Source organism: Flavobacterium sp. AK-345, assembly GCF_058310175.1.
This window is the reverse complement of the sequence record NZ_JBZEER010000003.1, coordinates 230,686-346,028: the sequence shown is the minus strand read 5'-3', so window position 1 is coordinate 346,028 and position 115,343 is coordinate 230,686. Positions and strand designations below refer to the sequence as shown.

Genomic DNA, 115,343 nt, shown 5'->3' with positions numbered 1-115,343 from the left:
AACTAGAACCTTTGTATTACTAAAACCATTGGAAAAAATTAATATAATGTTATGATTAATCCTTCAAAACAGAATCTTATTAATCTTTAAATAACATCTAAACTTCAAATAATTGATTTACAACTAAAAACAAATCAACTATTTACATGAGAATTAAATTTTTGGCGTTAAATTTGCCTTATCAATCACAATCAAAAATCATCAATCATGTTAAAACAATTTTTTATCCTTTGTTCCGGAGCCGACAGAGATGTACTCGAAGGCTGCTCCGAAGGCGAGCAAACCAAATATGTTGGTATTGGGGCCACCGTTTTTTTTACCGCAGTTATGGCTTTTCTTGCCAGTGCTTATGCACTTTTTACTGTTTTCGACTCTATTTATCCTGCTTTAATTTTTGGGTTTGTTTGGAGTTTGCTAATCTTTAATTTAGACCGGTTTATTGTTTCGACAATTAAAAAAAGAGATCGCTTTATGGATGAATTCCTGCAGGCGACTCCCAGAATTATACTGGCGATTATTATTGCAATTGTAATTTCTAAACCTTTGGAGATTAAAATTTTCGAAAAAGAAATCAATACGGTTTTATTGAAAGAAAAAAACGAAATGGAATTGGCTAACAAAAAGCAAGTAGGCAATTATTTCAAATCTGATTTAGATAAAAATAAAGCTGAAATTGCTTCTTTAAAAGCCGATATTCTGACGAAAGAGAAAGAAGTAAACTCACTTTATTCAACTTATATTACCGAAGCCGAAGGAACTACAGGAACAAAAAAACTGGGTAAAGGTCCGGTTTATAAGGAAAAACGCGAAAAGCACGATGCATCTTTAAAAGAATTAGCAGCTTTAAAAACAACGAATGAAGCTAAAATTGCCGAGAAAGAAAAAACAGGAAAACAATTGCAAGCCGATTTAGATAAAAAAGTATTGCAAACACAGCCAATTATTGAAGGTTTTGATGGTCTAATGGCCAGAATTAATGCGTTGAATAAATTGCCTTGGCTACCTTCGTTTTTTATTATGCTGCTGTTTTTGGCAATTGAAACTTCTCCGATTATTGCCAAATTACTGGCTCCAAAAGGCGAATTTGATTTTAAACAAGAAGAAGCCGAAACGGCAATGAAAGCTACTTTGGCACAAAATAAATACCAGCGTGAATTATTAGTAAAAACCAGCGCCGAAATGCATGACAAAGTGTATGCTGATATTGCCGGAGATAAAAACCTGTACGATCTGCAACGCAAAAAAGCAACAGAATTATTAGAATTACAAGCACATAATTTTGTAGAAAAACAAAAAGCTACGTTTTAGCTTAACCGCAAAGTTCGCAAAGTCTATAAAAGAAAAAACCATCAGTTTGGCTGATGGTTTTTTTATGCTTTTCTTAGTGTGTTTTGCGTAAATCTTTTGCGAACCTTGCGGTTAGAAATTTTTACATATAACTTAATATTTCTTTTTTGAACGCATCATATTCACCTTGCATGATTAATCCGTTGTCCAATAGTTTTTTATAATTCTGTAATTTATCAAAAAGTTCTTCTTTTGATAATTCACTTAATTTACGATCTCCTGTTGGAGTTTGAGGCTGAATTGGCTCGTAAGTTTCCGTATAAGAAGGTGTTGTTGCCGGCATAATTTCAGCATAATTGGTAACTTCTTCTGTTTCTACTTCCTCAATTGTATCTTCGATTTCAGGTTCTGCAGATGAAGCAGTTTCTATAGTTGGAGCAGAAATAATCACGGGATTTTTAAGTAAATCCAATTGTTCTTTTGCGTAAGTATATATTTTTCGAGCCTGAATTTTCGGAATATAATCAATTGAAATAGACAAGTCTGTATTCGTGTTAAATGAGAATTCAGAACCTAAAATATTTTCTTTTACAAAAGCACCCGCAATATCATCCCAAGTGTAATCTGTAAAATCCATTGAAAGACCTAAATTTTTAGGCTTACAAATAATGATTCGTTTGTTTGTTAATACAATACTATCAGGAAAAACAGTAATTGCCGGTTTTTTTTGAACCGCAATATATCCAACTTCTTCACCTTTCATCAACAAATCGTTGAGTTTTGAAGTGATTTTTTCAATCGCTTTTGGGTCTTGTTCTTCGTTTAGAAATTTTTTAAATTGTTCTTTCATGGGGTGATAAATTGCTAAGTTTTGTTGTCTTACGCTGCAAATGTAATGCCTAATTTTCTAATTCAATAATTTCATTCTGAATTTTCTTCGTCAAACTTTTGAAAACCAATTCATACGAATGATCAATAAGTTCTTTTACAAAAGCAGTCGATAAATTTCCGTTTAAAGCAATTGTATTCCAATGTACCTTGCTCATATGAAAGCCCGGTTTTATCTCGTCATATTCGGCTCGCAATTCCTGAGCACGCTCCGGATCACATTTTAAATTGACTGCCTGCTCATTTTTCTCCCATTGTGACAAGGAAGATAGAGCAAATATTTTTCCGCCAACTTTAAAAACCAAAGTGTCTTCATCAAACGGAAAATGTTCTGTTGTGCCTTTTTTAGAAAGACAATATTCGTAAAACGTTTCTAAATTCATCTTCTATATTATTTACCAATTTCACCTAAATGAGTGTACTTAAAACCTTGTTCATATTTCAATCCATAACCAAAGATTCGATCCATTGCCGAATGCGAAAATAAGATTACACCAACAAGTTGCAATGATGCTAATTTTAGATAGCAGCCTGTTAAATAAATTAAAACTGCAATTCCTCTGTGATGAAATATATTATACATAAAGGCTCCCGTTTTATTATTAAAAGCGTAACCCAGCATCGAAAAATCGGGCGTGAGAAGCAAAACCAAAAACCACCACCATTGATAATTCAGGAGACTAAATAAATAGATTCCGAGAATAAATAAACCAACTTCTTCTAATTTAATAACTGTTTTCATAGTTTCTTTTCCATCATTTTTTCAGGATGTTCTAAAGGTTTAAAGCCAAATTTCTCGTATAAAAAATGAGCATCTGTTGTTGCCAGACGCCAAATTTTAATGTCTTTTAAAATCGGTTCGTTCATCATTTTTTCAATTAAAACAGACGAATAACCTTTACCGCGATGCTCTTCTGTAATGAAAACATCCATTACGTAGCCAAAAACCACATAATCTGTAATGACACGTGCAAAACCAATTTGATTGTCATCTAAATAAATTCCAAAACAAACCGAAGCATCAATTGTAATCTGCACTTCCTGGATAGTTCGGCCGGCAGCCCAATAAATATCTTTTAGAAAGTTTTGTATAAACGGAACATTAAGTTTTGTTTTATCTGTCGAAACGGTAATCTGATTCATAATTTTTGAGAATTATTATGCTTCAAAAATACTTATATAATGTTTAGTTTTGCCACAAATTTCACAAATTTACACTAATTAAATTTGTGATAATTTGTGAAATTCGTGGCAACTTTTTTATCTAATATTTGCGCACCTTTCGTAAAACTTTGCGTACTTAGATTGTGTAAACACAACTTAAAATCTTAGTGAACTCTGCGAAAAACCTTTGTGTCCTCTGCGTTAAAAAACAATTAGGGAGGTTAAAATTTTTAATTTTTCTCCACAATATTTTTTATTACATTTTAATTTTTTCACCAACTTTTTCAATTGGCTTACTCACAAATTCAGGAGCATCAAAACGGTAGCCAAAATACAATAATCCGTAGACTTTACCATTTGTAATTACCGTTGTTTTATCCTGATTATACGAACTGTCATCAAAATTTAAACTTGCACCGCAAAGTATGCGATTGCTGTTATAGCCTATTTTAATACCGCCTTCAATGTTTCGGGTAAAGTATGTATCCTTTTCAATAGTCTCAACTCCCGAATCAATACTTTTGTCATGTAAAAATTTCACACCAATCGAAGGTGATAAATGTGGAGCAATATAAAAGTTTTTGTGAATAATGAAGTTATAATAATACCCTGCGGCTAATCTAACATCGAATTCTTTTTGTTTTCCATTAAGATCATCGAATTTCGAAATAATTCTGTTATAGCTGTAAATCAGCGACGGAATAAAACTTCCGGCACTCTTTTTTTGCCATTCGGTGAACGAAGTTATACTTTTAAGAGAGAATTTTGGATTAAAAAGATACGATGTCGACATTCCGTATTGCACGGTTTTAAAATCCGGAAACTTAAGATACGGATCTTTTCCTTCTACCCAATTTGGGTCAAATTCAGACATGTTTTCTACGTAATATCCTCTTGTTTTGCTAAATGAAGCCGTTTGAAGCCATCTTCCTAAAAAGAAACGAAAATTATAATCTGAGAAAGAAGATTTTCCTTTTAAGTCTTCATCTTTATTTCCACCAAAAAACTTCGGATAAAAACCATAACTAAAACCGATAAATTTATAATCGATACTTAAAAAAAGTTTGTAACTATTATTGGTTTCTAAATCCAGATTTGGACCGTTTTTATTGGTCAGTAAATAAGTATCGTTTTGAGTACTTACATTTGCGCGAACCATTATTTTATCTGGATAATAAATAAAATTGACCGTGTCTTTTTCTGATTTATTCTGGCTTAATAATTTTGCAGAGCTAAAAACAAAAAGCAGAAATGCACATGTAAAAATGGCATTCAGATTCATTCGATTTAAACTTTGTTTCGTGGCAGTTTTCAATGCAGATAATTAAGCATTAGTAATCATAAAACTACTAATTTAAAAATCAATTATCAACTAATTATCAAAAGTTTGCGATCGAATACAAAACAGGTTTACTCGGACTTGCATCATTTTCAAATGAAGCGATTTGAAGATTTAGCAAATAATCTCCATCTTTAATTTCATTCGGCACAAAAATCATTTCTGTAATTGTGGCCTCAAAACGTGCGTCATTATTTAAGTTGTGTGTGTCTTTTACGTTCCAAAAAGCTTTGTGTGCCAATAATTTTCCTTCGTCATGTTCCTTGTCAACACTTGGCAAATCGATTAATAAATGCTGAATTTCGCTTTCGCGGATGAAAATTGCCGCTTCTTCAGATAAATATGGTGGATTTGAATTTGAATATTTTCTTGATTTTTTGTCTTTTTGGTTTGGGAGCGTTCTAATTATTAAAGCCCCGTTTGTCATGCTGAGCGATCCCGAGGCTTCGGGAGAAGCACTTATTGCATTAAGCGCAGTCAAAATTTGTTTTTTTGTGATAACCAAATCATCTCCAATTTTTTCAGGTTCAACTGTAATCAATTTGGCAAAAAAGAAAAATTGTTTTAAAGACTGGTTAATGCTATAAAAATCATTTGTAATATGCCCTAAACATTCCGTGTGCGTGCCATGCCCATGGGGATTGAAGAAAATATTATTGAAGTTGGTTGATGATTTTCCTTCAGAAACTTTCCCAATCCAATCTCCAAAGACAACTGGTTCAATAACCGGTTTTTCGATATACCACGCAATTGGGTTTTCGTTTGTATTTGTTAATGGGATTGAAATATCAATGGGTTTTGATAAGTCGATTTCGAAGTTGTTGATTTTTGCTAACACAAAATTAAGGTTTTATGCCGCAAAGGCGCTAAGTCACAAAGTTTATTTGCGTCTTTGTGTCTTTGTGGCAAATTTTATTCTTCCAAATTTAGATAAAATAAATCTGAAGCAATTCCATCCGTTAAAAATTTTCCTTTTGCGGTTGGTTTTAGAATGTTGCTTTCGATGAAAACCAAATCGTCATTTAAGAATTTCTGAACCTGTTTTTTTAGATAATCCAGATATTCCAAACCAAATTCTTGTTCTATTCTGTGTAAAGAAACGCCCCAGATAGTTCGTAATCCTGTCATAATATATTCATTATAACGATCAGATTTAGATAGAGTTTCGGTTTCGATTGGTAAAATATTTTCCTGAATTGATTTTAGATAAAGCGAATTATTGGCAATATTCCAGCCTCTTTTTTCACCGTCATAACTATGTGCCGAAGGGCCAATACCTATATATTTTTTACCCAGCCAATAAGCCGAATTATTTTTTGAGAAGTAGTTTTCTTTTCCAAAATTCGATAATTCATAATGAATAAAACCATTTTGTTGAAGTGTTTCCACCAAAATCATAAAATGATTCGAAGCTACTTCATCTTGAGGTTCAGCAATTTTTCCGGTATCGATTAGTTTTCTTAAAGCCGTTTTCGGTTCAACCGTCAAAGCATAACTCGAAATATGCGGAATACCAAAACTCAAAGCCGTTTCAATATTCTGTTTCCACATTTCGTCGCTCATTCCGGGAATTCCGTAAATTAAATCAAGCGAAATATTGTCAAAATATTTAGTAGCCTCTTTCAAACAATTTATGGCTTCCGCCGAATTATGCGCACGATTCATCAGCTGCAAATCATCTTCATAAAAAGACTGAATTCCAATACTCAAGCGATTTATCGGACTTTTTGATAATTCGAAAATTCGTTTTGAAGACAAATCATCCGGATTTGCTTCTAGCGTAATTTCCGGATTTTCGACAACATTATAGTTTTTATAAACTTCAGCAATTAAAAAGTTGATTTCTTCATTTGACAAAACAGAAGGCGTTCCACCGCCAAAGTAAATGGTTTCAATTTGATTGTCACTTTGAGCGGAATCAAGAAGATTAAACTCATTTTTGCGCATGCCTATTTCCTTGGCTAAAGCCAAAACCATTTCGTCTTTCTTTTTCATCGAAGTCGAAAAATGAAAGTCGCAATAATGGCAAGCCTGTTTGCAAAAAGGAATATGGATATAGATACCTGACATTTTAATTAGATAATTAGATAATTTGTCAATGAGATAATGTGACTGTTAAGGAATTAGAAAATTAAATCGTAATACGGGAATTATCTAATTTTCTAATTGCCACATTAAATCATTTCCTCACTTTATCCTCATTTTGTTTCACAAAAGCATCCCAACCCGAATAACTTTTCCCTGCAACAATTTTTCCCGAATTAAAAAAGTGACAAACCGCAGCAGCCAAACCATCTGTTGAATCAAGGTTTTTTGGTAATTCTTTCAATCCTAAGAGTTGTTGCAACATTTTGGCAACCTGTTCTTTACTGGCGTTTCCGTTTCCGGTAATCGCCATTTTTATTTTTTTAGGTTCGTATTCTGTAATCGGAATATCTCTCGAAAGTCCCGCTGCCATTGCTACACCTTGTGCGCGCCCCAACTTTAACATCGATTGTACATTTTTACCAAAGAAAGGCGCTTCAATCGCAATTTCATCCGGATGATGCGTTTCGATTAATTCGATGGTACGTTCAAAAATGATTTTTAGTTTCTGATAATGATTATCGTATTTGGATAATTGCAACTCGTTAAGCTGTAAAAATTCCATTTTTTTATTGATTACTTTAATCAATCCAAAACCCATGATTGTAGTTCCCGGGTCGATGCCTAATATGATGCGTTCTTTTGTCAAGTGATTTTGTTTCAGGTTTCAGGTTTCAAGTTCGAAAGTTGCTAGAAAAATGCTATAATTCATTTTCTAATTTTCAAATTGCCACATTTGCAAATTGATTACTTTTGCAGCATGATTTCAATTCCTCACAAAGCTAAGCAATTCCTTGTTCTTCTAGTCAAACTTTTGATTGTAGGTGGCGCATTTTACTTTATTTATAATCAGTTGGCGAATAACGACAAACTCGACTGGCAAAAATTCATTACACTGTTTCGTAAAAATCAGTCGGTTTTAGGAATTGGATTTATATTGCTTTTGAGTGTTTTAAATCGATATTTCGAAATTTTAAAATGGCAGAATCTGGCCAAAGTCATCCATGAAATTTCATTAGGCGAAGCTACAAAACAAGTTCTCGCTGCACTTACAGCCGGGATTTTTACGCCAAACGGAGTAGGAGAGTACGCCGGAAAAGCATTGTATTACCCAAAATCTGAAGCAAAAAGAGTAGTTTTCCTAAACTTAATTTGCAACGGAATCCAGATGATTTTAACAGTTTTATTTGGAACAATTGGCTTGTTATTTCTCGGATATTGGAGGTGGGTTTTGGGAATAATCGCAATATCTTTTTTCTTCATTCTATTTTCTTTACTCTTTAAAAAGATTAAAATTAAAGGATATTCCATTGAAAAACTGATCCATAAAATCAATGAAATTCCCAAACCAATTCATCAAAAAAATATCTTTTTAGGCATATTGCGTTATTTGGTTTTCTCACATCAATATTACTTTTTGTTTTTGGCTTTTGATGTCGATTTGCCTTATTTTACTTTGATTGCAACAGTTGCCGTTGTTTACTTTTTAGCTTCATCATTACCTACTTTTCAATTTTTGGACTTTGCTGTAAAAGGAAGTGTAGCGGTTTATTTCTTCGGAATTTTACATGTAAACGAATGGATTGTTGTTTTTATAAGTACCTTGATGTGGTTCTTAAATGTGGTTTTGCCTGTTGTTTTAGGAAGTTATTATGTGTTGAATTTCAAAACTAAAAGGGTAGAATGAGTTTAATTTTATTTGTCATATTAAAAATTTATATAATAAGTATCAGTTTACTTGTTTATGGTTTTACACGAATAAAAAAATATCAGAAAACAGATTTTAAACCAAAAACCAGTTTTACAATTATAGTTCCTTTCAGGAATGAAGAAAAGAATTTACCCAAACTTTTAGATAGTTTCGCAAAACTCAGTTATCCAAATAATTTGTTTGAAGTCATTTTGGTGGATGATAGTTCTAATGAAAAGTTTCAGGTTTCAGGTTTCAGGTTTCACGTTAGCTTAATTGACAACATAAGAATTTCAAATTCACCTAAAAAAGACGCCATTTCAACAGCTATGCAGCACGTAAAAACCAATTGGGTTATTACGACCGATGCCGATTGTATTGTGCCTGAAAATTGGCTTTTAACTTTTGATAATTATATTCAGGAAAACAATGTTTCCATGTTGGCAGGAGCCGTTTCTTATCAATGCGAAAATTCATTTTTACATCATTTCCAGCAATTGGATTTAACGAGTTTACAAGGAGCTACAATTGGAAGTTTCGGAATAAAAAAAGCATTTATGTGTAATGGAGCCAATCTTGCTTACACAAAATCATTGTTCGAAAAACTAAATGGATTTGATGGAAATAATAAAATTGCAAGTGGCGATGATGTTTTTTTACTGCAGAAAGCCACAGATTTATTTCCTGATGAAGTTCATTATTTAAAAGCTAAAGAAGCGATTGTTTTAACCAAACCAACTGAAAACTGGAAATCCCTGTTTCATCAAAGGGTACGTTGGGCAGCAAAAACAAGTTCGTATCAAAGCATTTTCGGAAAAACTTTAGGATTAATCGTTTTCTTTGGAAATCTAAGTTTTGTTATTGGATTTGTACTCTTGATTTTCGGAATCTGGTCCTGGCAACTTTTAGTTTTATTTGTTTTCCCTAAATTTATTATTGACTTTGTTTTGCTTTGCTTAACAAACCAATTTTTAACAAATAGAAGATTGCGCTATTTATTTTTGAGTAGTTTATTCTATCCTTTTTTCAGCACTAGTGTAGCTTTGTATAGTTTGTTTGGTTCTTACGAATGGAAAGATCGACGGTTTGTGAAATAAAAACTATTTTTTTTCTTCTTTCGCCTTAATAATTATAGGTAAAATCAATTGTGTTTTTACCGGAACTCCGCGTTTTATAGCAGGATTTACTTTTGGAAAATCAACCAAACGAGCCTGTAAAATACTATCAATTTTAATTGTATCGTATGCTACTGAATCCTTAGAAAACTGAGGTTCAAATTTCATTGAAGAGTTAGGAAATATAGTTACTTTCACCTCAATGGTATCAAGTTCAGGATATAGAATAGAAAGCGTATCAATGTCTAGTTTTTCCTGAATAAGCTGTGCCATTACTTCAAAAAAACATTGTTGACGCAGTTTTTTGTCGTTTACTTTTTCACAATCAACAACCGATGGGAATTCGTCAACTTCTTTCCAATTGATAGATTTTAGCTCTTTTTGAAGTAATTCTTTTTCAGACGGAATCTGCTTCTCAAAGTATTGACAAGAACTAATAAATAGTAGGATTATAAAAAATGGGAACTGCTTCAAGATTATGATATTGTATTGAACTAATTATATTTATAAAAATACGATTATTTTTTTTGGTTAGCTTTATAATCTAGATATTCTTCATAGCTTTCAGAAAGCCATTTTTCTTTATTTTGTTCTGCAACTTCTTTTTGGTCAGGATATAACTTCGCCAATCGATCAGAAAAAGTAGCAATTTGAACAGTATAAGTATAGAATTCTGTTTTACTTAAAACTAAGTCGGGATTATTTTTACTGGAAAAATATTCAAAAAAAAGTGAATCAAATTCTTTCATCGAGAAATTTAAAACCTTTTTCTTATTACTTTTATATATACTGTCCTGAAGTAATTGATCGTCAACAGACAGTTTTTTATTTTGCGCATAGGCATTATTATTGATCATAAAGATCAAAGTGCACATAAAAAATAATTTAAAAACACTGTACATTGTCTAATTTTTCTGACGGTTTACGGGCAAATTTACAAAAAAATAAATGGATTTACTATTGTTAATACTCGGTTTTGTATGCGTAATTGTTGGTGTTTTTGGTAGTTTTCTACCTTTTTTACCGGGACTTTCCAGTTGTTGGGTTGGTTTGTTATTATTGTATCTTACAAAAGCTGTCGAAAATAATTATTGGGTTTTAGGGATAACACTTTTAATTACAATAATAATTACTGTTTTAGATTATGTTATTCCGGCACGAGGCACAAAAAAGTTTGGCGGAAGTTCATATGGAGTCTGGGGAACAAACATTGGACTAATTGTTGGAATCATCGCTCCCATACCATTTGGAGTTATCATTGGGCCTTTTGTAGGTGCTTTTGTTGGAGAAATGATATACGATTCTAAAAATCATAACCGTGCAATAAAAGCGGCAACAGGTTCGTTGTTGGGTTTTTTGGCCTCAAGCTTCATTAATTTCCTTTTTTGTGTTATTTTTCTTGGCATTTTTTTAAACATAGTTTGGCAAAACAGATTTTTATTGTTTTAATCATCAAATTTATGTTAATATTTTTCCTATATTTTTAGTATTTTTTAAAAAATAACATTTTTTTAATTTATATTTTTTATTTCTTTTTGATAACGAAAGGGTTATGTTCATTGAGACTTTTAGAATTCCGCTAAAAAAAGCGTTAAAAATAAAGCTTGAGTTTTTAACTTAATTTTTGGAAATGTTAAAATATTTTATATTTTTATCACGATAAACGACAAAAAGCCCCACTTAGTCGATTATTTTGAATGGATTTAAATAATTTTAAAACTAAACATATGACTCCTAACCTACAAATTGAACTTAGACGTTTTATTTCTTCTAATGTTGTTTCTAAATTAAATAAGTTTTATTTCGAAAATGATGCCCTCTTGATAAAGGGAATTGATGTTTCAATCGGAACCGTTCTAATGGGATTATACAATAAAGCCGAGGAGTCGGGTTTTTATAAAAACATAGTCACACTATTAGAAGATAATTCAACATTTTACGGAGAAGTTGACTTTACTTCAGGAAGAATTTTATCAGTAGATGATTGTTACAGAATCGAAGGGAACGAGTTGCTTAAAGAAATTTTCAGCAATAAAAAAGGAAGAATTTCTGAAATGATCTCAAATGAAGTAGGAATTAAAAGTGAAACAGCACGCGAAATCCTTAATTTTTCTGCACTACTAGTTGTTTCTTATCTTAAAAACAATTCACAATTAATTAAAAATCTGAAATTATTGTTAGAAGATCAAAAACGTGATATTCTAAACAGTATTCAGCCGGGAATAAAAATCATACTTGGATTCTCTTGCCACGAAACTGTTGAAGAAAAAAACCAGGCAATGGGACGATCTGTTTTCACACTTTTTGGACATAACTTTTTCTAGAATTTCATCACCTAAATAAAAAAAATCCCATTTTACAAAAGTAAAACAGGATTTATATTGCCTAATTTGAAGCGTTTCTTAGACGTTCTTCAAATTTATAATTTCTTGCTCGGTCAAAAAACGCCAGTTACCTCTTGGTAAATTCTTTTTGGTTAAGCCAGCAAATGATACACGATCGATACGTAAAACATCATAGTCAAAGTTTTCGAAAATAGCTCGAACCACTTTTACATTTGATGAACGCAGTTTTAAGCCAATTTCGCTTTTAGGTTCATTATCAATATAACTAACCTCTTCAACAAACACACGATGTCCGTCAAGAACTAAACCTTTGCTGATTTTTTCTAAATCTTCAAATTTCAAATTTTTGTCTAACGAAACCTGGTAAATTTTAGACGATTTTTGACTCGGTAAAGTAAATTTACGAATCATATCCGTATCGTTTGTAAATAATAATAAACCAGTTGTGTTCTTGTCCATTCTTCCAATCGGAGCAATTTTTGCCGTAGTAGAACCACGTACAAGTTCCAGAACGTTACGATATTCCTGACCTTCATCAAGAGCAGTTGTAAAGTTTTTAGGTTTGTTCAACAAGATATATTCTTTCTTTTCAGGAGTCAAAGTAACGCCGTCAAAATTTACAACATCGTTTAATTTTACTAAATAACCCATTTCAGTAACCGGAACGCCATTTACTTTAACGTTTCCAGACTGGATATATATATCGGCATCACGACGTGAACAAACACCTGAATTAGAGATGTATTTGTTCAAACGAATTTCGTCTGCTGCTTTTTGTCTTTTCGGAGCCTGATTCTGTTTTTTGATTTTTTCTGCCTTTTCTTCTTCAGCAGCCTTAACAGCAGGTTTCACTTTTTTTGGCCCTTGCGCACGTTTCGCCATAGGAGGTTTTGGCTTGCTAGAGTTTGATCTTGAGCTATTTGGTCTCGATCCGCCTCTTTTATTATTGCCTTCCTTATTGTTCATAAATTCTGTAATTTGTGCAAAGATAGTTTATTCTTGCTAAATAATCCTAAGTTCATTGTTCTTAGATTAATAGCTATTTTTATTTGAAGTTATAGAAGCAGCACAATTGGCTTTTTTTCAGGCATGGTTTCCCGCTTTTCACTTCAATCTTTTATTTTTTAAAGGAAAAAATAAAAGGATTTCCGTTGCAATCGGGGCTAGTTTCAAACATTGGGCTTCTTTTAAACATTTTGAGAAACCAAAGAAAATTACATTCTAAAAGTGCATATATCTTTTGATATTATTAGTTAAAAGACTTTTATGGTTTTGTCTTTTAAGGAGTAAATTTTAATTTTATTAGTAAACAATTCTTCCTTAAACTCTTCCAATGTTCTGTAGAACATATTAGCACCACCGACTCCTGATGGAGATATTCTGTTTTCATCTAAAATATAGCCATTATTAAGCGCAATATAAGCTATCTGCGTTTCATCAAATTCGCCGTTTTCTCTATCAACAATATAATAAATATCTTCAATTATACTGTTGTAAATTATCTTTTGGTGCTCAGTTAAAATTGATTTTGTTTTTTTTTCAATTAGTTCATTTTCAAAATATTCATCACCTGAAAATGGAAAACAAATAATGCCATTTTGCTCCAGTTTTATAAAAGTAATATGCGTATCAAGCCAGTTGTTTACTACTCTATATTCAGAAAGATATTTAATCTCTATAATTTTGTCTCCAATTAAAAAATCAATATTTTTTCTTTCAGGTTTAATTTTATAAGTAGATACTTTACTAATGTCGTCTATTTTATTTCTTTTTTTAAATAATGAAAAGATTTGGCTTATCATTTTTAGAGATTAAAAATTAGAAATCAAATTCTTCCCATGCCACAAAACACTCGGATTAATCAAAACAATGCAAAAAACACCCGAAACAATCAGGAGTTTTAAAACATTATGAAGCAGTAAATATTGTTCCTTAGAGTTTGATTTCCATAAATAAATCAGAAAAAACAGCAAGGCAATAAAACAGATATAAAAGTAAATATCCATATAACCCACATCATAAATATTAACCAAAACATAAACCGGAATCACGGTCATAAAAGTTAAAACCGTAATAATTTGTTTTGAAACCGTTTCATTATACAATATCGGAATCGTTTGATAATCGTTTGCCAAATCACCTTTTAGGTTTTCCAGATCCTTGATCATTTCCCTAATCAGCAACAATAAAAACAAAAACATGGCATGTGCCGAAATTACTGCAAAATGACTCATGTGATTTTCGATTTCTTCAAATAAAATCTTGTTATAGAAGTACAATAAAATCGCAAAAAAAGGTACAACAGCCAGCAAAGCCGAAGTTAGATTGCCAATAATCGCGTATTTTTTTATTTTATGAGAGTAAAACCAAATCAGGAAAATGTAAGCCGAAAAAAATAAAAAAGCTCGCCATGAAACAATTAAGGCCATTAATACCGCCAGGAAATTCAAGCTAAAATAAACCGATAATTTTGTTTTCTGGCTCACCAATCTATCCAGCATAGATTTGTTTGGCCTGTTGATTAGATCTTTCTGGCTGTCGTAAAAATTATTAATAATATAGCCGGAAGCAATCGTAACCGCGGATGCAAAAACAATTAAAAACAAATTAAAATCTAGTAAAATATCCAGGGCTCTTTTTTCCGGAGCCAATATAAAGATCGCCGATAAATATTGCGCCAAAACAATAATAGGAATGTTGTAACCTCTTACTACAGAGAACAGACCAACAATTTTCATTACTAAAAGTTTGTGCTGTCTGCTTAACATTTTTTGATTTAAATTTTGGAATTGGGGTCTAATTTAAGATTTTTTAGCGTAGGAAACAGTTGGTCAAAGTTTATTTTTTAATAATTCCTTAGATCCGTAGCCTAATTTTCTAATACAGGCCAAAGCTTGTTTTTGTGAGATTCCAACTTCTTTAATGTCTTTTTTTTCTACAAAAACCACAGAACCACTCCACGGATTTGGAGCATCGGGAATAAATACGACAGAGTTGTTTTCATCTATCTGTTCAATCAAAAATGCAAATTGCAAGCCTGCATCTGTAGGAACTAAAATGACTTTTAAATCCTCGTTGGATTCAAATCCCATTATGTTTTCATTCATTTTTTTCATGAACGAATAACCGGGAACAAAGCTTAAAATTCCGTTTTCTAATCTGTGAATCAATTTTTGTGCGTAGGTAGTTTTAGCAACCAAACCAGCAGCAAAACAAATAATCACAATAATTAAAATCGCGACAATTTCTTCTATTGCCAATCCTAAAACTTTTACTTTTGGAAAATGACTAACAATCGGATTTGTAATTTTTTGAATAATACCAAATCCTTTTTCTAAAAGAATAAGCAATAAAATTAACGGTGCTAAAAATACAATTCCTCCTAAAAAAGTTGCTTTAATAATTTTTAAAATACTTTTCATATTAAATAACTTTTAGAGTGTAACTTAGAAAAGGATATTCAAATAAGCGTAATTTTTTAAAGTGGCTTAATTTTTTTTAAAATTGGTAAACAACTTCTAATTTGTAATCTTTCAAAGATGCTTTAGCACGTTCTAAATCTTCTGTAAAGCCCAGAATATAACCACCGCCGCCAGAACCACAAAGTTTCAGGTAATAGTCGTTTGTATCAATTCCGTTTTGCCAGATTCCGTGAAATTGTTCAGGAATCATTGGTTTAAAATTATTTAAAACGACTTTAGAAAGTTTTTTTGTATTGGTAAACAATGATTTCATGTCGCCATGCAAAAAGTTCTCTACGCAGGCATCGGTATATTTTACAAATTGGTTTTTAAGCATTGTACGGAACCCTTTGTCTTTTAGGTTTTCCATAAAAATGTTTACCATTGGCGCTGTTTCGCCAACAATTCCGGAATCTAATAAAAATACAGCCCCTTTTCCGTCAAAACTTTGAGTAGGAATTCCGGTTGCTTCAATGTTATCTTTAGAATTTATTAAAATTGGGATACTCAAATAGCTGTTTAAAGGATCTAAACCAGAACTTTTTCCGTGAAAAAAGCTCTCCATTTGAGAAAATATATTTTTTAGTTGTAACAGTTTTTCACGAGTTAAATTCTCTAAAACTGTTATTTTGTGAGTAGCATATTTATCATAAATAGCCGCAACAAGAGCGCCGCTACTACCAACTCCGTATCCTTGCGGAATACTTGAGTCGAAATACATACCAGTTTCAACATCATTTTTTAGACTTGCCAAATCAAAAGAAACCAATTCAGGCTGTTCTGTCTGCAAAGTTTCAAGATAAGTTACATAACGTTTTAAACTTGCGTTTGATGCTATTGCTTCTGCCGAAGGATCTTCGATTTTCTTCAACGCACCATTGTAAAAATTATAAGGAATAGAAAGTCCTTTAGAGTCGCGAATAATTCCGTATTCTCCAAAGAGTAATATTTTTGAGTAAAATAATGGTCCTTTCATATTTATTTTATGTCTTTCTTAATTTTATTTGGGTCTTGTCGTGTGTCGAAAATGGAATGAATTCTAATTTCATTTGAACCAAAACTATACAAGAGACTTAATTGTTTTGTTACGACACATTTTCGATATTTTTTATTTATTGATGATTTTGGAAAAACTTCTGGATTCATGCTAATTATTGAAATTGCTTTTTGAAATTTCACAAGAAACATTTCTTTCGATTTTTTAGACCATCTTGCTTCAATAAAATTTAAAATAGCATCTAAATTCTCTTCAGCTGTTTTTGAAATATTTATTTTAAGATTCACTCCTTATATTTTTTCATCACATCTTCAAAGCTTTTAAATTCTCCTCTTTCAAATTCTAATTCACTTTGAGCGACATCTTCTTTCTGGGCTTCTGTCAAATCATCCCACCAATCATTTTTCTCCTGTCTTAGCAATCTTGCAACAGCCATAATAAGTGCAGGATCATTAGTTTCCTTCAACATATTCATTGCATTGAGTTTCTCTAATTGAATGTCCATAACATAAAATTTTAATTAAAGATACAAAAATTATTGCTTCATTGCACCGCTTCCAATTTCGTCGCAAATGTACTGACCATTCTGACAAAATACAACTAATTCGTCCTGAATAAATTGAAGTACTTTTTCGCTAACGTTTTCGGGATATAAAACGTGAACATTTGCTCCTGCATCAAGTGTAAAACAAACCGGAATTTGGGTTTCATTTCTAAATTTCCAAATCGCATTTATGATTTGCAAAGTATTTGGTTTCATCAAAATAAAATACGGCATAGATGTCATCATCATGGCGTGTAAAGTCAAGGCTTCACTTTCAACAACTTTTATGAATTCGTCTAGATTTCCACTTTCAAAAATGGCAATTAACTGATCCAGGTTTTCATGTGCCTGAGCAAAACGTCGTTCAGCATATGGGTGATTGTGCATTAAATCATGTCCAACAGTACTTGAGACTTGTTTTTCGCCTTTATCTACCAATAAAATAGTATCCTGATAATTCTTGAAGTTGTCATGAATTGCATACGGAAATTGAACTCCATATAAATCAGTACTTCCTTGAATGTTAGCCTGATTTCCCCAAACCACAACATTTCCTTTTACGCTTCGGCAGGCACTTCCAGAACCTAAACGGGCTAAAAATGATGCTTTTTGGTAAAAATATTCCTCTGTCATTTCAGGATTTAATTCTTTCTCCAGACTCATAAAATTCATAGCCAACGCGGCCATTCCAGATGCCGAAGAAGCAATTCCTGAACTGTGTGGAAATGTATTTTGTGTGTCAATCGTAAAATGATAGTCTTTCAAAAAAGGCAAATAAACTTCTATTCGTTCTAAAAACTTCTGAATTTTTGGTTTGAAATCTTCTTTTGGTTTTCCTTCAAAAAGTAAATCAAAAGAAAAATTTGTCACATTGAGCGATCCCGAAACTTCGGGAGAAATGTCTCGCTTTTCAAAACCCAATTTTGTAATCGTTTTACAATTATTAAGCGTAAAACTTACTGAAGGGTTTGCCGGAATTTGATTGTCTTTTTTTCCCCAATATTTCACTAACGCAATATTGCTGGGAGCGCTCCATTCAAAATTTCCGTTTTCAATTGTCGAAGTATATTTTTTAGGAATAAAATCAGTTGCTGTAAACATGAATTATAAAATTTTGGCAAAGATAGTTTTTATACTATTTCACCATATAAGTTATATAAGAAAATGTAAGTGGGGTTCAAACTAAAATGAACTATATGGTTTCAAATATCTTTTAACTATTTTTGATGAAAAATAAAATAGAATGAACAAAACTGTCAAAATCGCCATAGCCCTAATCGTTTGTTTATTGGTAGGATATTCTGCAAGTGTGGTTACAAGACCAAGTGTTGAAAGTTGGTATCCAACCTTAATAAAACCAATTTTTAATCCACCAAATTGGATTTTCATGCCAATGTGGACATTACTTTATATTTTAATGGCGGTTGCAGCGGGACTTGTTTGGGACAAAATAAAAGAACAAAACGAAGTGGTTAAAAAAGCTTTAGCTTTCTTTTTGATTCAGTTGACTTTGAATGCTATCTGGTCCTATTTGTTCTTCGGACTTAAAAATCCGATGTTGGCTTTAATCGAAATCGCGCTTTTATGGCTGATGATTTATGAAACTTATTTGAAGTTTATCAAAATAAATAAAACTGCGGGTTATTTATTGATTCCGTATTTGGCCTGGGTTGCTTTTGCAGCAATTTTGAATGCCAGTATTTGGTGGTTGAATAGATAAGATTTAGTTTTTAGATTCTGTTTTTAATTTCTTAAACATTTCATTTTTAGCATACAAAAAATCCATTGTAGTTAGGATATTGTTGTTTTCTATAAGTTTCGCTGATCTTGGGTCGGCGTCACAGAACTCAATAAATAAATCAACTTCTTCGGATTTTAATTTTAGATCTTTGGTAAAATAATCACGAGGAATTGATGCTGCTATAAGTTTTTTGAAAACAGTTTCCTCAGTTTTCTTTTTGAGTTCTTTCTCTTTTTTAAATAAATTTATAAGTCCGGTTCCCATTCTGGTAAAGTCCATTCCATTTGCAATAGTTCCGTCGTAAACACCGGTATATTTTTGCAAAGATTTATTGTCTTTAGCAAATTTTATATCGTCAATATCTTGTTGTGAAGTACTTATTTTATCAAATTTTATATTTGTTACTACAACTTCATTTAATTCCTCCGCTTTTATATTCATATTGACGGTAATATTGTTTTGGTCAATATTTTCCTGTGATATTTTTAACCGTGTAAAAAAGTAATCTTTAGCGAAAAACAATAAACTATCTTTTGCCTGAACAGCAATCGAAAATTCTCCCATTTTATTTGTTCTGGTACTTGTTTTGGCTGTTTTATTTATAACTTCTACTTTATCAAGTGGATAATTGTTGGAAAAGACTCTTCCGTGTAGTAATTTTTCTGTTTGAGAAATGGAAAATTGGTAAGTCAAAAAAGAAATTATAGTAAGTAACTTTACTTTCATCTAATGGTTTTTAGTTGAAGTAAAATTATTAGAATCGTCTTAAGGAAAACTTAGCAAACCTGTAAATTCTTGTTAATTCGGTTTGTATGTGTATTTATAATATCTCAATTAATTCCGACGGTTTATTTATTACTAATTTAGCACCGCTGCCAATTAATTCTTCTTCTGTTCGATAACCCCATGATACGCCAACAGCAAACATATTCGCATTTATTGCAGTCTGCATATCAATATCTGAATCTCCAACGAAAAGAATTTCTTCAGGTTTGAGATTCCAGCTTTTGCTTATTTCTAAAGCTTCAAACGGATTTGGTTTTTTAAGCTCTTCAGAACTTAAACCAACGGCAGCGTCAAAATAATTGGGAAATATTTCTGCGGCTATTTTTTTGGTAAGTTCGTCTGCCTTGTTTGAAAAGACCACTAATTTAATATCACGTGAGACCAAGTCATCTAATAATGCAATAATCCCTTCGTATGGTTTTGTTTTTATAGTACAAACTTCGCGATATTCGTTGATCATACAATCAAAACAAATTTCAATTTGTTCATTAGAATTGTTTGAAGCCGGCAATGCTTTGCTTACCAAATTTCGCAAACCGCTTCCTATGAAATATTGATAAGTATCATAAGTATGAGTGGGATAATTTAAACCTGTAAGTACAGTATTCATGGCATCTGAAATGTCTTCTAATGAATTAACTAAGGTTCCGTCTAAATCAAAAATAATTCCTTTAAATTTCATTCTATTAAATATTATTGGCCAAAATAAACCCACTCGTCCAGGCATTTTGAAAATTAAAACCTCCCGTAATGGCATCTATATTTACAATTTCTCCGGCAAAATATAGATTCTGATGTAATTTGCTTTCCATGGTTTTAAAGTTGATTTCTTTTAAATCAATTCCACCCGCAGTAACGAATTCTTCTTTAAAAGTACTTTTCCCGTTTACCTGAAATTTGGCTTTTGTTAATTGAGAAGCTAAATTCTGCAATTGAATTTTAGATAAATCGGCCCATTTTGTTTCGGTTTCAATTCCCGAAGCTAAAACCAAACTTTCCCACAAGCGATTTGGGAAATCGAAAGGTGATTTTTTAGAAACTGCTTTTTTCGCATGTTCCTGTTTTAAGTCTTTTAGGATTTTTTCGGCATCTTCCGTATCAACATCATTTAACCAATTGACGAAAATCGTGAACTGATAATTTTTATCGAATAAAATACGCGCTCCCCAAGCCGAAAGTTTTAGAATCGCAGGTCCGCTCATTCCCCAATGCGTGATTAATAAAGGTCCGGTCGATTCGAGTTTGGTATCTTTTACGTTAACGGTAACTTGTGCCGCAACGCCAGGCAATTCTTTTATGCGAGGATCTTTGATATTAAAAGTAAATAGGGAAGGAACAGGGCTCACAATGGCGTGTCCTTTTTCTTGTAGCATTTCCCAAATTTTAGGATTGCTTCCTGTGGCAAGAATTAATTTTTCCGTAACGTAATTTGTATCTTGAGTATCGATTTTCCAATGATTTTCTGCTTTATAAATCGATTGTACGCTTTGTCCCGTTAAGACTTTTATACCGAGTTTCCCTGTTGCTTCTAAGAAACAATCTATAATGGTTTGAGAAGAATTAGAAACCGGAAACATTCTCCCGTCATCTTCTATTTTAAGTTCAACACCATGTTTTTCAAACCATTCAATTGTGTCACCAGAACAAAATTGATGAAACGGGCCACGAAGTTCTTTTTCTCCACGCGGATAAAATTTGACTAATTCATTCGGTTCAAAGCATGCGTGCGTAACATTGCAACGTCCACCGCCGGAAACGCGGACTTTAGAAAGTACTTCTTTTCCTCTTTCTAAAATGGCAATTTTTAGTTTTGGATTTTTCTCTGCAATATTAATCGCTGTAAAAAATCCTGCAGCGCCTCCGCCAACAATAATTATGTCGAAATTTTGAATCATATTATTTGGTTTACCACTATTTTTTTGCCACGAATTACACGAATTAGCACAAATTTTTAAGGCGTGGACTTGTTAAATTATTTTTGTCAAAGTTTTAAACTTTGACAAAAATTACAACGATTTTTTATAGTTTATCCGGGAAATCACTAATAATTCCGTCTACATTATAGCTTTTTATTTTTTGAATGTCTTCATCAGAATCTACTGTCCAGGGCAAAACTAAAAATCCTTTCTTTTGTATTTCCTTGGTATTTTCCTGATTCAATAATTGATAATCCGGATGAATGGCACGCGCTTTTATTTTTTCGGCGAAAGCCAAAGCTGTATCGAGATTTTCTTCTGTTAAAACGCCAATAGGAATGTTTGAATTTAAATTTGATGTTTCCTGCAGTAAATTCCAATCAAAACTAGAAACGATGAAATGCTCGTAATTCCAGTTTTTATCCGAAATATATTCTTCAATTAAAGCAACAACTTTATGAGGAGTTCCTATGCCTTTCAATTCAATATTGATGAGGCATTTTTTGTCCATTAAATCAAAAACTTCGTTTAACGTTGGAATTTCAAGTTGATCCGCAATCAAAAACGATTTTAATTCGCTTAAAGATAAAGTATTTACAAAACCTTTTCCATTGGTTGTTCTGTCGATGGTTTCGTCGTGAATTACGATTATATATCCGTCGGAACTTAAATGAACATCGAGTTCTATTCCATCAGCATTTAAGTCTAATGCCTTTTGAAAAGCCTGTAAAGTGTTCTCTGGTTCGTATCCTTTGGCGCCGCGATGTGCTATTTTTAGCATTTTCTTTGTGAGTAAGTTTAACCGCAAAGGTCGCAAAGTTTTACGCAAAGTACGCAAGGATTAGATAAAAAAGTCGCCACGAATTACACAAATTTACACTAATTAAATTTGTGATAATTTGTGTAATTCGTGGCAAAAAAAATTTGCGGTTAAGCAAGTTCTAACAAAACAAGCCCGTATTCAGAATCAATGATTGCTTTTCCGTTTTGGACTTCTGTTTCTTTGCCCGAAAAAGCGTCTTTTAATTTGGTTCCATCTTCAAAAACAGAATCAACCGGAAGTTCTTTTCGACCAGTTCCCAAATCTAAACCAATTACAACTTCATCTTTATAATTAACTTTAGTAAAACTTCTTGAAAAAATATACGGTTTATCTGAAATCATATTGTGTATTCCTGCTCCAACCGCAGGATGATTTCTGCGGAATTGTCCTAGTTTTTGCCAATGCCAAAGTATCCTCTGCGTTTCTTCATTTGACTGAAGATCTTCCCAATTCATGAAAGATCGTAAAGTGGCATCTCCTTCTGTATCTTCAATTACAAGAGAACGACCCGTTTCGTCACCATAATAAACCTGAGAAATTCCGGGAGAAAGCAGAAGTTTTGTTCCAGCTTCGAAAGTTCTGTTTCGATTTCCATCAAAAGGAGTGGGATCGTCGTGCGACGATACGTAATTTAGAACGCTAAAACCTTTTAATTCATTTTGAAGTTTGGCTGAATATTTCGAAAATATAACTTCATAATCATTTTGAGCATCGAGTTTAAATTCAAAATTAATCATGCAGTTAAAACCATTTTCGAAATAGTTTACTTTTCGATCTCCAAAATCATAATCCAGTCCGCCGCTTATTTCATAACCATAAACTTCAGCAATCGTATAAAACGGATTCTGATCTAAAACTTCCAAGGGATGACGTTTTTTCCAGGTTTCAAATGCATAATCGCATTCTTTTCTAAAGTCAACCCAAACATCTTCGTCGGTATGTTTTACGGTATCAGCTCTGTAACCGTCAATTCCGAATTCCAGAATATAATCGGTTAACCATTTTATAATGTAATATTTTGGCGTTCTTGGGTAATTTGTTCTTTTGAAGAATTCATTTAACGAGGTAATTTCTTTTTCATAACGACCTTCATTTTTCCATTTTTCGATTAAAAAAGAAGGCAGTTCCACTTCCTGATTGCTTTCGGTTCTAACATCTGGAAGATTATCGACCAAAGTGCACATCGTTGTGTTTTCGAATGATTTATAATCGCAGACAATTCCGGTTCTCACCCAGTCTTCCGGCCACATCGGGTCTTCTGCAGTTACAGGTCCGGTGTGATTAATAACGCCGTCAAGCATAATTCTGATTCCTTTTTCGTGTGCTTTTTTAACCAGATTGGCTAAATCTTCTTTTGTTCCGAAGTTAGGATCTAACGCCGTCCAGTCTCTCGCCCAATAACCGTGAAAACCATAACTAAGCCCGGTTCCTTCGTCAACGCCGTCGTGAATTTGTTCTACAATCGGCGTAAGCCAAATGGCATTTATTCCCAATTTATCAAAATAACCTTCGTCGATTTTTTTTATAATTCCGATGATATCTCCGCCTTCAAAACCACGTAATTTTCCTGGAGTTTTGATTCTGTTGAAGTTTAAATCGTTCGATGGATTTCCATTGTAAAAACGATCGGTAAGTAAAAAATAAACATTTGCTCCTTCCCAAACGAAAGGCGGTTTAGAAGTATTTTCGTTATTCATTAAAATTAATTTTGAGCGAGAATATTAAAGATAAAGAAAGGAAATCATATAAATGAAAAAACCGCCATGAATTCACGAATTTATAAAAGAATAATTCGTGAATTCGTGGCGGAAATATATTGTGTTAGATTTTACCGTTGTTAGACCTGACAGGTTTTTAAAACCTGTCAGGTCTCTTTGAACATAAAAAAAGACGCACTGCTGTGCGTCTCTACGATATGCGTTGTGTGAAAAAAATCTTTGATGTTTTATTCCAATTCTAAAACTAAAGCCGATTTTGGTTCTAAAGTAATTTCAAAACTTAAATCAAATGTTTTTCCGGTCAAAATATCTTTCCCTGACTTAAAGTTTTTGATGTTTTCTTTGAAACGATTGGTTTTAATAGTTTGGGCTGTAGCATTATTATTAAAAACCACCATCACCGTTTTAGTATCTGTATATCTGAAATAAACGTAATTATTATTTTCAGGAATATAATGTGTCATTTTTCCGAAATGAACGGCTTCGTTAGATTTTCTCCAGTTGAATAATTTAGAGGTAAAATCGAAAAATTTAGCCTGTTCTGCAGTTCTTCCTGCTGCGGTTAGCGCATTGTTTTTGTCGCCTGCCCATCCTCCTGGAAAATCCTGACGAATGTCTGCATCTCCTTTGCTTTTGTCGCCGCCCATTCCAATTTCTGAACCATAATACAATTGTGGAATTCCGCGAACTGTAGCCAATAAAGTCATTGCCAGTTTGTATTTTGCAAAATCGTATTTAAACTTATCATTCATACGATCTGTATCGTGATTTTCGGCAAAAACTAAAATGTTGTTGGTATTTGGATACAGATAATCCATTGCAAAATTATTGTAGAATTTAATCATTCCGTTATCCCAGGTTCCTTCACTTTCACTAAATGCAGAAACCACTTGACTTTGAAGCGTAAAATCCATTACACTTGGCAAATTCGAATTGTAGTTTTCGATTGCGCCAATTTTACTGTCTTTTTGCCAATACGCCAAATTCGCCTGATTGTGCATCCAGATTTCACCCACAATATTAAAATTCGGATATTCAGTTGTAATTGATTTTGCCCAATTTGCCATCGCCGTTGCGTCAGAATAATTATAAGTATCTACTCTAAATCCGTCAAGATTGGCAAATTCGATCCACCAGATTGCATTTTGAGTAAGGTATTTTGAAACCAAAGGATTTCTTAAATTCAAATCCGGCATTGAAGGCACAAACCAGCCATCAACACAAACTTCCTGATCTGTTTTTGAAGCGTGAATATCTGTAATAACTTCACGACGGTGATGTGTTTGAGTATAATTTTCAAATTGATTAATCCATGATTTTGTTGGTAAATCCTGAATCATCCAATGCGTAATTCCCCAGTGATTCGTTACATAATCCATAACCAGTTTCATGTTCTTTTTGTGCATTTCTGCAGATAAACGAGCGTAATCGTCGTTAGTTCCGTAACGCGGATCAATTTTGTAAACATCAGATTGTCCGTAAGTATGATACGAATGTTGTTTGTCATTGTCTTCACACAATGGTGTGCTCCAAATTGTTGTTGCTCCCAAAGAAGAAATATAATCTAAGTTTTTAATAATTCCTTCGATATCACCACCATGACGACCACCTGGTTCTGCGCGATTACCTTTTTCAGTTAAAACTGGATCACTGTCATTTTTTGGATTTCCGTTGGCAAAACGATCCGGCATGATTAAGTAAATCATATCCGATGCATCGTAACTTTTTCTGTCGGCAGAATTTGCTCTTCTTTCTTTAAGAGAATATTTCTGCGTAAATGCAACTTTATTTTTGGTTTTGAAAGAGAAAACCAATTCAGAAGCTTTTACGTTTTGCGTATCAATTGTTACGAAAAGATAGTTTGGGTTTTCTGTTTTCTCTACATTTTTGATCACAACATTATTTGAAACCGAAGTTTCGTATTGTGCAATGTTTTTTCCGTAGAACATAATCTGTAATTCCGGATTTTTCATTCCGGCGTACCAAAACGGCGGTTCTACTTTCTGGATTTGTGCTTTCGCGGAAGCAGAAAACAACAAGACCATTAAGATTAATTTATAGAAATGGTGGTTTATTTTTAGGTTGTTCATAGTTTGTGTTTTTAGTTCGATTTCCTGCAAGGTTTTCAAAACCTTATAGGTATATTGAATAATGCTTAAGTAGACCTGCAAGGTTTTGTCCCGAAGCTTCGGGATTGCAGGACGACTAAATATATCAGATTAAAAAAAAGACAAGCAATCTCGGGGAAAATTGCCTGTCTTTTAGAAAATTATTTGGTTTCGATAATACTAATTGCATAACCTCCGCCCGGAGCAGATAACTGCGATAATTTTGATTTGTTTGTTACAGCAATTTTCTTGATAGTATAAGCCTGCGGATTTGTTTTGTAATGCGCATCTTTTGCATCAGCATAAATGGTTGCAGTGTATTTTTTACCTTTTTCAAGGAAGCTGAAATCGATGTTTGATGTACGTGGAGTTTCTCCGTTTACGTTTCCAACAAACCAGTTGTTTGTTCCTTTTGCCTTACGGGCAACAGTGATAAAATCTCCTGGTTCAGCTTCAATATATTTACTTTCTGACCAGTCTACAGCCACATCTTTAATGAATTGGAATGCATCTAGAAAACGGTTGTAGTTCTCAGGCGTATCAGCTGCCATTTGTAACGGACTGTACATGGTAACATATAATGCCAATTGATTTGCAATTGTACTGTTTACATGCGAAGTATTTTCAGGATTCATTTTGCTGATATCCATTTCGAAGATTCCCGGCGTGTAATCCATAGGGCCTCCAATTAAACGTGTAAATGGTAAAACCGTAACGTGATTTGGTTTAGAACCTCCAAAAGCCTGATATTCTGTTCCTCTTGCTGCTTCGTTTCCAATTAAGTTAGGATATGTTCTTGCAATTCCGGTTGGACGAACGGCTTCGTGAGCATTTACCATAATTTTATAATCAGCTGCTTTTTCTATTGCATATTGATAATGGTTTACAATCCATTGATCGTAATGGTTTTCACCGCGAGGTAAAATATCTCCAACATAACCGCTTTTTACAGCATCATATCCGTTGTCATTCATGAATTTATAAGCAGCATCCATGTGGCGCTCGTAGTTACGAACAGAACCTGAAGTTTCATGGTGCATAATGATTTTTACACCTTTTGATTTTGCGTATTCGTGTAAACCTTTTACATCAAAATCAGGGTAAGGCGTTACGAAATCAAAAACATAATCTTTTGAATGCCCAAACCAGTCTTCCCAGCCTTCGTTCCATCCTTCAACCAAAACAGCGTCGAAACCATTTGCAGCAGCAAAATCAATGTATTTTTTTACGTTAGCATTGTTTGCACCGTGCGTTCCGTTTGGTTTTGCTTTAGAGAAATCTGTAACACCCAATTGTACTGTTGGATAATCGTTTGTGTATGACCAAGAGCTTTTTCCTGTAATCATTTCCCACCAAACACCAATGTATTTTACAGGTTTAATCCAGGAAGTATTGTCAATTTTTGATGGATCGTTTAAGTTATAAGTCATTTTTGAAGCTAAGATTTCTCTCGCATCATCGCTTACCATAATGGTTCTCCAAGGCGAGTGACTCGGCGCTTGCATATATCCTTTATCTCCTTTTGCATCTGGCGTTAACCAAGATGTGAAAGTCATGTTTTTGTCATCCAAATTCAGGTGCATACAAGAATAGTTGATCAAAGCTGCTTCGTGTAAATTGATGTAAATTCCATCGTTTGTTTTCAACATCAAAGAAGTCTGAACTCCTGTTGGAGAAAAGTTTTTTTGTGAAACGTTTGCCGTATATGCTTTTTCAGATAAACCTCTGATTTCAGATAATTTCGATTTTGTATAATCGTATTCCTGAGTATCATAATCTCCCGGAATCCAGAAAGCGGTGTGATCTCCCGTCATCGCAAATTGAGATCTTTCTTCTTTGATTACGAAATAAGTCAGGTTTTTTTGAGCCGGAAATTCATATCTAAATCCTAAACCGTCATCAAATAAACGGAAACGAATTACGATTTGTCTTTCTGTTCCTTTTTGGTTTAAAGTAACAGCCAATTCATTATAATGATTTCTAATATTGTCAACTTCTCCCCAAACCGGTTTCCAGGTTTCATCAAAGGTTGAAGTTTTTGTATCAACAACTGTAAAGTCATTCAATAAAGATTTTTTATCATCTTTAAGTTCAAGACCTAATTTACTGGTTTTTACAACTTCTTTATTTTTATATTTTAAATTATAAGTTGGAGTTCCGTCGTTTTGCAGCGAAAATTCCATTACGAACTTTCCTTCGGGTGATTTTAATTGCTGTGCATTTGCAATCGAGCTAAATGCAAACAAGATTAAACTTGCGAAAAATAAGTTTTTCATGTTTTTTAAGTTTTAAGTGTATTGTAATTTAATTTATTTGTACAAATTTACTTGCAATTACAGGATTTCCGTTAACTACAATTGTTAAATCTTGATCGCCGTCTACAGTAAATGTTGTTTCGTCATGATTCACAGCTACTTTTAAAATTTGGTTTCTGAAGTTAATTTTAAAAGAGTAACCTTTCCATTCTTTTGGAATTTTTGGCGAAAAATGAAGCTTGTCATTTTTAACACGCATTCCGCCAAAACCTTCTACAATGCTCATCCATGTTCCGGCCATTGATGTGATGTGACAACCTTCTTCAACTTCTTTGTTATAATCATCAAGATCAAGACGAGAAGTTCTTAAATAGAACGTATAAGCCATATCCATTTTGTCTAAATGCGCAGCCTGAATCGAGTGTACGCAAGGTGAAAGCGAACTTTCATGAACCGTAAATGACTCGTAGAATTCGAAATTGCGTTTTAATTCTTCTTTAGAAAAATGATCTTCGAAGAAATAAAAACATTGTAAAACGTCGGCTTGTTTGATGTAAGGCGAACGTAAAACGCGATCCCAAGACCATTTTTGGTTGATTGGTCTTTGTGAACGATCTAAATCTTTTACAGGAACTAAATCTTTGTCTAAGAAACCGTCTTGCTGCAGATAAATTCCTAATTCCTTAGAAGTTGGAAAATACATATTATCAGCCACTTTTTTCCATTCCTGAATTTCATCTCCGGAAAGATTTACTTTCTCTAAAATGCGTTTGTGATCTGCAGGATATTCTACAGCGACTTTCGTAATTTGTTCAGCAGCATAATCAATACACCATTTTGCAATATAATTGGTGTAGAAATTATTGTTGATGTTGTTTTCGTATTCATTTGGACCTGTAACGCCAAGAATTACGTATTGATTTTTTTCTTTAGAGAAAGAAGCTCTTTGGTGCCAAAAACGCGCAATTCCGATTAAAACTTCCAGACCTTTTTCAGGAATATAAGAGTAATCTCCCGTGAAACGGTGGTAATTATAAATCGCAAAAGCAATCGCTCCGTTTCTGTGAATTTCTTCGTGTGTGATTTCCCATTCGTTGTGGCATTCTTCACCATTCATGGTCACCATTGGATACAAAGCCGCTCCGTTTTTGAAACCTAAATTATCTTTGGCATTTTCAATCGCTTTATCCAATTGATTGAATCTGTAAGTTAGCAAATTTCTTGCGACCTGCTGATCTTTAGTTGCCATGTAAAACGGAATACAATAAGCCTCAGTATCCCAATAAGTAGATCCACCGTATTTTTCTCCGGTAAAACCTTTTGGTCCAATATTCAAACGAGAATCTTTTCCTAAATAAGTTTGGTTTAATTGAAAGATATTGAAACGAATTCCTTGCTGTGCTTTTACATCGCCATCAATTGTAATGTCCGACATTTCCCAGATTTTTGCCCAGGCATCAATTTGATTTTGAAGTAAAGCATCATATCCTAAATTAAAGGCAGCTTTTATTGTTTTTTCGGCTGCAGCCAAAGTATTTTCGTGGTTTAAAGAAACGGTATATCCTCCAATTTTCTGAATTGCTGAGGTTTGTCCTTTTGCGATAATTGTTCCGTAAGTAAACTGAACTTTATCTGTAGTTGAATCGATTGTAGAAGGTGAAATATTTACATTTTCTCCGTTTGCAAAAATCGTGTTGTGCATGAAAGTCGTAACTTTAAAATGCGTTTTGAATGTCTGAGCGGTTACAAAAGCTTCACTATTTGATTTTTTTACTTCAAGCGGTTCCCAGAATTTTTCTTCCCAATTGGCATCTTCATTCGTAACTCCGGCATCGATATAAGGTTTGTAAACAATTTTGGCATCTTTGTTTAAAGGCGTAATTTCAAATTTGATAATTCCGGCTTCGTCCAAATCCAAAGAAAGAAAACGACGAACGTTTACGGCAATTTCAGTTCCGTTTTTTAATGTTGCTTCAAAAGAACGATTGTACCATCCTTCTTTCATATTCAATTCTCTACGGAAATTTCTAACCTCGGTGCAATTGTTTAAATCAAGATTTTCTTCGTTGATTTGAACATCGATCCCAATCCAGTTTGGCGCGTTTAATACTTTTGCAAAATATTTAGGATATCCGTTTTTCCACCAACCCACTTTGGTTTTATCCGGATAATAAATTCCGGCAATATAACTTCCTTGAAAAGTTTCTCCAGAGTATGTCTCTTCAAAATTAGCGCGTTGTCCCATTGCACCGTTCCCGATACTAAAAAGACTTTCAGACGATTTGACTCTTTCTACATCAAATCCTTCTTCTATGATAGACCAATTGTCTGGTTTTATATAATCTTGATTCATTATTTCTTAATTAGATAATGTGGCAATTAAGGTAATTAGAAATGTGTCAATTAGAAAATGAGATAATTACTTGTCTTTGGCTACTTCTAATTTAATTCTATCCTTAATTGCTTGTTGTTGTACTATTTTACTTTTTAATTGATGATTTTATTTTTAAAATATCAGTTGATGATTTCTATTTGATAATTAAATAATTCAGATTTATGTAAATTATCTAATTATCAAATTGGCACATTTTCTAATTAATTAGTTTCTCGATAAACTGTGAATCGATTTCGGTGAAATCTTTAAAAATATAATCAGCTTCATGTAAAATTGTTTCCTCACCAATTCCTACACTTACCATTTCTGCTATGTTTGCTGCCTGGATTCCGGCAACTGAATCTTCAAATACAATTGAATCTTTTGGGTCAATGTTTAATAATTGAGCCGCTTTTAAGAAAACTTCCGGATCCGGTTTTGCATTGGTAACATCATTTCCGTCAACAATAACGTCGAAATACGAAAGAATTCCTGTTTTTTCAAGAATTGGTCGGGCATTTTTACTCGCAGAACCCAACGCAATTCCCTGATTTTTTTCTTTTAATAGCTGAAGAATTTTAAAAACTCCGGGAAGAATCTCGCTTTCGTCCATGTCAACTAAATAAGATAAATAATCTTCGTTTTTTTGAATTAGCCATTTGTCTTTGTCTTCCTGAGAAGCCTGAACGTTTCCTAATTCAAGAATTATATCCAACGAACGAACACGGCTCACGCCTTTTAAAAGTTCGTTGTTTTCATGTGTAAAATTTATATTTAACGACTGAGCGATTTTCTGCCACGCCAAAAAGTGGTATTTAGCAGTATCGACAATTACGCCATCAAGGTCGAATATGAATGCTTTTTTGTTCATTATATGAAAAATTCTTCTTTATTATTTTTGAATAGTATCGTCTACGTCTTTTACTTTGTAAACTAAAAGAGCAGCAATTAAAAAACTAACTCCACTTGTAATTAAGGCATAAATTGCATCGCCATTGTAAAGATATTTTACAATTGGACCGCCAATTAATGCGTTTACAATTTGAGGAATTACAACAAAGAAGTTGAAGATTCCCATGTAAACCCCCATTTTTTTAGGAGCAATCGATCCTGCAAGAATCGCGTAAGGCATCGCCAGAATACTCGCCCAGGCAACTCCAATTAAAATCATTGGTAATACAACCCAGTCTTCATTTGGCATGAAGTAAATGGAAATTAATCCGATTCCTCCAATGATTAATGAAAGTGCGTGAGTTGATTTTCGTCCGATTTTTTTTGCGATGTATGGCAGGAAAAACAGTGCGATGATAGCAGAAACTAAATTGTAAACTCCAAACAAAATTCCGACCCAGTCTCCGGCATCCTGATATTGCTGACTTGAAGTGTCGCTTAAAGGCAATCCGTAAATATGATGTGCAATGGCGGGAGTTGTAAAAACCCACATGCCAAATAATCCAAACCAGGAGAAAAATTGTACCCAACTTAGCTGACGCATTGTTGTTGGCATTTTTGCAAAGTCTGTAAAAATGTCTGTAAGTTTTGATTTTTCTTCAGAAGGAATATCTACTTCACTTTGTGGATCTTGAAAATTAGCTAGTTCTTCAGGAGTGTATTCTTTTGTGGTAAAGAGTGTTACCAAAATTGAACCAATTAAAACGGCTGCACCAATGATAAATGATAATTTCAGGTTTAATGGAATACTTCCGGGAACGGCATTGTTTGAAATGTCAAAATAGTTGGTTAAAACATAAGGCAAAGCCGAACCAATTACGGCTCCAAAACCAATTAACGAAGTTTGAATACTAAAACCGGCTGTACGCTGATCTGTTCTTAAATTGTCACCAACCAAAGCACGAAACGGCTCCATGGCAATATTGAAAGAAGCATCCATGATCATTAACATTCCGGCCCCAACCCATAAAGCGGGTAAAACAGAAATGAAAATATTGGCTTGTGGCATTAAAATTAATCCAACCGAAGCGAGGATTGCGCCAACGAGAAAAAATGGTTTTCGTCTTCCGAATCTTCCCCAGGTTCTATCGCTGTAATGACCAATAATGGGCTGCACTATTAATCCCATGAGGGGAGCAATAATCCAGAACCATGAAAGTTCATGTACGTCGGCACCAAAAATTTGAAGAATTCTGCTGGCATTTGCATTCTGAAGTGCAAACCCCATTTGTATTCCCAAGAAACCGAAACTCATGTTCCAAATTTCCCAGAAACTTAATTTACGCTTTTCCATTATCGTAATTAAAAAATTAATTAGACGATAAGCGCTTTGCTTATCAAAACTTACTGTTTTTTTCGAAGTAAAAGTAAAAGCCTTGACGGCCGTAAAAGTATAAATTATTTTTAGATATATGCTAACAAAAAAGCCATAAAAATTAATTATGGCTTTGGAATATGTTGATTTTAAGAAATTTAGTCAGTAGATTCTCTTTTTATAAGATGTGTTTCTATAACTTCTGTGGTATAATTTTCGTTTTCTTCTTCGTCATCATTGTGTTCTGCTTCCAGTCTTTCGATCAGCATTTTAGCTGCTTTATTTCCCATTTTTTCACCACTTTGGCTTACAGTTGTAATACTTGGCGTTGAATATTTTGAGATGATTCCGTCTGTAAATGCAATTACAGCTAAATCTTCGGGAACTTTTAATCCCATCTTTGATGCAGTTTTGATAATTGTTACTGCAAAAAGCTCATTTACTGCAAAAACAGCATCAAAAGCTCTTGCATGCAAAAGTTCAGAAATGGTTATTTCGCAGGTATCTACGTCTTCAATTTTAATGATTAAATCTTCGTTGAATGGTAACCCGTTGTCTAATAAGGCTTTTTCGTAACCATCGGTTCTTAATTTTCCAACACTTACATAATCGACGGTTGTAACAAGAGCGATCTTTTTTCTTCCGTTATCAATCAAACTCTGAACGGCTTCATAAGCTGCTGCTTTATCATCAATAATAACCTTATCGCATAAAATATCATTAGTCACGCGATCAAACATTACAACCGGCATTCCTTGATTTATCACTTCTGTAATGTGGTGAAAATCACCTTTGTATTGTGTTTCTTTAGAAAGGGACATGATAAAGCCATCGATACTTCCGTTGGCCAACATCTCCATATTTAGGACTTCTTTATCGAAAGAATCATCAGATAAACAGATGACAACGCTATAGCCATTTTCGTTGGCAACCTGCTCAATTCCGTTGATTACGGTAGAGAAAAAATAGTGTACAATTTCGGGAATAATAATACCAATACTTTTGGTTTTTCGGTTTTTTAAACTAAGGGCAATGTTGTTTGGTTTGTAATTGTAAAACTTTGCAAAAGCCTGCACTTTTAAGCGTGTTTCTTCGCCAATTTCAAGACTGTTTCGTAATGATTTTGAGACAGTTGAAATAGAGACGTCGAGTTCCTTTGCAATCTGTTTTAAGGTGATTTTGCGTTTCATTGTATTATTGAAAAAAATCTAATTATTAATAAAGGTATCTTTTATTTTCTGATTTATCATTTTTTGACTGAAAAGATTACAAAATATAGAAAGTTTTCAACACTACCACGTTTTCGTAACTCAATAAAAATTGCTTCTGGTTGTTCATGTTAATAAATTCCTAATTTTGAAATTCGAAGTAAAATTAAAAACTTAACTAACAATCACAAACTCAAACTAATTTAAACAAAAAGTATGAAAACAATTTATAAAAAGTTGTTATTTTTATTCCTCTTGTTGCCATTTACTGTACTAGCTCAAAGTACTTTAAGCGGAACTGTTGTAGATAAAACTACAGGGCAGCCAATACCGGGAGTAAATGTAAATGTACAAGGTGCTCCAAGCGGTGCATCAACTGGATTTGATGGTAATTACCAATTGTCAAATGTTAAAAGCGGAAGCAAAATTGTGGTATCTTTTATTGGGTACAAAACGCAAACGATTGATTTCACCGGACAAAAAACACTAAACGTTTCTTTAGAGGAAGATACCAACCAACTTAAGGAAGTTGTTGTACAAGTAGGTTACGGTACTGTTAAGAAAAAAGATGCGACAGGATCTGTATCTCAAATTTCTTCTAAAGAATTTAATAAAGGAATCAACGTAACTCCGGAGAGTTTAATTAGCGGTCGTATTTCGGGGGTTAATGTAACCGGTGGAGGAGCGCCTGGAGCAAAAGCGGATATCAGAATTCGTGGAGGATCTTCATTAAATGCTTCAAATGAGCCTTTAATTGTATTAGATGGTCTTCCGTTAAGTAATACTAAACCAGAAGGTTCTACAAGTATTTTATCTACAATTGATCCTAATGATATTGAGTCTTTTACAGTTCTTAAAGATGCTTCTGCTGCTGCAATCTACGGATCGAGAGCTGCAAATGGTGTAATTGTTATTACAACTAAAAAAGGTACAAAAGGCGGTGTAAAAGTTAACTTTAGTTCTCAGGTTGGTATCAATACTGTTGCGAATACTGTTGATGTAATGAATGCAGACCAATATCGTGAATTGGTAAATACAAAAGGTACTCCGGCGCAACAAGCTTTATTGGGTACTGCAAATACAAACTGGCAAGATGAAATTTTTCATACTGCTTTAACAACTAACAATAATATCTCTGTCAGCGGTTCATTATTTAACAAACTTCCTGTGAGATTATCTGTAGGAAATGTTGATAATCCTGGAATCCTAAGAAACACTTCTTTTGAAAGAACTACGACATCGATATCGTTAAATCCTGTTTTATTTGATAATCATTTAAAAATTGACATTAGCGGAAATTTATCTTTCGGTAAAAACCAATTTCAGGATGAAGGTGCTGTTATCGGAAGCGCTATTGGATTTGATCCTACACAGCCGGTTCATTTAGCAGGTTCTCGTTACGGAGGTTATTTTGAATGGTTAGAGCCAACAGGAAACTTACCATTATTGCCTGCAAGAAACCCTGTAGCAAGATTAAACCAGGATAACAGAAGAGCTACTTCTACAAGAAAATGGGGTAATGTTAGATTAGATTATAAACTTCATTTCTTTGAAGATTTAAGAGCTGTTGTAGAAGCTGGTATTGATACATTTGACAGTAGCGGATATACGGAAGTAAGTACACAAAGTGCTTTAGGATATCAGCCAAAGCCATTTAATGGGCCAGATTATGTGAATTTTGGAAACTACTCTAGTTATACAGATGCACTTCAAAATAAAAACTTAAATGCTTATTTTAATTATACTAAAGATTTAGGAAAACTTAAAATTGATGCAACGGCTGGTTATAACTACCAATTGTTTCAAAGGGAAAAATACCAATCGGGAGAAACCAGACAGCCAAATCCTAATGAGGATGTTACTACTGAGCCGGATGTTAATTTACAATCGTTTTTTGGACGTTTGAATTTAGGATATGACAGTAGATATTTATTGACTTTAAATTATAGAAGAGACGGAACTTCTCGTTTTTCTGAAGATAATAGATGGGGTAATTTTGGTGGAGCTGCTTTTGCATGGAATTTATCTGAAGAAGCTTTCTTAAAAGATAACGCTACTTTTTCGACTTTAAAATTAAGAGTTGGTTACGGGACTACTGGTCAACAGGATATCTCTGCTCAATATGATTATTTACGTAGGGTAACTATCGGAACAATCAATTCTCAATATGTTTTTGGTAATACAGTTTATTCTACTGCAAGACCAGAAGGATATAATGAAAATATCAAATGGGAAGAATTGGCTGAAACTAACGTTGGTATTGATTATGGATTCTTTAATGACAGAATTACAGGAACAATTAACTATTTTGATAAAAAATCAACAGATTTATTAGCAGATATTGCAGTTCCTGATGGTGCAAATATTAGAAATCAAGGTTTCTTTAATATTGGTAGTGTAAACACAAGAGGGGTTGAGTTTAGTATTGCGTCTGATATTGTTAAAAATGATAATTTGACTTGGAATGTTGCTTTTAATACTACTTACATTGATCAGGAGATATCAGAACTAGGAATTACTGTTCCAGGTTTTCAGGGATATTTAACCGGAGATAATATTGCTGGTGGAAATGGAAATAAAATCCAGATTAACTCAGTAGGATATGCACCAAATTCATTTTTTGTATACGAACAATTATATGATGCCAACAAAAGACCAATTGCAGGAGCTTATGTGGATAGAAATGCAGATGGAAAAATTGATGCAGGTGACCGCTACAGAGCTGGTAAAACTGCTCCTGATTATACTTTTGGTTTGTTCTCTACTTTAAACTACAAAAAGTTTGATTTTACAATGAACTGGAGAGCAAGTGTTGGAAATAAGATTTTTGACAACGTAAGTTCTAATTTAGGATATTCTGATGCAGGTTTAAGAAGACAAACAGATTTGTCAAACGTGAGTTCAGATTATTTTAATACTGGTTTTACTTATGAAGATAACGGAACACAACGTTACTTGTCTGATTATTTTGTAAAAGATGCTTCTTTTATCAAATTAGATAACGTTACACTTGGATATACTTTTGATAAAACTATTATCAAAGCAGCTTCTTTAAGATTTACAGCTGGTGTTCAAAATGTTTTCATTCTTACGAAATATGATGGATTAGATCCTGAGAAATTCAACGGAATTGATAATAATGTTTACCCAAGAGCAAGAACTTTCTTGTTTGGAGTTAATGCCAATTTCTAAATAGTAGACTGAAATCAAAAATTTAAAAATAAACAAAATGAAAATATCATTTAAATATATATCTTATTTTTTCCTATTCATTTTAGGAATAAGTATGACGCTTACTTCGTGTACGGACGATTTAAACGTGACCCCAAAAGACGATGATGAATTTTTATCAGAAACCTTTTTTCAGGATCCGGCATCGTACAAACAAGTATTAGCAAAATTATACGCAGGTTTGTATGTTGGAGGTAACGATGGAGATGGAGACGCTACAATCCCGGGAAGAACCCCCGATATCGCTGGACTAGGAGGAGATTTTAGCAGTTATTTAAGATTGCTTTTTGTAACTCAGGAATTTTCTACAGATGAAGCTATTATTGCTTGGGCAGATGGTACTTTACCAACAATAAATGCGCAAACATGGGCTCCTGCTAATGAATTTTTAGAAGGAACATTTTCAAGAGCGTTTTACCATATTAGTGTTGCCAATGAGTTTTTAAGACAAACTACTGATGAGAAATTAGCAGCAAGAGGTGTTGACGCAAGTTTAAAAGCTGAAATCGCTACATTTAGAGCAGAAGCTCGTTTTTTAAGAGCTTTTTCATACTATAACTTAATGGACTTGTTCGGAAATGTGCCAATCACGACAGAAAATGATCCTGTTGGATTCTTCTATCCGGTACAAAAATCAAGAGCAGAAGTTTTCGCTTTTGTTGAGTCAGAATTAAAAGACTTAGACAATAGTTTAGCTGCTTCAAAAACAAACGAATATGGTAGAGTAGATAAAACGGCTGCTAAATTTTTATTGGCACAAATTTATTTAAATTCTAAAGTATATACAGGAGTAGACAGAAATAACGAAGCAGCTACAATGTGTAGTGACGTAATTAATTCAGGATATACTTTTGCAAATGTTCCTTACCGTTATTTGTTCTCTGCAGATAATAATAGAAATGGTGCTCAAAGCGAATTTATTTTCCCAATTGTTGGAGATGGTAACGCTATTAGAGCTACTGGTGGAGGAATGAGTTTTATTATGCACGCTTCTATTGGAGGAAGCATGAATGCTGCGTCCAGAGGTATGGATGGTGGATGGCAGGGAATCAGAACTCGTAGAGAGTTTGTGAATCTTTTTCCTGACGAAACTGCAACAGCTGATAATAGAGGAACTTTCTATAGAGATGGTCAATCAAAAGATATTAATAATGTTGGAACTTTTACAGATGGTTATGCTGTAACAAAATACATCAATGTAAATTCAGATGGTTCTGCAGCTCAAAGAAATGATATTCCGGATATCGATTTCCCAATGTTTAGATTAACTGATGCTTATTTGATGTATGCAGAAGCAACACTTAGAGGGGCTACTACAGGAAACATTAATACAGCTTTAGGTTATATCAACCAAATTAGAGCCAGAGCAAATGCTCAGGCAGTTACGGTTCCTCAATTAACTCTTGATTTCATTTTAGATGAAAGAGGAAGAGAATTATTTTGGGAATGTAAAAGAAGAACTGATTTAATTCGTTTTGGAAAATTCACAGGCGGATCTAAAATCTGGCAATGGAAAGGTGGTTCTATCAATGGTAATGCTACAGAGTCGTACAGAGACTTAATGCCAATTCCTGCAAGAAACATTCAGGCAAACCCAACATTAGAGCAAAATACAGGATACTAACATTTTATAAAACATTAAATGAAAAATATATATAAAATATTAATCGCATTTATTGCTGTATTAGCGGTTTCGTGTGATGGCGATGATGTAGAGAAAAGAACAATTGTTGAAGCAGTCTCTACAGCAGAGATAACCGCTCCGGTAACTGGTCTAACATTTGTTTTGGATGTAAACAAGGCTGCAGAAGAAGCAACCAAATTTGAATGGACAGCTGCAAAATATTCTAATAACGTTGTTGTTGAATATACTTTGTTGATTGATAAAAAAGGTGGTGATTTTACAGAAGCCAAAACACTTGCTACTACTAAAAATGCTACAACAGCATCAATCCTGGTTAGAGAATTGAATCAGGCAGCTATTGATTTAGGCGGAAAACCTGAAGAGGAATCATCATTTGATGTAAAGATTAAGGCAACAGTTGCTTCTGGAGGTGTTCCTCAAATTTCCAATACATTCATTACTATTAAGGTAACTCCTTACACAGGAAAAGTTGACTATAATTTTACAGAATGGTATTTAGTTGGAGATGCGACAGTTTCAGGATGGGATAATAATAAAGGAAACCAGATTTTATTCAGAAGTGCTACAAATTCTAACGAATATAAATTTACAGGATTCTTTAAAGCCGGAGCTTTCAAAACCATTAAAAATTTAGGAAGCTGGGCGCCTATGTATGGAGGTTCTGCAGAAACCCTTGCTTATAGAGGAGTTGATTCAGACCCGGATCCGGCTAGTTTTGTAATTCCTGCTGATGGATATTACACCTTTAAAATGGATGTTAAAGAGCTAAAATATACATTAGAAGCTTATAATGCATCTGCAGCCGTAAATTATACAACAGTTGGAATTATCGGAAGCAGTACTGCTAAAGGCTGGGATGCTTCAACTGCAATGGTAAAATCTACTTTCGATCCGCATATCTGGTCTCTTGGAGTGACTTCTTTAAATGATGGAGAAATGAAATTTAGAGCAAATGATGCATGGGATGTTTCATGGGGAGGAAAAACTCCTTTCTCAGGAGGAGGAACCGGTGATAATATTCCGGTAGCAAAATCTAAATATGTAATTTATTTTAATGATTTAGACGGAAGTTATTTAATGATTCCAAATCAGGAATAATGTTTCTTTAAATATTGAAAAAGGGCTATCTCAGGATGGCCCTTTTTTATAAATACTAACTAAACCAAAACCACATTATGAAAAAAATTATATCACTATGTTTATATCTGCTTTTTATCACTGCCAATGCTCAGCAAATAACAGTGTCGCCTGCCATATTTCAGGTAAATGAACCGATAACAATTACGGCTTCGTTTGCATCACCAACTTGTAATGAAATGGGGACCAATCCTTCAAAAGTATATATGCATTCAGGAATTGGAACAGAAGCTAATCCCTGGGCAGTTGCAAAAGGAAATTGGGGAAATGATGACGGAATAGGCTTAATGAACGACAATGGAAATGGCACTTGGAGTATTACCATTACACCAAGTATCTATTTTGGACTGACTGCAACGCAACAAACAGATGCTACAAAAATGGGTCTGGTTTTTAGAAACGCAAATGGTTCTCAGACATTAAAGCAAGCACCATCTTGTTCAGATTTTTTTATTAAAGTTGGTTCTTTTCAGGCAACTTTAACTGCACCATCTGAAAATAGTACTACAATTATAACTTCAGGCGCAAATTTTAATATTACCGCAACCAACACAAACGGAGCAGCAAGCTATACGCTTAAAGCAAACGGAACAACAATCGATACAAATGGAAGTACATCTTCTTATTCATTTAATCATACCAACATATCAAGTAATCAAAGTTATAAGCTGAGTATTGTTCAGGGAGCTACAACAATAGTTAAAAAGTTTGCAGTTGTTGTAAATCCCAATACAATTTCTCAGACAATGCCAATTGGTTTAGTTGATGGAATTAATTACAATTCGGGTGATGCAACAAAAGTGACCTTGGTTCTGGATGCGCCTTTAAAAGATTTTGTTTACGTTGCCGGAAGTTTTAATAACTGGCAGCCTTCATCGGCGTATGCCATGAAAAAAGATCCTGCTTCAGGTAAGTTTTGGTTAGAATTAACGGAATTAATTTCCGGTGAAAATAATACCTACCAGTATTGGGTGGTTGATGCAACACCGCTTGCCAATTCGCCTTCATTAGTAAAAACGGCAGATCCTTATTCAACTTTGGTTTTGTCGCCTTATGATGATCCGTGGATTCCTTCGGCTTCATATCCAAATATGCCGGTTTACCCTGCTGGACAAAATTTTGAAGTTTCTGTTTTAAAAACAGGGCAAACTACATACAATTGGCAGGTTACGAATTTTACAAAACCCGAAAAAGAGAAATTAGTAGTGTATGAAGTTTTGGTTCGTGATTTTGATGCGGCCAGAAATTATCAGAGTTTAATTGATCGAATCGAATATTTTAAAAGCCTAAAAATAAATGCAATCGAATTAATGCCGGTAATGGAGTTTGAAGGCAATGAAAGCTGGGGTTATAATACTTCATTCCATATGGCGTTGGATAAATTCTACGGAACTTCGGATAAATTAAAAGAACTCATTGATTTATATCATCAAAACGGAATTGCGGTTATTCTTGACGTGGCGTTAAATCATGCTTTTGGTAGAAACCCGATGGTAAGAATGTGGATGAATGATCCTGATGGAGATGGTTTTGGTTCGCCAACGGAGGAGAATCCGTATTTTAATACCGTTGCAAAACATGCTTATAATGTGGGTGAAGATTTTAATCATCAATCCTTAAAAACGCAGAATTATGTAAATCGCGTCATCAAACAATGGATTGAGGAATACAAAATTGATGGTTTCCGTTGGGATTTAACCAAAGGATTTACCCAAAATTGCACAGCTTCTGATGGTGGTTGTACAGATAGTTACCAGCAGGACAGGGTAGATGTATTAAAGAAGTATGCTGATTATTCATGGAGTCTTGATCCTACATATTACACGATTTTTGAACATTTAGGAAGTGATTTGGAAGAAAAAGAATGGGCCAATTATAAAATTACCGAAACGCCGAGTAAAGGAGTTATGATGTGGGGAAAAATGACCGGACCTTATAATCAATTGTCTATGGGGTATGCGTCAGAAAGTGATATTTCGAGAATGGCGAGTTCGAGTCACGGTTTTGTGGCAAATAGATTAATGGGTTATGCCGAAAGTCATGATGAAGAACGCCTGATGTATAAAAATGTACAATACGGAGCTTCAAGCGGAACATATAATGTAAAAGATCTGAACACAGCTTTATCAAGAATGTCCGCCATTGGAGCAGTTTCGCTATTAGTTCCCGGGCCAAAAATGATTTGGCATTTTGGAGAATTAGGCTGGGAAAACTCCATTTTTACCTGCAATGATAATTCTGTAAATAATGATTTCGATGCAATTTCCGGAGATTGTAAATTAGATACAAAACCACAACCGCAATGGGCAAATAATTGGTTAGGAAATTCAAATCGGAATAAAATTTACAACGATTGGGCAAAAATGATAACCCTTAAAACGACCGAGCCGGTATTTTTAGGAACACCAACAATAGCAAGCGTAAATTCATTATCTGTAAATATAAAAATTACCAATGGTAATTTACCTTCCACACAATTAAAAGATCTATTGATTTTAGCCAATTTTGATGTAACAGCTCAAAATGTTGCGACAGGTTTTCAATATACAGGAACGTGGTATAATTTAATGGATAACACTGCGATAGAAGTTACAGATGTAAACGCACCGTTAAATTTACCTCCCGGCGAATATAGAATTTATGGAAATAAAGAAGCCAGCCTGGCCATAGAAAATTTTGAAAAAGGAAATGTTGTGAGTTTATATCCAAATCCGGTTTCTAATTATTTCACCTTAAATATTGCTGCAGCAAAAGTTCAGCTTTATGCAATATCCGGGCAATTGGTAAAAAGTTTTGCTTCAAATGGAAATGCTGATTTCCAATTTAACGTAAGCGATTTAAAAGCAGGATTATATGTAGTAAAAGCTTTTGATCAGAATGGTAAAATTCAGGTAATGAAGTTTATTAAAAAATAAATTTCAGAAGAAAATTTTGGTTTTGTTAGTAATGCGAAAGGGTTGTCTGGAAACAGACAACCCTTTTATTTTTCTTTTTATTTCTTTTCGTTGTATTCGCCAATTACAGCAAAATAACCAAAAGTCCCCAGACCTAAAACAATTAAAGGTGTCAGGATAAATAAAATGATGATTCCAAAGACTAAATCGTCTTGTTTGTCTGATAATAGTTTGGGTAAGCCAAATTCAAAGACACAAAAATAAGCTGCAGCCACAGCTAAAATAACCCATAAAACACCTAAAATTTGTTTGATTGCATTCATATTATTATTTATTAAAGGTGATTCGTTTTGTTTTTATTATCTATATATATCATTCCAATTACAAAGCATATTGAAGCAATTATAATAGGGTACCAAAGCCCGTCAAGGTAAAATTCCGGTTTTCCTGCCTCTTTAGAATGCGTTACAAAATAGGTTGAAATTGCCGGAAGCAAACCTCCAAAAATTCCGTTTCCTACATGATAAGGAAGAGACATCGAAGTATACCTGATTTTCGTTGGAAACATTTCTACTAAAAATGCCGCAATTGGCCCATACACCATCGTAACAAATAAAACCTGAACGAAAATTAAAAAAATCAAAGTCCATTCGTCATTTGTATTGATACTAATTGAGGTATTAACCTGAGCTTCTTTTTTGTTTTTAGTATACGTTTTTTTCTCTGTTAAGGTTGTGCCGTCAGTATATTTTTTTTGAGTTGTAACTATAGAATCGTTGATTTTACTAGTTTCAACAACTTGTTTCGTTTCCTGTACAATTTCAGTTTTATTTTTTAAATCGGTTGTTTCGTACATCATTTTATAAATAGGCCTATATAATAAAACAGCGATTAACATTCCGCCCATCATAATATATTTTCGTCCTATTTTATCGCTAAGCCATCCAAAAACAATAAAAAAAGGAGTTCCTAATAATAAGGCAATTCCGAGTAATTCATCAACTTGGGAGGAATCAACATTCATTACCGTTTTCATAAAACTCATCGCATAAAACTGTCCAGTGTACCAAACAACGCCTTGTCCCATTGTGGCGCCAAATAAAGCCAGTAAAACAAATTTTAAATTATATCGGTTTCCAAAACTTTCTTTTAGAGGATTTGTACTGGTTGTGCCTTCTTTTTTAGCTTTTGCAAATACAGGAGATTCGTCCATGTTTTTTCGAATCAAATACGAAACTCCAACCATTACGATCGAAACCCAAAAAGGGACGCGCCATCCCCAAGAATCAAAATCTTCGGATGAAAGCACATTTTTTGTAGCCAGAATTACCATCAATGAAATGAATAAACCAACTGTAGCCGTGGTTTGAATCCATGACGTCCAATATCCTTTTTGTCCGGCAGGAGCATGTTCTGCCACATAAGTTGCAGCACCTCCGTATTCTCCTCCAAGTGCGAGACCCTGTAATAAACGAAGAATTAAAACCAATAAAGGGGCTAGAAAACCAATCGTTTCATAACTTGGAATACAGCCTATTAAAAAAGTAGAACCACCCATCAATAATAAGGTAGCCATAAAAGTATATTTTCTACCAATAATATCACCAAGTCTTCCAAAGAACAATGCTCCAAACGGGCGAACTACAAATCCTGCCGCAAAAGTGGCCAATGTAGATAAAAAAGCTGCAGTTGGATTATCGCTTGGAAAGAATTTTGTTGAAATTACAACAGCTAAACTTCCAAAAATGTAGAAGTCATACCATTCGATCATTGTACCCATTGATGAGGCAGAAATTACTTTCCAAATGCCTTTTGTAGAAGTTTTACCCATAAATAGCTCTTGTGTTCTTATTAGTAAAGAAAAGTATAAAGTATTATTTTACGAATATAAAAGATATTTCTTTATTTAATTGATACTTTTTTAACAAAATCATATAATTGTTTAATTTACACTTTTTGGTAATTGAAAGTTTACAAATTGAGGTGTTTTTTTACCGCGAAGGCGCTAAGATTTACGCAAAGTTCACAAAGATTTTATTAAACTCATATAAAAAGCTAAGGTTCGCAAAGCTTTGATAATTAGCTTTGCGAACCTTTGCGTAAATCTTAGCGTTTCTTTGCGGTAAATTTTATTGGATTTTGGAATTTAAAAAATTGGAATTTCCCCAAAAAGTATTAAAAACAAAAAACCCGAATATTGCTATTCGGGTTTTGGTGGTACCTCCAGGGATCGAACCAGGGACACATGGATTTTCAGTCCATTGCTCTACCATCTGAGCTAAGGTACCGTTGTGCGGTTAATGCGGGTGCAAAGATAGAATCATTTTTCGTTTATCCAAAACATTTTTTTAAAAAAATCAATTCGTACCTTCGCATTGGTAAATAAAAAAATATGGTTTTAACTGTTGATGTTGGAAATACTCGAATTAAAGCGGCTGTCTTTGAGGGAAGTAAAGTTCTTGAAAATTTTGTTTTTGAGAAAAATGAGCTCGAAAAAAAAATTGAAGAAATTTTAAAAAAGTTTCCAAATTGTTCTGATTTGGTTGTTGCATCGGTTGGAAACATCGAAAAACAATCTTTTTTGGCTTTCGAAAAAGAACTCAATATTCATTTTTTAACACATGAGGATGTTTTTCCCTTTATAAATAAATATGCGACACCAAAAACTTTAGGAATCGACAGAATGGTTTTGGCTGCAGGAGCAACTTTACAATTCCCTAAACAAAATAGGTTAGTCGTTGATGCGGGAACTTGCATTACCTACGATTTTGTCGACGAAAACGACAATTATTTGGGTGGGGCTATTTCTCCGGGTCTGCGATTACGTTATGAAGCTTTGCATAATTACACGGCCAAGCTGCCTTTGCTGGCTTTGGAGTTGCCTGATTCATATATAGGAAACTCAACCCAACAAGCCATTCATTCCGGAGTTGTTAATGGTTTCGTCTATGAGATTGACGGTTTTATCGATGAATATCGCACAAACTTTTCAAATTTTATAATAATTTTAACGGGTGGCGATGCAGAATTTTTGGCTAAACGATTAAAAAATACCATATTTGCCAATTCAAATTTCCTTCTGGAAAGTTTGAACCAAACATTTCAATATAAAATCGACAATGATTAAAAAAATTATAATAAGTGCTTGTTTACTTATCTCGTTCGTTTCATTTGCTCAGCAAGGTACTTCGTCACCATATTCTTTTTACGGAATTGGAGAATCAAGATTTAAAGGAACCCTTGAAAACAGATCGATGGCCGGGGTTGCAGTAGAACAGGATAGTATTCACTTGAATATTGAAAATCCGGCAAGTTATGCCAGTCTTGGACAAACGACTTTTACAGTTGGAGGAACTTTTGGAACGAATAATATAAAAAGCAGCACTGAGTCTTCAAAAGCGCAAAGATCAACTTTTGATTATTTAGCATTAGGGATTCCAATGGGTAAATTTGGAGCCGGTTTTGGTTTAGTGCCTTTGTCTTCTGTAGGGTATAAAATTTCAGATCTAAACCCGACACAAGGAGGAGTAAACAGTCAGCTTGAAGGAAAAGGTGGCGTAAACAAAGTTTTCCTTGGTTTAGGTTATAAAATTACACCAAAATGGAATATTGGAGCAGATGTACAATATAACTTTGGTAAAATTTCAACAACTACTATAGAAGCCGTTACCGGAGTTCAAAGTGCTACAAGAGAAACCAATGCTTCTGAATTATCAGGTGTGAATTTTAATATTGGTACAATGTATCAAACTAAAATTGATAAAAAATTAAATCTATATACTAGTTTAAACTACACTTTTGCAAGTACATTAACTTCAGACAGTTCAAGAATTATTGAAGTTGACGGAGATCCGGATGATGTAACCGGTGATCCTGTTGAAAATACGTTGAAATTGCCAAACAAAATAACGTTTGGTGCAGGTGTTGGAGAAGCCAGAAAATGGTTGGTAGGTACAACAATAGCTTTTCAGGGCGATGGAAAACTTAATAATTATTACAACTCAAGTGATAATGTCCGTTACGAAAAGTATTCTAAATATGCAGTTGGAGGATATTATGTGCCAAATTACAGCTCTTTTTCAAGTTATTTTAGCAGAATCACTTATAGAGCAGGTCTTAAATTTGAAAAAACAGGATTAATAGTAAATAATGAATCAATTAATGATGTTGGAATGTCTTTAGGTGCAGGTTTTCCAATTACAGGAACTTTTTCAAACGTAAATTTCGGAATCGAATTTGGTAAAAAAGGGACAACATCTGCAGGTTTAGTTCAGGAAAACTATTTAAATTTTAGCTTAAGTTTCTCTTTTAACGATAAATGGTTCGTGAAAAGTAAATTCAATTAAGCATAAGGTTTTATGTTTTTTTAAGCTCACTACAATTTACTACATTTGGCAAATGAATTTACCAAAGAGATATATAATAAACGCTGTCACAGTTTTTGCTGTGACACTGTTTTTTGGATGCGAAAGTAATTTTAAAGAAGTTCAGAAAATTAACTTTTCAGAGTTTGTTCCGGGAAGTGATGCTGATACTGTCGATATAAAATATACAGATTCAGGACGCATAACCGGAGTTCTAAAAAGTCGAAAAATGCTGGATTATTCTAATCTTGATTTTCCGTTTACAGAATTTCCTGAAGGAATTGACGTTACTTTGTATGATAAAAACCAAAAGCGTACTTTTATAAGATCGAATTATGCTGTTTCATATAAGCAAACCGGGATTATTGATTTGCAGGGAAAAGTAAAAATCACCTCAGAAACAGGTCAGATGTTGGAAACAGAACAGTTGTATTTTGATCAGAAAAACGAATGGTTTTATACCGAGAGAAAGTTTAAATTAACAGATGCAAAAGGAGTTTCGTACGGGCAGGGAATTGACTTCAGCAAAGATTTTAAAGTAATAAACTCACAAAGAGTAACCGGCGAATTAGAAGCCGAAGAATAAAATAAAGATTATGGGCATTTTAAAATACACACAATACCTTTACTTAATAATTGCAGTTGCGTTTATTTATGACGGAATTACAAAGTTAAATGATCCTACCGGAAATCCCTGGTTGAGCTTTTTGATTGCCGCAGTGAGTGTTTTTATGTTTTTCTTCAGAAGAAAATATGCTAAAAGATTTGATGATCATTATAAAAAACAATAAAAAATGGAAATTAGTATTATAATACTATGTTTAATACTATCAGCCTTTTTTTCAGGAATGGAAATAGCTTTTGTTTCCTCCAATAAAATTTATCTTGAAATAGAAAAAAAGCAAGATAATTTTCTTTCTCAAATCTTAACGAAACTTACCCAAAATCCGTCAAAATTTATTGCTGCTATGCTTATTGGCAACAATATAGCTCTTGTAGTTTACGGTTTTTTTATGGGAGATGTAGTCCTGAAATGTATTGCTCATTTAGGATATCAGTTTTCAAATATTACCAGTTTATTGGTTCAGACCGTGATTTCTACTTTTGTAGTTTTGATAACGGCTGAGTTTTTTCCCAAAGTCTTTTTCCAGATTTATGCCAATTCCCTGATTAAGATTTTTGCTATTCCGGCTTATTTGTTTTACAGGTTGTTTTATTATATTTCGACTTTTTTCATCTGGATTTCAGATTTTATTTTAAGAAAGTTTTTTAAAACAGAAGGCGATCAGGTTCAGTTGTATTTTAGCAAAATAGAATTAGGAAATTATATCACCGAACAAATGAGTTCTGTAGAAGAAAATGACGAAGTCGATTCAGAAATTCAGATCTTTCAGAATGCTTTAGAATTTTCGGGTGTTAAAGCGCGCGATATCATGACACCTCGTACGGAAATTGTTGATATTGATATATTTGCAGGTGTTTCAGAGCTTAAGGAATTATTTATTGAAACAGGTTATTCTAAAATTGTAGTAAGCCAAAACTCACTTGATGATATTGTAGGCTACGTGCATTCTTTTGATTTGTTTAAAAAGCCTAAAACAATTAAATCGGTTTTAATGACGGTTGAGTTTGTGCCTGAAACAATTTCAATAAAAGACGCTTTAAATTTGTTAATCAAAAAGCGAAAAAACGTTGCCGTTGTTTTAGACGAACATGGTGGAACTTCGGGAATTATAACAATAGAAGATATTGTAGAAGAGCTTTTTGGCGAAATTGAAGATGAACACGATTTAGACGAAGAATTAATAGAGCAGGAGCTTGGTGACGGTCAATATTTGTTTTCGACACGTTTAGATGTTGAATATTTAAATGAAACATATAAATTAGATATTCCTGAAGAAGATTCTTACGGAACATTAGGTGGTTTTATTGTGAATTCTACAAAAGAAATACCTCAAAAAGGAGAAAAAATCGTGATTGATCACTTCCATTTTGTGGTTGAAGAAGCGTCAAACAAGAAAATTGAATTGGTAAAAATGACGATAAAAGAGTGATTTTTTCATTAATTAAAAAAAAATGTCGAAAATAAAACACTAGTTGTATTGTTATTAACTAGATAATTGTATTTTCGCAAACTGAATATAAAATTAACGATAATAAAAATGGCAGTTTTAGCAAAAATTAGACAGCGTTCCGCTTTATTGATAGGAGTTATTGCACTTGCATTATTTGCATTTATAATACAAGATCTTTTCACAAGAGGAAGCTTCGGTCAGAGTTCAAAAGATGTAGGAAGCATCGATGGAAAAGATATTTCATTTGAAGACTTTAGAGTTAAAGTTAGTAATGTTGAAAAAAGTGGGCAAGGAATTACTTCCACTGAAGCTGCAAACAGAGTTTGGGATCAAGAGGTTTCAATCGCTTTATTGTCATCTCAGTTTGACAAATTAGGATTGAGAGTTGGAGAAAAACACCTTTTGGAAGTTTTAAAAACTGACCCAAATATTGGTAAAAATCCAATGTTTTTAAACGCAGCAGGCGCTTTTGACGTAGCTAAATTTAAAGAGTACTTTAAAACAAATCCTGAAGCAGCACAATATATTTCTGCAAAAGAAAAAGATGCTGAATTAAACGCAAAATTCCAAATCTACAATACATTAGTAAAATCAGGTCTTTACACAACTGCTAGTGAAGGGAAATTGAAATATGAAATGGAAGCTAATAAAGTAAACTTTGCTTATGCTGCCGGATTATATTCTTCAATTAAAGATAGTGATGTAAAAATTTCTGATGATGAAATTGTTGATTATATGAAGAAAAACGAGAAAAAATTCAAAGCGGATGAAACTCGTGAAATTCAATATGTTTTAGTTGAAGACAAAGCTTCAAAAGAAGATGAGGCTGAAATTAAAGCTAAAATTACTGCTTTATTAAACGGAAGAGTAGAATATAACGCAAAAACAGGTAAAAACGATACTTTGCCAGGTTTTAGAAACGCAACAAACATTGCCGAATTTGTAAATGCAAATTCTGATGTTCCTTACGATTCTACATATGTAGCTAAAAATAATTTACCTGCAGTTGATGCTGATAAATTATTCAGCTTGCCTGCCGGAGCGATCTACGGACCTTATGTTTACGGAAGATATTATGCTATATCTAAATCTTTAGGATTTAAATCTGGTGTTAATGCAAAAGCAAGTCATATTTTAATTGGTTACGAAGGATCTCAAACTCCTAACGCAAAAGAAAAAAGAACAAAAGAAGAAGCTAAAGCTAAAGCTGAAGGAATCCTGGCTCAGGTTCAGGCAAATCCTGATAGTTTCATGATGTTGGCTTTTACAAGTTCTGATGATTCATCTGCACAACAAGGTGGTGATTTAGGATATTTTGGTCCAAACCAAATGGTAAAACCTTTCAATGATTTTGTATTCAATAATGGAATTGGAAAAGTTGGTTTAGTTGAAACTCAATTTGGATTTCACATTATCAAAATTACAGATAAACAAGACGGAATTCGTTTAGCTACAATTGCTCAAAAAATTGAGCCTTCTGAAGCTACTTCTGATAAAGTATTTACATTGGCAACTAAATTCGAAATGGACGCTGCTGATAAAGATTTTAACGCAACGGCAAAAGCTTTAGGTTTAAAAGTTGCTGCTCCTGTAACTGCAAAAGCTATGGATGAAGCGTTTGGTCCTTTAGGAAACCAACGTAACATTGTAAGATGGGCATTTGACAAGGAAACAAAAATCGGGGATGTAAAACGTTTTGAATTAGCTAATATTGGTCACGTAATCGCACAATACAAAAGCGAAAACAAATCAGGTTTAGTATCTGTAACTGTTGCAAGACCTTATGTTGAGCCAATCTTGAAAAACAAGAAAAAAGCAGAGATGCTTAAAGCTAAAATGACAGGTTCAAATCTTGAAGCTATTGCTAAAAGTGCCGGAGTTGCTGTTCAACAAGCTGCTGATGTAACTTTGGATAATCCTGTTTTACCTGGTGGAGTTGGGCAAGAGCCTAAAGTTGTTGGAACTGCATTTGCTTTAGGAGCAAATAAAGTTTCTGCTCCAATTGAAGGAAATACTGGGGTGTATGTTGTAAAAAACATTAGTACAGTAAAAGCTCCTGCAATTGCTAACCATGCAGAATATGTTGCAAAAATAAAAACTCAAACTGCATCTGATGCAAGCAGAATTTTACCAGCGTTAAAAAACAATGCTAAAATTGAAGATAACAGATTGCAATTTAATTACTAGTCTATAGTAAGTAAATAAAAAAAATATAAAACCCGAAATGTTCATTTGAATGTTTCGGGTTTTTTTATGCGTTTAAGGTTTTTAAAGTAATTTTTAGTCAAATTTTTAAAACTAAAACGAGCAATTTCTCGTATATCATTCCGAACAAGAACTGTAATTTATAAATTGCTTTAATTAGCAATTAAATGCTTTTTTGTCCCCGTTTATTTAGACAAATTCAGAATAATTTTGTAATAATTACATGTCTATTTTTGATAGTTCTATAGGAATAATCGAAATATAATTTAAAAAATTTGTGATATTCAAAATATTGCAGTTTATTTGTCGAAATTTTCAACACAAAATACCAACTAAAATTCCAAAACAAGAATGAGTAAGTACTTTAATAATCAGGCATTTAATTTTTGTTATGTTTAAGTTTTTGTTTAGAAGAAAAGCTAAAGTATACACCAAAATTGAGAATCATATTTTTGGGATAATTACCGAGCTTTTGAAGGTAAGCAGTACTGACATCAATGTTGATGAATTGGGAGGAAAGTATTATTTAAGTAATGAAGAACAACATTTCAAGGTTACGATATTGAGTAACGATTATGTTATCAGACTTACTAATACTCGTGATTCTGTTGCTGAAAAATACGATAAGTTTTTTGTAGAAGATGTTTTAAAAGCGGTAAAAGAAGAGAAACATCGCAGAATGGAACTAGTTTATGATTCTATTACAAATAGTATAGAAAAAATGGCAGAACGCCTGCATAATACTCTTATAGAATCTAACGAACAAGAAAACCAAAAAGTACGCCGACTTGAAACCTCTAAACAAGTTAGGAACAAGAAAGTAAATTAATAAATTGCAGAGAGATAATTTACACTTGTAAAATCATTTCATCATAAGTCAAAATAGTTTCGTATCCTTTCGTAGTAAAATAAGCTTTTGGATCTTCTTTAGAAATTACCATTACAAAATCGCCGCCCCAAGCCCCAAGACTTTTTATTACGCCATTAAAATCAGAAAAAGCTATTTCTTTGATTGTTCTTGTTTCCAGGATATTACTTAAATGAATTTCATGTTTTTCTACTGCTAGCGCAAATTCTTTTAGAGTCTTGGCATTTAAAATAGCGTCTGTGATTTTATTGTTTTTAGCAACATTCTCTGCTAAATGTTCGTTCCTGTTATTATAGTATGCTTTTATTGCTGATTTGCTATTCTGTTTTTTATTCAAATAAACGAAGTAAATGTTTTCTTTAAAATCTGGATTAAAAACTATTGGTTTCACAGCATTATTTTCAACTTGATATAAAATAGGAGTATTATTTTGTGCGCAGGCAATATCATAACCGCTGCCTCCGAAACTGTTATTAAGTAAAGTAAACGCATTTATTTTGGCCCATTGCGCAATATTATTTATTAAGGTAGAAGAGGTGCCCAATCCCCATTTTCTGGGAAATGTAAGATGCGTACTTGCCTTAAATCCGTTAGAATTATTAATAAAATCAGGATTTAACACATAAGCTTCGTGCAGAATATTGATTAAAGTTGTTTTTACAGTTTCTGATTCCGGATTGGTTTTGTTTATAATTTCAGAAAACGAAATAACATCTTCAAACCAAAGATGATCATCATAGTCATAACTTTTCCATTCTATCTTCTGGTCAGTTCCTTCTTCGATAATTAAATCCTGGCCAAATTTTGTGGGTAATGCAAAAGCATTAGCGCCGTCTAAAACAAGATATTCTCCGGAAATTAAAAGTTTTCCATTACTGTAAAAGGTTGTTTTCATTCTATAATTTTTTCAAGGAAATTCCAATCTTTTAAAATTCCAATTATTGTAGGGGTTGGAATTTGGAATTTATTTAAATTTTAATATTTGGAATTTTTCAATCTGATTATTTTCTTATATTCTCAATAAATTCAACTACCGCACTATGCGAAACGGTATTCTTTTTGAAATGAGCTTTAATTAAATGGCGTTCTTCTTCGTTGGCTTCAAATTGGTTAATGATGTTGTTTAAATGCATTTTCATGTGCCCTTCCTGAATTCCGGTTGTAGTTAAAGAACGTAAAGCGGCGAAGTTTTGCGCCAAACCTGCAACGGCAACAATTTGCATTAATTCTTCTGCAGAAGGTTTTTCGAGCATTTCAAGACATAATTTTACTAAAGGATGTAACGAAGTTAATCCGCCAACGGTTCCTAAAGCAAGTGGAATTTCCAACCAAAAAGTAAATATTCCGTTTTCGATTTTAGCATGTGATAAACTGGCATATTGACCATTACGTGATGCATAAGCGTGTACGCCGGCTTCTACAGCTCTAAAATCGTTTCCTGTTGCCAAAATTACAGCATCAACACCATTCATGATCCCTTTGTTGTGTGTTACGGCTCTAAAGGGCTCAACTTCGGCAATTTGTACTGCCTGAACAAAGCGTTCTGCAAAATCCTGTGGATTTGTAATTTGTTTTTCGGTTAAATCTTCAATTGGGCAGGAAACTTCTGCGCGAACAAGACAATTCGGAACATAATTAGATAAAATGCTCATAATTACGTTGATCGCTTCTTCTTCTAAAAACAAATCAGAATTTTGAAACTCCTCTTTTAAAGTCGTTGCAAATTGTTCTAAACAAGAGTTAATGAAATTTGCGCCCATGCTGTCTTTGGTTTCAAAAGTAGCATGAAGCTGAAAATAATTTTCTAGTAAACTTCTTTTGTCTTTTAATTTAATATCTAAAATTCCACCGCCACGCTGTTGCATGTTTTTGGTAATGCTTTGCGTTTCTGAGAAAAACTTAGGTTTTATTTGGTCAAAGAAAGATTGTAGTTTTTCGGCATCTCCATTAAAAGTAAAATGAACCTGGCCAATTTTTTCGGTGTTAATAACTGTTGCTTTAAAACCACCGCGAGTTGCCCAATATTTTGCTGATTTTGAAGCAGCAGCCACAACTGAACTTTCTTCAATTGCCATTGGAATGGTTTTGTATTTTCCGTTGATTAAAAAATTGGGCGCAACCCCAAGCGGAATATAAAAATTAGTAATCGTGTTTTCTATGAATTCATCATGTAGCTGTTGAAGCTTTTCATCTGAATTCCAGTAATTTCTTATTATATTAAGCGCTTCTTCGGGAGTAGAAAAGTATTCATTGGCGATCCAGTTTATTTTTTCTTTTTTGGATAATTTCGAAAATCCGGCAACAGCATTGTTCATTTTCAGTATTTTAAATAATAATGTTGCGGCAAAGATACCAATTTAAGAGTTTTGTTTATAATCTATTTAAAATTGAAAAATACGCAATCGTTATTTTTTTTAACATTTAACACTTAAAATGTGTATTATGTTTATTTTTTTCACTAAAATTGGGCTCTTTTTTATATTTAAATTAATTCAAATGAATACAAGTAAAATTACTGTTATACTTTTGTTTTTAGTTGCTACCGTTTTTGGGCAACAAAAAATTACTGTTGAGAATATTTATGGTGGAGCATTTCGTGCCAAAGGAATGGATGAATTGCAATCTTTGAAAAATACAGACCAATATACTGTATTGAATGTTGACAACGCCAGCAGAAGTATGCAAATTGATTTATACGATTTTGCAACGCTTAAAAAAGTATCTAATTTAATTGATACCAAAAACCATAAGGAATTAGCAGACGGAATTGACAGTTATACTTTTGATGCATCAGAAAAAAAGATTTTAATTGCTTGTAACACGAATCAAATTTTCCGCCACTCTTTTACGGCAGATTATTTTTTATATGATATTGCTTCTAAATCATTAACGAAGCTTTTTGATTTTCAGGTTCAGGAACCAACTTTTTCTCCTGACGGAACTAAAATCGCTTATGCTAAAGAAAACAATCTTTATGTTTATGATGTAGCTTCAAAAAAATCAACAGCGGTTACTACAGATGGAAAGAAAAATGCAGTGATCAACGGTATTACGGACTGGGTTTATGAAGAGGAATTTGCTTTTGTTCGTGCTTTTGACTGGAGTAAAGACAGTAAAAAATTAGCTTATATTCGTTTTGACGAAAGTGCCGTTCCGGAATTTTCAATGTCAATCTTCAAAAAAGACTTGTATCCAACAGTTGAAACATTCAAATATCCTAAAGCCGGAGAAAAAAATTCTGTAGTTTCATTACATATATATGATGCGGCTGCAAATGCAACGAAAAAAGTTGATTTAGGGAATTATAAAGATTTTTATATTGCAAGATTACAATGGACAAATGATAATAATACATTATGTGCTCAGGTTTTAAACCGTCATCAGGATAATCTTGATTTATTATTTGTAGATGGAACTACGGCTGCTGCAAAAGTGGTTTTAAATGAAAAAGACAAAGCATATGTTGATGTGACAGATAACTTAACTTTCTTAAAAGACAACAGTTTTATCTGGACAAGCGAAAAAGACGGTTTTAATCATATTTATGTGTATGATAAAACCGGAAAACTTAAAAATCAGGTTACAAAAGGAAACTGGGAAGTAGTGTCTTACTACGGTTTCGACGAAAAAAATAAAACTATTTTCTATCAATCTACAGAAAATGGTTCAATCAACAGAGATATTTACAGAATTGGTTTAGACGGAAAAAACAAAGTACGTTTAACTTCAAAAGTTGGAACAAGTGCTGCTACTTTCAGTCCAAATTTCCAATATTTCATTACAACTTTTTCCAGCAATTTAGTGCCAACGACTTATACCTTGAATGAGTCAAAAACTGGAAAAGAAATTCAGGTTATCGAAAACAATCAGGCTCTTGCAGATAAATTGAAAGGATATAATCTTCCTGCTAAAGAATTTTTTGTTTTAAAAACAGCAAAAGGAAACGAACTTAATGCATGGATTTTAAAACCAAAAGATTTTGATCCTTCAAAAAAATATCCGGTTTTCATGTACCAATATTCTGGTCCGGGATCTCAACAAGTAAATAACGACTGGAACAATACAGATGATTACTGGTTCTTATCTCTTACTCAACAAGGTTATATTGTAGCTTGTGTTGATGGTAGAGGTACTGGTTTTAAAGGTGCTGACTTCAAAAAAGTAACACAGAAAGAATTAGGAAAATACGAAGTAGAAGATCAAATTGATGCTGCAAAAGTAATTGGAGCTTATCCTTATGTTGATGCTTCAAGAATTGGAATCTTCGGATGGAGCTATGGAGGTTTTATGGCTTCAAACTGTATTTTTCAAGGAAACGATGTGTTTAAAATGGCAATCGCTGTTGCTCCGGTAACAAACTGGAGATTTTATGACAGTGTTTATACAGAAAGATACATGCAGACTCCACAGGAAAATGCAAGTGGTTATGATCAAAACTCTCCAATAAACCACGTTGACAAATTAAAAGGTAAATTTTTATTGATTCATGGTTCTGGTGATGATAACGTGCATGTGCAAAATTCTATGCAAATGATGGAAGCGTTGATTCAGGCTAATAAACAATTTGATTCTCAGATATATCCAGATAAAAACCACGGTATTTATGGCGGTAAAACGAGAATTCAGCTTTACAACAAAATGACTAATTTTATCAAAGAAAACTTATAGTACAACTTTATTAACCTTAAATAAATAGTGAATAATATGGAAGAAACTCAAGTGAAAACGGCGCATCCAAAGGGACTGTGGGTTTTGTTCGGGACGGAGATGTGGGAGCGGTTCAATTTTTATGGAATGCGGGCTTTATTGACTTTATTTCTTGTAAACTCATTATTAATGAAAGAAGAAGAAGCCTCGCTGATTTATGGAGGTTTTCTTGGGCTTTGTTACCTGACGCCAATGTTAGGTGGATTTGTTGCAGATCGATTTTTAGGTAACAGAAATTGTATTCTTTTAGGTGGATTATTGATGGCAATTGGCCAGATGTTATTATTTACCAGTGGAAGTATTTTTGAGGCGAACCTGCCTTTGGCTAAAATCATTATGTATTCTGCTTTAGGTGTTATTGTTTTTGGTAATGGATTCTTCAAACCAAATATCTCGAGTATGGTGGGAAGTTTGTATCCAAAACAGGAAAAAACAAAACTGGATACTGCCTTTACTATTTTTTACATGGGTATTAATATCGGTGCTTTCTTAGGGCAGTCAATTTGTCCTTTATTGGGAGATGTTAAAGATTCTGGAGGGATTAGAGATATTCACGCTTTTAGATGGGGTTTCATGGCAGCTTCTGGCGCGATGCTTATCGGAACTGTTCTTTTTTACTTCTTAAAAAACAAATATGTGGTTTCTCCTGAAGGAAGACCATTAGGAGGTTTACCATCTAAAAATGTTGCAGAAGATTTTGAAGAAGGAGAAGCACAAAAAGCAAATTTTTCTAATAAAGCTTTAGCTATTGCGGGAATTGCATTTATCGCTTTAGGTTTCTTTTTTCATTATGTTGTAGGTCAAAATTTAATTTATACTTTGATTTATTCAAGTGGTTTGGCTTTGGCCGGATTAATTATTTCGGATACGTCTTTAACAAAAATTGAAAGAGACAGAATTATTGTAATTTACATTGTCTCGTTCTTTATTATTTTCTTCTGGGCCGCTTTTGAACAAGCTGGTTCATCTTTAACTTTTATTGCAGACAATCAAACAGACAGACATTTCTTTGGCTATCTAATGCCTCCATCAATGGTTCAGATTTTCAACGGATTATTTGTGGTTGTTATGGCTGTTCCTTTCAGTATTTTATGGGATACTTTGAGAGCAAATCAAAAAGAACCTATTTCTCCTGTAAAGTTAGCTGCCGGACTAGTGATAATCTGTATTAGTTTCTTTATGATTGCCACTCAGGTTTCTTATATCGGAACTTCAGGACTGTTATTAGTAAAATGGCTTATCTTATTGTATTTCTTAAATACATGTGCTGAGTTGTGCTTATCACCAATTGGTTTATCATTGGTAGGTAAGTTATCTCCAAAACGTTTTGCATCATTATTATACGGAGTATTCTTTTTGTCGAATGCGTCTGGTTATGCTTTAGGAGGGACTTTAGGTTCTATCTTACCTGCAACCGGAGATAAATTTGCAAAGGCAAAAGAATTAGGAATTGATCTTCAGGCGGTTTTAGATAATAAAATTACACCAACTGCAGAGCAGTTAGCCTTGTTGGATCAACACCAAATCAGTGCTCATAATCACTTTTTTGCAGGATTTGAAATCCATAATTTATACGAGTTTTTCATGGTATTTGTTGTTCTTACAGGACTTGCGGCAATAATTTTGTTTGCTTTGACTCCTTTCTTGAAAAAAATGATGCATGGAGTTAGATAAGATGGAAAACAATACAATTACATTAGAACAGATACAGGATTTTAAAGGCAAATATCCAAAGCAATTATGGTATTTGTTTTTGGTTGAAATGTGGGAGCGTTTTTGCTTCTATGGAATGAGAGGGGTTTTAGCTTTTTTTATGGTAGACCAGTTAGGTTTGCTTGAAGGAAAAGCAAATCTTCAATACGGAGCTATTCAGGCTTTTGTTTATGCTTTTACTTTTATTGGAGGAATTTTTGCTGATAAAATTTTAGGTTTTAAAAAATCATTGCTTTTTGGTGGAATCGTAATGATTTTGGGGAATTTGCTAATAGCGGCTTCTCCGCATGATTTCTTTTACTACGGAATTACTTTGTCTATTATTGGTACCGGTTTTTTTAAGCCAAATGTATCTTCAATGGTTGGTGAGTTATATCATGAAAGTGATGGGCGAAGAGATGCAGGTTATGGAATGTTCTATGCAGGTATTAATATCGGTGGAATGTTGGGTGGTGCGATTCCTATTTATTTAGGAAAAAACTATTCATGGAGTCTATGTTTCTTATCTGCAGCAATTGTAATGATTATTGGAGTAATTACTTTTCTTTTAACGAAAAAGCATTTGGCGCCAATTGGAAATTCTCCTCTTGAAAATCATACTCCAAAAAAACGTAATCTTTATGAAATTGCAGTTTATGTAGGTTCTATTGTAGTGATTCCGTTAGTTTACATAATGGTTATCAATTCTGATTTTACAGAATATTTTATGTATACGATTGGAATTGCCGCACTATTGTATTTCTTATATGAATTGTTTCAAATAAAAGACAGAAAACAACAATACAAATTATTGGCCGCTTTCATTTTTATCTTCGGATATTTTATGTTCATGGCTATTTCTGAGCAGTCAGGAGGTTCATTGTCTCTTTTTGCTAAAGATAATTTATCAAGCAAACTATTGTGGTTTAATATTGATCCAAACGTAGTCAATAACAGTATCAACTCATTATACGTTATTATCTTTAGCCCATTAGTGGGATTATTGTGGATCTTTTTATACAAAAGAAAAATTGAGCCGAATACAGTTATTAAATTTGGATTTTCGTTTATACTACTAGCTGTTGGTTTCTTTATATTTTATAGTGCCAGATTTTTTGTTGATGCAAATGGGCTAAGTTCTTTAGACTTATTTGCGTTAGGATATTTGGTTTATACACTTGGAGAACTTTGTATAGGACCAATCGGAATGTCTGTAATTACCAAATTATCGCCAAAAAGATTGTTTGGTATGATGATGGGGCTTTGGTTTTTATCAAGCGCATTCGGGCAATTTGCAGCCGGAAAACTAGGTTCAGAAATGTCAAATGCTAATACAGGAACGACTTTAATGTCTAAACTTATTGCTTATACAGATGGGTATTATCAATTGGCTATATATGCACTTGTTGCAGGTGTTGTTTTAATTGTAACAACGCCTTTAATTAAAAAATTAATGCAAGAAGTAAAATAGACGACATTTACCGATTCTTTTTTTGTTTAAATTTGTAAAAAATTAAAACGCCGACCATGAAAAAAATATTTTTAGTTGCCTTTTTTGTATTAGGAGCATTTACTTCTCAAGCTCAAGAGTTAAAATGGTATACAGATGTAAAAGAAGCCATTACTGTAAGCAATAAGGAGAATAAACCAATGCTAATGTTTTTTACAGGAAGCGATTGGTGCGGATGGTGTATCCGTTTGCAAAATGAGGTTTTAAAAACAACTGAATTTCAGAAATGGGCAAAAGACAATGTTGTTTTAGTAGAGTTGGATTACCCACGAAGAACTCCGCAAACTCCTGAAATAAAAAATCAGAATAATGAGTTGCAGCAAGCTTTTGGTATACAGGGGTTTCCGACTATTTATTTTACCAGCGCAGAAGCTAAGGATGGTAAAGTAAATTTTAAAGGACTTGGACAGACCGGATATGTTGCAGGTGGACCATCAGCCTGGCTGGCAGTTGCGGAAGGAATTGTACATCCGAAAAAATCTTAAGCGAAAATTTTATTCAATAAATAATTTTAAAAAACTCCCTACAGTAATGTAGGGAGTTTTTTTTGTTTAGTAGGAAAAGTTTTGATTTGCATTTTTGGAAATTATTATTTTATTATTTTATTGGTATTAAAAAAACATATAGTGTATTTTTTGTATTAATAAAACTTGTAAAATTAAAATATTATGTTAATTTCGTCATGCTAATCTAACCAAACCTATTACTATGACTAAAAAATTACTTATCCTACTCGTTTTTTTTGGATCATTTATGTTACATTCTCAAAATTTAGTCTGGAGAACAAACATGACTGATGCTATCGCTATAAGCAATGAGCAAAATAAACCAATGCTGATTTTGTTTACTGCCTCTGGTGTGCCGGATAATCTTCAAAATGAAATCTTCAAGACGCCTGATTTTGCGGTATGGTCTCGTGATAATGTTATTCTTGTTAAATTGGATTTATCCGATATTAATGCTTCTGATAGCGATAAAGAACAAAACGTAAGACTTAAAAATGCTTTTGGTGTTGTTGAATTACCCGAAGTTTGTTTTGCAAGTGCTTCTGTTAGAAAAAACAAAACGACTTTTAGTGCGTTAGGAAAACTTGCCTACAAACCCGGCGGTGCAAAATCCTGGATTTCTGAGTCAAATTCGATTTTGCATCCCAGTGAAAGCGAATAATAAAACTTTTTAATTACTTTCTAAATTTAATTTTGTAGTAATCCCTTTTCACGACAGGTGAAAAGGGATATTTTTTTGCCTGTTCCGGCAATTTAGTGTAACGACATTTGCTATTTAAAGCTCGGTTTTTTTTCAAATTGCTATTTTTTTATCAATTTATTAGTGATTTCCTTTTTATTAAGACTTCGTTAGCTTTTTAACTCCGTCAGGATTGTTTTTTAGCGTATTTATGTTAAATTGGTTCAATTATTATAACCAAACCTTATTTTTTATGACCCAAAAATTACTTATCCTACTGTTTTTTTTAGGTTCGTTTTTTATGCGATCACAAGGCCTTGTCTGGAGTACAAATCTGACAGATGCGATTGCAATAAGTAATGAACAAAGAAAACCATTATTGATTTTTTTTACCGCCTCAAATGCACCGGAAAAAATTCAAAATGAAATTTTTAACACGCCTGATTTTCTAAATTGGTCGAATAAAAATGTTGTTTTAGTAAAACTTGATTTGTCTGATGCTTCAGCATCTCAGAGTGTAAGAGACCAAAATGTTTCCTTAAAAAATGCCTTCGGTATAGACGAGTTACCCCAAGCTTGTTTTGCAACCGCAGCGATGAGAACAGGAAAAACCAACTTTAATTCCTTAGGAAAAATTGGTTACAATTCAGGAGGTGTAAAAGCATGGATTGCCGAATCTAATTTGATTTTGAATCCCGAGGAATAGCAAGAATTTTAATTCAAAGTATAGTATCCCTTTTCGCGTGTTGCGTGAAAAGGGATATTTTTTATCAGACAACTTGTTCTCCAGTATTTTTGTATGGAATTTGAATTTGTTGCATCTGCCACTACGACTTTTGGTTTTAATTTTTGTAAAATACGATCCAAATTTATTTTGGGTGATTGTGTTAAAATAATGATATCCGGTTGAATTTTATCTTCATAAATACCGGTACTATCTATTAAAAGGATCTTTTTGCCATTAAAAAACAAAAGATTCCTAACGTTTTTTATTTCTTTTAAACAGGCAAAATTTCCAACTAAATAAGGATCGGTAATGTTATTTTTTGTTTCTTTTTTTAGAAGGCTGTCATTTGTAAAAATAGAAACATTTTGTCCGGTTCTTTTTGTAATAATTGTTTTTTTTGCTGTATTAAAAACAATTAATTCTCTTTGGTTTTCGGTTTCTTTTTTAGTGTAAACAAATGAAATTTGCAGTAAAATAAAAGTAAAAAGAAACGCAATTAATTTACCGAAACTTGGTTTTTTGAACCATATTATCACTGTTATAGTTACTAAGGAAAATGTAAGCAGATAATAAGAATTGAAACAGATATTTCTAATTACAAAAGAATCAAAAGATGCTACATAATGAATGATAAGATTTAAGAAATAGATGCTTTTTTCGAAAATTTGAACAATAAATAATGGACAACTTTGAAATACAGAAATCACCATAACAATAATTCCTGCAATCATTATAAAGGATAAAACAGGTAAAATGAGAATGTTGGTCACAAAGAAAAGCCCCGGAAACTGATGAAAATAATACAAGCAAATAGGGAAAGTGCCTATTTGTGCTGCGAATGAAACGGTTAAGGCTTCCCAAAGATAATTGATGATTTTATTTTTAGGAGTCCATATATTTTTGAATAAAGGCTGAATCCATACAATAGAAAATAATGCAATGTAACTTAACTGGAACCCAACATCAAATAGGAAATAAGGTTCAAAAAGTAAAATCAATAAAACGGAAACAAGTAAAGTATGATAGGTATTCGTACTTCTATGTAAATGATTGCCAATGGCAATAAAAGAAAACATAACAACTGAACGTAAAACGGGAGGTGAAAGTCCTGATACAATACCAAAAAGTGCGAGTGAAATTATAATGACAACTAGTTTTGTAAAAGAACCTTTTTTTGTGTTGGGAATTGGTTTTAAAATAAATAGAATGAATATCATTATAAAGCCTACATGTAGCCCTGAAACTGATAAAGCATGTGTAGCTCCTGAATATTGATAATCCTTAATAATATCGGCTGAAATTTCTTGTTGCTGTCCTAAAATTAATGCCATTGCAACATCCATTTCGACTTTATTGAAATTTGCTTTTTCAAGATTACGAATTATTCTTGTGTTTAATCGTGAAGCATAAAACCAAATATCTTTTTTGATTTTTTTGTTAATGTTAATCGCTGTTTTTGATGTATAGATTTGTGCGTAAATTTGCTTGTTAGCCAAATACTTACTATAATCAAACTGATTTGGATTTTTGGATGGACTATTGTGGTGTAAAATTGTTTTTACCTTTATTTTGTTTCCAATTATAAGAAGATTTGGCAAACTGTCTTTTTGTACGTTAATAATAATCCTCCCCGAATAATTTTTTTGGTTAATGCTGCTTACAATCGCAATATATCGATCACTATAATCATTGCTTTTGATTTTTTCTCGAAGTGTCAGAGTTATATAATGCTCACCTTTAAAAGCTTTTTCATAATGTGTATAATTAGATTGCTGAAGAGAATCGGTATTGATCAGGAGAGTCGTAATTCCAACACAAAATGAAAGGTAAGTAATGCTTATTCCAAAAAGAGTATTTGCTTTTTTGCTCTTTTTTGAGAGGAAATATAAGATTGAAATTAAAGATATGCCGATACTAAGAGCTATTGTAGCTATTGCAATTGAAGGTTGCCAAAAATAGCAAACCAAAATCCCTAAAATAAAGCTGATGGTAATTTTAACCAAAGGAAAATCTAATACTTTCATGATCTAAAAGTATTAAAAATTTGTAAGAAAAATAATATTTTTTTATCGCATAATATTAATCGATAATTCGATTAATCTGTGTAAAAGATTTTTGATAATAAGCTTCTTTGGTTGATGAAATTATTACACCTTTTGAGGTTGAAGAATGCACAAATTTTATTTCATCAGAATGGACTTCGGTAATCAAGCCAACATGATTTATTTGGCTGCTTTTATTGGTTTTGAAAAAAATTAAATCACCTTTTTGTGCATCATTCAATCTAATTATTTTTCCAATTTTAGATTGCTCATACGAGCTTCTTGGTAGTTTAATGTTCTGAGAATCAAAAGTGGTGAAAACCAAGCCAGAGCAATCAAAACCATTTTTGGTTGTTCCTCCGGCTTTATAGCGTACGCCAATATTGTCTGTTGCAGTTTCGATTAAATTATTTACAATATATTTATTTTCTCGTTTTGATTCAGTTTTGTTTACTGTAGGTGATGTCGATTTACACGAAATAAACATCAAAGACAACAAAGATAAAACGAGTATTTTTTTCAAAATAAAAAGGTTAAGATTTTAAATCGGCAACAATAAGTTTTGCAGTTTTTTTACTTGCGCCAATTCCGCCTAGTTTTTGCTCCAGAATATCATAATTTTTCAGCAGATTTTGACGATAATTTGGGTTTAGTAATTTTTGTAACTCTTCTTTAATACGTTTTGGATTGCATTCGTTCTGAATCAATTCTGTTACAACTTCCTGATCCATAATTAAATTAACAAGCGAAATGTATTTTAAGGTAATAATGCGTTTTGCAATTTGGTAAGAAGCCCAGCTTCCTTTATAACAAACCACTTCGGGTACTTTAAAAAGGGCAGTTTCTAAAGTTGCTGTTCCGGATGTTACCAATGCAGCTGTTGAAGAACGCAGCAAATCATAAGTTTTATTAGAAATAAATTTGATGTTTTTATTGGTAATAAATTGCTGGTAAAATTCATAATCCTGACTTGGTGCGCCGGCAATTACAAATTGATAATCCTGAAAATCATCAACAACACTTAACATCAAACTTAGCATTTTGGTGATTTCCTGCTTGCGGCTTCCGGGCAAAACAGCAATAATCGGCTTTTCACTCAATTGATTTTCTTTTCTAAAAATAACTTCATCAAAAGGCGGCTGATTTTGAATAGCATCAATTAAAGGATGACCAACAAAATCTACCGGGAAATGATGTTTGTCTTCATAAAAACTTTTTTCGAAAGGTAAAATCACAAACATCTTGTCGACATCCTGTTTGATGGCTTTGATTCTGTTTTCTTTCCAGGCCCAAATTTGAGGAGAAATATAGTAGTGCGTTTTGTAATTTAATGCTTTTGCCCATTTTGCAATACGCATATTAAAACCAGGATAATCTATAAAAATAATGACATCTGGCTGGAAATACGTAATATCTTTTTTGCAAAAAGCAATATTGCTAAAAATGGTTTTTAAGTTAAAAATAACTTCAACAAAACCCATAAAGGCCAGTTCACGATAATGTTTTACCAGAGTTCCTCCGGCTTTTTGCATTAAATCACCTCCCCAGAATCTAATTTCAGCCTGAGGATCTTCCTCATATAATGCCTTCATTAAATTTGAACCGTGTAAATCTCCAGAGGCTTCGCCAGCTATTATGTAGTATTTCATAAAAGTATTTTTGAGATGTGTTTTATTTTAAAAACACAACAAAATTTTGCAATGCAAAGATAGAATTTAAATAAACAAAGTAGAAATCGCCAAAACAATTACAGCAAAAATGACTCCTCTTGCCATAAATTCTTTATTGATTTTTAAAAGAATTGTAAAAACCACTAAATTTAAAGTAGCTCCTAAAGCAATCACCTTTCCCAAATAGCCATATTGTTTTATTGTCTTAATTCCGGTTGAAATTTCAAAATCAGTAAAGATTTTTATAAACAAAAAACTTCCCAGTAAGGCAACAAAAATTCCAATTAAGAAACCAATAATAATATCCTTTTTATTCATTTAAATTCCATGTATTAAGTTGTTGCATAGTGTGATGTGCCGTTAAATCAAATTGAACGGGAACTACTGAAATATAACCGTTTTCCAGAGCCCATTCATCAGTATCTTCTCCTTGATCTTCGTTTGTAAACTTGCCCGTTAGCCAGTAATAATCTTTGCCAAAAGGTGTTTGGCGCTTGTCGAATTTCTGAGCATAGTAAGCTTTCGCCTGACGACAAATTTTTACTCCCATAATTTCATTTTCTTTTAATTTCGGAAAATTGACATTTAAAACTACACCTTTTGGTAGTCCGTTCGCAATTGTTTCCAGAGTAATTCTTTTGACAAAAGATTTTACAGGTTCAAAATCGGCATTCCAGTCAAAATCTAATAAAGAGAAACCAATTGCCGGGATCCCCTCAATTCCTGCTTCAACCGCGGCACTCATAGTTCCGGAATAAATAACATTTATAGAAGAATTTGATCCGTGGTTAATTCCTGAAACACACAAATCAGGTTTTCTTTTCATGATTTCATTTACTGCCAGCTTGACGCAATCAACGGGAGTTCCGGAGCAGCTATATTCAGCAATTTCGTCGCCTTCTTTCGAAATTTTATCAAGATAAAGAGTATTATTGATAGTAATGGCATGTCCCATGGCGCTTTGTGGCTTGTCTGGCGCTACAACTATTACCTCGCCAATAGTTTCCATAACACTTATTAAAGCTCTGATACCGGGAGCCAGAATTCCGTCATCATTGGTAACTAATATAAGGGGCTTTTCTTGTTTCATAATTTAAATAAGTGTTGTTATACAGCTAAAAATGCTGCATTATATAACAAATGTAGTGACAGATTTTGTAGAAAAGTAACAATTAAAATAAAATTTGTCAACTAAAGTAAAGATGGCTTTGGTACTTCAAACATTTTTATATCTTTAACAAAAAATTATAGTGAGCTTGGCTTTGTTGGCACAGTTTTTACCGTAACTTAGATTAAAAAATTTGATGAATGCTATTATTATGTTTATGAAAAGAAATTATAAAATACTTATAGCCGTATTATGCTTGTCTTTAACCTTATTTGCTTTTAAAATTAATGCAGATAAGCAAGATGATCCGGATCCAAACAGAGATAAAACGCTTTTAGAATTACTTGCTTTTGTTATTGAAAAAGGACATTACAGTCCTGCTGAAATAAATGATGAGTTTTCTAAAGGAATTTTCAAGGATTATATTGATGCGCTTGACCCCTCAAAAAGATTCTTTTTGCAGTCTGATATTGATGAATTTAAGCAATATGAATTGATGCTTGACGATCAGTTTTTAAACAAGGATCTTACCTTTTTCAATCTTACATATACAAGATTGATGAAACGTATGGAAGAAAGCAAAAAACGCTATAAAACTATTTTGGCTCAACCTTTTAATTATAATGTTGATGAGACTTTTAATGCAGATTATGAGACGCTGCCTTATGCCAAAAATCTAACAGAAATTAATGAAAGATGGAGAAAGCAAATTAAATTATCTACACTTTCATCACTTGTTACAAAACAAAAGTTAGAAGAAGATAAGAAAAAAACAGATCCTGCTTATAAAGTAAAATCGTTTGAAGCTTTAGAAAAAGAAACGCGTGAAAGTTCACTAAAATCATTAGACGATAACTTTAGTCTTATTAAAGATTTAAATAAAGAAGATTGGTTTTCTGTGTACGTAAATTCTATTATGACACGTTTTGACCCTCATACAAGTTATTTTGCACCAGAGGAAAAAGATCGTTTTGATGTGAATATCAGTGGAAAATTAGAAGGAATTGGTGCAAGATTAACCAAGAAAAATGATTTTACTCAAATCGATGAATTAATTTCAGGAGGTCCGGCATGGAAAGGAAAACAACTTGAAGCGGGAGATTTAATTTTGAAAGTAGCACAAGGAAACGAAGAGCCTGTAGATGTTGTGGGAATGCGTTTGGATGATGTTGTGAAAAAAATTAAAGGACACAAAGGAACTGAAGTAAAACTTACCGTTAAAAAAGTTGACGGAAGTATCAAAGTTATTTCTATTATAAGAGATGTTGTTGAAATCGAAGAAACATACGCAAAATCAAGTATTGTAGAAAAGAATGGATTGAAATATGGGGTGATTTATTTACCTAAATTTTATATCGACTTTGAAAATAAAGATGGTCGCGATGCAGGAAAAGATATCGCTCTTGAAGTAGAGAGATTGAAGAAAGAAGATATTAACGGAATCGTACTTGATGTTCGTGATGATGGTGGTGGATCTTTGTCTACAGTTGTAGATATTGCAGGTTTATTTATTGAAGAAGGACCAATTGTTCAGGTAAAATCTGCTGGAAAAAAGAAAGAAGTTTTATACGATAAAGATAAAAAGATAGAGTGGGACGGACCGTTGGTAATTATGGTTAACAGTTTCTCAGCTTCGGCTTCAGAAATTTTGGCTGCTGCAATTCAGGATTACAAGCGTGGTATTATCATTGGAAGTAAACAAACTTACGGAAAAGGTACGGTACAAAACGTTCTTGATTTAAATCAGTTTGTTCGTAATGCAAGTTATGGAGATTTGGGTGCACTGAAAATTACAGGACAAAAATTCTACAGAATTAATGGAGGTTCAACTCAATTAGAAGGTGTTCATAGTGATGTTGTTATGCCAGATCGTTATGCGTATTTAAAAATGGGAGAACGCGATATTGATAATGCAATGCCTTGGGATAAAATTGATCAGGCTGATTATAATACATGGACAGAAAACCAAAAATTTAATCAGGCAATTGCGAATAGTACAACTAGAATTGCTCAAAGTCCTCAATTTAAATTAATTGAAGATAATGCAAAATGGATTGATGTTAAAAACAAAGAGAACACTTATAGTTTAAATATCAACAGTTTTAAAGCTACGCAAGAACAAGTTGAAAACGAGGGTAAAAAATATAAACCAATTTCAGAATACAAAAACAATTTGGTTTTTAAATCACTGCCTTATGAAGAGCTTGAAATTAAAAACGATGCAACTTTAAAAGAAAAGAGAGAAGCCTGGCACCAGGCATTATCAAAAGATGTTTATGTAGAAGAAGCATTAAATGTTTTGGATGATTTGCAAAGTAAAGGTAATGTTGTAAAAGGTACTTCATCTAAAATGAAAAAAGATAAATTAGTAAAATCTTAATTTCTTAGAAAATTAATTTGTTATGAAAACGCTCCGAAAGTTTATATTTACGGAGCGTTTTTTTATGAACTTTAATTAAAATTAGTATGATAAAAAGTCTTGTGTTTAGTTTGATTGGCTTGGCATTGTTTTCTTGTAAAAGTGATGTGAAAGAGAAAAATGAAATTATAATTGAAGAATCTGAAAAAGATAATTCACCATATTTTGTTTCAAGTCAAAGCAGTACAGATTCGTTATATAATGTTTCTTATTTGCCAACATCTACGACAAACCAAATTGTAAAGCATAAGTATTACACACTATCATATAATGAAAAATTTGAGCAGGCAGAATGGGTTGCTTATGAATTAAAGAAAGAATATTTAAAAAATAATGATTTTAAAAGACCTTATTTTGTTGAAGATCCAAATGTAACAACGGGTTCTGCTGATTGGAGAAATTATAAAAAATCAGGATATGACAAAGGGCATCTATGTCCGGCTGGAGATATGGAGTTTAATAAAGATGCATATAACGATACTTTTTATACTTCAAATATTTCGCCTCAAAGACATGATTTTAATAGCGGGATCTGGAATAGATTAGAACAGAAAACGCGTTATTGGGCAGGTAAGTATAATGATGTGTATGTGGTTACAGGTGGAATCCTGAAAGATTCGGATAAAAAAATAGGAACAGAAAAAGTATCTGTTCCTAAATATTTTTATAAAATCATTTTGGCTAAATCAGGGAAAGAACATAAAGCAATTGCTTTTTTAGTTCCAAATGAAGATAGCGATAAGTCACTTTATGATTTTGTAGTTTCTATTGAAACTTTAGAAAAAATGACCGGTATTGATTTCTTTCCGAATTTGAAAAATTTAAAAAGTAGTAAGGACTTTTAAGTCAGCAATAGTTTGCGTTGGATTTTCAGCTTTAAAAACAAAGCTTCCTGCAACTAAAATATCAGCTCCGGCCTCTACTAATTGTTTTGCATTTTTGTTGGTTACACCGCCGTCAATTTCGATAATTGTCGAAGCACCTTTTCTTGCAATTAAATCTTTTAGTTTTTTAACTTTAGCATAAGTATTTTCGATGAAAGATTGTCCTCCAAAACCAGGATTAACGCTCATAATACAAACTAAATCAATGTCATTAATTACGTCTTCTAATAAATCAATATTAGTATGAGGGTTGATGGCAACTCCTGCTTTCATTCCTTCGGCTTTAATAGCCTGAAGTGTTCTGTGTAAATGTGTACAGACTTCGTAATGTACGCTTAAAATATTGGCACCTAAATCAGCAAAAGTTTTGATGTATCTGTCAGGATCAATAATCATCAAATGTACGTCGATTGTTTTTTTTGCATGTTTAGAAATTGCTTCCAAAACTGGCATTCCAAAAGAAATATTTGGAACAAAAACTCCATCCATAATATCAATATGAAACCAATCAGCCTCGCTGTTATTGATCATCTCGATATCACGTTGTAAATTGGCAAAATCAGCTGCAAGAACAGAAGGAGCAATAAGTGTATTCTTCATTGTGTAGTTGTGTGTTATTTTTTGCAAAGGTAGATTTTAGTTTGTTTAAATAAAATTTTATTTTTCTAACCATTAAGAGATTAAGAAAATAAAGTAGCAGTTGATAATCCTTTTTTAGTTTTATAAACTGAATGATCTTCCTTAATTTAACTTAATATCTTAATGGTTAAAAAAAAGCAATAAAAAACTCCGGTAATCAGCCGGAGTTTCAATCATCAATCAAAAAACGAACAGTCAATCAAACTGTTGTTTGCGTTAAAAAGGTTTCAAGTTTCAAGTTTCAGGTTACTCATAGCAACTTGAAACTTGAAACCTGAAACAAAAATATTATCTATCCTAAATATGTTTTTAAGATTTTACTTCTAGAAGTGTGTTTTAATCTGCGGATTGCTTTTTCTTTAATCTGACGAACACGCTCACGAGTTAGGTCGAAAGTTTCTCCAATTTCTTCTAAAGTCATTGGGTGCTGGTCTCCAAGACCAAAATATAAACGAACAACATCTGCCTCTCTAGGAGTTAATGTTTCTAATGAACGTTCAATTTCAGTACGTAATGATTCGTGAATTAATTCTCTGTCCGGGTTTGGAGATTCTCCAGAACGTAAAACGTCGTAAAGGTTAGAATCTTCTCCTTCAACAAGAGGCGCATCCATAGATAAGTGACGACCAGAGTTTTTCATAGACTCTTTTACGTCGTTTACAGTCATGTCAAGTTCTTTTGCAATTTCTTCAGCAGAAGGCGGACGCTCGTTAGATTGCTCTAATAACGCATACATTTTGTTGATTTTATTGATAGAACCAATTTTGTTTAATGGTAAACGAACAATACGTGATTGTTCTGCCAAGGCCTGAAGGATCGATTGACGAATCCACCAAACTGCATAAGAGATAAATTTGAAACCACGAGTTTCATCAAAACGTTGAGCGGCTTTAATTAAACCTAAGTTTCCTTCGTTAATTAAATCAGGAAGTGTTAATCCTTGATTTTGATATTGTTTAGCTACCGATACTACGAAACGTAGGTTGGCTTTTGTAAGTTTTTCTAAAGCTCTTTGATCACCAGCCTTTATTCTTTGTGCTAATTCTACCTCTTCATCAGCGGTAATTAGGTCAACTTTTCCGATTTCTTGTAGATATTTATCTAACGATGCAGTTTCACGATTGGTTACCTGCTTGGTGATTTTAAGTTGTCTCATTGTATTGTCTCCTTATTTTTAAAGTGTACAATTAGTTATACGTAATAAGTTATGAAAAAGTTACAAATATTTTTGAAAAAAAAATAAAAATTCCCGTTTCTAAACTTTAGAAACGGGAATTTTTATTTAATAATTTGATCTTTTAGTTTGATGTTGAGTCTTTTATCTCGATAATTTCTTTTAAAGAAACCGGTGATCCATTTTTTGCAAAACCTTCAAGTCTTACCTCAAAAGTTCCTGAAATATCTGATGTGTAAAAAGAATTATTATTCTTACTGTTTAAAGCTACTTCAGGATTCCAGAACAATTGATTTCTGAAATCTGGAATTCTTGCGTTATCACTAGAATTAGTATACTCTATTTTGTTGTATAATTTCTTCGGTTGTGGTCTTAGTATAGTAGGTTTTGCGATAAAGTTTCCTTTTTGTGTGCTTTTAAAATCTTTATCAAAAGTGGTGAAACTAACCAAACCGTTAAAAGATTTTGAACCCACATAGTATCTTCCAATAATTACATCAATTTTATAAACGTTTTTCATGTTGTAAATCATCAAATCATTTTGATTTTCTAAATATAATCCATCAACCAAAACTAATGCAGCATCAGGTAATTGAGGAAAAACACTTGGATCGTTTACGTGTAAATAAGTTTTATCGCCAACCTGTTTATGGTAAACTTCTGTAGCAACCTCGGTCATCGTTTCTTTTAATGTTTTAAATCGGGTAAAATCATCCAGAACATATTCTTTTCCAAGAGGATAATAAAACGTTTCCAAAGTTGGTGTTTTTTCAATGTTATCAACTTTTTTATGATAATAAGCATTTTCAACCTGGCTTGAAACAGATCTGTCTAAAAGGCTTTCTTTGATCACATAAGATAAATTAGCATTTTGCTCATAAGATAATTTCGAGTAATCTATTTCCGGAGCGTTATTTATAGTCAGATTATAATTAATTGCTTTTTCATCAATTATCTGAACAATAATATCCGGAGTGTAATACGTTTTATTTATGTTGAAAATAAAATTTCCTTCAGCATCAGTTTTTACTACTTTAAATGCAAAAGATTTCCCCGGAAGTGATAAACCAATGCTTATGTCTGCGATTTTAGCACTGCCATTTTGTGCTGTGATTTTTCCGGAAATAGTTTCTCCTCTTAATTCAGGCAGAATTATTTTCTGATCTTTATTTTGTAAATCAAGCAATGCAGGATAGGATGATTTTGTTGCAAAGTCTGTAGCAGAGATTTGACTTTTGGTTGGTATGTTGTCTAGCTTTCTAACAGATAAAGAATAATTTCCATCTGCAAAAACTGCATTTGAAGATTCAATTTTCAGATCAACTAATTCACGATTTGAAAATGTTTTTTTATTCAAATTAAGTTTGACATTTTCGTTTGTGATACTGCTTTGATTTGATGCTGTTTCTGAACTATTGGAAGAACTAACGGCACTTGAAGTTAAAGCATTTTCAGAAGTGCCTTTTTCAGTTGTTTTATAAGGATTAACGATATTGATATCTAATTGAAATAACTCAGAAACAGGTTTGTTTAACATCCAGTTTGTATAACCAATCAGTTTGTAATTTCCGGTTTTTAAAGTTGTAGCAATAAAATAATCGCCCTGTCCAACTGAGTTTTCCAGCGAAATTTTGGTTTTAAATACCGATTTTTTATTATTGTCTACAAGTTCAACATAGGCTACTTTGCTAATATTGCTGGGTGTTTTATCTGTAGATTTTAAACAATAAATTTTATACAATAAGGTTTCACCCGAAACAAATGTGGTGGCATTTGAATGAATGAAAACAGTCTCATCCAAAGAGATAGTTTGCTGTGCGCCGACGAATTGTGTACTCATGAGTACAAACAATGCAATAAGGTGTTTTATTCTGTCCAAAATGAAGGTATTATGTTAGATGAAAATGATGTGCAATCTCCGCATTCTACGTCTACTAGTCTATAGTTTAGTGCGCTGTTACCAATATATGTCATGAGGTCTCTATTGATGTTGTAAATCATAGTTTCTCCATCGCAGTCTTCTCCTCCAAAACAAAAACGAAAAGGAATATCTTCACATGTATTAAAGTAGGGTGCTGGCTTAGCAGGAAAAAAATCATTGTAATTAAAAAATATCCTTACTTCAGAGTAAGAAGCGACATCAAAAAAGCCAATGACTTTGGTGTTAGAATCACTAATACATTTTATATTTCCTGAGAGTAAACCAGGCTGTTTTGGAGATAAAATACTTGATGATCCTGCTATATCTTTTAATATTCTATGGAAAGTATAAGCTTCTAAGTTTTCTATATATTGTTTAACCAGTATGCTGTATCGATGGCCAATGATATAATTGTCTTCTTGTATAAAACGAATTGGTAAGTTTACCCTGTCTTCTGTCTGAGTGTTAGTATTCGCTAAAATAATATCGCTCGATTTTTGAGTTGAATAACAGATTCTCGTACTTGGATCATTGTTAATAAGCGCAACTGTTTGTGGTCCAGTTGTTATGATTTTTAAAGAGTTCCATCTTGGTGCAACAATTTTGTAGGTTTCTTCATATTCATAACGATAGTATTTTGAACTGTTGTTTTCGTCATAACTGTTTACATTAATCTGAATTCCGGTTTCGTTATCTTTATTTGTTGCAAGTGAAGGCACAACGCTTTCAATTGGATTTACAGCTGTTAAGGTTTGTGGTGTTGATTGGTAAATTTTCCTGTCTTTTGTGGTAATTTCCAATGTGTATTTTCTATCCGGAGCTGCGGCAAAAGCAGTTTGAGATTTGTAAGTTCCTGCACTTTCTTCAAACAAATATTCATTGTTCTGATCATCTTTAACGACAACTTTTGCACCAGTTTCGGGTTCAATACCATCATCTTCAAATCTTGAAGTTTTGGTAATTTTTATTTCCTGGTTTTTAAGTTCGTTAGTTAAAGTGGCTTCAACAACAATTATTTCTTCATATGTGTTAGTCAAAAGCGGATACGTTTCTGTACATCCATTTAAAAGGATAGCAAGAAAAGCAAAAAGGATTATATTTTTTATTTTATGGATTTTCATTACTTAAATTTTGCACTTTTTGATTTAGAAACTTTTCATTTTTTTATTAGAATTGAAAATGTTAATCTGTCCAGAAAGTTGGTTTTATATTCGATGCAAAAGTGGTGCAATCTCCACAAGGAGCATTAACCCAATAACTAAATGAACCTCCGCCATCTATACCTGAAAAATAGCTTATAATATTACGTCCTAAATCTTCTGTAAAAGGTGCTACATGCGTGCATGGTTCAGGAACAGTTCCAGCTTCAGGATTGCCATAACAATATTCTTGACAATCAGCAACATATGGGGGTGCGGCTTTACCGGGGAATAAATCAGCATAATTAAAATATATTCTTTCTGTTGATACTGAAGCAACATCGAAATATCCCACTATTTTATTATTTAGATTGTTGACAGATTTTATGTTTCCCTGTAAAAGTCCAGGTTGAGTTGGAGATAAAATGCTTTCAGGACCTGATAATTTTTTCAAGGTTGTATAGTAATTAAAGGCAGCTAAACTTTCTATATATTGTTTTACCAGAATACTATATCTGTTTGTCATTATATAATCCTGATCACTAATGAATCGTGCGAGAAAATCAACACGATCTTCACTCAAATCATTTGTATTGGCTAAAAGAATCTCAGCACTTTTTTTGTTGCCATAGCAAACTTTTGTGTCAGGTGAATTTGTAAGGAAAATGAGAGAACCAGTATTGCTTAATGCTGCTTTTGTTGGTCTCCATTTTGGAGTGACAATCTTATAGGTTTCCTCATATTCATATCGATAATAGGTTGATGCGTGTGAAGCATCATAACTTTTTATCCTAATACTTACTCCATTCACATTATCTTTAGCTTCAACTGCTGCAGTTACCTCTTGCATCGGGTTTATAGTAGTTAAAGTTTCAGGAGACGATTCGAACGATCTTCCATCTTTGGTATTAATATGTAATTGATATTTTCTTTCTGGTACAGCTTGAAATTCTACTGTAGAAATATATTTTTCAGCGTCTTCTTTAAAGTTATACTGATTACCCGAATCATCTGTTATAAAAACCTCTGCGCCACTTTCAGGAAGATAACTTTCATCCTCAAACTTGCCTGTTTTAGTGAGTTTTATTTCCTGTATTTTCAATTCATTAGTTATTGTAGCTTCAACTACTAATGCCTCTTCATAACTATTAGTTAGCAACGGATATGCTTCTGTACAGCCATTACAGAGAATAACTAATAGAATGAAAACCAGAATATTATTTAGGTTATAATTTTTCATTTAAATTAAAATTTAAAATTATAAGTAATACTTGGTACAGGTATTGAGAAAATTGATGTTTTATAGCCTTTTACTTTTCCACTTTGGTCAGTGACAAAATAAATTGAGTACGGATTATTTCTTCCTAAAACATTATAAACGGATATGTTCCAGAAGCTATGAGCCAGTTTTTTTATTTTATGGTTTCCTTCAATGTTAATTCCGATATCCAGACGAATATAGTCAGGAATTCTATAAGCATTTCTGTCGCTATACAAGGTATATTGGGCATTCCCATATTGATAAGTTCCAATAGGATAAGTAATAGGTCTTCCGGTTTGATATAAGAAATTGGTTGATAAACTGTAACGTCTTGTAAATTTATAATTTAAAATCGCACTTAAATCATGAGGTTTATCAAAATTTGCAGGGAAATAATTTCCGTTATTTACTTTTTCTGAACTAAACTGACTGTCAAGTTTAATAAGTGTGCGCGAATACGTATAGCCAATCCATCCGTTTAATCTTCCGGTTGTTTTCTTCAATAAAAGTTCAACTCCATAGGCTTTTCCTTCACCTTGCAATAATTCTGTTTCTACATTTTCATTTAAAACAAGCTGCGCTCCAACTTTGTAATCAAGAATGTTTTTAGATCTTTTGTAATATCCTTCAAGACTAATTTCATATTCTTCATCTTTTAGATTTTTAAACAAACCTAAAGAAACTTGTTGTGCGGTTTGTGGCGCAACATTCGAATCTGATAATTTCCAGGTATCTGTAGGTGATTGTGTTACATTGCTTGATAAAAGATGAATGTACTGTCTGGTCATGTCATATCCGGCTTTTATCGAGAAATCTTCGGTAATAAAATAACGTGCCGCCAAACGAGGTTCGAGGCCGCCATATGTTTTTATAACTTCATTTTTTTTATAATGTGTAGTTCCGGTTACAGTTTCGTCACTTAAAGGCAAACCTTCCTGATAAGAATTTATATTGGCTTCTCCCAGAGCTGCATAATAAGAATATCGCAAACCTAAATCAAGCAATAATTTATCGCTTAATTTGTAGCTGTCGGCTAAATAAATGGCAGATTCTAGTGCCCTTTCTTTTTCAATGTCGGTAGAAATTAAAAGAGATTCAGGATTTTTAGGATGTTGGTATCCTGGAGCAATATTGTATAATTTACTTGCAATACCGTATGATAAATTATGTTTTGGAGTTAATTGATAATTAAATTTTAACTGTACTTGCGACTCGTTTACTTTATATCCAAAATCAAATGAATCAACATTATCTGAATCATAATCAATATTGAACTTGTATTCACTGTTTGTGAAAATCAAAGCCGCTTTGCTTTTTTTGTTAAAAGTATGATCCCATTTTAATGAAGCAAGTCTGTTGCTGTATTTATAAATAGAATCTGTATCCAAACTAAAACGGTCATGGCTATAATAAGCCGTAGCTTCAAGATTGTTATTGCTGTTAATTGCGTTATTGTATTTAAGGATTCCGTCATAAAAACCAGCCTGACTATTTTTAAGGTTTTCATCATCCAATGATTTTAAAATCCAATCTGAATAGGTTGCACGACCTCCAAAAATAATACTGGATTTGTTTTTTTCTATTGGCAGACTAAGTGTAAGGTTTGATGTAATTGGACCAATTGCACCTTCACCGGAAAATTTTTCAGGATTTCCGTTTTTTGTACTAATATCAAATACAGATGATAATCTTCCACCAAAATCAGCAGGAATACTTCCTTTATAGATGTCGGCTTTTTTAGCAGTATAAGGATTTATAGCAGAGAAAAAACCTAAAAAGTGTTGTGGATTATAAAGCACTGCATTATCTAAAAGAATTAAGTTTTGATCGTCTTTTCCTCCTCTAACATTGAATCCCGCCGATCCTTCTCCCGTAGTTTTAATACCTGGAAAAGTAGTTGCAACTTTTAAAATGTCTCTTTCACCAAGAATTAAAGGAACATTTTTTATTCCTTCAATATCAATAGAAACCAAGCCCGAAACAGCGGTTTCAGTTTGTTTTCTTCCTTTTTTATTAATTACAACCTCGTCTAATTGATTTGATTTGTCGTTAACATTAATGTCAAAAGTACCATCATCATAAACCATTAAAGTTTTGGATACATCCTTGTGGCTTAATGATTTTATTTCAATAACATTGATTCCTCTCGGAAGTTGCAGCGTATAATTTCCATCAGGATCACTTGAAGCACTGATGTTTTTATTTTTTACTTTAATATATATGTTAGCTTCAGGTTTACCGGTTTCGGCATTTTTTATAGAACCAGAAACAGTATAGTTTTTCTTGGTTATATCTTTATTTTCCTTTCCAATAAAAACAATAGATGCTTTTTTTGTAACGCTGTAACTGTTTAATGAGTCATATTGCTGATAAAAAACAGGATTGTCACTATTATTATCGTTGCTCGGAGTTTCAATCGGAGCGTCAGAAAAATAATTAGCAGGCAAATCATCGTGAATTGTGCTATTTAGTGTTAGAATGATTTTGTTTTTTAGAATGATAAAATTTAAATCGGTTTTATTTAAAATTTTATCCAGTATCTCATCAATTTTAACGTCGGTGTAAGTTCCGTTTATCAACTCTTTATTAGCGCCAACCCATGTAGGATCAAAATAAATCTTGTAAGATGTTTTTGTTTCAATTGCTTTTAATGCACTTTCCAGAGTTTCATCTTTAAAAGTAATAGATATTTTCTCATTCGTATTTTGAGCAACAGATAATTGAAATGAGAATAAAATAATTAAGGCGAGTAGAAATTTTTTCATTTGTCTTATTTGGTTTGAATGGAAAGAGAATTACTAATATATTTCATCAAATTTCTCATAAATTGATTTTCGTCAGATTTTCTAAGTTCTCTATTCATTAAATAAAACCCATTGATTTGTTTTTTTTGATCTGGAAACAGTTTGATGATATCGTTTTTGCTTTTTATAGAATAAATTTTACCTTTTAAATCAAGAAAGTATGAGGTATTTTCTTTAAAAGTATAAAGTAAGACACCTTCATTTATCGATTTTATTTGGTTTTTATGATGCTTAATGTAAAATACAAAATCAGGCGAAATCTTATTTTCTTCATAGTAACCTGCTGTAAATTCAGGAACCGCCGGATCTTTTTTATCGATATTCACAAAGTTTTTATCTTTAATAGAAAAAGATCCAACTTTGGTAGTGATAACATTTATACCAACACTTTCTGATTCTCCAAAAGGATTTAAAACCAAAATATCTCTATAAATATCATATTTTAGTTTTACGTTGTAATATAATTGTCCTTCATAATTAAGGGTTCCTAATTCGTATTGGTCAATATAATACAAATGACTATCTCCGGTTGTTCTGTAAGGATTGGTGTGCGGAATGCCGTTAATGATGTCCAGATTCTCTTTCCCTATTGTTTTGTCAAACCAATTGTAAATAGCAACATCATTGCTGGTTTGACTGTGAATAATGGAAATGTTTAAGAATAATCCAAATAAAATAAGGAATGCAGATTTTTTTTGATAATTTTTCAAAGGATTGTGTGGTTTTAATGTTTGGTTTTGGCGATTCCAAAAGTATCAAAAAAATGTTACAAATTTCACGGATAAGTGTTAAAATGTCATTTAATGTTTGTTTTTTTATAAGGAAAATCCCAATTCAAATAAATGAATTAGGATTTTATGTGAATAAATTACGTATTTAATATCTGCTTTTAAAATAATAGATCTACCTGCGAATTTATTTTCTCCAGATAATACTCTATCTTTCTAATGGCTCGATTAAAAAATAAATTTTGCTCTTTTATTCCAGATTGCCCTAAGGGTTTTGAATTTGTGATTTGTTGTTTGAAAAACTGATGTACATTTTTGCAGCCATCTTCATTATCAGTTATAAAATAACCTAGTAGCGTATAAGGTACAAACATCGTTAACTTTTGATCGGTTTCTATGAGCATGTTATTATTCAGTAAAATCAACTCATTATAATAAATTGCAAAATTGGTATTAGGTTCATTGCATTTTTCCTTTATTAAATTAATGATTCTCTTTAAATCTTTACACAGAGCATTTGCGTTTTTTAGAGTAAGTAATCCTGCTTCATAAAAATACAGAATTTGTTGTAGACTGCTGTTGATGGTAGTATCATTCCATATTTCATTTACACGGACATTTTCGTATACAGTTTTTAGTTTTTGCATGTATTCTGTAAAGGATTCTTCAATGACAAAATTTTCAAAGGAAACTTTTTTTGGATTTGTATTTAAAAGATTAAGCCAGACAAAAGCTTTAAATTTTGATAATATGGTTCCGTCCATGAAATAAAATAGGGGAATGTCTTTTGCAGAATAAAATAATACGGTATTAGAATCTTTCGTTAATATTTCAATTTGCTCTGCCGATCTTTTGAAATACTGAAGCATATCTTTTAATGTTTCTATTTCAATTGTTTTCTCAACAATAATATTTTCCTTTTTCGCATATAAATTATCCAGTGAAATATTAAAATGATTGGCTAGTTTAATAGTTTCATCCAATGAAAATTTACTTTTTCCGGATATTCTTCGGTGTGATGCATCGTAACTGATTTCTAAAACGGTAGCAATCTCATCTATTAGAGAAGTAGATTTTGAAATTTTGTTTCGAATTGATTTTAAAAAGGATTCCTGATGTCTCATAATTTGCGATAATCACAAATGTACAAATTGTTATTATTGTTTTGCACAAATCAAAATGCGATAATTGCAATAGGTTTGTTGGGAATTATTAAAATTATAGAAATGAAAAAAGTTCCTTTATTGCTTATTCTTATTAGATTATTGTTAGGTTTCATAATGATTCTAATTGCGAGCACTAATTTTGTGCATGTTAGAATGATTTTAGTGTCATTAATGATCTTCGGATTGTTAACGGATATTTTTGATGGTATTATTGCCAGAAGAGTAGGTGTGTCATCAGAAAAATTACGTCGAATGGATAGTCAGGTCGATTTAGTTTTTTGGATTTGTGTAGGTTGGTGCACGTGGTTATTAAATCCAGAAATTATTATTGAACATAAATATGCGATTATTTCAATTTTTGTAATGGAAGGTCTGACATATGTTTTTAGTATTCTGAAATTTGGAAAAGAAACATGTACACATGCTCTTTTATCTAAATTGTGGGGTATAACATTGTTGCTCGCATTTGTTTCTATGATTGGATTTGGTCACGCCGGAATTCCTTTTTTTCTTGCAGTATTTTTTGGAATAGTGGGGCATATTGATGTTTATCTGATAATTTATTTTTTACCTAAATGGACACATGATGTTCCAAGCTCTTATCATGCTTATTTAATTAGAGAAGGAAAATCAATAAAAAGACACAAATTGTTTAATGGATAGTTTTTGAAAAGTTGATTTGTTATGAATTGAAAAAAGATAAAAACGAAAAACCCCAAGTCAAATAAATGAATTGGGGTTTTCTATGAATAAACCTTTAGTAAACTAAGATCTGATTACTCTTTTTTCTCCTCACGTGGAGGTCTTTGTAAAAGTGCTTTTCTTGACACTTTTTCTTTTTTAGTTTTAGGATCAACACCTAGGTATTTTACTTCAAATACATCACCCATGTTTACAACATCAGTTACATTTTCAGTACGTTCCCAAGCTAATTCAGAAACGTGTAATAAAACTTCATTTCCTGGTGCAGAAGTATATTCTACTACAGCTCCAAAATCTAACATTTTAATTACTTTTACTTCGTAAGCTTCTCCCATTTGTGGTTTAAAAGTGATTGACTTAATTTTAGCCAATACTGCTTCGATTCCGGCAGGATCTGTACCTAAGATTTCAATAACACCTTGCTCATCAACTTCGTTGATCACAATAGTTGTTCCTGTAGCTTTTTGTAATTCCTGAATTACTTTTCCACCAGGTCCAATTAAGGCTCCAATAAAGTTTCCAGGGATAGTTCTGGTAATGATTTTTGGTGCATGAGCTTTTACATCAGCTCTTGGTGCAGCGATAGTTTCAGTAAGTTTACCTAAAATGTGTAAACGACCTTCACGTGCCTGACCTAAAGCCTGCTCCATAATATCATAACGTAATCCATCAATTTTGATATCCATTTGACAAGCTGTAATACCGTCAGCAGTTCCGGTTACTTTAAAGTCCATATCTCCTAAGTGATCTTCATCACCTAAAATGTCTGACAATACAGCAAATTTCTCACCGTCGGTAATTAATCCCATAGCAATTCCAGAAACTGGTTTTACCATTTGAACTCCGGCATCCATCAAAGCCATTGTTCCGGCACAAACTGTCGCCATAGAAGAAGAACCATTAGATTCTAAAACTTCAGAAACAATACGAATTGTGTAAGGACAATCAACAGGAATCATATTTTTTAAAGCTCTTTGAGCTAAGTTACCATGACCAACTTCTCTTCTTGAAGTTCCTCTTAATGGTTTTGCTTCACCAGTTGAGAAAGGAGGGAAGTTATAGTGTAAGTAGAATTTTTCTTCTCCTTGTTCAGATGGAGAGTCAATTTGGTTAGCTTCTCTGGAAGTTCCTAAAGTTACAGTAGCCAAAGCCTGAGTTTCTCCACGTGTAAATAAAGAAGAACCGTGAACTCTTGGTAAATAATCAATTTCACACCAGATTGGTCTGATATCAGTAGTTTTTCTACCATCTAAACGAACACCTAATTCTAATACTACATTACGAACAGCTTCTTTGTTTGTTTTGTAGAAATATTTAGAAACTAAATCTCCATCAGCAGCTAATTCTTCTTCAGTAAATAAAGCTTTTACTTCTTCTTTTACTTCAGCAAATGCAGCGCTTCTTTCATGTTTAGCTGAACCAACTTTTGCAATAGCGTATATTTTATCGTATGCAGCAGCTTTTACTTTTTTGTAAATTTCTTCGTTTTCTTTCTCACCTTCGTAAGTACGAATTTCTTTTTTACCAAAAGCAGCCTGCAAACGCAATTGTGCCTGAATTTGAACTTTAATAGCTTCGTGAGCAAATTTAATTGCTTCAACCATTTCAGCTTCTGAAATTTCTTTCATCTCTCCTTCAACCATTGCTACAGAATCCAAAGAAGCTCCAATCATCATGTCGATGTCTGATTTTTCTAATTCTGTTCTGCTTGGGTTGATTACAAATTTCCCGTCGATACGTGCAACACGAACTTCAGAAATTAAGTTATAAAATGGAATATCTGAAACTGCTAATGCTGCAGATGCAGCTAAACCAGCTAAAGCGTCTGGCATAACTTCTTCGTCATGAGACATTAACTGAATCATAACTTGTGTTTCAGCATGGTAATCATCTGGAAAAAGCGGACGTAAAACACGGTCAACTAATCTCATTGTTAATACTTCGCTATCGCTAGGGCGAGCTTCTCTTTTAAAGAAACCTCCTGGAAAACGACCTGCTGCTGCAAATTTTTCGCGGTAATCTACCGTTAATGGTAAAAAATCAACCGCTGGGTTAGCGCTACGTGCAGATACTGCTGTTGCAAGTATCATCGTGTCGCCCATTCTTACTACTACCGAACCATCAGCTTGTTTTGCTAAACGACCCGTCTCGATTGTGATGCTTCTGCCATCACCTAAATCGATCTTTTCTACAAATAATTGTGGAATCATAATTTTTCCTTATTGGTTATACAATGGGTTTTAGTTGTGTTGTAGTTGTTGTGTGTAGTTGTTGTTTCTAAAACCCAATGAAAAACCAAACTTTTTTTCTTATAAAATGCTTGTAATCTAAAAACAAAAAGAGGCACTTTCGCACCTCTTTTCTATATTGATTATTTTCTGATATTCAATACTTTGATAATCTCACGATATCTGTTGATCTCTTTCTTTTTCAAGTAATCCAACAAAGATCTTCTTTTACCTACTAATAGTACAAGAGAACGCTCTGTGTTGTAATCGTGACGATTTTTTTTCAAGTGCTCAGTTAAGTGTGAAATTCTGTAAGTGAACAATGCAATCTGACCTTCTGCGCTTCCAGTGTTTGTTGCACCACCGTGTTGTGCGAAAATCTCTTCTTTCTTTTCTTTAGTTAAATACATTCCAATATTATTTAATGATTTTTATGTATGTCATACATCTTTTGTAAGACGGGTGCAAAAATAAGGTAAAAAAACAAAAGAATCAAACAAAAATAAGAGAATCTTAAAATAGAATACCAAATTTTGTTTTTTGAGCAATATTCGATCTTTTTTTAGATTGTTAATTGGTACTGTAATAGGTATTACATATAATGATCTAACTATTACGATTATAATTATTTTCTGCCTGCTTGTTTCTTATCTAAAGAAGAATACAAAGATTTCACATTGTTTTCATCGATACTAACGCCCGAAATTAAAACGCCCCGATCATAATTATCAATAAAGGTAATCTTGCGCAAAATGTCACTCCCTTGCCACGTACCTTGTTTTAGTCCGTTTTTAATAGTTCCTTTTTGTGTTGTATATTTATCTGTTTCTTCATATTCTCCGTTTCCATCAATTACGGTTTGATTCTTGTTTTCATCCCAGTAATTAAGAATTAAAGTTTGGGATTTTTTTGTTTTTGAATCCCAGAGATTCTGTTTTTCAGATTTCTTACTTTGGTTTTCGTACCAATTAATTTCTTTGCCTAATTTATGATCTTCTAAATAATTTACGACAGATTCTTTTGCCCCATTTTTATAATAACAAATAAATTCTCCATCTTTTTTTAAAATATCCTTGTCTAAAGTAGTACCTGTCATTTTCTTTCTTCCGTTTTTGTAGAAGTCGGTAACAACGTATCTTACACTTTTTTGAGAATAATTCGTAATTATTCGTGTGTAACTGTAGTTTTCGGGCGTTGTTTCACGATTTAATGAGTCAAGAAAAATTTTCTTAGACATTACATTAATTTGTGAAAACAGATTAGCTGAAATTATCAGAAGCAAAAGGAGTAATATGTTTCTCTTCATTCAGTTCTATTTTTTATTAAAAATAGCCCTTTTAGAATAGTTTAGCAACTTCTTGATTTACAAATTCTAAAAATCGTTCATCAGCCTCTGTAAAAGGATCTATAACATGGCTGTCAATATCAATCTGACCAATATTTACACCATTTACAAATAAAGGAACAACGATTTCAGACTTTACTGTAAAGCTGCATGCAATATAATTGTCCTGAGCAGCAACATCAGGTACTACAAAATTGGCATTACTTTCTGCAACCTGGCCGCAAATTCCTTTTCCAAACGGAATCACAGTATGATCTGTTTCTGCGCCAACATAGGGACCCAAATGCAAGGTTTTGTTTTCATGATTGGCAAAATAAAAACCAACCCAGTTATAATATTCTACATTTGCATTTAATAATTGACAAATTGCCAAAAGTTTTTCGTCTCTAACAATTTTGTTTTCAGCTACTATAGCGCTTATTTTCGGTTGTAATTCCTGAAATGTCATGGTATAAAAATTTTATACAAAAGTATTTAAAGCGGAAGTTAAAAAATATATAAATTTGAAAAAAAATCTTTTGAGAAAATATTTATTACAATTCAAGCCATTTCTAATTTTTATTAGCACTTTTTTTGGTGTTTATATATTGCTTACGGTAATTTATAAATTCTATTTGAATAGTTTTGAAATCAATGATGTTGACGGAATAACAAATGTTGTTGGTCATAATGTTAACCAGTTAATGGATTTGTTTAATTGTGATATTAAAATTTTCAAAAGTATCGCGAATCCTTATATAGAGGTTTGGTACAACAAAAGATATACATTGAGAATCATAGAAGGCTGTAATGCCATAAGTGTTATTATATTATTTGTATCTTTTGTAGTTGCATTTTCAGGAAAATTTAAAACCACTTTGTTTTTTATTCTTTTTGGAATCCTTATCATATATCTGTTAAATGTAATTCGAATTGCATTACTAACGGTGTTATTATTTCATTTCCCCGAAAAAGAACATATTCTGCATGGAGTTCTTTTTCCATTAGTTATTTACGGAGTAGTTTTTATTTTGTGGATCATTTGGGTGAATAAATTTTCAAAGTATGCTAAATAACATATTCGAACATAAGTGGAAAATTATAATAGCAATTGTAATTGTAACCTGTTTCGGAATTATCAGAGCTTTTGAAAATCAGCTTTTTTATGATCCTTTTTTAGTTTATTTTGAATCTGATTTTAAAAGTTTGCCTTTTCCCGAAGTTGACCTTTTGAGGCTTTTTGGAGGACTTTTATTTCGGTATTTTTTGAATACAGTATTGTCTTTAGTATTAATTTATTCTTTGTTTGAAGATGTTGAGATAATTAAATTCAGTTCCGTTTTATACGTCTTTTTTTTATTGCTGCTTTTCGGTATGTTTTTCGCAATCCTGAAATTTTATCTGGAAGGAAGTTGGATTCTTTTCTATATAAGACGATTTATTATTCAGCCAATATTTGTGCTGTTATTTATTCCGGCTTTTTATTATCAGCAGCAAAATCTCAAAAAATAACATTTTTTTTGCGCTTTTTCGAAGCTTTTTAAATAGTTTTGCAATATGAATTTAAAAAAGTGCACAGGACTATTTTTAGCTTTCCTATTGTTGGTTTCCAACATTGGGTTTGCTTTTGATGTGCATTATTGCGGAGGAAAAATTGCTTCTGTTTCATTAAATACCACAGCTTCTGTTTCCTCTGAAAAAAAATGCTGTGGAGCATCCGAAAAAAAATCTTCTTGTTGTAAAGACAAAGTAGTTCATTTTGAAAAAAAATCAGATGATGCCACTATCAAAATATTCTTTTTTCAAATTGCTTTTCCTGCAATAATTCAGGAATTTAAACCAATTGCTTTTTTATCAATTCCTATTTTCAAAAGCAATCAAATCACTTCGTATTATTCTGATGCGAATGCGCCGCCTTTATATCAATTATATCAACAATATATTTTTTACGCCTGATTTTAATGTTTAGAATCAAGCCTGACTTTGGCTTGTGATTCCCTGTTTTTATTTCTTGTGAGAATTCAAAAACAGCATTTTCTAAATAATTAAAATCATTTTTTTATGCAAAAAAATATTATGCTTTTTGTGATGATTTTGCTTTCTGTTTCTGTGTTTTCGCAAGAAGATTTGGAGGAAGTGAAAATTACAAAAAAGCAAAAAGGAATTAAAAAATCCTATACGCTTACGGCAAATACAACCACAATAACCAGTAAAGAATTACTGAAAGCGGCATGTTGTAATCTGGCCGAAAGTTTCGAAACAAATCCATCAATTGATGTCAATTTTTCTGATGCCTTAACGGGAACCAAACAAATTAAAATGTTGGGTTTAACAAGTCCGTATTTAATGATTACCGAAGAAAATATCCCTTCGGTTCGTGGCGCTTCTCAGGTTTACGGATTATCATTTACACCCGGAACCTGGATAGAAAGTGTTCAGATTACAAAAGGGGCAGGAAGTGTTATTAATGGTTACGAAAGTATTTCGGGACAAATAAACACAGAGCTTTTAAAACCTTTAAGCGATATTCCGTTTTTTCTGAATGCTTATGGTTCTACAGATTCTCGTTTTGAGCTAAATACGCATTTCAATAAAAAATTATCGGATAAATGGGCAACAAGTTTGTTTGTACACGGAAATACGCGAGTAGCGAAGAATGATATGAACGATGACGGATTTTTAGATAATCCGTTAGGGAAACAAATCAATGTTTTAAACAGATATCAGTATTATGATCCCGAAAGCGGATTGGTGAGTTTTATCAATTTCAGATATATGAATGATAAAAAACAAACCGGAGAAGTCGATTTTGATAAAGACAGAGATCGCGGGACAACGAATTTCTGGGGATCAGAAATTAATACCGAACGTTTTGAGGTTTCTACTAAAATTGGTTATGTTTTTAAAGATATGCCTTATCAAAGTATCGGTTTTCAAAATGCTTTTAACAGTCATAATCAAGATTCGTATTTTGGTTTAAACCAATATGATATTAAGCAAAATAGTTATTATTCGAATTTAATCTTTAATTCAATTATCAATAATACCAAACATAAATTCACAACGGGTTTAAATTTTACTTACGATCAATATCAGGAATTTGTGAATGTAAACGATTATAGCCGAATTGATAATTCAGTTGGGGCATTTTTTGAATATACATATGACAACACCGATAATTTTAGTTTAATTTTAGGAGGAAGAGTTGATAATCATAACCGTCTTGGTTTTTTCGTAACGCCACGTTTACACATGCGATACAATCCTTGGAAAAATGGAGTAATTCGTTTTTCTGCCGGAAGAGGAAAACGTTCTGCCAATATTTTTGCCGAAAATCAACAGCTTTTTGCGAGTTCAAGAACTTTTTCAATTTTAGATAATAACGGAAAAACCTATGGATTAAATCCTGAAATTGCATGGAATTATGGTATTAGTTTCTCTCAAAAATTTAAACTTTTTAATAAAAATGCCGATGCGGGTTTTGATTTTTACAGAACCGATTTTCAAAATCAGGCCATTGTCGATTTAATGCAAAGTCCGCAGGAAGTTTTGTTTTATAATTTAAAAGGAAATTCATTTGCGAATAGCCTGCAGGTTGAGTTTAATTATGAGTTAGCACATAATCTGAATTTGCGTACCGCTTATAAATATTATGACATTCAGACCGATTATTTGCGAGGAACTTTTCAGCGTCCGCTGCAGGCCAAACATCGTTTTCTAGGGAATTTGGAATACGAAACCAATCTTAACGATGACAAACAATGGAAATTCGATTATACTTTTAACTGGTCAGGAAAACAGCAATTGCCATACACGGCTTCAAACCCAGCTGCAGATCAATTTCCTGATTTTTCTCCTTCTTATGCTGTGATGAATATTCAGGTAACAAGAGTTTTTTCTCCTGTTTTTGAAATTTATATTGGTGGAGAAAATATTGGAAACTATAAACAAGAAAAGGCTATTTTAGGAGCAGATAATCCTTTTGGTCCAAATTTTGACGCTTCGATTGCATATGCGCCTATTTACGGACAAATGTATTATGCAGGATTACGATTTAAAATAAAATAATTCAATAACAATGTCAATGAATATCGATATCAATTTTAAAAATCAATTCAATAACAACAAATAATAATATGAAAAATTTAATTTTAATTGCGATGATCACTTTTTTAGGATTTTCGGCACAAGCCCAAACTAAAAAAAATAAGAATTTTAAATATACAACAGAGGTAAACGGAAATTGTGAGCAATGCAAAAAGCGAATCGAAAAAGCGGCTTATAGTGTTCCTGGCGTAAAAACAGCCAACTGGGATATTAATACACATCAATTAAGTGTAATATTAAATGAAGAGAAATCTTCGCCTGCTGATTTAAATAAAGCCATTGCCAAAGTAGGTCATGACACAAAAGAAGTAAAAGCAACTCAGGAAGATTACGATAATTTGCACTCTTGTTGTAAGTACGAAAGAGGTTAATAATTTAAAGCCCAGGTTTGATAGCCTGGGCTTCTTTGAATAGTTAATTTATCTTTAAAATACCGTATTTTATTGTGGTTAAAGTAAATTATTGTTACTTTCACCAACTATAAATGTAACCAAACCATTTTATGAATAATTTTGATTGGACCCAATTAATTAACCCTGAATTTTATATTACTTTAAGCATCGGAGGTTTCCAAATTGGTTTGTATATTGTTTTGTTTATAGTTTTTGCCGAAACAGGACTTTTTGCTGGTTTTTTTCTTCCCGGAGATAGTTTGTTGTTTTTAGCAGGTATTTACAGTCGTGATTTAATTCAAAATGTAGTTTATATTCCAAGTGATTTTATAAATGTTTTTATACTTTCAATTTTAGTTGCTATAATGGGAGTCCTTGGAAATATGACCGGTTATTGGTTTGGTGCTAAAAGCGGATATTATTTATTTAAAAAAGAAGATTCTTTCTGGTTCAAAAAGAAATATTTATTACAGTCAAAAGATTTCTTTGAAAAGTATGGAGGAAAAGCTATTATCTACGCTAGGTTTTTGCCTATTTTTAGAACTTTCGCTCCAATTATTGCAGGTATAGTTTCGATGGACAAAAAGAAATTTATGTTTTATAATGTTTTGAGTTCGTTTTTATGGTCCTTCTTATTGATTTTTTCCGGCCATTACTTATATGGAGTGTTTTTAAAACAAGGAATTAATTTAAAAGAGCATATTGAATACATCATCATTATAATTGTAATAATCTCTACATTCCCGGTTCTTCTTAAATTATTAAAGAAAAGACCAATTGAAAAAATATAATCGAAATCATATATAGTGAAAAGTCCGAAGTTTTAACTTCGGACTTTTTTTATGAAGCAAAATGAATTAATTTGAAAGTCTGCGTAGTGGTAAAATCAGAATAAAAATTAATGTTCTCCACAATGTTTAGTTTTTACCCATTCTATAGCGATAGATAGTTTTTAAATTGAAAGCATAAAATATAGGCATAAAAAAATCCAAGTCATAAACTTGGATTTTTTTATATCAATTAGAATTTGGAATTTATCCCGAGGCTTCGGGATTGAAATTTAATGTATGTTTACCATTCATTAACCTTGTTAGCATCCATTTTTAAGAAGATAAACAATAAAATAGTGAATCCCCAAAGTCCGGAACCTCCATACGAAAAGAACGGCAACGGAACCCCGATAGTAGGGAAGATACCCACAACCATCGCTATATTTACAAAAAAGTGAATAAACAGAATTCCTGCAACGCAATAACCGTATACCCGGCTAAATTTTGTTTTTTGTCTTTCGGCTAAATAAATCACTCTTAAAAGCAATCCGGCAAAAAGAAGAATAACAACAAGTGATCCGGCAAAACCCCATTCTTCTCCAACGGTTGTAAAAATATAATCGGTATGTTGTTCTGGTACAAAACCTCCTTTGGTTTGAGTTCCTTCTAAAAAGCCTTTTCCTATCCAGCCGCCAGATCCAATCGCAATTTCAGATTGATTGGTATTGTATCCGATACCTTTCATGTCAACTGTTTTTCCTAGTAAAATATTAAAACGGTCTCTATGATGCTGTTTAAAAACATTGTCAAAAACATAATCGACAGATAAAACAAAACCTGAAATCAAAGCCAAAAGTATCGTGCTTAAAAGTAGATTTCGATCTACTGCCCGGCCTTTAAAATGTATAATTATTAATACTCCTAAAGCAATTAGTATAACGACATAAGGCTCTAAAACCAGCGTTAATACAAATAACAAAATTGTTATAAAACCTGTCCAGACATACCATGAAGGTAATCCTTCTCTAAACAAAACAACAATAAAAATACTATAGATTAAAGCACTTCCGGGATCGGGTTGTGGTAAAATTAAAAGCACGGGCAAAAACACAATGGCCAATGCCTGAATTTGTCTGTTTGTTTCCTTTAAGTTAATTTGACTGTCACTTAAATATTTGGCCAAAGCCAATGATGTTGCAGCTTTTGCAAACTCAGATGGCTGAATTGTAAAACTTCCAATAGCATACCAGCATCTTTGTCCGGCTATTGTTTTTCCAAAAAGAAACAATCCCGCTAAGGATAACAAGGAAACACCAAATATAATACTGGCGTATTTTTCGTAAAACTTACCGTCTACAAACAGAACAACAAGTATTAACGGAATAGTACAGGCAATAAATATTAATTGTTTTTCATAAGTGCCATCTGTAGACAATAGGGAAGATGAATATATATTCAGCCAACCCAGAGTTACTAAGGCAATGTAGATAAAGACACTTATCCAATCAATATTATTTTTTACACTTTGATTTCTCATTTGAAATAATCCTTATTAGTTCTCTTTAGTAGTGTCTACGGCTGTTTTTTTAATTTCTGTTTTTGGAGCTGTAGTTGTTGTAGGCACTTTCACTTTCGCTACAACAATTTTAGCCTTCAAAACAGAATCTTTAGGAGTCGATTCGATAGCACTTGCTTCGTTCATTCCTCCCAATTTTGCATATTCGCTTGCTAAGCTTTTGTTTAATACACGAACCTCTAAATCTGTTCGGGTAATTTTTTTTCTTAGATATTTTTCTATCATCAAACTGGCAATTGGTCCCGCAACTGTAGCACCAAAACCTCCATTTTCAATCATAATTGCAATAGCGATTTTCGGATTGTCTTTTGGAGCAAAAGCTACGAAGATAGAGTGGTCTTTTAGCTTCTCTCTTTTACCGTTTATTTTGGCATAGTTTTCAGCTGTACCTGTTTTTCCACAAATATCAATTCCTTCAACTCTCAATGCGTAAGCAGTTCCTTTATTATAAACATCAAACAGACCACTTATTACAGGCGGGAAATATTTTTTATCAATAGTGGTTTCATGCTTGGTTGTAAATTTAGCATCGATTTTTTTTCCTTCAATTTTTTTAATAATATGAGGCGTATAGTAATAACCTTCATTTGCTACTGTTGCCATCATATTCGCAAGCTGAATAGGCGTCATTAAAACCTCTCCCTGACCAATAGCATTAGATACAATTGTTGTGCTTCTCCAGCCTCCGTTAGGATATATTTTTTTATATGTTTTAGAAGTTGGAATATTACCTTTTTTACCCGTAGGTAAATCATATCCCATAAATTGTCCTAAACCAAAACTTCTAACGTGGTTACTCCAAACATCTACCGCTTGTCCTGGATTAGAAAATTTGTTAATCGTAAGCATATAAGCTTGTGCGAAATAGGTATTACAAGAATTGTAAATTCCGTTATGTAATTGATGCGGCCCAAAACCGTGACATTTCATAAAACGACCTCTACCATAACTAAATCCGTGGTGACACATAAAAGTGGTCTGCTCGTTGATAACACCTTCTTGTAAAGCAACCAAGCCAGTCAAAATTTTAAATGGAGAACCTGGAGGATATTCCGCCAAAAGTCCTCTGTCATACAAAGGTTTTGCAATCGAATCGTGATATAAAAGCGTGTAATTTTTAGATCTTTGTCGTCCAACCAAAATACCCGGATCATACGATGGAGCAGTTACCAAAGCAAGAATTTCTCCTGATTTTGGTTCAATGGCTACAATTCCACCTCTTTTATTAATCATCAATTCTTCGCCATATTTTTGAAGTTCAGCATCAATTGTTAAGTTGATGTCTTCTCCGGCAACGGCAATGGTATCGTATTTACCATCTTTGTAAGAACCAATTTCTCGGTTGTATTTGTCTTTCTGAATATATTTTACCCCTTTTATTCCGCGTAAAATTTCTTCGTAACTTTGCTCAACTCCTTGCATTCCTATTAAATCCCCGCTGTTGTAATATGGATTTTTGGCAATTAAATTTTCATTTACCTGAGTGATAAAACCAAAGATATTTGCACCATAATCTACCTCGTAATCACGAAGCGATCTTTTCTGAAAATAGAAACCGTCATATTTTCTGATTTTTTCCTGAAAAGCGGCAAACTCTGATTTATTTAATTGTGATAGAAAAACAGACGGTAATCTTGGACTATAAACTTTTGCTTTTGCAATTCTTTTATAGTATTCTTCACTTGTAATACCAAGCAAATTACAGAACTCAGAAACATTAAGGTCTTTTTTAATTTCGCGTGGAATAACCATAATGTCATAAGAAGCCTGATTGGCTACCAATAATTTTCCATTTCGGTCATATATATATCCTCTTTCAGGATAATCATACGCCTTTTTTATTGCATTATTTTCTGATTTTAATTTGAATGAATCATCAATAATTTGCAAATAAAATATCCTGATCACTAGCAAAGATGCTGCAATAATAATTAAAGAGGGCAGCAGGACTTTTCTCATCTTCTATTGGGCTTAATAAGATAAATTATTATGATTGAAATAATTATGGTGAATATCGAACTAAATAAAGTTCTTAATAGTATGTCCCAGATAAATTTAAACTGAAAAGCTTCGAGTATAAATAGTATAATGTGATGTAATAAAACCGATACTAGAATAAACGAAAACCTTTCGGGTGTTAAAGACTCATTTAGTTTGATTGTTTGGTATTCGTAACTTAGACCAAATGAGAATTTAAAAATATAAGGCCTGTAATACGCCAGAATTACACAAGCTGTTGCGTGAATTCCGCCAGAATTACAAAACATATCCATGGTAAGACCAAGTAAGAAACTCGAAATTATTAAACCTGATTTGTTACTGTTTACCGGATAAAGAATGATATAAAGAATATACGGAAAAGGACTTATGTATCCTAAGAAATTCATATTATTAAAAATAACAACCTGAATTGCCAGTAATATAATAAACCGAAAAATATTGACTAACAATGCGCTATTCATCTTTCTCCTTTTTTTCTAAATTAATAAGTTCTTCGCGGTCTTTACTTTTAATAATATAAACATGTCCAAGATTGGTCATATCGTTAAATAGTTTTACGTTTATGACGTAAAAACTTGTCTTGTCTTTAATGTAAATTTTATCAACGGTACCAATGTTAATTCCTTCAGGGAAAATTACAGATTGGCCTCCTGTAACAATTGTATCGCCTTTTCTGATTGATGCTAATCTAGGTACATCTTCTAACTGAACATATCCGGTGCTTTTACCGTTCCAGGTTAAAGAACCAAAGTGATTTGACTTTTTGATTTTAGCATTAATCTGAGATTTCATATTCAAAATACTAACCACAGTAGAATAGTTTTTTGATGTATTATCAACCACACCAATAATTCCTAAACTGTTGATTACTCCCATATCCTGTTTCACTCCGTCTTTTGCTCCGGAATTTAAGGTAATATAGTTTTCGTGAGTGCTGTAAGAGTTATGAATTACTTTTGAAACAATGATATCAGCAGGTTTTACTCCTTTTATACTGTCAGCCAAAGGTATTTTTGTGGTGTCTTTTTTATTAAATAAAAGGCTTTTTAATCTTGCGTTTTCAAGTACCAGTTCGTCATTTTCGGTTCTTAAATTCAAATATTCATTTACATGATTAATTTTTTCATAAACACCTCCGCTTAAAAAATTAGCCGAACTGATTACTCTGCTTCTGTGATAGGAATGAGATTGAATTGTGAGAGCCAACGAAATACCTAAAAGCAGCAAAAACAGCAATCGATTACTGTTTCGTATAATGAAATTAAAAATTTGCTGCATTTCTTGTTCGGTTATTTTGTTTCAGGATATGCTTTAGGGCTTCAAATTTTACAAGAGCCGAATGATTCAATTCGACTCTCATAAAGATATTTTAATTTGTTATGTGAATCTTATTTTATTAAGATGCTTTTAAATTTTGCAATGTTTTTAAGTGCCATTCCAGTTCCACGAACTACTGCTCTTAATGGATCTTCAGCAATGTAAACAGGTAAATCTGTTTTTTGCGAAATACGTTTATCCAAACCTCTTAACATTGATCCACCACCAGCTAAATAAATACCTGTATTGTAGATATCAGCAGCTAATTCAGGAGGTGTTTGAGATAAAGTTTCCATTACAGCATCTTCAATACGTTGAATTGATTTGTCTAATGCTTTAGCGATTTCACGGTAAGAAACATCTACTTGTTTTGGCTTACCGGTAAGTAAATCTCTACCTTGAACTGACATGTCCTCAGGAGGTCCATCTAAATCTTCGATAGCGGCTCCAATTTGAATTTTTATTTTCTCTGCAGTACTTTCTCCCACAAAAAGATTGTGTTGAGTACGCATGTAATAAACGATATCATTTGTAAAAACGTCACCTGCAATTTTTACAGATTTGTCACATACAATTCCCCCTAAAGCGATAACGGCAATTTCGGTAGTACCACCACCAATATCAACAATCATGTTTCCTTTTGGCTGCATAATATCGATACCAATACCAATTGCTGCTGCCATTGGCTCGTGAATTAAGTAAACTTCTTTTCCGTTTACTCTTTCACAAGATTCTTTTACTGCTCGCATCTCAACTTCAGTAATACCAGATGGAATACATACTACCATTCTTAATGCTGGAGTAAACATTCTTTTCTTTAGTGCTGGTATGCTTTTAATGAACATATTGATCATTTTTTCTGAAGCATCAAAATCGGCAATTACACCATCCTTCAAAGGCCTTATGGTCTTGATGTTTTCATGTGTTTTACCCTGCATCATGTTAGCTTCCTTACCAACAGCAATGATTTTGCCTGATATTCTATCACGTGCAACGATCGACGGACTATCAATAACGACTTTATCATTATGTATGATTAAAGTGTTTGCGGTACCAAGGTCTATCGCAATATCCTCGGTCATGAAATCAAAAAATCCCATAAGTTTTTTAGGGGTTTAAAATGTTATAAATAATTTATCGAACAAAGTTAAACAAATTAATGTTTAAAATGACGTGTTCCTGTAAATACCATTGCAAGATTATTTTCGTTGCAATAATTTATACTTAATTCGTCTTTTATTGAACCTCCCGGCTGAATTACTGCGGTTATTCCTGCTTTTTTGGCTAATTCAACACAATCCGGAAAAGGGAAAAATGCATCACTTGCCATAGAAGCGCCGGTTAAATCAAAGCCAAAAGCTTTTGCTTTATCAACAGCCTGTACTAAAGCATCAACTCTTGATGTCTGACCTGTTCCTGACGAAATTAATGTTCCGTTTTTAGCAAAGACAATCGTATTTGATTTTGTGTTTTTGCAAATTTTTGAAGCAAATATCAAATCTTCTATTTCCTGAGCCGTAGGCTCTGTCGTAGTAACGGTTTTTAAATGCTCTTTATTATCTGTAATATTATTTCTGTCCTGAATTAACAAACCATTAAGACATGTTCTTACTTGTCTTGAAGGTAATTCAACTTCATTTTGAACTAATATGATTCTGTTTTTCTTTTCTTGTAAAACTTCAATTGCATTATCATCATAACTTGGAGCAATTACAACTTCGCAAAATAATTTGTTGATTTCTTGTGCCGTAGCCAAATCAATTTTAGTATTTGCAATTAAAACGCCACCAAAAGCAGATGTTGGATCGCAAGCCAAAGCTGCCAAATAAGCTTCGCTGATTGTTTTTCTTGAAGCTAAACCACAAGCATTATTATGTTTTAAAATAGCAAACGTTGGTCCGTCAGTTTTAAACTCGTTAATTAAGTTTACAGCAGCATCAACGTCTAATAAATTATTGTAAGATAACTCTTTTCCGTGGACTTTTTTAAACATTGCATCAAAATCTCCAAAAAAGAAACCTTTTTGATGCGGATTTTCACCATATCTTAAAACCTGACCACCTGCAATACTTTCTTTATAGATTGTTTCATCAGTATTAAAATAATTGAAAATAGCACCATCATAATGAGATGAAACATGAAATGCTTTTGTAGCAAACAATCTTCTGTTTTCAAGAGTTGTTGCTCCATTTTGCTCTGTAATCAAATCCAAAAGCAAACTGTATTCATTTACCGAAGCCACAATTACCGTGTCTTTGAAGTTTTTTGCACCGGCACGAATCAATGAAATTCCGCCAATATCAATTTTTTCGATAATATCTTGTTCACTTGCACCAGAAGCAACAGTTTTCTCAAACGGATACAAATCAACAATCACCAAATCAATTTGAGGAATATCAAATTCTTTCATTTGCTGAACATCACTTTCATTATCCTGACGATTTAAAATTCCGCCAAAAATTTTCGGGTGTAATGTTTTTACTCTTCCACCAAGAATTTCAGGAAAAGAAGTAATGTCTTCAACAGGAACTACCGGAATTCCAAGGTTTTTAATAAAATCTTCTGTTCCGCCAGTTGAGTAAAGTGTTACATTTTGTTCGTGTAATTTTCTAACGATTGGCTCTAGTCCATCTTTTGAAAAAACAGATATTAATGCCGATTGTATTGTTTTAGTTGTGCTCATTGTGTAGTTATGATTTTCAGACTGCAAAAGTAGTTTTTTTAAATATTATTTTAAAGGATTTAATGTAACATTATACTAAAAAAATGTACTCATGAGTAAGTTGATTTTTATTAGGTTTTTGATTTTAATTTATTGAATTTTACTTTATTGAAAAATACTATTATATGCTACTTTATCTTCGGTTATTAAAAGAAAGTCTGAGCTTTGCCATTAACGCTTTACGAAATAATAAATTGCGAACTTTATTGTCTTTGTTAGGTGTTACAATTGGTATATTTTCAATTATTGCTGTTCTTGCTGCTGTTGATTCTTTAGACCGAAAAATTTCTAAAGATTTGAGCAGTTTAGATAAAAATACGATTTATTTAATGAAATATTGTTTTGGGCCGTCAGAAATTCCGCAATGGAAAAGAGAGCAATTCCCCAATGTAAAATATGACGAGTACATCAACTTGAAAAATTCACTAAATAATACAGAACAAGTTGGATATCAATTATTCGTAAATCGTGAAAGCTTAAAATACGATTCGAAAACCGTTGCCGATGTAAATATGGTTCCGTCATCATTTGAAATGGTCGATATTGATGGCTTAAGTTTCGACAAAGGAAGATTTTATAATGAATCTGAATCCAATTCAGGAACTCCTGTAATTGTTTTAGGATATGATATTGCCAACGGACTTTTTGGAGAAAGTGATCCTGTCGGAAAAAGTATTCGTTTATACGGACAGCGTTTCACGGTCATTGGCGTAATGAAAAAACAAGGAGCAGGTTTTTTTGGAGACAGTAATGATACTTCTGTTTATTTTCCGGCAAATTTTCTTCGCAGAATGTACGGCGACAGCGATGCTATGACGCCTGTAATAGTTTTAAAGCCTGTAAAAGGAATTGATATGGATGCTTACAAAGCCGAAGTTGCACAAAAACTAAGAGCAATTCGCGGAATGAAAGCAGGGGAGATGGATAACTTTTTCATCAATGTACTTTCCGGATTTACCGATTTTATAGATGGAATTTTAGGCCAGATGAATGTTGTAGGATGGATTATCAGCGGATTTTCTCTTTTGGTTGGAGGTTTCGGAATTGCAAATATTATGTTTGTATCCGTAAAAGAAAGAACCAATTTAATCGGAATTCAAAAATCGCTTGGCGCTAAAAACAGATTTATTTTATTTCAGTTTTTATTCGAAGCCATAATTCTTTCTGTAATTGGCGGAATTATCGGTTTGTTGATGGTTTGGGGAATTGCATTGATTCTAACAAAAGCACTCGATTTTGAATTCGTCTTAAGCTTTGGAAATATAATTTTAGGAACAACTCTGGCTGCGCTTATCGGATTAATATCTGGAATTTTACCTGCGATTTCAGCAGCAAATTTGGATCCTGTTGAGGCAATTAGAACGGGAATGTAGCTCTAAGATTCTAAGATGCTGAGTTGCTAAGGTTCTAAGTTTTTTTGGAAGGTTCTGAGATGCTAAATCTCTAAGATTTTTGAATTCCTGAAAAAGTTCCAGAGGAACGACATGTTGGTAGCAACGGAATTTATTCCGTTGAAATATGAAGTACAAGGAATCAAGATGTTCCGGAGGAACTACATATTGGTAGCAAAGGAATTTATTCCATTGAAATTGAAATGCACACATTCAAAAGTTCCGTAGGGACGACATGTTTGTAGAATAAAAAAATCTCACCTGCAATTAAGCGGATGAGATTTTAAATGTTTTTAGAAGTTTTAAACTATCTAATATTGTTATTCTGAATCAAATCAATGTATAAGTTGATTTTGTCTTTTAAATCTTTTCTTGGTGTAATAAAATCAAGGAAACCGTGCTCTAAAAGAAACTCAGCCGTTTGAAAACCTTCCGGTAAATCTTTTCCTGTAGTATCACGAACCACACGCGGACCAGCAAAACCAATCAAAGCACCTGGCTCAGAGATGTTAATGTCTCCTAACATGGCGTAAGATGCAGTTGTTCCTCCTGTAGTTGGATCTGTACATAAAGAAATGTAAGGTAAACCAGCTTCAGCAAGCTGCGCAAGTTTAACAGATGTTTTTGCTAATTGCATTAATGAATAAGCTGCTTCCATCATACGAGCTCCACCAGATTTAGAAATCATTACAAAAGGCATATTGTTTTTGATCGCGTGATCAATACCTCTGGCAATTTTTTCACCTACAACAGCTCCCATAGATCCACCAATAAAGGCAAAATCCATACAGCAAATTACAAGTTCTTTTCCTTTAGATTTTCCTACTCCGGTACGTACAGCGTCTTTAAGATGTGTTTTTTCCATTACATCTTTCAATCGTTCTGCATATTTTTTTGTATCCACAAAATGCAAAGGATCTTTTGATGTCATGTTTTTATCTAACTCAACAAATTCGTTATTGTCGAATAAAATTTCAAAATAGGTTGCGCTTCCAATTCTAACGTGAAAATCATCTTCCGGACTAACAAATAAGTTTCGGGCTAATTCGTCAGCGTCAATAATTTTTCCAGTAGGAGATTTGTACCACAATCCTTTCGGAACGTCCATCTTATCTTCTGTAGCGGTTGTAATCCCTTTTTCCTGTCTTTTAAACCAAGCCATTTTTATAATTTTAGAATGTAGATTTTAAAGTTTAGATTTTCAAAACTGATTCAAAATTTAGATCTTAGGCTTCGTATTTCAGAAATCTAAAATCTAAATTCAGAAATCTAAAATTTAAAGTGTATTTACGTTATTCAAGTCTGCAAAAGCTTGCTCAAGTCTTGTGTTGAATGTCACTTCGCTTTCACGTACCCATTTTCTTGGGTCATAATATTTTTTGTTAGGAACATCAGCACCTTCAGGGTTACCAATTTGTGTTTTTAAATAGTCAATGTTTTTAACCATATAATCACGAATTCCTTCAGTATATGCAAATTGTAAATCTGTATCAATGTTCATTTTGATAACTCCGTAGCTAATTCCTTCTCTGATTTCTTCAAGTGTAGAACCGGAACCTCCGTGGAAAACGAAATCTACCGGGTTAGGACCAGTTTTGAATTTGTTTTGAACGAAATCCTGAGAATTTTTTAAGATTTTTGGAGTTAATTTTACGTTTCCTGGTTTGTAAACACCGTGAACGTTTCCAAAAGCTGCAGCGATAGTAAATTTAGGACTTACTTTAGATAATTCTTCGTAAGCATAAGCTACTTCTTCTGGCTGAGTGTATAATTTAGAACTGTCGACATCAGAGTTGTCAACACCATCTTCTTCACCACCTGTAATACCTAGCTCGATTTCTAATGTCATACCCATTTTACTCATTCTCGCTAAATACTCTTTACAGATCTCAATGTTTTCTTCGATTGGCTCCTCAGACAAATCGATCATGTGAGAACTAAATAATGGTTTTCCTGTTTCTGCAAAATGTTTTTCAGATGCATCTAACAAACCATCAATCCAAGGCAATAATTTTTTTGCGCAGTGGTCAGTATGTAAAATTACTGTTGCACCGTAAGCTTCTGCTAATGCGTGGATATGTTTTGCTCCAGCGATTCCACCAGCGATTGCTGATTTTTCACCTGCATTAGATAATCCTTTTCCAGCATTAAATTGTGCTCCTCCGTTTGAAAATTGAATGATAACTGGCGCGTTTAGTTTTGCTGCAGTTTCAAGAACTCCATTGATTGTGCTAGACCCTGTAACATTTACTGCTGGTAAAGCAAAACCTTTTTCTTTCGCATAATTAAAAATCTCCTGAACCTGATCTCCTGTAGCTACTCCTGGTTTAATATTGTGTGCCATTGTAATTTTTTTTATAGTTGTTTTTAGTTTTTAGGTTGCAAAAATAAGAATTAATTAGCATTAGAAAGGATAATTTATTCCAAAATTTAAAACCGAGTGCCCAAAATTGTATTCTTTAAACCAACGATCTCCCTCTGGATGCGCCGGATTATAGGTCTTAAAGCCTAAATCTAAACGAATCACAAAAAAGCTTAAATCGTAACGTAAACCAAATCCTGACCCCAAAGCAATTTCTTCTAAATCGTTTAAGTTGTTGAATTTTGCTTTGTCATCAATCACATTATCGAGTACATTCCAGATATTTCCGGCGTCTGCAAAGATAGCTCCTTTGACATCTCCGAAGATTTTAAATCGAAATTCGGCACTCATTGCAATTTTCATATTGGCCTCATTAAAATCGTTCAAAGCATTTGTGCTTCCGGGACCTAATGAATAAGGCTGCCATGCACGATTATCATTAGAACCTCCCGCATAATAACTTCTTGAAAACGGAATGTAATTTGAGTTTCCAAACGGAATTGCGATTCCAAAAAAGCTCCTTACTGCCAAAACTTTTTCTTTACCAAAATCCCAGTGTTTAATATAATCTAATTCGGTTTTTACATATTCTGAATATTCCAAATTAAAAATTTCATAGTTGCCGTTTGTGTTTTTAGCTAAACCCGCAACGCTCGAAATAGCTGATAATAAAGTTCCTGCAGATTCTATTTTAGTTTTAAATTGATAAAAAGTATTGTCGGCAAGATCTTTTTTTGTTGTTGTGGTAAAAGTATAACTCGTTGCCAGAATAAAATCGTTTTCTGTCAATCTTACTCTTCTTTCCTCAATACTTTCAACATCTTTATATTGTGCATCTGCCGGAGTTAATGCTGTTTGATTGTTTAAAACTTCATTAGTAAAATTCGTTGTTCCCTGGCTAATGATTAAATTTCCATTTTCATCTATGTTTGTCGCATCAGTATTGTATTGATTTGCAATGCCGTTTAATTCATTATAAGAAGAAGTATAAACTCTGTAATAATTGCCTGGATTTAAATTACGTACAAACTGTGCATTCAATAAATCAAGTTTTACTGTATTACGTCTTTTTGGAGACCAGTTGTAAGATAATCCACCTGTAAAATTTTCTTTATCTAAACCAATATTTCTTTGTTTTGAAAAACCAGCTGCAATACTCGTTGAAGGAATCATTCTTTTCGGAATAATTTTTTCAGTTCCAAACGGCATCAAGATTCTTGGAAAATTAAGTTTTGTATCAATTCCGTATTCCGAAACATTAAAGAAATTATTATTTGGATTGGCCATATCTTTTGATGATCCGATATTTAAACGCGCCGAGATTTCTAAAGTTTCAGCCCTGTTAAAAACATTTCGAATCGTTTCAGAAACACTCGCTCCAATTCCAAAATCTTGAATATTAGAATGTGTAAAATCCAAGGTAGCCCCAAAACTATATTTCTTTCGTGGTGTTAAATAAACATTAGCAATTAAAGATTCTCCTGCGGGATCTCGTTTGTCGACCTCATATTGTATCGAAGGATAATTAAAAATCTTCAAATTATTCAAATATCGGGAAGAAAGGGTTGTTCGTGTATCAGAAAAAGTACTTCCTTTTGTGATAAAAATCGCATCTGTTATTGCGCGGGGTTTATACTTTAAGGTTTTATAGCTGTATAAATTAAAGTTGTTATAAGCGGTACTATCGTTAATTTTTGTTTTTGCATTCGTTGGAGAATAATCTGTATAAATATTGACATCGCTGATTTTATACAATTTAAAAGGTTCAGTGCGGCTCGAATCTCTTTCCTGAATGTTATTGTTTTTAATAATTAAAGTTACATCTGCCTTGTTTTGTTTGCCAATCGTATCAATATTATAATTGATATAAGTTGGCTGAAAAAAGTAAGCACCATGATTTCTGAAATAAGTGGTAATACGGCTTTTTTCTTCCTCAAAATCAGAAGTTTTAAATTGATTTCCGGATTTTAAAAGAGAAGGTTCATTATTTGTTTTGTATAATGAATCGAGAGCAGGAGTAAGAATGTTGGTTTTAATTGAATCTAAAGTATAACCTGGTCCCGTTGTAATATTATAATTTACCTGAGCTTTTTTTCTGCCAACACTATCAATATTATAATCTGTTTTTACATTAAAAAATCCATTGTTGAAATAATAATATTTTAAACGAGTCAGCGACTTTTTTGTTTTTGCAGTGTCTATAATAACAGGCGGTTCACCGGTATTTTTTAAAAATTCGTGAATTCCTTTATATAAAAATGATTGTCCAAGACGATCTACTTGCTTTGCAGATAAAACTTTTGCCTGGCGCTCATAAAGACCTGGATTGTTTTTAAATTTTGCCTGATAAGTAGAATCAGGATTTAAATTGGCTAAATTGTACATGTTTAAACGTAATTTGTAGCCTAATAAAGTACCATTTGGTTTTTGGTACATTTGATTTGATGCTATTTCGTCGTTTGTAGACTTTCCATTAACCAGAATATTATTTTTCACAAGAAGGTTTTTTCCATCCGGAACTCTTTTTACGGCATTACAAGCAGAAATAAATATTGCTATTAGAATAAATGCTACTATTTTTGTGGAATTCTTTTTCAAGTGTTTTTTAATATTTAATTCAAAAGTACATTATTTTATGGTTAGTAAAAACCAAATAAAACTTATAACAGGTTTACATCAAAAAAAGCAACGTTTTGCAAATCAATTATTTTTTGCCGAAGGAGTAAAAGTAATTCAAGAACTCTTGCAATCCAATTTTGAATTAGAACATTTATACACAACACAAAATGATTTCGAAATAGTTGAGCCTTCAAAACGTACGCTTATTAATGAGCAGGAACTTAAAAAAATAAGTGCTTTATCAACTCCAAATTCTTGCTTGGCGGTTTTTAAAATTCCTGCCGAAAATAAAATTACCGACTCTGGTTTAATTGTAGCTTTAGACGACATTCGTGATCCCGGAAATTTAGGGACCATTTTGCGTCTTTGCGATTGGTTTGGCATCAAACAAATTATTTGTTCAAAAGAAACCGTTGATATCTACAATCCCAAAGTAGTTCAGGCTACAATGGGTTCTATTACCAGAGTAAACGTAAATTATGTCGATTTGAAAACTTTTATTTCGCAAACAAAATTACCTGTTTTTGGAACTTTTATGAATGGAGAAAACATTTATCAATCTAATTTACCACAAAACGGAATCATTATTATGGGTAATGAGGCCAATGGTATTTCGGCAGAGATTGAAAAAACGGTTACCAGCCGACTCACAATTCCAAGATTTGGAGAGCTACAAAAAACCGAAAGTTTAAACGTAGCTACTGCAACAGCAATTATTCTAAGTGAATTTAAACGAAATAGTTGAGAAATTGTTTTAATGAAAAGTGAAATTTATTAAAATCGCTCTTGATTTCATAGAATCAATATTATCTGTCCACGGACTTGGTCCATTTGCAGGATTATCGCGAATTAATTCATCGGTTATACCAAACATTCCTCTGATAGAAGGTGAGAAAATAAAATATTCAGAGAAAATATCTATTCCAAAACCAAGTTCGTAAGCGGCAGTCCACGGTTTAACCCTGAATTTTCCTTCATGGTTATCATCCTTAGATTTCGAATTACTCGATAAGTTTAATGTCGTAGACATTCCGCCAACTAAATATGGGCGAATGTTTCCGGTACGCAATGATGAGAATTTTAATAGTAAAGGAAAATGTATATAAGTACTGTTTACTTCTCTTAAATAATCTTTTTCTAAAGGCATTTCAGGATAATACAAATCTCTTTTTGTGTAATACAAACCTGGCTCAAAACGCAAATTAATGTATTCCTGCAATCTTAAATCGGCAACAACACCAACATTAAAACCAGTTGTTTTTTTTACCTGAATGTCTTGTTGAACGACATTTTTGTAATCAATTTTAAAGTCGAAACTATTGAAGCCTAAATAATACCCGAAGTACAGGCGTTGTTTTTGCCAGTTTTCGAGATTAATAATAGGATCTTTGCTAAACATGTTTTTAGCAAATTGAGAATATCCTTTTGTCGTTAAGACTAATAAAAGTAAGATTACTGTTTTTTTCATACTATTTTTTAGAAGCAGAATAAATGGTTGCAACTCCAAACGTTTGTGGCATAGCCACAACATCTATAAACCCAATTTTTCTCAAAATATTGTTTAACGCTTCTCCATAAGGAAAAACAGCAGCCGATTCAGACAAATATCCATAAGCTGAATTATCTTTAGAGAATAGCTTCCCTATAACGGGAAGTATGTTTTTTGTATAGAATTTATATCCTTGTTTATAAGGTGTTTTATCTGGTACCGAAGTTTCTAAGATAACAAAAACACCATTTGGTTTTAAAACTCTTAAAATTTCTGCGAAACCTTTTTCTAAATTCTCAAAGTTTCGAACTCCAAAACCCACAGTAATCGCATCAAAATAATTATCTTCAAAAGGTATGCTTTCTGAATCCCCTAAAACTAGATCAATAACATTTGATAGTTTTTTTTCTTCTACTTTCTTTTTTCCCACCTCAAGCATTCCTGCAGAAATATCCAGGCCTATAATTTTTTCAGCATTAGTTTGTGTCATTAAAATAGCAAGATCACCGGTTCCTGTCGCAATGTCAAGAATGATTTTTGGCTTTTTATCAGAAACTATTTTCAATACTTTTTTTCGCCATTTAATATCAATTCCAAAAGAAATTACGCGGTTTAAATTATCATAATTTCCAGAGATAGTATCAAACATTTGAGCAACTTGTTCTTTTTTGCCTAACGTAGAGTCTTTATATGGGGTTACCTTTTCAGTCATTATTTTTTATTTACGCAAATATAATACAATCTGACTTAACTGTTATGGGTTTTTTAATTTGTAAATCAAATGTTTCAGAAAAACATTTTTAAGCTAAACAATTGTCTTTTGCTTATCACGGAAAGTGGGTATTATAAAAAAATCACGGAAAGTGGGTATTGTGGCAACAAGATTTTATTGTCACTTTTGTCCTATAAAAATATTAAAATTTTTAATGATTAATAGTTGTTGTGACTCAAATCAAATGAATACTTTTTGCGCTGGTAATTTCATTTGTTCTTGTAGGTAGTTTTGAAAGTATCATTTTTAATGATACTATTTTTAAAGCGCGAAATACGTTCTTAGGATTAAATTTGTTTTTGGAAATTTTAATTTTCTTGTCTTTAATACCTTCGTGGTATTTGGTATTAAAGACCCCATTTTTTGAGATTTATTCTCAGAAAAACAATTCATTTATAACAATAGTTTTCAATTGTTTAACAATTGTAAATTTTACGTCATGTTATCAAATACTATTTCTTGAATGAGTCCTAAGCTAGAAATCATTTTTTATTAAAGACATCCTCATTTTTTGGGGATGTTTTTTATTTTATCTTTTAATGTAAGTTTCGTAAGTGTAGTCAAAAAGATGTTTTTCATCTTTAAAATTTTCTTCAGATTCAACCAACAGCCAATCGCTTTCATTAATTTTAGGAAAAAATGCATCAGCTTCAAAAGTATGATGAACCTTTGTGATTTCTATAATGTCAGCATATTGCAAACCTAAGTTATAAATCTCTCCTCCGCCAATAATGTATGAGTCTTCGTTTTCAGGACATATAGCAATTGCTTTTTCAATGCTATTTACAACAATGCAGCCATCGGGGTTGTAGTTCTCCTGGCGCGTTATAACAATATGAGTTCTGTTGGGTAATGGCTTTGGAAAACTTTCAAAAGTCTTTCTTCCCATAATAATATGATGACCGGTTGTAAGTTCCTTGAATCTTTTAAAATCATTTGGTAAATGCCAAACAAGTTCATTATTTTTTCCAAGCGCATTATTTTCGGCTACAGCCGCTATCATTATAAGCATCGTATAAACTAAATTTTGTTATCTGTATCCTCGTTGATTTTTGATTCTAATTGACTAATTCTTTTTTGTTGTAAAGCAACAAGTCTGTCAATTTGTTCTCTTTCCCACTTTTTATTCATAAATCTGTCTGTAATGTAGACTTTTATAAAATGCAGAATAAAAATGAAGAGCCATATCGTTATGCCCCAGATACACCAATTTTGATCTGTGTTAGCGCCAAAACCAAAAAATCTATTTGCTATAAATAAAAATAGACTCCCTATTAAAAAAAGAACAAAATGAAAATAAAGAACTTTCTTTTGTCTTAATCTTCTTCTGGCATATTCGTATTGTTCGTGCGCTTCTTTTTCCATAAGATATAAATGAGGTCATAAAGTTAAAATTTATTTTGAAATTCAACAATTTGAAGCATGGAATATTTCGTTAAAAACAACTGTTTAATTCTAATTGCTAAAAAAAATAGTATTAAAATTATAGATATGATTAAAATTACACACGCTTTTTGTTATTGTCACAAATCGCTTTAGTACGTGTCTAATGTAAGAATGATTTTGTGTAATTTAGGTGTATAAATCTAAAAATTAAATAGTTATGTCTTTAAAGAAGCAATTTATCAAAACAAAACCAGTTTGTAAGGTTACATTTTCTGTAGAAGCAAAAGATGCAAGTTCGGCTGCTGTAGTTGGAGATTTTAATAATTGGAATGCCGAGGAAGGAACTTTAAGCAAGTTAAAAAACGGGACTTTTAAAGCTACTTATGACTTAGTGAAAGATGCAATTTACGAGTTTAAATACCTAATCGATGGAAGCTATGTTAACGATCCTGAAGCAGATTCATACAAATGGAATGATTTTGCAGGAAGTGAAAATAGTGTTTTGGTAGTATAAAAAAATCCGCTTAAAATTAATTTTAAGCGGATTTTTTTATTTATACAGCAACACTTCCTTTTATACCTGCATGTGGTTCATAATCAACAAGTGTAAAATCGTCATAATCAAAATCAAAAATGTTTTTAATCGCAGGATTTAAAATCATTTTTGGTAATGGTTTTGGTTCGCGCGTTAGTTGTAATTCTAATTGCTCAAAATGATTGTTGTAAATGTGTGCATCTCCAAAAGTATGAATAAATTCACCTGCTTCAAGATTGCAAACCTGGGCAATCATCATCGTTAATAATGCATAAGAAGCTATATTAAACGGAACGCCTAAAAATATATCGGCGCTTCTTTGGTATAATTGACAAGATAGCTTTCCTTTTGTTTCGCCTTTTTCAAGATCAGGACTTGTAACATAAAATTGAAAAAAAGCATGACAGGGAGGCAAGGCAGCTTTGTTATTTGCTACATTTTCTTCAAATGATTTCTTGGTGTCTGGCAAAACCGATGGATTCCAGGCCGAAATTAACATTCTTCGGCTGTTTGGATTTGTTTTTAATTCAGTAATTAATTCAGAGATCTGGTCAATTTCTTCGCTATTCCAATTGCGCCATTGATGGCCGTAAACAGGCCCTAAGTCTCCATTAGAATCTGCCCAGGCGTCCCATATTTTCACCCCGTTTTCCTGTAGATATTTAATATTAGTATCACCTTTTAAAAACCAAAGCAGTTCGTAAATGATAGATTTTAAGTGTAATTTTTTGGTTGTAACCATTGGAAAACCTTCACTTAAATCAAAACGCATTTGGTAACCAAAAACACTTTTTGTTCCGGTTCCGGTTCGGTCTCCTTTTTGGTTACCGTTTTCTAAAACATGTTTTACTAAATCTAAGTATTGTTTCATAATTGGTTTAATCGTTTATTCGTTTTGTTGTTTATTCGGGCAAATGTTTAATCGATTTAACGAATAAACAAATCCACGATTAAACAATCAGAATTATCTTTTTGAGATTTCGTCTCTAATTTTTGCTGCTTTTTCATAATCTTCCTGAGAAACTGCCTGATCTAAAAGTTCATTTAGTTCCTGTAAACTATGTTTTGCATAAACATCGCCGGATTGATTGCTTTCTTCTTCATGCCCGAAAGTTTCCGGATTCGAAAGTACATCATCTATTTCCTGAGAACCCTGATCTGTTTCTGCAGTATTTGATTTTAAATAAATACCCGCTTTGTCTAAGATATTTTTGTAAGTAAAAATCGGAGCATTGAAACGTAATGCCAATGCAATAGCATCAGATGTTCTGGCATCGATGATTTCTTCGATTTTATCTCTTTCGCAAATTAAGCTTGAATAAAAAACGCCATCAACCAGTTTATGGATGATTACTTGTTTTACAACAATGTCAAATCTTTCAGCAAAGTTTTTGAACAAATCGTGTGTTAACGGGCGAGGAGGTTTTATCTCTTTTTCTAAGGCAATAGCGATCGATTGGGCTTCAAAAGCTCCAATGACAATAGGTAGTTTTCTTTCACCATCAACTTCATTCAAAATTAAGGCATAAGCGCCATTTTGAGTTTGACTGTATGAAATTCCTTTTATGGACAATTTTACTAGACTCATATATATGGGTAAAAAAGGGCACTTAATGCCGCATTTTAATACTTTTTTTGATTGGAAAATAAAGGTGCAATTTTAATCAAAAAATATGGAACAAAAAAGCTACCTAAAACAAAGATACGATTATCTTGTTTTTAGGCAGCTATATTTTTATAGAGAATTTTAAATTAAGAATGCTGTGCTTTAAACGCTTTTAATTTCTCTGTTAACTTAGGGACAATTTCAAAAGCATCTCCAACAATACCATAATCCGCTACTTTAAAGAAAGGAGCTTCAGGATCGCTATTGATTACAACTTTTACTTTTGAGGAGTTAATACCCGCAATATGCTGGATAGCTCCGGAAATTCCTATTGCAATATATAAATTTGTTGCAACCGGTTTTCCTGTTTGCCCAACGTGTTCGCTGTGAGGTCTCCATCCTAAATCAGAAACTGGTTTAGAACATGCGGTTGCAGCGCCTAAAACAGCGGCTAAATCTTCAACTAATCCCCAGTTTTCAGGACCTTTCAATCCACGTCCGCCAGAAACTACGATATCCGCATCAGCAATAGATACTTTTCCGGATACTTTTTCTACAGATTCTACTTTTACTCCAAAGTCATTATCTCCAATAGTTGGATTAAAATCTTCTACAGATGCAGATCCAGCACTTTCGAAAATTCCGTAAGAGTTTTTTGCAAGGCCAAGAACTTTTACATCTGTACTAATTTCGGTAATATTAAAAGCTTTGTTTGAGAAAGCATTTCTTTTTACCTGAAAAGGAGAAGTGCTTACCGGTAATCCAACAACATTTGAAGCAAAACCAGCATTCAAAGCTACTGCTACCAATGATGATAAATAAATACTGTCTGTAGTAGAAGAAAGTAAAACAACTTTTGTTCCTTCTTTTTCAGCAGCTTGTTTGATAACATCGGCGTAGGCCTTCGCAGTAAATCCTGCTAATTTATCGTTTGTAACTTTTAGAACTTTATCAACTCCGTATTTTGATAATTCGCTTACATCGCTAATGTTTACAGTTAAAGCGGTAACGGTTGTTCCTAAAGTTTCTGCCACTTTTTTAGCGTAAGAAGCTAATTCAAAAGCAACTTTTTTAAATTTTCCTTCTGCAGATTCTGCATATATTAATATTGACATGATTTTTTTAGATTTTAGATTTTAGATTTCAGATTCTTTGAAAATGAAACCTAAAAAGATTATTGATTTTAGATTTGAAGTGAATCAAATGTTTAATTTAGATTTTAACCTTGCGCAAAGCAATCTAAAATCTAAACGCTACAACCTTAAATCACTTTAGCCTCGTTGTGTAATAGATTAACTAACTCATCCAAGTTATCTGCAGAAATTAATTTTACAGCTGATTTTGGAGCTGGTTTTTCAAATTTTACCGCTTTTGTATTTACAGGAGCGTCAACTGGCTCTAGAATAGTAAGTGCTTTTGTTCTTGCCGTCATAATTCCTCTCATGTTCGGAATACGTAAATCTTTTTCTTCAACAAGACCTTTTTGTCCACCAATAATAAGAGGTAAAGTAGTGCTTACAGTTTCTTTTCCACCATCGATTTCACGAACTGCTTTTACATTGTTTCCATCAACAGTTAAAGAGGTACAAGAGTTTAAAAAGTTAGAACCTAAAATTCCTGCAATCATTCCGGGAACCATCCCGCCATTGTAATCTAAAGATTCTTTTCCTGCAATTACAAGATCATAACCTCCATTTTTAATTACTTCTGCCAGTTGTTTTGCAACAAAAAAACCATCAGTTGGATTTGCGTTTACACGAATAGCTTCGTTTGCACCAATTGCCAAAGCTTTACGCAAAGTTGGTTCAGTATCAGGACCTCCAACATTCACTACAGTAACGTTAGCACCTTGTTGTTCCTGAAACCAAATAGCACGCGTTAGACCAAACTCGTCATTAGGATTAATTACATATTGTACACCATTGGTATCAAATTCTGAGTCACCATTGGAGAAGTTAATTTTTGAAGTAGTATCAGGCACATGGCTGATGCAAACTAATATTTTCATAAGTATATATTTTGAATTTATAATATGCTTTTACAAATTTAGAATTTAATTTGGAATAATTATACTATGCATGCATAATATTTTTAAAAACTATTACGATTTCGGAGAAATGTACAATATAGGCTGAAATTAACTTTTTGAAAGTTTCTAAATGGAAAGAATAATCCAGATTATGTAGGAAAAGTTTAGAAATATTTCTTAATGCGTTTTGAGTTATTATACTTGTTATAGTAAAATGTAAATATAAGTTATTGATTTATAGTTTGTTTGTTGTTTCTGTTTTTTAGGAATATCTCCCTGTCATAAACCCCAATTTAGTTAATTAAGTAAGGAGAAATCAATGATCTTTTTTTCTTTTTTCAGAATTAGCTAAGTGTCAATATTTTATCCTAAAATATATTTGTAAGAAAATATATCTATTTTGTTTTGATAAGTCGAAAAATTAACTTAAAATTGTAGGAAATTTATGTTAAATATATTTTAATAAAAAGTTAAGCGAGTCACTATAATCAAAATAAGCATTAATGGTAAGAGTAAGAAGTATAATTTGGAGTTTTGTTTTTGTTATTAATTTTATAGGTTATAGTCAATCTCCCGGTGGAGTTCCCGGGTCACAGGTTTGGTTTAAAACAAATCAATTGCCAAATGGCTATTTCAACTGGCAGGATTTTAGCGGGAATGGCGTTAAGTTTAATGATTGGAATAGTACTAAGGAATATACTTATACCAATCGTAATTTTAATTTTAACACCGGGCTTTATATGAATGGCTGGAGCAGTGAGTTTTTCTTAAATCAAACCAACTTACAGCAAGCTACAATAATTGGAATTTTTGGTTTTGTAACCACTAATTTTAACTACGAGACTACTTTATTCGGAGTTAAAGGCCGACCAAATGAAGGCACATTGATTACCAATGATAAAGTGGTAAACAGTGCCGAAAGAGATGGCGAGGTTTTGGATTATGGGGAAGCAAATGGAGAAGATTTGTACCGTAAACAAGACAACAGCGAAGGATCAGAAGCCAAATTTATGGAACGTTCCTTAAAAATTGTTTCTTACTATCAATATCAGCAGCCTAATATTTCGGTTTGGGGAGAAGATCAAAAGTCAAGTCTAACTCTTGGGAATGTTCATATTAATGAACCCAATGGTTTTTCAACCTATACCATGAAAAATTTCTATAATAATCTGTATGGTTATCTGCCCGAATTATTTGTCTACAGCCGTATTTTAACACTACTTGAACGCCGAAAAGCCGAAACTTATCTGGCTGTAAAATATGGTGTGAGCTTAACTAATTCTTATATAGCGAGTGACGATAAATTAATTTGGGATTATAGTGCAAACACAGCCTACAACAACCGTATTACCGGAATTATGCGTGATGATGCCAGTGGTTTGAATCAGCCTTTTTCTACTACAAGTTACGAAGAAGGACCTTATTATTCCGATTCGTATGATTCTTATCAGGATCCTGCTTATAGAGACCAGTCTACACGTTACCGTTTATTGGCAATGGGGCAGATGCCCGCAAATGAATTGGCAGATAAGAATGCCGCTTTATGGGGGGACGACAATGGTATTTTAGCCACTAAAGATGCCGGTGGTATTGCAGGGATAAAACGAATGGCAAGAACATGGAAACTTGTTACGAACATTCCGAACCCAACATCAGAACAAAAGAAATTACTTTTTAACAGTACAGGTTTTGAGGTAGATTCAAATTTAGGTAAAAGTACATTTACTAGTGATTATGCGTACGAAGGAGGAATAAGTGTCACAAAAACGCCAACACAGAAAAAAAATGGTTATCTGGAGTTTAAAACAGTAGCAAAAGGAAGCGACGTAACAGTAAAATTTGGAGCGCAGAACGGGCTTGCTGGACCAATGGATTATGGTATAAAAATGGATGCAAACGGATCCATTTATGCAATTGAAAACACCAAACAACCCTTTTATTTAGGGGTAATAATACCTAATTATCATAAAACTACGATAGAGAAAAAAGGAAATCAGGTTTTTATAAATATATATGATCCCAACGGTGTAAAATCAATCACAACAAGAATCCTGACTGTTTTGCCTGCAGATGTCGATAAGGATTTTTATGGCGTCGTATCGTCAGTAAATAAAACGGTAGATTTTTCTCTGACAGTACTTCATGGTGGTTTTGTAGCAACAGGATCAAGAGTTGAACTTTCTTACGATAGTTCAAGAGCGGCAGAATTTGCAAACTATACAGACAGGAGTTACCTGATTATAGACCGTTCTGGTACTGGAGAATTTGGGGTTGATAATGTAGAATACCTACCCATTAGTGAGATCGACAATACCCGAAAAAAAATAATTTTCAACAATGTATTATGGGATACAGATGGTAATGGGAAAGATGTTTTTTCTTTTGGATATAAAGATAAAGCGGTAAAATTAATTGCCGTTGAGGAAGCCATACCGCCTACTTGCGCTGAAGGAATTTTACAACAAGACGGAAAAATTAATATTGAAGTAAAAGAAGGTCTTCCGGCATATAAATACACTTTGAATAAAACGGGGAGTGCTACGGTTTTGCAAACAGGGACTTTTAATGAACCTAAAAAAACGCTGACCAATCTGGAAGCAGGCACCTATGATTTGACTCTGGAAATGGTAGGAACCAATATTGAAAGAAGTGGTGGAGAACACCGTTTTGAGGCAGCTGTAACAATAACAAAAACAGGATTAATCGAGCC

General features: G+C 32.8%; 103 protein-coding genes and 1 tRNA gene (1 of these 104 running past the window's edge). 36 read left to right on the top strand and 68 right to left on the bottom strand.

The window, feature by feature from the left end:
* Positions 1–207 precede the first annotated feature (207 nt).
* Complete coding sequence (locus AC4FQ3_RS08380) at positions 208–1,308, top strand: DUF4407 domain-containing protein (RefSeq protein WP_491181563.1); 1,101 nt, start codon at positions 208–210, stop codon at positions 1,306–1,308.
* A 121-nt stretch (positions 1,309–1,429) separates the two neighbouring features.
* Here AC4FQ3_RS08380 and AC4FQ3_RS08375 read toward each other — a convergent pair whose 3' ends face one another.
* The 8 genes from AC4FQ3_RS08375 to ruvC form a co-directional block, all read right to left on the bottom strand.
* Positions 1,430–2,137 carry a PH domain-containing protein gene (locus tag AC4FQ3_RS08375; protein WP_491181562.1) on the bottom strand — a complete coding sequence of 236 codons (708 nt, stop codon included), beginning with the start codon at positions 2,135–2,137 and terminating at the stop codon, positions 1,430–1,432.
* A 49-nt stretch (positions 2,138–2,186) separates the two neighbouring features.
* Positions 2,187–2,558 (bottom strand): MmcQ/YjbR family DNA-binding protein, encoded by a 372-nt coding sequence (locus AC4FQ3_RS08370; protein ID WP_073394763.1) that lies wholly within the window; start codon positions 2,556–2,558, stop codon positions 2,187–2,189.
* Between the two features lie 8 nt (positions 2,559–2,566).
* On the bottom strand, positions 2,567–2,917 hold the full coding sequence (locus tag AC4FQ3_RS08365; RefSeq protein ID WP_491181561.1) for a DUF4260 domain-containing protein: 351 nt from the start codon (positions 2,915–2,917) through the stop codon (positions 2,567–2,569).
* Positions 2,914–3,318 carry a GNAT family N-acetyltransferase gene (locus AC4FQ3_RS08360; RefSeq protein ID WP_491181560.1) on the bottom strand — a complete coding sequence of 135 codons (405 nt, stop codon included), beginning with the start codon at positions 3,316–3,318 and terminating at the stop codon, positions 2,914–2,916. The genes AC4FQ3_RS08365 and AC4FQ3_RS08360 overlap by 4 nt, the downstream gene beginning before the upstream one ends.
* 277 nt (positions 3,319–3,595) lie before the next feature.
* Entirely contained in the window at positions 3,596–4,621 is a 1,026-nt protein-coding gene (locus AC4FQ3_RS08355; RefSeq protein WP_491181559.1) for a DUF4421 family protein, read from the bottom strand.
* A 97-nt stretch (positions 4,622–4,718) separates the two neighbouring features.
* Positions 4,719–5,516 (bottom strand): cyclase family protein, encoded by a 798-nt coding sequence (locus AC4FQ3_RS08350; RefSeq protein WP_491181558.1) that lies wholly within the window; start codon positions 5,514–5,516, stop codon positions 4,719–4,721.
* Between the two features lie 74 nt (positions 5,517–5,590).
* Positions 5,591–6,748 (bottom strand): radical SAM family heme chaperone HemW, encoded by a 1,158-nt coding sequence (gene hemW, locus AC4FQ3_RS08345; protein ID WP_491181557.1) that lies wholly within the window; start codon positions 6,746–6,748, stop codon positions 5,591–5,593.
* Between the two features lie 109 nt (positions 6,749–6,857).
* Complete coding sequence (gene ruvC, locus AC4FQ3_RS08340) at positions 6,858–7,412, bottom strand: crossover junction endodeoxyribonuclease RuvC (RefSeq protein ID WP_026982724.1); 555 nt, start codon at positions 7,410–7,412, stop codon at positions 6,858–6,860.
* A gap of 111 nt (positions 7,413–7,523) precedes the next feature.
* Here ruvC and AC4FQ3_RS08335 point away from each other — a divergent pair, with 111 nt between their 5' ends.
* Both AC4FQ3_RS08335 and AC4FQ3_RS08330 read left to right on the top strand, forming a co-directional pair.
* Positions 7,524–8,450 carry a hypothetical protein gene (locus AC4FQ3_RS08335; RefSeq protein WP_491181556.1) on the top strand — a complete coding sequence of 309 codons (927 nt, stop codon included), beginning with the start codon at positions 7,524–7,526 and terminating at the stop codon, positions 8,448–8,450.
* Entirely contained in the window at positions 8,447–9,550 is a 1,104-nt protein-coding gene (locus AC4FQ3_RS08330; protein ID WP_491181555.1) for a glycosyltransferase family 2 protein, read from the top strand. The genes AC4FQ3_RS08335 and AC4FQ3_RS08330 overlap by 4 nt, the downstream gene beginning before the upstream one ends.
* Before the next feature lie 3 nt (positions 9,551–9,553).
* Here AC4FQ3_RS08330 and AC4FQ3_RS08325 read toward each other — a convergent pair whose 3' ends face one another.
* Positions 9,554–10,042, bottom strand: coding sequence for a hypothetical protein (locus AC4FQ3_RS08325; RefSeq protein ID WP_073394779.1), 489 nt, complete (start codon positions 10,040–10,042; stop codon positions 9,554–9,556).
* Between the two features lie 44 nt (positions 10,043–10,086).
* Entirely contained in the window at positions 10,087–10,443 is a 357-nt protein-coding gene (locus AC4FQ3_RS08320; RefSeq protein WP_124020494.1) for a hypothetical protein, read from the bottom strand.
* A 73-nt stretch (positions 10,444–10,516) separates the two neighbouring features.
* Here AC4FQ3_RS08320 and AC4FQ3_RS08315 point away from each other — a divergent pair, with 73 nt between their 5' ends.
* Together AC4FQ3_RS08315 and AC4FQ3_RS08310 are read left to right on the top strand one after the other, a co-directional pair.
* Positions 10,517–11,017 (top strand): DUF456 domain-containing protein, encoded by a 501-nt coding sequence (locus tag AC4FQ3_RS08315; RefSeq protein WP_491181554.1) that lies wholly within the window; start codon positions 10,517–10,519, stop codon positions 11,015–11,017.
* A gap of 278 nt (positions 11,018–11,295) precedes the next feature.
* Positions 11,296–11,892: a DUF937 domain-containing protein gene (locus AC4FQ3_RS08310; protein ID WP_042563383.1), complete on the top strand. Its 597-nt coding sequence runs from the start codon at positions 11,296–11,298 to the stop codon at positions 11,890–11,892.
* A gap of 78 nt (positions 11,893–11,970) precedes the next feature.
* On the opposite strand, the gene AC4FQ3_RS08305 is transcribed toward AC4FQ3_RS08310, so the two are convergent.
* From AC4FQ3_RS08305 to AC4FQ3_RS08270, 8 genes are all read right to left on the bottom strand, one after another.
* On the bottom strand, positions 11,971–12,879 hold the full coding sequence (locus AC4FQ3_RS08305; protein WP_042563384.1) for a pseudouridine synthase: 909 nt from the start codon (positions 12,877–12,879) through the stop codon (positions 11,971–11,973).
* A gap of 287 nt (positions 12,880–13,166) precedes the next feature.
* On the bottom strand, positions 13,167–13,715 hold the full coding sequence (locus AC4FQ3_RS08300) for a hypothetical protein (protein WP_491181553.1): 549 nt from the start codon (positions 13,713–13,715) through the stop codon (positions 13,167–13,169).
* A 9-nt stretch (positions 13,716–13,724) separates the two neighbouring features.
* Positions 13,725–14,681: a geranylgeranylglycerol-phosphate geranylgeranyltransferase gene (locus AC4FQ3_RS08295; protein WP_491181552.1), complete on the bottom strand. Its 957-nt coding sequence runs from the start codon at positions 14,679–14,681 to the stop codon at positions 13,725–13,727.
* A 63-nt stretch (positions 14,682–14,744) separates the two neighbouring features.
* Positions 14,745–15,335, bottom strand: coding sequence for a DUF502 domain-containing protein (locus tag AC4FQ3_RS08290; RefSeq protein WP_042563386.1), 591 nt, complete (start codon positions 15,333–15,335; stop codon positions 14,745–14,747).
* A gap of 76 nt (positions 15,336–15,411) precedes the next feature.
* A complete protein-coding gene (locus AC4FQ3_RS08285) occupies positions 15,412–16,350 on the bottom strand; it encodes a mevalonate kinase family protein (RefSeq protein WP_302094406.1) in 939 nt (312 codons plus the stop codon).
* A 2-nt stretch (positions 16,351–16,352) separates the two neighbouring features.
* Complete coding sequence (locus AC4FQ3_RS08280) at positions 16,353–16,658, bottom strand: type II toxin-antitoxin system RelE/ParE family toxin (RefSeq protein ID WP_491181551.1); 306 nt, start codon at positions 16,656–16,658, stop codon at positions 16,353–16,355.
* Positions 16,655–16,876 (bottom strand): hypothetical protein, encoded by a 222-nt coding sequence (locus AC4FQ3_RS08275; RefSeq protein WP_042563389.1) that lies wholly within the window; start codon positions 16,874–16,876, stop codon positions 16,655–16,657. Before AC4FQ3_RS08275 ends, AC4FQ3_RS08280 begins: the two co-directional genes overlap by 4 nt.
* A 30-nt stretch (positions 16,877–16,906) precedes the next feature.
* Positions 16,907–18,016, bottom strand: coding sequence for a diphosphomevalonate decarboxylase (locus AC4FQ3_RS08270; RefSeq protein WP_491181550.1), 1,110 nt, complete (start codon positions 18,014–18,016; stop codon positions 16,907–16,909).
* A 142-nt stretch (positions 18,017–18,158) separates the two neighbouring features.
* On the opposite strand from AC4FQ3_RS08270, the gene AC4FQ3_RS08265 reads away from it, so the two are divergent.
* Entirely contained in the window at positions 18,159–18,635 is a 477-nt protein-coding gene (locus AC4FQ3_RS08265) for a TspO/MBR family protein (RefSeq protein WP_491181549.1), read from the top strand.
* A gap of 3 nt (positions 18,636–18,638) precedes the next feature.
* Here AC4FQ3_RS08265 and AC4FQ3_RS08260 read toward each other — a convergent pair whose 3' ends face one another.
* The 11 genes from AC4FQ3_RS08260 to AC4FQ3_RS08210 all read right to left on the bottom strand — a co-directional run bounded on the left by AC4FQ3_RS08260 (position 18,639) and on the right by AC4FQ3_RS08210 (position 34,092).
* The gene (locus AC4FQ3_RS08260) at positions 18,639–19,382 is read right to left on the bottom strand and encodes a BamP family beta-assembly machinery protein (RefSeq protein ID WP_491181548.1); all 744 of its coding nucleotides are present in this window, start codon (positions 19,380–19,382) and stop codon (positions 18,639–18,641) included.
* A gap of 94 nt (positions 19,383–19,476) precedes the next feature.
* Positions 19,477–20,124 carry an HAD family hydrolase gene (locus AC4FQ3_RS08255; protein WP_491181547.1) on the bottom strand — a complete coding sequence of 216 codons (648 nt, stop codon included), beginning with the start codon at positions 20,122–20,124 and terminating at the stop codon, positions 19,477–19,479.
* Between the two features lie 4 nt (positions 20,125–20,128).
* Positions 20,129–21,337, bottom strand: a complete 1,209-nt coding sequence (locus AC4FQ3_RS08250; RefSeq protein WP_491181546.1) for a BaiN/RdsA family NAD(P)/FAD-dependent oxidoreductase — start codon at positions 21,335–21,337, stop codon at positions 20,129–20,131.
* 124 nt (positions 21,338–21,461) lie between these two features.
* On the bottom strand, positions 21,462–22,139 hold the full coding sequence (locus AC4FQ3_RS08245; protein ID WP_491181545.1) for a glycerophosphodiester phosphodiesterase: 678 nt from the start codon (positions 22,137–22,139) through the stop codon (positions 21,462–21,464).
* Positions 22,140–22,288: 149 nt separating this feature from the next.
* Positions 22,289–23,878: an alpha-amylase family glycosyl hydrolase gene (locus AC4FQ3_RS08240; RefSeq protein WP_491181544.1), complete on the bottom strand. Its 1,590-nt coding sequence runs from the start codon at positions 23,876–23,878 to the stop codon at positions 22,289–22,291.
* A gap of 248 nt (positions 23,879–24,126) precedes the next feature.
* A complete protein-coding gene (locus AC4FQ3_RS08235) occupies positions 24,127–25,989 on the bottom strand; it encodes a glycoside hydrolase family 13 protein (RefSeq protein ID WP_491181543.1) in 1,863 nt (620 codons plus the stop codon).
* A gap of 179 nt (positions 25,990–26,168) precedes the next feature.
* Positions 26,169–28,283 (bottom strand): glycoside hydrolase family 97 protein, encoded by a 2,115-nt coding sequence (locus AC4FQ3_RS08230; protein WP_491181542.1) that lies wholly within the window; start codon positions 28,281–28,283, stop codon positions 26,169–26,171.
* 28 nt (positions 28,284–28,311) lie between these two features.
* Entirely contained in the window at positions 28,312–30,615 is a 2,304-nt protein-coding gene (locus tag AC4FQ3_RS08225; protein ID WP_491181541.1) for a glycoside hydrolase family 65 protein, read from the bottom strand.
* 238 nt (positions 30,616–30,853) lie between these two features.
* Positions 30,854–31,507 carry a beta-phosphoglucomutase gene (gene pgmB, locus AC4FQ3_RS08220; RefSeq protein WP_491181540.1) on the bottom strand — a complete coding sequence of 218 codons (654 nt, stop codon included), beginning with the start codon at positions 31,505–31,507 and terminating at the stop codon, positions 30,854–30,856.
* A 21-nt stretch (positions 31,508–31,528) separates the two neighbouring features.
* Positions 31,529–32,881, bottom strand: a complete 1,353-nt coding sequence (locus AC4FQ3_RS08215) for an MFS transporter (protein WP_491181539.1) — start codon at positions 32,879–32,881, stop codon at positions 31,529–31,531.
* A 179-nt stretch (positions 32,882–33,060) separates the two neighbouring features.
* A complete protein-coding gene (locus AC4FQ3_RS08210; RefSeq protein ID WP_073394810.1) occupies positions 33,061–34,092 on the bottom strand; it encodes a LacI family DNA-binding transcriptional regulator in 1,032 nt (343 codons plus the stop codon).
* Positions 34,093–34,326: 234 nt separating this feature from the next.
* Here AC4FQ3_RS08210 and AC4FQ3_RS08205 point away from each other — a divergent pair, with 234 nt between their 5' ends.
* The 4 genes from AC4FQ3_RS08205 (at position 34,327) to AC4FQ3_RS08190 (ending at position 43,038) form a co-directional block, all read left to right on the top strand.
* Complete coding sequence (locus tag AC4FQ3_RS08205; RefSeq protein WP_491181538.1) at positions 34,327–37,302, top strand: SusC/RagA family TonB-linked outer membrane protein; 2,976 nt, start codon at positions 34,327–34,329, stop codon at positions 37,300–37,302.
* A 37-nt stretch (positions 37,303–37,339) separates the two neighbouring features.
* Positions 37,340–38,965 carry a RagB/SusD family nutrient uptake outer membrane protein gene (locus tag AC4FQ3_RS08200; protein ID WP_491181537.1) on the top strand — a complete coding sequence of 542 codons (1,626 nt, stop codon included), beginning with the start codon at positions 37,340–37,342 and terminating at the stop codon, positions 38,963–38,965.
* 18 nt (positions 38,966–38,983) lie between these two features.
* Positions 38,984–40,084, top strand: coding sequence for a SusE domain-containing protein (locus AC4FQ3_RS08195; RefSeq protein ID WP_491181536.1), 1,101 nt, complete (start codon positions 38,984–38,986; stop codon positions 40,082–40,084).
* 77 nt (positions 40,085–40,161) lie between these two features.
* Positions 40,162–43,038 carry an alpha-amylase family glycosyl hydrolase gene (locus tag AC4FQ3_RS08190; protein WP_491181535.1) on the top strand — a complete coding sequence of 959 codons (2,877 nt, stop codon included), beginning with the start codon at positions 40,162–40,164 and terminating at the stop codon, positions 43,036–43,038.
* 77 nt (positions 43,039–43,115) lie between these two features.
* Here AC4FQ3_RS08190 and AC4FQ3_RS08185 read toward each other — a convergent pair whose 3' ends face one another.
* The 3 genes from AC4FQ3_RS08185 to AC4FQ3_RS08175 all read right to left on the bottom strand — a co-directional run bounded on the left by AC4FQ3_RS08185 (position 43,116) and on the right by AC4FQ3_RS08175 (position 45,305).
* Positions 43,116–43,340, bottom strand: coding sequence for a DUF6814 family protein (locus AC4FQ3_RS08185; RefSeq protein ID WP_042563404.1), 225 nt, complete (start codon positions 43,338–43,340; stop codon positions 43,116–43,118).
* 11 nt (positions 43,341–43,351) lie between these two features.
* The gene (locus AC4FQ3_RS08180; protein WP_491181534.1) at positions 43,352–44,848 is read right to left on the bottom strand and encodes an MFS transporter; all 1,497 of its coding nucleotides are present in this window, start codon (positions 44,846–44,848) and stop codon (positions 43,352–43,354) included.
* 381 nt (positions 44,849–45,229) lie between these two features.
* A tRNA-Phe gene (locus AC4FQ3_RS08175) sits at positions 45,230–45,305 on the bottom strand.
* Positions 45,306–45,409: 104 nt separating this feature from the next.
* Here AC4FQ3_RS08175 and AC4FQ3_RS08170 point away from each other — a divergent pair.
* The 7 genes from AC4FQ3_RS08170 to AC4FQ3_RS08140 all read left to right on the top strand — a co-directional run bounded on the left by AC4FQ3_RS08170 (position 45,410) and on the right by AC4FQ3_RS08140 (position 52,490).
* Complete coding sequence (locus AC4FQ3_RS08170) at positions 45,410–46,144, top strand: type III pantothenate kinase (RefSeq protein ID WP_491181533.1); 735 nt, start codon at positions 45,410–45,412, stop codon at positions 46,142–46,144.
* The gene (bamG, locus tag AC4FQ3_RS08165; RefSeq protein ID WP_463459077.1) at positions 46,137–47,363 is read left to right on the top strand and encodes a BamG family beta-barrel-assembly machinery protein; all 1,227 of its coding nucleotides are present in this window, start codon (positions 46,137–46,139) and stop codon (positions 47,361–47,363) included. The genes AC4FQ3_RS08170 and bamG overlap by 8 nt, the downstream gene beginning before the upstream one ends.
* A 52-nt stretch (positions 47,364–47,415) precedes the next feature.
* Positions 47,416–47,967 carry an LPS export ABC transporter periplasmic protein LptC gene (gene lptC, locus AC4FQ3_RS08160; RefSeq protein ID WP_042566073.1) on the top strand — a complete coding sequence of 184 codons (552 nt, stop codon included), beginning with the start codon at positions 47,416–47,418 and terminating at the stop codon, positions 47,965–47,967.
* A 10-nt stretch (positions 47,968–47,977) separates the two neighbouring features.
* Positions 47,978–48,172 (top strand): hypothetical protein, encoded by a 195-nt coding sequence (locus AC4FQ3_RS08155; RefSeq protein ID WP_042566074.1) that lies wholly within the window; start codon positions 47,978–47,980, stop codon positions 48,170–48,172.
* A gap of 3 nt (positions 48,173–48,175) precedes the next feature.
* A complete protein-coding gene (locus AC4FQ3_RS08150) occupies positions 48,176–49,435 on the top strand; it encodes a hemolysin family protein (RefSeq protein ID WP_042566075.1) in 1,260 nt (419 codons plus the stop codon).
* 108 nt (positions 49,436–49,543) lie between these two features.
* On the top strand, positions 49,544–51,643 hold the full coding sequence (locus tag AC4FQ3_RS08145) for a peptidylprolyl isomerase (protein ID WP_491181532.1): 2,100 nt from the start codon (positions 49,544–49,546) through the stop codon (positions 51,641–51,643).
* A 409-nt stretch (positions 51,644–52,052) separates the two neighbouring features.
* Positions 52,053–52,490 (top strand): hypothetical protein, encoded by a 438-nt coding sequence (locus AC4FQ3_RS08140; RefSeq protein ID WP_042566077.1) that lies wholly within the window; start codon positions 52,053–52,055, stop codon positions 52,488–52,490.
* 19 nt (positions 52,491–52,509) lie between these two features.
* Here the strand turns inward: AC4FQ3_RS08140 and AC4FQ3_RS08135 are convergent, their stop codons facing one another.
* The gene (locus tag AC4FQ3_RS08135; RefSeq protein ID WP_491181531.1) at positions 52,510–53,424 is read right to left on the bottom strand and encodes a GYDIA family GHMP kinase; all 915 of its coding nucleotides are present in this window, start codon (positions 53,422–53,424) and stop codon (positions 52,510–52,512) included.
* 106 nt (positions 53,425–53,530) lie between these two features.
* Complete coding sequence (locus AC4FQ3_RS08130; RefSeq protein ID WP_491181530.1) at positions 53,531–54,844, bottom strand: hydroxymethylglutaryl-CoA reductase, degradative; 1,314 nt, start codon at positions 54,842–54,844, stop codon at positions 53,531–53,533.
* A 181-nt stretch (positions 54,845–55,025) separates the two neighbouring features.
* On the opposite strand from AC4FQ3_RS08130, the gene AC4FQ3_RS08125 reads away from it, so the two are divergent.
* From AC4FQ3_RS08125 to AC4FQ3_RS08100, 6 genes are all read left to right on the top strand, one after another.
* Positions 55,026–57,197, top strand: a complete 2,172-nt coding sequence (locus tag AC4FQ3_RS08125) for a S9 family peptidase (protein WP_491181529.1) — start codon at positions 55,026–55,028, stop codon at positions 57,195–57,197.
* A gap of 36 nt (positions 57,198–57,233) precedes the next feature.
* Positions 57,234–58,910, top strand: a complete 1,677-nt coding sequence (locus tag AC4FQ3_RS08120; RefSeq protein WP_491181528.1) for a peptide MFS transporter — start codon at positions 57,234–57,236, stop codon at positions 58,908–58,910.
* A 1-nt stretch (position 58,911) separates the two neighbouring features.
* Positions 58,912–60,399: a peptide MFS transporter gene (locus AC4FQ3_RS08115; RefSeq protein ID WP_491181649.1), complete on the top strand. Its 1,488-nt coding sequence runs from the start codon at positions 58,912–58,914 to the stop codon at positions 60,397–60,399.
* 56 nt (positions 60,400–60,455) lie between these two features.
* Complete coding sequence (locus AC4FQ3_RS08110) at positions 60,456–60,923, top strand: thioredoxin family protein (protein WP_042566081.1); 468 nt, start codon at positions 60,456–60,458, stop codon at positions 60,921–60,923.
* 223 nt (positions 60,924–61,146) lie between these two features.
* Positions 61,147–61,605: a thioredoxin domain-containing protein gene (locus AC4FQ3_RS08105; protein WP_042566082.1), complete on the top strand. Its 459-nt coding sequence runs from the start codon at positions 61,147–61,149 to the stop codon at positions 61,603–61,605.
* Positions 61,606–61,876: 271 nt separating this feature from the next.
* Complete coding sequence (locus AC4FQ3_RS08100) at positions 61,877–62,329, top strand: thioredoxin family protein (protein WP_491181527.1); 453 nt, start codon at positions 61,877–61,879, stop codon at positions 62,327–62,329.
* Between the two features lie 8 nt (positions 62,330–62,337).
* Here AC4FQ3_RS08100 and AC4FQ3_RS08095 read toward each other — a convergent pair whose 3' ends face one another.
* The 5 genes from AC4FQ3_RS08095 to surE form a co-directional block, all read right to left on the bottom strand.
* A complete protein-coding gene (locus tag AC4FQ3_RS08095) occupies positions 62,338–64,374 on the bottom strand; it encodes a ComEC/Rec2 family competence protein (RefSeq protein ID WP_491181526.1) in 2,037 nt (678 codons plus the stop codon).
* A 55-nt stretch (positions 64,375–64,429) separates the two neighbouring features.
* Complete coding sequence (locus tag AC4FQ3_RS08090; protein ID WP_491181525.1) at positions 64,430–64,915, bottom strand: C40 family peptidase; 486 nt, start codon at positions 64,913–64,915, stop codon at positions 64,430–64,432.
* A 10-nt stretch (positions 64,916–64,925) separates the two neighbouring features.
* Entirely contained in the window at positions 64,926–66,041 is a 1,116-nt protein-coding gene (gene lpxB / locus AC4FQ3_RS08085; RefSeq protein WP_073394839.1) for a lipid-A-disaccharide synthase, read from the bottom strand.
* A 66-nt stretch (positions 66,042–66,107) separates the two neighbouring features.
* A complete protein-coding gene (locus tag AC4FQ3_RS08080) occupies positions 66,108–66,380 on the bottom strand; it encodes a hypothetical protein (RefSeq protein ID WP_042566086.1) in 273 nt (90 codons plus the stop codon).
* Positions 66,373–67,152: a 5'/3'-nucleotidase SurE gene (gene surE / locus AC4FQ3_RS08075; RefSeq protein ID WP_491181524.1), complete on the bottom strand. Its 780-nt coding sequence runs from the start codon at positions 67,150–67,152 to the stop codon at positions 66,373–66,375. The genes AC4FQ3_RS08080 and surE overlap by 8 nt, the downstream gene beginning before the upstream one ends.
* Positions 67,153–67,366: 214 nt before the next feature.
* Between surE and AC4FQ3_RS08070 the strand changes: the two genes are divergently transcribed.
* Positions 67,367–69,550: a carboxy terminal-processing peptidase gene (locus tag AC4FQ3_RS08070; RefSeq protein ID WP_491181523.1), complete on the top strand. Its 2,184-nt coding sequence runs from the start codon at positions 67,367–67,369 to the stop codon at positions 69,548–69,550.
* Positions 69,551–69,636: 86 nt separating this feature from the next.
* Positions 69,637–70,434, top strand: a complete 798-nt coding sequence (locus AC4FQ3_RS08065; RefSeq protein WP_491181522.1) for a DNA/RNA non-specific endonuclease — start codon at positions 69,637–69,639, stop codon at positions 70,432–70,434.
* Here AC4FQ3_RS08065 and rpe read toward each other — a convergent pair.
* The 8 genes from rpe to AC4FQ3_RS08025 all read right to left on the bottom strand — a co-directional run bounded on the left by rpe (position 70,411) and on the right by AC4FQ3_RS08025 (position 81,263).
* Positions 70,411–71,073: a ribulose-phosphate 3-epimerase gene (gene rpe, locus AC4FQ3_RS08060; RefSeq protein WP_491181521.1), complete on the bottom strand. Its 663-nt coding sequence runs from the start codon at positions 71,071–71,073 to the stop codon at positions 70,411–70,413. The two genes, AC4FQ3_RS08065 and rpe, sit on opposite strands and share 24 nt — an antisense overlap.
* Positions 71,074–71,404: 331 nt before the next feature.
* The gene (locus AC4FQ3_RS08055) at positions 71,405–72,268 is read right to left on the bottom strand and encodes a sigma-70 family RNA polymerase sigma factor (RefSeq protein WP_007804760.1); all 864 of its coding nucleotides are present in this window, start codon (positions 72,266–72,268) and stop codon (positions 71,405–71,407) included.
* A gap of 142 nt (positions 72,269–72,410) precedes the next feature.
* Positions 72,411–74,126 carry a hypothetical protein gene (locus tag AC4FQ3_RS08050; protein WP_491181520.1) on the bottom strand — a complete coding sequence of 572 codons (1,716 nt, stop codon included), beginning with the start codon at positions 74,124–74,126 and terminating at the stop codon, positions 72,411–72,413.
* Between the two features lie 26 nt (positions 74,127–74,152).
* Positions 74,153–75,328 carry a DUF4249 domain-containing protein gene (locus tag AC4FQ3_RS08045; RefSeq protein ID WP_491181519.1) on the bottom strand — a complete coding sequence of 392 codons (1,176 nt, stop codon included), beginning with the start codon at positions 75,326–75,328 and terminating at the stop codon, positions 74,153–74,155.
* A 61-nt stretch (positions 75,329–75,389) separates the two neighbouring features.
* Complete coding sequence (locus AC4FQ3_RS08040; RefSeq protein ID WP_491181518.1) at positions 75,390–76,586, bottom strand: DUF4249 domain-containing protein; 1,197 nt, start codon at positions 76,584–76,586, stop codon at positions 75,390–75,392.
* A gap of 5 nt (positions 76,587–76,591) precedes the next feature.
* Positions 76,592–79,372 carry a TonB-dependent receptor gene (locus tag AC4FQ3_RS08035; RefSeq protein WP_491181517.1) on the bottom strand — a complete coding sequence of 927 codons (2,781 nt, stop codon included), beginning with the start codon at positions 79,370–79,372 and terminating at the stop codon, positions 76,592–76,594.
* 5 nt (positions 79,373–79,377) lie between these two features.
* Positions 79,378–80,121 (bottom strand): hypothetical protein, encoded by a 744-nt coding sequence (locus AC4FQ3_RS08030; RefSeq protein WP_042566095.1) that lies wholly within the window; start codon positions 80,119–80,121, stop codon positions 79,378–79,380.
* A 179-nt stretch (positions 80,122–80,300) separates the two neighbouring features.
* On the bottom strand, positions 80,301–81,263 hold the full coding sequence (locus tag AC4FQ3_RS08025) for a helix-turn-helix domain-containing protein (RefSeq protein ID WP_491181516.1): 963 nt from the start codon (positions 81,261–81,263) through the stop codon (positions 80,301–80,303).
* Between the two features lie 102 nt (positions 81,264–81,365).
* On the opposite strand from AC4FQ3_RS08025, the gene AC4FQ3_RS08020 reads away from it, so the two are divergent.
* The gene (locus AC4FQ3_RS08020) at positions 81,366–81,968 is read left to right on the top strand and encodes a CDP-alcohol phosphatidyltransferase family protein (protein WP_471732976.1); all 603 of its coding nucleotides are present in this window, start codon (positions 81,366–81,368) and stop codon (positions 81,966–81,968) included.
* A gap of 113 nt (positions 81,969–82,081) precedes the next feature.
* Here AC4FQ3_RS08020 and AC4FQ3_RS08015 read toward each other — a convergent pair whose 3' ends face one another.
* The 4 genes from AC4FQ3_RS08015 to AC4FQ3_RS08000 all read right to left on the bottom strand — a co-directional run bounded on the left by AC4FQ3_RS08015 (position 82,082) and on the right by AC4FQ3_RS08000 (position 86,028).
* A complete protein-coding gene (locus AC4FQ3_RS08015) occupies positions 82,082–84,217 on the bottom strand; it encodes a polyribonucleotide nucleotidyltransferase (protein WP_491181515.1) in 2,136 nt (711 codons plus the stop codon).
* Positions 84,218–84,378: 161 nt separating this feature from the next.
* Positions 84,379–84,645 carry a 30S ribosomal protein S15 gene (gene rpsO, locus AC4FQ3_RS08010; RefSeq protein WP_042566099.1) on the bottom strand — a complete coding sequence of 89 codons (267 nt, stop codon included), beginning with the start codon at positions 84,643–84,645 and terminating at the stop codon, positions 84,379–84,381.
* A 215-nt stretch (positions 84,646–84,860) separates the two neighbouring features.
* Entirely contained in the window at positions 84,861–85,472 is a 612-nt protein-coding gene (locus AC4FQ3_RS08005; protein ID WP_491181514.1) for a hypothetical protein, read from the bottom strand.
* Positions 85,473–85,572: 100 nt separating this feature from the next.
* Positions 85,573–86,028 (bottom strand): GAF domain-containing protein, encoded by a 456-nt coding sequence (locus AC4FQ3_RS08000; protein WP_491181513.1) that lies wholly within the window; start codon positions 86,026–86,028, stop codon positions 85,573–85,575.
* 55 nt (positions 86,029–86,083) lie between these two features.
* Here AC4FQ3_RS08000 and xrtF point away from each other — a divergent pair, with 55 nt between their 5' ends.
* From xrtF to AC4FQ3_RS07970, 6 genes are all read left to right on the top strand, one after another.
* A complete protein-coding gene (gene xrtF, locus AC4FQ3_RS07995) occupies positions 86,084–86,635 on the top strand; it encodes an exosortase family protein XrtF (protein WP_491181512.1) in 552 nt (183 codons plus the stop codon).
* Entirely contained in the window at positions 86,625–87,071 is a 447-nt protein-coding gene (locus tag AC4FQ3_RS07990; protein ID WP_491181511.1) for an exosortase F system-associated membrane protein, read from the top strand. Before xrtF ends, AC4FQ3_RS07990 begins: the two co-directional genes overlap by 11 nt.
* A gap of 45 nt (positions 87,072–87,116) precedes the next feature.
* Positions 87,117–87,515, top strand: coding sequence for an HYC_CC_PP family protein (locus AC4FQ3_RS07985; protein WP_471732977.1), 399 nt, complete (start codon positions 87,117–87,119; stop codon positions 87,513–87,515).
* A gap of 105 nt (positions 87,516–87,620) precedes the next feature.
* Positions 87,621–89,627: a TonB-dependent receptor plug domain-containing protein gene (locus AC4FQ3_RS07980; RefSeq protein WP_491181510.1), complete on the top strand. Its 2,007-nt coding sequence runs from the start codon at positions 87,621–87,623 to the stop codon at positions 89,625–89,627.
* Positions 89,628–89,695: 68 nt separating this feature from the next.
* Complete coding sequence (locus AC4FQ3_RS07975; RefSeq protein WP_042566106.1) at positions 89,696–90,037, top strand: heavy-metal-associated domain-containing protein; 342 nt, start codon at positions 89,696–89,698, stop codon at positions 90,035–90,037.
* Between the two features lie 131 nt (positions 90,038–90,168).
* The gene (locus AC4FQ3_RS07970) at positions 90,169–90,849 is read left to right on the top strand and encodes a DedA family protein (protein WP_318802344.1); all 681 of its coding nucleotides are present in this window, start codon (positions 90,169–90,171) and stop codon (positions 90,847–90,849) included.
* A gap of 280 nt (positions 90,850–91,129) precedes the next feature.
* Here the strand turns inward: AC4FQ3_RS07970 and rodA are convergent, their stop codons facing one another.
* The 6 genes from rodA to purH all read right to left on the bottom strand — a co-directional run bounded on the left by rodA (position 91,130) and on the right by purH (position 98,405).
* Positions 91,130–92,365, bottom strand: coding sequence for a rod shape-determining protein RodA (rodA, locus tag AC4FQ3_RS07965; protein ID WP_491181509.1), 1,236 nt, complete (start codon positions 92,363–92,365; stop codon positions 91,130–91,132).
* Between the two features lie 15 nt (positions 92,366–92,380).
* Positions 92,381–94,363, bottom strand: a complete 1,983-nt coding sequence (gene mrdA, locus AC4FQ3_RS07960) for a penicillin-binding protein 2 (protein WP_491181508.1) — start codon at positions 94,361–94,363, stop codon at positions 92,381–92,383.
* Positions 94,360–94,866, bottom strand: a complete 507-nt coding sequence (locus AC4FQ3_RS07955) for a hypothetical protein (protein WP_042566110.1) — start codon at positions 94,864–94,866, stop codon at positions 94,360–94,362. Before AC4FQ3_RS07955 ends, mrdA begins: the two co-directional genes overlap by 4 nt.
* Positions 94,859–95,683: a rod shape-determining protein MreC gene (gene mreC / locus AC4FQ3_RS07950; protein WP_042566111.1), complete on the bottom strand. Its 825-nt coding sequence runs from the start codon at positions 95,681–95,683 to the stop codon at positions 94,859–94,861. The genes AC4FQ3_RS07955 and mreC overlap by 8 nt, the downstream gene beginning before the upstream one ends.
* Before the next feature lie 110 nt (positions 95,684–95,793).
* On the bottom strand, positions 95,794–96,822 hold the full coding sequence (locus AC4FQ3_RS07945) for a rod shape-determining protein (RefSeq protein ID WP_007804822.1): 1,029 nt from the start codon (positions 96,820–96,822) through the stop codon (positions 95,794–95,796).
* Between the two features lie 56 nt (positions 96,823–96,878).
* Positions 96,879–98,405, bottom strand: a complete 1,527-nt coding sequence (purH, locus tag AC4FQ3_RS07940; RefSeq protein ID WP_491181507.1) for a bifunctional phosphoribosylaminoimidazolecarboxamide formyltransferase/IMP cyclohydrolase — start codon at positions 98,403–98,405, stop codon at positions 96,879–96,881.
* A 164-nt stretch (positions 98,406–98,569) separates the two neighbouring features.
* Here purH and AC4FQ3_RS07935 point away from each other — a divergent pair, with 164 nt between their 5' ends.
* Positions 98,570–99,817, top strand: a complete 1,248-nt coding sequence (locus tag AC4FQ3_RS07935) for an ABC transporter permease (RefSeq protein WP_491181506.1) — start codon at positions 98,570–98,572, stop codon at positions 99,815–99,817.
* 325 nt (positions 99,818–100,142) lie between these two features.
* On the opposite strand, the gene accD is transcribed toward AC4FQ3_RS07935, so the two are convergent.
* From accD to tamL, 3 genes are all read right to left on the bottom strand, one after another.
* Positions 100,143–100,997, bottom strand: a complete 855-nt coding sequence (gene accD, locus AC4FQ3_RS07930; protein ID WP_042566115.1) for an acetyl-CoA carboxylase, carboxyltransferase subunit beta — start codon at positions 100,995–100,997, stop codon at positions 100,143–100,145.
* A 114-nt stretch (positions 100,998–101,111) separates the two neighbouring features.
* The gene (gene fbaA, locus AC4FQ3_RS07925) at positions 101,112–102,179 is read right to left on the bottom strand and encodes a class II fructose-bisphosphate aldolase (RefSeq protein ID WP_042566116.1); all 1,068 of its coding nucleotides are present in this window, start codon (positions 102,177–102,179) and stop codon (positions 101,112–101,114) included.
* Between the two features lie 60 nt (positions 102,180–102,239).
* A complete protein-coding gene (tamL, locus tag AC4FQ3_RS07920; RefSeq protein WP_491181505.1) occupies positions 102,240–104,795 on the bottom strand; it encodes a translocation and assembly module lipoprotein TamL in 2,556 nt (851 codons plus the stop codon).
* A 37-nt stretch (positions 104,796–104,832) separates the two neighbouring features.
* Between tamL and AC4FQ3_RS07915 the strand changes: the two genes are divergently transcribed.
* On the top strand, positions 104,833–105,561 hold the full coding sequence (locus tag AC4FQ3_RS07915; protein ID WP_042566118.1) for a TrmH family RNA methyltransferase: 729 nt from the start codon (positions 104,833–104,835) through the stop codon (positions 105,559–105,561).
* A gap of 9 nt (positions 105,562–105,570) precedes the next feature.
* Here the strand turns inward: AC4FQ3_RS07915 and porT are convergent, their stop codons facing one another.
* The 4 genes from porT to AC4FQ3_RS07895 all read right to left on the bottom strand — a co-directional run bounded on the left by porT (position 105,571) and on the right by AC4FQ3_RS07895 (position 108,442).
* Positions 105,571–106,284 (bottom strand): type IX secretion/gliding motility protein PorT/SprT, encoded by a 714-nt coding sequence (porT, locus tag AC4FQ3_RS07910; protein ID WP_073394883.1) that lies wholly within the window; start codon positions 106,282–106,284, stop codon positions 105,571–105,573.
* A 1-nt stretch (position 106,285) separates the two neighbouring features.
* Entirely contained in the window at positions 106,286–107,017 is a 732-nt protein-coding gene (ubiE, locus tag AC4FQ3_RS07905) for a bifunctional demethylmenaquinone methyltransferase/2-methoxy-6-polyprenyl-1,4-benzoquinol methylase UbiE (protein WP_042566120.1), read from the bottom strand.
* Positions 107,018–107,606: 589 nt separating this feature from the next.
* Positions 107,607–108,089: a dihydrofolate reductase gene (locus tag AC4FQ3_RS07900; protein ID WP_491181504.1), complete on the bottom strand. Its 483-nt coding sequence runs from the start codon at positions 108,087–108,089 to the stop codon at positions 107,607–107,609.
* Between the two features lie 8 nt (positions 108,090–108,097).
* On the bottom strand, positions 108,098–108,442 hold the full coding sequence (locus AC4FQ3_RS07895; RefSeq protein WP_042566123.1) for a 2TM domain-containing protein: 345 nt from the start codon (positions 108,440–108,442) through the stop codon (positions 108,098–108,100).
* Positions 108,443–108,680: 238 nt separating this feature from the next.
* On the opposite strand from AC4FQ3_RS07895, the gene AC4FQ3_RS07890 reads away from it, so the two are divergent.
* On the top strand, positions 108,681–108,977 hold the full coding sequence (locus tag AC4FQ3_RS07890; protein WP_491181503.1) for an isoamylase early set domain-containing protein: 297 nt from the start codon (positions 108,681–108,683) through the stop codon (positions 108,975–108,977).
* A gap of 40 nt (positions 108,978–109,017) precedes the next feature.
* On the opposite strand, the gene AC4FQ3_RS07885 is transcribed toward AC4FQ3_RS07890, so the two are convergent.
* The 4 genes from AC4FQ3_RS07885 to AC4FQ3_RS07870 all read right to left on the bottom strand — a co-directional run bounded on the left by AC4FQ3_RS07885 (position 109,018) and on the right by AC4FQ3_RS07870 (position 112,612).
* Positions 109,018–109,869, bottom strand: coding sequence for a thymidylate synthase (locus AC4FQ3_RS07885; RefSeq protein ID WP_491181502.1), 852 nt, complete (start codon positions 109,867–109,869; stop codon positions 109,018–109,020).
* A 93-nt stretch (positions 109,870–109,962) separates the two neighbouring features.
* Complete coding sequence (locus AC4FQ3_RS07880) at positions 109,963–110,586, bottom strand: bifunctional nuclease family protein (RefSeq protein WP_042566126.1); 624 nt, start codon at positions 110,584–110,586, stop codon at positions 109,963–109,965.
* A 164-nt stretch (positions 110,587–110,750) separates the two neighbouring features.
* Entirely contained in the window at positions 110,751–111,719 is a 969-nt protein-coding gene (locus AC4FQ3_RS07875) for an electron transfer flavoprotein subunit alpha/FixB family protein (protein WP_491181501.1), read from the bottom strand.
* Between the two features lie 146 nt (positions 111,720–111,865).
* Complete coding sequence (locus AC4FQ3_RS07870) at positions 111,866–112,612, bottom strand: electron transfer flavoprotein subunit beta/FixA family protein (protein WP_042566128.1); 747 nt, start codon at positions 112,610–112,612, stop codon at positions 111,866–111,868.
* A gap of 524 nt (positions 112,613–113,136) precedes the next feature.
* Between AC4FQ3_RS07870 and AC4FQ3_RS07865 the strand changes: the two genes are divergently transcribed.
* Positions 113,137–115,343 carry the 5' portion of a DUF8202 domain-containing protein gene (locus tag AC4FQ3_RS07865; RefSeq protein WP_491181500.1) on the top strand. 763 nt of this gene lie beyond the right edge of the window, so the window shows 2,207 of its 2,970 coding nt (coding positions 1–2,207); the start codon lies at positions 113,137–113,139; its stop codon lies off the right edge, out of view.

Bases quoted from the DNA above. Each gene is read 5' to 3' on its own strand.
- AC4FQ3_RS08380 (WP_491181563.1), top strand. From the start codon at position 208: ATGTTAAAACAATTTTTTATCCTTTGTTCCGGAGCCGACAGAGATGTA.
- AC4FQ3_RS08375 (WP_491181562.1), bottom strand. From the start codon at position 2,137: ATGAAAGAACAATTTAAAAAATTTCTAAACGAAGAACAAGACCCAAAA.
- AC4FQ3_RS08370 (WP_073394763.1), bottom strand. From the start codon at position 2,558: ATGAATTTAGAAACGTTTTACGAATATTGTCTTTCTAAAAAAGGCACA.
- AC4FQ3_RS08365 (WP_491181561.1), bottom strand. From the start codon at position 2,917: ATGAAAACAGTTATTAAATTAGAAGAAGTTGGTTTATTTATTCTCGGA.
- AC4FQ3_RS08360 (WP_491181560.1), bottom strand. From the start codon at position 3,318: ATGAATCAGATTACCGTTTCGACAGATAAAACAAAACTTAATGTTCCG.
- AC4FQ3_RS08355 (WP_491181559.1), bottom strand. From the start codon at position 4,621: ATGAATCTGAATGCCATTTTTACATGTGCATTTCTGCTTTTTGTTTTT.
- hemW (WP_491181557.1), bottom strand. From the start codon at position 6,748: ATGTCAGGTATCTATATCCATATTCCTTTTTGCAAACAGGCTTGCCAT.
- AC4FQ3_RS08335 (WP_491181556.1), top strand. From the start codon at position 7,524: ATGATTTCAATTCCTCACAAAGCTAAGCAATTCCTTGTTCTTCTAGTC.
- AC4FQ3_RS08330 (WP_491181555.1), top strand. From the start codon at position 8,447: ATGAGTTTAATTTTATTTGTCATATTAAAAATTTATATAATAAGTATC.
- AC4FQ3_RS08320 (WP_124020494.1), bottom strand. From the start codon at position 10,443: ATGTGCACTTTGATCTTTATGATCAATAATAATGCCTATGCGCAAAAT.
- AC4FQ3_RS08315 (WP_491181554.1), top strand. From the start codon at position 10,517: ATGGATTTACTATTGTTAATACTCGGTTTTGTATGCGTAATTGTTGGT.
- AC4FQ3_RS08310 (WP_042563383.1), top strand. From the start codon at position 11,296: ATGACTCCTAACCTACAAATTGAACTTAGACGTTTTATTTCTTCTAAT.
- AC4FQ3_RS08305 (WP_042563384.1), bottom strand. From the start codon at position 12,879: ATGAACAATAAGGAAGGCAATAATAAAAGAGGCGGATCGAGACCAAAT.
- AC4FQ3_RS08300 (WP_491181553.1), bottom strand. From the start codon at position 13,715: ATGATAAGCCAAATCTTTTCATTATTTAAAAAAAGAAATAAAATAGAC.
- AC4FQ3_RS08295 (WP_491181552.1), bottom strand. From the start codon at position 14,681: ATGTTAAGCAGACAGCACAAACTTTTAGTAATGAAAATTGTTGGTCTG.
- AC4FQ3_RS08290 (WP_042563386.1), bottom strand. From the start codon at position 15,335: ATGAAAAGTATTTTAAAAATTATTAAAGCAACTTTTTTAGGAGGAATT.
- AC4FQ3_RS08285 (WP_302094406.1), bottom strand. From the start codon at position 16,350: ATGAAAGGACCATTATTTTACTCAAAAATATTACTCTTTGGAGAATAC.
- AC4FQ3_RS08275 (WP_042563389.1), bottom strand. From the start codon at position 16,876: ATGGACATTCAATTAGAGAAACTCAATGCAATGAATATGTTGAAGGAA.
- AC4FQ3_RS08270 (WP_491181550.1), bottom strand. From the start codon at position 18,016: ATGTTTACAGCAACTGATTTTATTCCTAAAAAATATACTTCGACAATT.
- AC4FQ3_RS08265 (WP_491181549.1), top strand. From the start codon at position 18,159: ATGAACAAAACTGTCAAAATCGCCATAGCCCTAATCGTTTGTTTATTG.
- AC4FQ3_RS08260 (WP_491181548.1), bottom strand. From the start codon at position 19,382: ATGAAAGTAAAGTTACTTACTATAATTTCTTTTTTGACTTACCAATTT.
- AC4FQ3_RS08255 (WP_491181547.1), bottom strand. From the start codon at position 20,124: ATGAAATTTAAAGGAATTATTTTTGATTTAGACGGAACCTTAGTTAAT.
- AC4FQ3_RS08250 (WP_491181546.1), bottom strand. From the start codon at position 21,337: ATGATTCAAAATTTCGACATAATTATTGTTGGCGGAGGCGCTGCAGGA.
- AC4FQ3_RS08245 (WP_491181545.1), bottom strand. From the start codon at position 22,139: ATGCTAAAAATAGCACATCGCGGCGCCAAAGGATACGAACCAGAGAAC.
- AC4FQ3_RS08240 (WP_491181544.1), bottom strand. From the start codon at position 23,878: ATGAATAACGAAAATACTTCTAAACCGCCTTTCGTTTGGGAAGGAGCA.
- AC4FQ3_RS08235 (WP_491181543.1), bottom strand. From the start codon at position 25,989: ATGAACAACCTAAAAATAAACCACCATTTCTATAAATTAATCTTAATG.
- AC4FQ3_RS08230 (WP_491181542.1), bottom strand. From the start codon at position 28,283: ATGAAAAACTTATTTTTCGCAAGTTTAATCTTGTTTGCATTTAGCTCG.
- AC4FQ3_RS08225 (WP_491181541.1), bottom strand. From the start codon at position 30,615: ATGAATCAAGATTATATAAAACCAGACAATTGGTCTATCATAGAAGAA.
- pgmB (WP_491181540.1), bottom strand. From the start codon at position 31,507: ATGAACAAAAAAGCATTCATATTCGACCTTGATGGCGTAATTGTCGAT.
- AC4FQ3_RS08215 (WP_491181539.1), bottom strand. From the start codon at position 32,881: ATGGAAAAGCGTAAATTAAGTTTCTGGGAAATTTGGAACATGAGTTTC.
- AC4FQ3_RS08210 (WP_073394810.1), bottom strand. From the start codon at position 34,092: ATGAAACGCAAAATCACCTTAAAACAGATTGCAAAGGAACTCGACGTC.
- AC4FQ3_RS08205 (WP_491181538.1), top strand. From the start codon at position 34,327: ATGAAAACAATTTATAAAAAGTTGTTATTTTTATTCCTCTTGTTGCCA.
- AC4FQ3_RS08200 (WP_491181537.1), top strand. From the start codon at position 37,340: ATGAAAATATCATTTAAATATATATCTTATTTTTTCCTATTCATTTTA.
- AC4FQ3_RS08195 (WP_491181536.1), top strand. From the start codon at position 38,984: ATGAAAAATATATATAAAATATTAATCGCATTTATTGCTGTATTAGCG.
- AC4FQ3_RS08190 (WP_491181535.1), top strand. From the start codon at position 40,162: ATGAAAAAAATTATATCACTATGTTTATATCTGCTTTTTATCACTGCC.
- AC4FQ3_RS08185 (WP_042563404.1), bottom strand. From the start codon at position 43,340: ATGAATGCAATCAAACAAATTTTAGGTGTTTTATGGGTTATTTTAGCT.
- AC4FQ3_RS08180 (WP_491181534.1), bottom strand. From the start codon at position 44,848: ATGGGTAAAACTTCTACAAAAGGCATTTGGAAAGTAATTTCTGCCTCA.
- AC4FQ3_RS08170 (WP_491181533.1), top strand. From the start codon at position 45,410: ATGGTTTTAACTGTTGATGTTGGAAATACTCGAATTAAAGCGGCTGTC.
- bamG (WP_463459077.1), top strand. From the start codon at position 46,137: ATGATTAAAAAAATTATAATAAGTGCTTGTTTACTTATCTCGTTCGTT.
- lptC (WP_042566073.1), top strand. From the start codon at position 47,416: ATGAATTTACCAAAGAGATATATAATAAACGCTGTCACAGTTTTTGCT.
- AC4FQ3_RS08155 (WP_042566074.1), top strand. From the start codon at position 47,978: ATGGGCATTTTAAAATACACACAATACCTTTACTTAATAATTGCAGTT.
- AC4FQ3_RS08150 (WP_042566075.1), top strand. From the start codon at position 48,176: ATGGAAATTAGTATTATAATACTATGTTTAATACTATCAGCCTTTTTT.
- AC4FQ3_RS08145 (WP_491181532.1), top strand. From the start codon at position 49,544: ATGGCAGTTTTAGCAAAAATTAGACAGCGTTCCGCTTTATTGATAGGA.
- AC4FQ3_RS08140 (WP_042566077.1), top strand. From the start codon at position 52,053: ATGTTTAAGTTTTTGTTTAGAAGAAAAGCTAAAGTATACACCAAAATT.
- AC4FQ3_RS08135 (WP_491181531.1), bottom strand. From the start codon at position 53,424: ATGAAAACAACCTTTTACAGTAATGGAAAACTTTTAATTTCCGGAGAA.
- AC4FQ3_RS08130 (WP_491181530.1), bottom strand. From the start codon at position 54,844: ATGAACAATGCTGTTGCCGGATTTTCGAAATTATCCAAAAAAGAAAAA.
- AC4FQ3_RS08125 (WP_491181529.1), top strand. From the start codon at position 55,026: ATGAATACAAGTAAAATTACTGTTATACTTTTGTTTTTAGTTGCTACC.
- AC4FQ3_RS08120 (WP_491181528.1), top strand. From the start codon at position 57,234: ATGGAAGAAACTCAAGTGAAAACGGCGCATCCAAAGGGACTGTGGGTT.
- AC4FQ3_RS08115 (WP_491181649.1), top strand. From the start codon at position 58,912: ATGGAAAACAATACAATTACATTAGAACAGATACAGGATTTTAAAGGC.
- AC4FQ3_RS08110 (WP_042566081.1), top strand. From the start codon at position 60,456: ATGAAAAAAATATTTTTAGTTGCCTTTTTTGTATTAGGAGCATTTACT.
- AC4FQ3_RS08105 (WP_042566082.1), top strand. From the start codon at position 61,147: ATGACTAAAAAATTACTTATCCTACTCGTTTTTTTTGGATCATTTATG.
- AC4FQ3_RS08100 (WP_491181527.1), top strand. From the start codon at position 61,877: ATGACCCAAAAATTACTTATCCTACTGTTTTTTTTAGGTTCGTTTTTT.
- AC4FQ3_RS08095 (WP_491181526.1), bottom strand. From the start codon at position 64,374: ATGAAAGTATTAGATTTTCCTTTGGTTAAAATTACCATCAGCTTTATT.
- lpxB (WP_073394839.1), bottom strand. From the start codon at position 66,041: ATGAAATACTACATAATAGCTGGCGAAGCCTCTGGAGATTTACACGGT.
- AC4FQ3_RS08080 (WP_042566086.1), bottom strand. From the start codon at position 66,380: ATGAATAAAAAGGATATTATTATTGGTTTCTTAATTGGAATTTTTGTT.
- surE (WP_491181524.1), bottom strand. From the start codon at position 67,152: ATGAAACAAGAAAAGCCCCTTATATTAGTTACCAATGATGACGGAATT.
- AC4FQ3_RS08070 (WP_491181523.1), top strand. From the start codon at position 67,367: ATGAATGCTATTATTATGTTTATGAAAAGAAATTATAAAATACTTATA.
- AC4FQ3_RS08065 (WP_491181522.1), top strand. From the start codon at position 69,637: ATGATAAAAAGTCTTGTGTTTAGTTTGATTGGCTTGGCATTGTTTTCT.
- rpe (WP_491181521.1), bottom strand. From the start codon at position 71,073: ATGAAGAATACACTTATTGCTCCTTCTGTTCTTGCAGCTGATTTTGCC.
- AC4FQ3_RS08055 (WP_007804760.1), bottom strand. From the start codon at position 72,268: ATGAGACAACTTAAAATCACCAAGCAGGTAACCAATCGTGAAACTGCA.
- AC4FQ3_RS08050 (WP_491181520.1), bottom strand. From the start codon at position 74,126: ATGAGTACACAATTCGTCGGCGCACAGCAAACTATCTCTTTGGATGAG.
- AC4FQ3_RS08045 (WP_491181519.1), bottom strand. From the start codon at position 75,328: ATGAAAATCCATAAAATAAAAAATATAATCCTTTTTGCTTTTCTTGCT.
- AC4FQ3_RS08040 (WP_491181518.1), bottom strand. From the start codon at position 76,586: ATGAAAAATTATAACCTAAATAATATTCTGGTTTTCATTCTATTAGTT.
- AC4FQ3_RS08035 (WP_491181517.1), bottom strand. From the start codon at position 79,372: ATGAAAAAATTTCTACTCGCCTTAATTATTTTATTCTCATTTCAATTA.
- AC4FQ3_RS08025 (WP_491181516.1), bottom strand. From the start codon at position 81,263: ATGAGACATCAGGAATCCTTTTTAAAATCAATTCGAAACAAAATTTCA.
- AC4FQ3_RS08020 (WP_471732976.1), top strand. From the start codon at position 81,366: ATGAAAAAAGTTCCTTTATTGCTTATTCTTATTAGATTATTGTTAGGT.
- AC4FQ3_RS08015 (WP_491181515.1), bottom strand. From the start codon at position 84,217: ATGATTCCACAATTATTTGTAGAAAAGATCGATTTAGGTGATGGCAGA.
- rpsO (WP_042566099.1), bottom strand. From the start codon at position 84,645: ATGTATTTAACTAAAGAAAAGAAAGAAGAGATTTTCGCACAACACGGT.
- AC4FQ3_RS08005 (WP_491181514.1), bottom strand. From the start codon at position 85,472: ATGTCTAAGAAAATTTTTCTTGACTCATTAAATCGTGAAACAACGCCC.
- AC4FQ3_RS08000 (WP_491181513.1), bottom strand. From the start codon at position 86,028: ATGACATTTCAGGAATTACAACCGAAAATAAGCGCTATAGTAGCTGAA.
- AC4FQ3_RS07990 (WP_491181511.1), top strand. From the start codon at position 86,625: ATGCTAAATAACATATTCGAACATAAGTGGAAAATTATAATAGCAATT.
- AC4FQ3_RS07985 (WP_471732977.1), top strand. From the start codon at position 87,117: ATGAATTTAAAAAAGTGCACAGGACTATTTTTAGCTTTCCTATTGTTG.
- AC4FQ3_RS07980 (WP_491181510.1), top strand. From the start codon at position 87,621: ATGCAAAAAAATATTATGCTTTTTGTGATGATTTTGCTTTCTGTTTCT.
- AC4FQ3_RS07975 (WP_042566106.1), top strand. From the start codon at position 89,696: ATGAAAAATTTAATTTTAATTGCGATGATCACTTTTTTAGGATTTTCG.
- AC4FQ3_RS07970 (WP_318802344.1), top strand. From the start codon at position 90,169: ATGAATAATTTTGATTGGACCCAATTAATTAACCCTGAATTTTATATT.
- rodA (WP_491181509.1), bottom strand. From the start codon at position 92,365: ATGAGAAATCAAAGTGTAAAAAATAATATTGATTGGATAAGTGTCTTT.
- mrdA (WP_491181508.1), bottom strand. From the start codon at position 94,363: ATGAGAAAAGTCCTGCTGCCCTCTTTAATTATTATTGCAGCATCTTTG.
- AC4FQ3_RS07955 (WP_042566110.1), bottom strand. From the start codon at position 94,866: ATGAATAGCGCATTGTTAGTCAATATTTTTCGGTTTATTATATTACTG.
- mreC (WP_042566111.1), bottom strand. From the start codon at position 95,683: ATGCAGCAAATTTTTAATTTCATTATACGAAACAGTAATCGATTGCTG.
- AC4FQ3_RS07945 (WP_007804822.1), bottom strand. From the start codon at position 96,822: ATGGGATTTTTTGATTTCATGACCGAGGATATTGCGATAGACCTTGGT.
- purH (WP_491181507.1), bottom strand. From the start codon at position 98,405: ATGAGCACAACTAAAACAATACAATCGGCATTAATATCTGTTTTTTCA.
- AC4FQ3_RS07935 (WP_491181506.1), top strand. From the start codon at position 98,570: ATGCTACTTTATCTTCGGTTATTAAAAGAAAGTCTGAGCTTTGCCATT.
- accD (WP_042566115.1), bottom strand. From the start codon at position 100,997: ATGGCTTGGTTTAAAAGACAGGAAAAAGGGATTACAACCGCTACAGAA.
- fbaA (WP_042566116.1), bottom strand. From the start codon at position 102,179: ATGGCACACAATATTAAACCAGGAGTAGCTACAGGAGATCAGGTTCAG.
- AC4FQ3_RS07915 (WP_042566118.1), top strand. From the start codon at position 104,833: ATGGTTAGTAAAAACCAAATAAAACTTATAACAGGTTTACATCAAAAA.
- porT (WP_073394883.1), bottom strand. From the start codon at position 106,284: ATGAAAAAAACAGTAATCTTACTTTTATTAGTCTTAACGACAAAAGGA.
- ubiE (WP_042566120.1), bottom strand. From the start codon at position 107,017: ATGACTGAAAAGGTAACCCCATATAAAGACTCTACGTTAGGCAAAAAA.
- AC4FQ3_RS07900 (WP_491181504.1), bottom strand. From the start codon at position 108,089: ATGCTTATAATGATAGCGGCTGTAGCCGAAAATAATGCGCTTGGAAAA.
- AC4FQ3_RS07895 (WP_042566123.1), bottom strand. From the start codon at position 108,442: ATGGAAAAAGAAGCGCACGAACAATACGAATATGCCAGAAGAAGATTA.
- AC4FQ3_RS07890 (WP_491181503.1), top strand. From the start codon at position 108,681: ATGTCTTTAAAGAAGCAATTTATCAAAACAAAACCAGTTTGTAAGGTT.
- AC4FQ3_RS07885 (WP_491181502.1), bottom strand. From the start codon at position 109,869: ATGAAACAATACTTAGATTTAGTAAAACATGTTTTAGAAAACGGTAAC.
- AC4FQ3_RS07880 (WP_042566126.1), bottom strand. From the start codon at position 110,586: ATGAGTCTAGTAAAATTGTCCATAAAAGGAATTTCATACAGTCAAACT.
- AC4FQ3_RS07875 (WP_491181501.1), bottom strand. From the start codon at position 111,719: ATGTCAATATTAATATATGCAGAATCTGCAGAAGGAAAATTTAAAAAA.
- AC4FQ3_RS07870 (WP_042566128.1), bottom strand. From the start codon at position 112,612: ATGAAAATATTAGTTTGCATCAGCCATGTGCCTGATACTACTTCAAAA.